General features: G+C 67.4%; 104 protein-coding genes (2 of these 104 cut by a window edge). 61 read left to right on the forward strand and 43 right to left on the reverse strand.

The window, feature by feature from the left end:
• From ACLSSQ_RS10150 to ACLSSQ_RS10165, 4 genes are all read left to right on the forward strand, one after another.
• Nucleotides 1–61 carry the 3' end of a UDP-2,3-diacylglucosamine diphosphatase gene (locus ACLSSQ_RS10150; protein WP_416242601.1) on the forward strand. It extends 797 nt beyond the left edge of the window, so only the last 61 of its 858 coding nucleotides appear in the window; its start codon lies beyond the left edge, outside the window; it ends in the stop codon at nt 59–61.
• Nucleotides 62–137: 76 nt separating this feature from the next.
• Entirely contained in the window at nt 138–608 is a 471-nt protein-coding gene (locus ACLSSQ_RS10155; protein ID WP_416242602.1) for a putative toxin-antitoxin system toxin component, PIN family, read from the forward strand.
• A gap of 90 nt (nt 609–698) precedes the next feature.
• Entirely contained in the window at nt 699–938 is a 240-nt protein-coding gene (locus ACLSSQ_RS10160; protein WP_014237381.1) for a hypothetical protein, read from the forward strand.
• 150 nt (nt 939–1088) lie between these two features.
• The gene (locus tag ACLSSQ_RS10165) at nt 1089–1493 is read left to right on the forward strand and encodes a YchJ family protein (protein ID WP_416242603.1); all 405 of its coding nucleotides are present in this window, start codon (nt 1089–1091) and stop codon (nt 1491–1493) included.
• Between the two features lie 70 nt (nt 1494–1563).
• Here ACLSSQ_RS10165 and ACLSSQ_RS10170 read toward each other — a convergent pair whose 3' ends face one another.
• The 3 genes from ACLSSQ_RS10170 to yaaA are packed head-to-tail and all read right to left on the reverse strand — an operon-like array spanning nt 1564 to nt 3240.
• Nucleotides 1564–1932, reverse strand: coding sequence for a hypothetical protein (locus ACLSSQ_RS10170; protein WP_014237379.1), 369 nt, complete (start codon nt 1930–1932; stop codon nt 1564–1566).
• Nucleotides 1933–1986: 54 nt separating this feature from the next.
• Entirely contained in the window at nt 1987–2460 is a 474-nt protein-coding gene (locus ACLSSQ_RS10175; RefSeq protein ID WP_014237378.1) for an AtaL-like protein, read from the reverse strand.
• Nucleotides 2461–2463: 3 nt separating this feature from the next.
• The gene (yaaA, locus tag ACLSSQ_RS10180; protein WP_014237377.1) at nt 2464–3240 is read right to left on the reverse strand and encodes a peroxide stress protein YaaA; all 777 of its coding nucleotides are present in this window, start codon (nt 3238–3240) and stop codon (nt 2464–2466) included.
• 45 nt (nt 3241–3285) lie between these two features.
• On the opposite strand from yaaA, the gene ACLSSQ_RS10185 reads away from it, so the two are divergent.
• Nucleotides 3286–5361, forward strand: coding sequence for a site-specific recombinase (locus ACLSSQ_RS10185; RefSeq protein ID WP_416242604.1), 2076 nt, complete (start codon nt 3286–3288; stop codon nt 5359–5361).
• 52 nt (nt 5362–5413) lie between these two features.
• A complete protein-coding gene (locus tag ACLSSQ_RS10190) occupies nt 5414–6592 on the forward strand; it encodes a DUF2863 family protein (protein ID WP_416242605.1) in 1179 nt (392 codons plus the stop codon).
• 140 nt (nt 6593–6732) lie between these two features.
• Here ACLSSQ_RS10190 and ACLSSQ_RS10195 read toward each other — a convergent pair whose 3' ends face one another.
• From ACLSSQ_RS10195 to mnmH, 10 genes are all read right to left on the reverse strand, one after another.
• Nucleotides 6733–7692, reverse strand: coding sequence for a bifunctional helix-turn-helix transcriptional regulator/GNAT family N-acetyltransferase (locus ACLSSQ_RS10195; protein ID WP_416242606.1), 960 nt, complete (start codon nt 7690–7692; stop codon nt 6733–6735).
• 171 nt (nt 7693–7863) lie between these two features.
• Entirely contained in the window at nt 7864–8202 is a 339-nt protein-coding gene (gene ftsB / locus ACLSSQ_RS10200; protein WP_014237373.1) for a cell division protein FtsB, read from the reverse strand.
• Between the two features lie 79 nt (nt 8203–8281).
• Nucleotides 8282–9565, reverse strand: a complete 1284-nt coding sequence (eno, locus tag ACLSSQ_RS10205) for a phosphopyruvate hydratase (protein WP_014237372.1) — start codon at nt 9563–9565, stop codon at nt 8282–8284.
• A gap of 39 nt (nt 9566–9604) precedes the next feature.
• Entirely contained in the window at nt 9605–9895 is a 291-nt protein-coding gene (locus tag ACLSSQ_RS10210; protein ID WP_205230072.1) for a DUF1330 domain-containing protein, read from the reverse strand.
• A 10-nt stretch (nt 9896–9905) separates the two neighbouring features.
• Nucleotides 9906–10199: a Dabb family protein gene (locus tag ACLSSQ_RS10215; protein ID WP_014237370.1), complete on the reverse strand. Its 294-nt coding sequence runs from the start codon at nt 10197–10199 to the stop codon at nt 9906–9908.
• Nucleotides 10199–11038 carry a 3-deoxy-8-phosphooctulonate synthase gene (gene kdsA / locus ACLSSQ_RS10220; RefSeq protein WP_130458394.1) on the reverse strand — a complete coding sequence of 280 codons (840 nt, stop codon included), beginning with the start codon at nt 11036–11038 and terminating at the stop codon, nt 10199–10201. The genes ACLSSQ_RS10215 and kdsA overlap by 1 nt, the downstream gene beginning before the upstream one ends.
• Entirely contained in the window at nt 11035–12675 is a 1641-nt protein-coding gene (locus tag ACLSSQ_RS10225) for a CTP synthase (protein WP_205230073.1), read from the reverse strand. The genes kdsA and ACLSSQ_RS10225 overlap by 4 nt, the downstream gene beginning before the upstream one ends.
• 144 nt (nt 12676–12819) lie before the next feature.
• Complete coding sequence (locus ACLSSQ_RS10230; RefSeq protein ID WP_014237367.1) at nt 12820–13602, reverse strand: 3-hydroxybutyrate dehydrogenase; 783 nt, start codon at nt 13600–13602, stop codon at nt 12820–12822.
• A 207-nt stretch (nt 13603–13809) separates the two neighbouring features.
• A complete protein-coding gene (locus ACLSSQ_RS10235) occupies nt 13810–14352 on the reverse strand; it encodes a hydrolase (protein ID WP_416242607.1) in 543 nt (180 codons plus the stop codon).
• Nucleotides 14353–14392: 40 nt separating this feature from the next.
• Nucleotides 14393–15448, reverse strand: coding sequence for a tRNA 2-selenouridine(34) synthase MnmH (gene mnmH / locus ACLSSQ_RS10240; protein WP_416242608.1), 1056 nt, complete (start codon nt 15446–15448; stop codon nt 14393–14395).
• A gap of 70 nt (nt 15449–15518) precedes the next feature.
• Between mnmH and selD the strand changes: the two genes are divergently transcribed.
• Nucleotides 15519–16565 (forward strand): selenide, water dikinase SelD, encoded by a 1047-nt coding sequence (gene selD, locus ACLSSQ_RS10245; RefSeq protein ID WP_152089304.1) that lies wholly within the window; start codon nt 15519–15521, stop codon nt 16563–16565.
• On the opposite strand, the gene ACLSSQ_RS10250 is transcribed toward selD, so the two are convergent.
• Nucleotides 16552–17175 (reverse strand): arylesterase, encoded by a 624-nt coding sequence (locus ACLSSQ_RS10250; RefSeq protein WP_416242609.1) that lies wholly within the window; start codon nt 17173–17175, stop codon nt 16552–16554. The two genes, selD and ACLSSQ_RS10250, sit on opposite strands and share 14 nt — an antisense overlap.
• Here ACLSSQ_RS10250 and ACLSSQ_RS10255 point away from each other — a divergent pair.
• A complete protein-coding gene (locus ACLSSQ_RS10255; protein ID WP_416242610.1) occupies nt 17174–17851 on the forward strand; it encodes an ABC transporter ATP-binding protein in 678 nt (225 codons plus the stop codon). The genes ACLSSQ_RS10250 and ACLSSQ_RS10255 overlap by 2 nt on opposite strands.
• A gap of 31 nt (nt 17852–17882) precedes the next feature.
• Here the strand turns inward: ACLSSQ_RS10255 and ACLSSQ_RS10260 are convergent, their stop codons facing one another.
• Entirely contained in the window at nt 17883–18467 is a 585-nt protein-coding gene (locus tag ACLSSQ_RS10260) for a TetR/AcrR family transcriptional regulator (protein ID WP_014237361.1), read from the reverse strand.
• A gap of 200 nt (nt 18468–18667) precedes the next feature.
• Between ACLSSQ_RS10260 and ACLSSQ_RS10265 the strand changes: the two genes are divergently transcribed.
• The 4 genes from ACLSSQ_RS10265 to ACLSSQ_RS10280 are packed head-to-tail and all read left to right on the forward strand — an operon-like array spanning nt 18668 to nt 22874.
• Entirely contained in the window at nt 18668–19417 is a 750-nt protein-coding gene (locus tag ACLSSQ_RS10265; protein ID WP_014237360.1) for an electron transfer flavoprotein subunit beta/FixA family protein, read from the forward strand.
• Nucleotides 19417–20346 (forward strand): electron transfer flavoprotein subunit alpha/FixB family protein, encoded by a 930-nt coding sequence (locus ACLSSQ_RS10270; RefSeq protein WP_416242611.1) that lies wholly within the window; start codon nt 19417–19419, stop codon nt 20344–20346. The genes ACLSSQ_RS10265 and ACLSSQ_RS10270 overlap by 1 nt, the downstream gene beginning before the upstream one ends.
• Before the next feature lie 29 nt (nt 20347–20375).
• Complete coding sequence (locus ACLSSQ_RS10275) at nt 20376–21041, forward strand: energy-coupling factor ABC transporter permease (protein WP_014237358.1); 666 nt, start codon at nt 20376–20378, stop codon at nt 21039–21041.
• Between the two features lie 39 nt (nt 21042–21080).
• Nucleotides 21081–22874 carry an acyl-CoA dehydrogenase gene (locus ACLSSQ_RS10280; RefSeq protein ID WP_416242612.1) on the forward strand — a complete coding sequence of 598 codons (1794 nt, stop codon included), beginning with the start codon at nt 21081–21083 and terminating at the stop codon, nt 22872–22874.
• A gap of 73 nt (nt 22875–22947) precedes the next feature.
• Here ACLSSQ_RS10280 and ACLSSQ_RS10285 read toward each other — a convergent pair whose 3' ends face one another.
• The 3 genes from ACLSSQ_RS10285 to ACLSSQ_RS10295 form a co-directional block, all read right to left on the reverse strand.
• Nucleotides 22948–25362, reverse strand: coding sequence for an EAL domain-containing protein (locus ACLSSQ_RS10285; protein ID WP_416242613.1), 2415 nt, complete (start codon nt 25360–25362; stop codon nt 22948–22950).
• Nucleotides 25363–25542: 180 nt separating this feature from the next.
• Complete coding sequence (locus tag ACLSSQ_RS10290; protein WP_014237355.1) at nt 25543–26235, reverse strand: hypothetical protein; 693 nt, start codon at nt 26233–26235, stop codon at nt 25543–25545.
• A 58-nt stretch (nt 26236–26293) separates the two neighbouring features.
• A complete protein-coding gene (locus tag ACLSSQ_RS10295) occupies nt 26294–27940 on the reverse strand; it encodes an electron transfer flavoprotein-ubiquinone oxidoreductase (RefSeq protein WP_130458383.1) in 1647 nt (548 codons plus the stop codon).
• 114 nt (nt 27941–28054) lie between these two features.
• Here ACLSSQ_RS10295 and ACLSSQ_RS10300 point away from each other — a divergent pair, with 114 nt between their 5' ends.
• Together ACLSSQ_RS10300 and ACLSSQ_RS10305 are read left to right on the forward strand one after the other, a co-directional pair.
• Nucleotides 28055–28465 (forward strand): acyl-CoA thioesterase, encoded by a 411-nt coding sequence (locus tag ACLSSQ_RS10300; protein ID WP_130458382.1) that lies wholly within the window; start codon nt 28055–28057, stop codon nt 28463–28465.
• A gap of 65 nt (nt 28466–28530) precedes the next feature.
• Nucleotides 28531–30501 (forward strand): acetoacetate--CoA ligase, encoded by a 1971-nt coding sequence (locus ACLSSQ_RS10305; protein ID WP_416242614.1) that lies wholly within the window; start codon nt 28531–28533, stop codon nt 30499–30501.
• A gap of 164 nt (nt 30502–30665) precedes the next feature.
• On the opposite strand, the gene ACLSSQ_RS10310 is transcribed toward ACLSSQ_RS10305, so the two are convergent.
• Together ACLSSQ_RS10310 and ACLSSQ_RS10315 are read right to left on the reverse strand one after the other, a co-directional pair.
• Entirely contained in the window at nt 30666–31265 is a 600-nt protein-coding gene (locus ACLSSQ_RS10310; RefSeq protein ID WP_416242615.1) for a chemotaxis protein CheD, read from the reverse strand.
• A 304-nt stretch (nt 31266–31569) separates the two neighbouring features.
• On the reverse strand, nt 31570–32157 hold the full coding sequence (locus ACLSSQ_RS10315) for a TetR/AcrR family transcriptional regulator (protein WP_416242616.1): 588 nt from the start codon (nt 32155–32157) through the stop codon (nt 31570–31572).
• A gap of 224 nt (nt 32158–32381) precedes the next feature.
• Here ACLSSQ_RS10315 and ACLSSQ_RS10320 point away from each other — a divergent pair, with 224 nt between their 5' ends.
• The 7 genes from ACLSSQ_RS10320 (at nt 32382) to ACLSSQ_RS10350 (ending at nt 38712) form a co-directional block, all read left to right on the forward strand.
• Complete coding sequence (locus ACLSSQ_RS10320; RefSeq protein ID WP_416242617.1) at nt 32382–32879, forward strand: phasin family protein; 498 nt, start codon at nt 32382–32384, stop codon at nt 32877–32879.
• A 51-nt stretch (nt 32880–32930) separates the two neighbouring features.
• The gene (locus ACLSSQ_RS10325) at nt 32931–34715 is read left to right on the forward strand and encodes a PHA/PHB synthase family protein (RefSeq protein ID WP_416242618.1); all 1785 of its coding nucleotides are present in this window, start codon (nt 32931–32933) and stop codon (nt 34713–34715) included.
• A gap of 169 nt (nt 34716–34884) precedes the next feature.
• Nucleotides 34885–35124: an RNA recognition motif domain-containing protein gene (locus ACLSSQ_RS10330; RefSeq protein WP_014237347.1), complete on the forward strand. Its 240-nt coding sequence runs from the start codon at nt 34885–34887 to the stop codon at nt 35122–35124.
• A gap of 10 nt (nt 35125–35134) precedes the next feature.
• Nucleotides 35135–35797: a paraquat-inducible protein A gene (locus tag ACLSSQ_RS10335; protein ID WP_197739052.1), complete on the forward strand. Its 663-nt coding sequence runs from the start codon at nt 35135–35137 to the stop codon at nt 35795–35797.
• On the forward strand, nt 35794–36459 hold the full coding sequence (locus ACLSSQ_RS10340) for a paraquat-inducible protein A (protein WP_416242619.1): 666 nt from the start codon (nt 35794–35796) through the stop codon (nt 36457–36459). The genes ACLSSQ_RS10335 and ACLSSQ_RS10340 overlap by 4 nt, the downstream gene beginning before the upstream one ends.
• Entirely contained in the window at nt 36452–38023 is a 1572-nt protein-coding gene (locus tag ACLSSQ_RS10345; protein WP_205230086.1) for an intermembrane transport protein PqiB, read from the forward strand. Before ACLSSQ_RS10340 ends, ACLSSQ_RS10345 begins: the two co-directional genes overlap by 8 nt.
• Before the next feature lie 14 nt (nt 38024–38037).
• Complete coding sequence (locus ACLSSQ_RS10350) at nt 38038–38712, forward strand: PqiC family protein (RefSeq protein WP_416242620.1); 675 nt, start codon at nt 38038–38040, stop codon at nt 38710–38712.
• Between the two features lie 112 nt (nt 38713–38824).
• On the opposite strand, the gene pepN is transcribed toward ACLSSQ_RS10350, so the two are convergent.
• The gene (gene pepN, locus ACLSSQ_RS10355) at nt 38825–41434 is read right to left on the reverse strand and encodes an aminopeptidase N (protein ID WP_416242621.1); all 2610 of its coding nucleotides are present in this window, start codon (nt 41432–41434) and stop codon (nt 38825–38827) included.
• 157 nt (nt 41435–41591) lie between these two features.
• On the opposite strand from pepN, the gene ACLSSQ_RS10360 reads away from it, so the two are divergent.
• The 7 genes from ACLSSQ_RS10360 (at nt 41592) to ACLSSQ_RS10390 (ending at nt 48995) form a co-directional block, all read left to right on the forward strand.
• On the forward strand, nt 41592–42386 hold the full coding sequence (locus ACLSSQ_RS10360) for an alpha/beta hydrolase (RefSeq protein ID WP_416242622.1): 795 nt from the start codon (nt 41592–41594) through the stop codon (nt 42384–42386).
• Nucleotides 42387–42751: 365 nt separating this feature from the next.
• The gene (locus tag ACLSSQ_RS10365; RefSeq protein ID WP_416242623.1) at nt 42752–43303 is read left to right on the forward strand and encodes a DUF2975 domain-containing protein; all 552 of its coding nucleotides are present in this window, start codon (nt 42752–42754) and stop codon (nt 43301–43303) included.
• Nucleotides 43304–43309: 6 nt separating this feature from the next.
• Nucleotides 43310–43537 (forward strand): helix-turn-helix domain-containing protein, encoded by a 228-nt coding sequence (locus tag ACLSSQ_RS10370; RefSeq protein ID WP_014237332.1) that lies wholly within the window; start codon nt 43310–43312, stop codon nt 43535–43537.
• A complete protein-coding gene (locus ACLSSQ_RS10375) occupies nt 43521–43850 on the forward strand; it encodes a hypothetical protein (RefSeq protein ID WP_416242624.1) in 330 nt (109 codons plus the stop codon). The genes ACLSSQ_RS10370 and ACLSSQ_RS10375 overlap by 17 nt, the downstream gene beginning before the upstream one ends.
• A 201-nt stretch (nt 43851–44051) precedes the next feature.
• Nucleotides 44052–46256, forward strand: coding sequence for a TonB-dependent receptor (locus tag ACLSSQ_RS10380; protein ID WP_416242625.1), 2205 nt, complete (start codon nt 44052–44054; stop codon nt 46254–46256).
• 55 nt (nt 46257–46311) lie between these two features.
• Complete coding sequence (locus ACLSSQ_RS10385; protein ID WP_416242626.1) at nt 46312–47796, forward strand: PepSY domain-containing protein; 1485 nt, start codon at nt 46312–46314, stop codon at nt 47794–47796.
• A gap of 215 nt (nt 47797–48011) precedes the next feature.
• Nucleotides 48012–48995 carry a hypothetical protein gene (locus ACLSSQ_RS10390; protein WP_130458369.1) on the forward strand — a complete coding sequence of 328 codons (984 nt, stop codon included), beginning with the start codon at nt 48012–48014 and terminating at the stop codon, nt 48993–48995.
• Nucleotides 48996–49069: 74 nt separating this feature from the next.
• Here ACLSSQ_RS10390 and ACLSSQ_RS10395 read toward each other — a convergent pair whose 3' ends face one another.
• Nucleotides 49070–49273 carry a hypothetical protein gene (locus ACLSSQ_RS10395; protein WP_014237327.1) on the reverse strand — a complete coding sequence of 68 codons (204 nt, stop codon included), beginning with the start codon at nt 49271–49273 and terminating at the stop codon, nt 49070–49072.
• Nucleotides 49274–49553: 280 nt separating this feature from the next.
• Here ACLSSQ_RS10395 and lexA point away from each other — a divergent pair, with 280 nt between their 5' ends.
• The 5 genes from lexA to ACLSSQ_RS10420 all read left to right on the forward strand — a co-directional run bounded on the left by lexA (nt 49554) and on the right by ACLSSQ_RS10420 (nt 56973).
• Nucleotides 49554–50165: a transcriptional repressor LexA gene (lexA, locus tag ACLSSQ_RS10400; protein ID WP_014237326.1), complete on the forward strand. Its 612-nt coding sequence runs from the start codon at nt 49554–49556 to the stop codon at nt 50163–50165.
• Between the two features lie 45 nt (nt 50166–50210).
• Complete coding sequence (locus ACLSSQ_RS10405) at nt 50211–50648, forward strand: VOC family protein (protein WP_152089328.1); 438 nt, start codon at nt 50211–50213, stop codon at nt 50646–50648.
• 481 nt (nt 50649–51129) lie between these two features.
• Nucleotides 51130–51864: a translesion DNA synthesis-associated protein ImuA gene (imuA, locus tag ACLSSQ_RS10410; protein WP_152089329.1), complete on the forward strand. Its 735-nt coding sequence runs from the start codon at nt 51130–51132 to the stop codon at nt 51862–51864.
• On the forward strand, nt 51785–53383 hold the full coding sequence (locus ACLSSQ_RS10415) for a Y-family DNA polymerase (RefSeq protein ID WP_416242627.1): 1599 nt from the start codon (nt 51785–51787) through the stop codon (nt 53381–53383). The genes imuA and ACLSSQ_RS10415 overlap by 80 nt, the downstream gene beginning before the upstream one ends.
• Nucleotides 53384–53631: 248 nt before the next feature.
• A complete protein-coding gene (locus ACLSSQ_RS10420) occupies nt 53632–56973 on the forward strand; it encodes an error-prone DNA polymerase (protein ID WP_416242628.1) in 3342 nt (1113 codons plus the stop codon).
• A 4-nt stretch (nt 56974–56977) separates the two neighbouring features.
• Here ACLSSQ_RS10420 and yjjJ read toward each other — a convergent pair whose 3' ends face one another.
• Nucleotides 56978–58291, reverse strand: a complete 1314-nt coding sequence (gene yjjJ, locus ACLSSQ_RS10425; protein WP_416242629.1) for a type II toxin-antitoxin system HipA family toxin YjjJ — start codon at nt 58289–58291, stop codon at nt 56978–56980.
• Nucleotides 58292–58413: 122 nt separating this feature from the next.
• On the opposite strand from yjjJ, the gene ACLSSQ_RS10430 reads away from it, so the two are divergent.
• The 4 genes from ACLSSQ_RS10430 to ACLSSQ_RS10445 all read left to right on the forward strand — a co-directional run bounded on the left by ACLSSQ_RS10430 (nt 58414) and on the right by ACLSSQ_RS10445 (nt 61220).
• The gene (locus tag ACLSSQ_RS10430) at nt 58414–58749 is read left to right on the forward strand and encodes a hypothetical protein (RefSeq protein ID WP_416242630.1); all 336 of its coding nucleotides are present in this window, start codon (nt 58414–58416) and stop codon (nt 58747–58749) included.
• 742 nt (nt 58750–59491) lie between these two features.
• Nucleotides 59492–60097: a hypothetical protein gene (locus tag ACLSSQ_RS10435; protein WP_416242631.1), complete on the forward strand. Its 606-nt coding sequence runs from the start codon at nt 59492–59494 to the stop codon at nt 60095–60097.
• A complete protein-coding gene (locus ACLSSQ_RS10440; RefSeq protein ID WP_416242632.1) occupies nt 60069–60392 on the forward strand; it encodes a hypothetical protein in 324 nt (107 codons plus the stop codon). The genes ACLSSQ_RS10435 and ACLSSQ_RS10440 overlap by 29 nt, the downstream gene beginning before the upstream one ends.
• A 222-nt stretch (nt 60393–60614) precedes the next feature.
• Nucleotides 60615–61220: an HD domain-containing protein gene (locus ACLSSQ_RS10445; protein WP_416242633.1), complete on the forward strand. Its 606-nt coding sequence runs from the start codon at nt 60615–60617 to the stop codon at nt 61218–61220.
• Nucleotides 61221–61289: 69 nt separating this feature from the next.
• On the opposite strand, the gene ACLSSQ_RS10450 is transcribed toward ACLSSQ_RS10445, so the two are convergent.
• A complete protein-coding gene (locus ACLSSQ_RS10450; protein WP_416242634.1) occupies nt 61290–62003 on the reverse strand; it encodes a pyridoxamine 5'-phosphate oxidase family protein in 714 nt (237 codons plus the stop codon).
• 93 nt (nt 62004–62096) lie between these two features.
• Between ACLSSQ_RS10450 and ACLSSQ_RS10455 the strand changes: the two genes are divergently transcribed.
• The 3 genes from ACLSSQ_RS10455 to ACLSSQ_RS10465 all read left to right on the forward strand — a co-directional run bounded on the left by ACLSSQ_RS10455 (nt 62097) and on the right by ACLSSQ_RS10465 (nt 64523).
• The gene (locus tag ACLSSQ_RS10455; RefSeq protein ID WP_416242635.1) at nt 62097–63563 is read left to right on the forward strand and encodes a PLP-dependent aminotransferase family protein; all 1467 of its coding nucleotides are present in this window, start codon (nt 62097–62099) and stop codon (nt 63561–63563) included.
• Nucleotides 63564–63910: 347 nt separating this feature from the next.
• A complete protein-coding gene (locus ACLSSQ_RS10460) occupies nt 63911–64102 on the forward strand; it encodes a hypothetical protein (RefSeq protein WP_014237316.1) in 192 nt (63 codons plus the stop codon).
• An 85-nt stretch (nt 64103–64187) separates the two neighbouring features.
• Nucleotides 64188–64523, forward strand: coding sequence for a cupin domain-containing protein (locus tag ACLSSQ_RS10465; protein WP_416242636.1), 336 nt, complete (start codon nt 64188–64190; stop codon nt 64521–64523).
• 135 nt (nt 64524–64658) lie between these two features.
• On the opposite strand, the gene ACLSSQ_RS10470 is transcribed toward ACLSSQ_RS10465, so the two are convergent.
• Nucleotides 64659–65615 (reverse strand): LysR family transcriptional regulator, encoded by a 957-nt coding sequence (locus ACLSSQ_RS10470; protein WP_416242637.1) that lies wholly within the window; start codon nt 65613–65615, stop codon nt 64659–64661.
• Between the two features lie 134 nt (nt 65616–65749).
• On the opposite strand from ACLSSQ_RS10470, the gene ACLSSQ_RS10475 reads away from it, so the two are divergent.
• The gene (locus ACLSSQ_RS10475; RefSeq protein WP_014237313.1) at nt 65750–66526 is read left to right on the forward strand and encodes a ferredoxin--NADP reductase; all 777 of its coding nucleotides are present in this window, start codon (nt 65750–65752) and stop codon (nt 66524–66526) included.
• A 280-nt stretch (nt 66527–66806) separates the two neighbouring features.
• Nucleotides 66807–67523 (forward strand): Crp/Fnr family transcriptional regulator, encoded by a 717-nt coding sequence (locus tag ACLSSQ_RS10480; protein ID WP_416242638.1) that lies wholly within the window; start codon nt 66807–66809, stop codon nt 67521–67523.
• A gap of 53 nt (nt 67524–67576) precedes the next feature.
• Here ACLSSQ_RS10480 and glyA read toward each other — a convergent pair whose 3' ends face one another.
• Together glyA and ACLSSQ_RS10490 are read right to left on the reverse strand one after the other, a co-directional pair.
• Complete coding sequence (glyA, locus tag ACLSSQ_RS10485; protein WP_416242639.1) at nt 67577–68878, reverse strand: serine hydroxymethyltransferase; 1302 nt, start codon at nt 68876–68878, stop codon at nt 67577–67579.
• An 82-nt stretch (nt 68879–68960) separates the two neighbouring features.
• The gene (locus ACLSSQ_RS10490) at nt 68961–70187 is read right to left on the reverse strand and encodes a benzoate/H(+) symporter BenE family transporter (RefSeq protein WP_205230275.1); all 1227 of its coding nucleotides are present in this window, start codon (nt 70185–70187) and stop codon (nt 68961–68963) included.
• Between the two features lie 219 nt (nt 70188–70406).
• On the opposite strand from ACLSSQ_RS10490, the gene ACLSSQ_RS10495 reads away from it, so the two are divergent.
• The gene (locus tag ACLSSQ_RS10495; RefSeq protein WP_416242640.1) at nt 70407–71948 is read left to right on the forward strand and encodes a PLP-dependent aminotransferase family protein; all 1542 of its coding nucleotides are present in this window, start codon (nt 70407–70409) and stop codon (nt 71946–71948) included.
• Between the two features lie 18 nt (nt 71949–71966).
• Here the strand turns inward: ACLSSQ_RS10495 and ACLSSQ_RS10500 are convergent, their stop codons facing one another.
• The 7 genes from ACLSSQ_RS10500 to ACLSSQ_RS10530 form a co-directional block, all read right to left on the reverse strand.
• A complete protein-coding gene (locus tag ACLSSQ_RS10500; protein WP_416242641.1) occupies nt 71967–73445 on the reverse strand; it encodes an ATP-binding protein in 1479 nt (492 codons plus the stop codon).
• A gap of 86 nt (nt 73446–73531) precedes the next feature.
• Nucleotides 73532–74794, reverse strand: a complete 1263-nt coding sequence (locus tag ACLSSQ_RS10505; protein WP_416244291.1) for an HD-GYP domain-containing protein — start codon at nt 74792–74794, stop codon at nt 73532–73534.
• Between the two features lie 60 nt (nt 74795–74854).
• Nucleotides 74855–76222, reverse strand: a complete 1368-nt coding sequence (locus ACLSSQ_RS10510; RefSeq protein ID WP_416242642.1) for an ATP-binding protein — start codon at nt 76220–76222, stop codon at nt 74855–74857.
• Nucleotides 76219–76896, reverse strand: a complete 678-nt coding sequence (locus ACLSSQ_RS10515) for a response regulator transcription factor (RefSeq protein ID WP_014237305.1) — start codon at nt 76894–76896, stop codon at nt 76219–76221. The genes ACLSSQ_RS10510 and ACLSSQ_RS10515 overlap by 4 nt, the downstream gene beginning before the upstream one ends.
• A 40-nt stretch (nt 76897–76936) precedes the next feature.
• Complete coding sequence (locus tag ACLSSQ_RS10520; RefSeq protein ID WP_416242643.1) at nt 76937–77596, reverse strand: cytochrome b/b6 domain-containing protein; 660 nt, start codon at nt 77594–77596, stop codon at nt 76937–76939.
• A gap of 9 nt (nt 77597–77605) precedes the next feature.
• Nucleotides 77606–78085 (reverse strand): cytochrome C, encoded by a 480-nt coding sequence (locus tag ACLSSQ_RS10525; protein ID WP_416242644.1) that lies wholly within the window; start codon nt 78083–78085, stop codon nt 77606–77608.
• A gap of 11 nt (nt 78086–78096) precedes the next feature.
• Nucleotides 78097–78519, reverse strand: coding sequence for a DUF1924 domain-containing protein (locus tag ACLSSQ_RS10530; protein ID WP_205230268.1), 423 nt, complete (start codon nt 78517–78519; stop codon nt 78097–78099).
• Between the two features lie 187 nt (nt 78520–78706).
• Here ACLSSQ_RS10530 and mutS point away from each other — a divergent pair, with 187 nt between their 5' ends.
• Together mutS and ACLSSQ_RS10540 are read left to right on the forward strand one after the other, a co-directional pair.
• The gene (gene mutS / locus ACLSSQ_RS10535; RefSeq protein ID WP_416242645.1) at nt 78707–81310 is read left to right on the forward strand and encodes a DNA mismatch repair protein MutS; all 2604 of its coding nucleotides are present in this window, start codon (nt 78707–78709) and stop codon (nt 81308–81310) included.
• A gap of 9 nt (nt 81311–81319) precedes the next feature.
• Entirely contained in the window at nt 81320–81598 is a 279-nt protein-coding gene (locus ACLSSQ_RS10540; protein ID WP_287874194.1) for a hypothetical protein, read from the forward strand.
• Here the strand turns inward: ACLSSQ_RS10540 and ACLSSQ_RS10545 are convergent.
• Nucleotides 81568–82062, reverse strand: coding sequence for a CZB domain-containing protein (locus tag ACLSSQ_RS10545; protein ID WP_014237299.1), 495 nt, complete (start codon nt 82060–82062; stop codon nt 81568–81570). The genes ACLSSQ_RS10540 and ACLSSQ_RS10545 overlap by 31 nt on opposite strands.
• Nucleotides 82063–82312: 250 nt before the next feature.
• Here ACLSSQ_RS10545 and ACLSSQ_RS10550 point away from each other — a divergent pair, with 250 nt between their 5' ends.
• From ACLSSQ_RS10550 to ACLSSQ_RS10610, 13 genes are all read left to right on the forward strand, one after another.
• Entirely contained in the window at nt 82313–83587 is a 1275-nt protein-coding gene (locus tag ACLSSQ_RS10550) for an O-acetylhomoserine aminocarboxypropyltransferase/cysteine synthase family protein (protein ID WP_014237298.1), read from the forward strand.
• Nucleotides 83588–83845: 258 nt separating this feature from the next.
• Nucleotides 83846–87664, forward strand: a complete 3819-nt coding sequence (locus tag ACLSSQ_RS10555) for a response regulator (RefSeq protein ID WP_416242646.1) — start codon at nt 83846–83848, stop codon at nt 87662–87664.
• Between the two features lie 161 nt (nt 87665–87825).
• On the forward strand, nt 87826–88914 hold the full coding sequence (gene trmA / locus ACLSSQ_RS10560; protein ID WP_416242647.1) for a tRNA (uridine(54)-C5)-methyltransferase TrmA: 1089 nt from the start codon (nt 87826–87828) through the stop codon (nt 88912–88914).
• A gap of 472 nt (nt 88915–89386) precedes the next feature.
• A complete protein-coding gene (locus tag ACLSSQ_RS10565; protein ID WP_416242648.1) occupies nt 89387–90949 on the forward strand; it encodes an ABC transporter substrate-binding protein in 1563 nt (520 codons plus the stop codon).
• 47 nt (nt 90950–90996) lie between these two features.
• Entirely contained in the window at nt 90997–91965 is a 969-nt protein-coding gene (locus ACLSSQ_RS10570; RefSeq protein WP_014237294.1) for an ABC transporter permease, read from the forward strand.
• Nucleotides 91962–92918, forward strand: a complete 957-nt coding sequence (locus tag ACLSSQ_RS10575; protein ID WP_416242649.1) for an ABC transporter permease — start codon at nt 91962–91964, stop codon at nt 92916–92918. The genes ACLSSQ_RS10570 and ACLSSQ_RS10575 overlap by 4 nt, the downstream gene beginning before the upstream one ends.
• A gap of 56 nt (nt 92919–92974) precedes the next feature.
• Complete coding sequence (locus ACLSSQ_RS10580) at nt 92975–93859, forward strand: hypothetical protein (protein WP_416242650.1); 885 nt, start codon at nt 92975–92977, stop codon at nt 93857–93859.
• Between the two features lie 96 nt (nt 93860–93955).
• Nucleotides 93956–94339 carry a hypothetical protein gene (locus ACLSSQ_RS10585; RefSeq protein ID WP_014237291.1) on the forward strand — a complete coding sequence of 128 codons (384 nt, stop codon included), beginning with the start codon at nt 93956–93958 and terminating at the stop codon, nt 94337–94339.
• 260 nt (nt 94340–94599) lie between these two features.
• Nucleotides 94600–96780, forward strand: coding sequence for a catalase/peroxidase HPI (gene katG, locus ACLSSQ_RS10590; RefSeq protein WP_416242651.1), 2181 nt, complete (start codon nt 94600–94602; stop codon nt 96778–96780).
• 320 nt (nt 96781–97100) lie between these two features.
• Entirely contained in the window at nt 97101–97934 is an 834-nt protein-coding gene (locus ACLSSQ_RS10595; RefSeq protein ID WP_416242652.1) for a hypothetical protein, read from the forward strand.
• Nucleotides 97935–98011: 77 nt separating this feature from the next.
• Nucleotides 98012–98551, forward strand: coding sequence for a hypothetical protein (locus ACLSSQ_RS10600; protein ID WP_416242653.1), 540 nt, complete (start codon nt 98012–98014; stop codon nt 98549–98551).
• Nucleotides 98552–98707: 156 nt separating this feature from the next.
• Entirely contained in the window at nt 98708–99031 is a 324-nt protein-coding gene (locus ACLSSQ_RS10605; protein WP_416242654.1) for a hypothetical protein, read from the forward strand.
• A 220-nt stretch (nt 99032–99251) separates the two neighbouring features.
• On the forward strand, nt 99252–100526 hold the full coding sequence (locus ACLSSQ_RS10610; protein WP_416242655.1) for an MFS transporter: 1275 nt from the start codon (nt 99252–99254) through the stop codon (nt 100524–100526).
• On the opposite strand, the gene ACLSSQ_RS10615 is transcribed toward ACLSSQ_RS10610, so the two are convergent.
• On the reverse strand, nt 100446–101480 hold the full coding sequence (locus ACLSSQ_RS10615) for a YeiH family protein (RefSeq protein WP_416242656.1): 1035 nt from the start codon (nt 101478–101480) through the stop codon (nt 100446–100448). The two genes, ACLSSQ_RS10610 and ACLSSQ_RS10615, sit on opposite strands and share 81 nt — an antisense overlap.
• A gap of 95 nt (nt 101481–101575) precedes the next feature.
• On the opposite strand from ACLSSQ_RS10615, the gene ACLSSQ_RS10620 reads away from it, so the two are divergent.
• Both ACLSSQ_RS10620 and adhP read left to right on the forward strand, forming a co-directional pair.
• Nucleotides 101576–102451, forward strand: coding sequence for a LysR substrate-binding domain-containing protein (locus ACLSSQ_RS10620; RefSeq protein ID WP_014237286.1), 876 nt, complete (start codon nt 101576–101578; stop codon nt 102449–102451).
• Nucleotides 102452–102521: 70 nt separating this feature from the next.
• Nucleotides 102522–103544: an alcohol dehydrogenase AdhP gene (gene adhP / locus ACLSSQ_RS10625; RefSeq protein WP_287874180.1), complete on the forward strand. Its 1023-nt coding sequence runs from the start codon at nt 102522–102524 to the stop codon at nt 103542–103544.
• Between the two features lie 75 nt (nt 103545–103619).
• Here the strand turns inward: adhP and ACLSSQ_RS10630 are convergent, their stop codons facing one another.
• The 7 genes from ACLSSQ_RS10630 to zapE all read right to left on the reverse strand — a co-directional run bounded on the left by ACLSSQ_RS10630 (nt 103620) and on the right by zapE (nt 110765).
• Nucleotides 103620–104123, reverse strand: coding sequence for a NuoB/complex I 20 kDa subunit family protein (locus ACLSSQ_RS10630; RefSeq protein ID WP_235832431.1), 504 nt, complete (start codon nt 104121–104123; stop codon nt 103620–103622).
• A 51-nt stretch (nt 104124–104174) separates the two neighbouring features.
• Nucleotides 104175–105059, reverse strand: coding sequence for a helix-turn-helix domain-containing protein (locus tag ACLSSQ_RS10635; RefSeq protein ID WP_287874179.1), 885 nt, complete (start codon nt 105057–105059; stop codon nt 104175–104177).
• A 221-nt stretch (nt 105060–105280) separates the two neighbouring features.
• Nucleotides 105281–105430 (reverse strand): hypothetical protein, encoded by a 150-nt coding sequence (locus tag ACLSSQ_RS10640; RefSeq protein ID WP_172974696.1) that lies wholly within the window; start codon nt 105428–105430, stop codon nt 105281–105283.
• Nucleotides 105431–105610: 180 nt separating this feature from the next.
• On the reverse strand, nt 105611–106087 hold the full coding sequence (locus ACLSSQ_RS10645) for a YbaN family protein (protein WP_416242657.1): 477 nt from the start codon (nt 106085–106087) through the stop codon (nt 105611–105613).
• A 4-nt stretch (nt 106088–106091) separates the two neighbouring features.
• Nucleotides 106092–108617 carry a Lon protease family protein gene (locus tag ACLSSQ_RS10650; RefSeq protein ID WP_416242658.1) on the reverse strand — a complete coding sequence of 842 codons (2526 nt, stop codon included), beginning with the start codon at nt 108615–108617 and terminating at the stop codon, nt 106092–106094.
• 58 nt (nt 108618–108675) lie between these two features.
• Nucleotides 108676–109581, reverse strand: a complete 906-nt coding sequence (locus ACLSSQ_RS10655; protein WP_416242659.1) for a secretin N-terminal domain-containing protein — start codon at nt 109579–109581, stop codon at nt 108676–108678.
• Between the two features lie 68 nt (nt 109582–109649).
• A complete protein-coding gene (zapE, locus tag ACLSSQ_RS10660) occupies nt 109650–110765 on the reverse strand; it encodes a cell division protein ZapE (protein WP_014237278.1) in 1116 nt (371 codons plus the stop codon).
• Between the two features lie 275 nt (nt 110766–111040).
• Between zapE and ACLSSQ_RS10665 the strand changes: the two genes are divergently transcribed.
• Nucleotides 111041–111845: the 5' portion of a hypothetical protein gene (locus ACLSSQ_RS10665; RefSeq protein ID WP_416242660.1), read on the forward strand. Its footprint extends 68 nt past the window's final position; only the first 805 of its 873 coding nucleotides appear in the window; it begins with the start codon at nt 111041–111043; its stop codon lies off the right edge, out of view.

Here is a 111845-nt window from a genome sequence, read left to right on the forward strand (position 1 = left end):
GATAGTCGATCTCCCGGACCTGCCCCTGCCCGTGCCCGGGCTCACCCGCTCCGGCGAATAGGCAGGCCGGGACGGCCGTCGCCGGCGCCCCTCCGGTAGAATGGCGCCCTCCGCCGCTCTGGACCTGCCCCGCCGCCATGCCCGCCACCGATTACCCGTCCGTACCCCAACGCTGGGTGCTGGACACCAACGTGGTCCTCGACCTCTACATGTTCGAGGAGCCCTCGGTGCAGCCCCTAGCCCGGGAACTGGCTGCCGGCCGGGCCGTGGCCCTGGCCAACGGCGCCACCCTGGACGAACTGGCCCGGGTGCTGGCCTATCCCCAGTTCAAGGTGGAGCCGGCACGGCAGGCCGCCATCTACGCCGCCTACTCCGCCCTGGCACAGCGCCAGCCGGACGACGTGACAGCGCCGCCCCTGCCCAAATGCCGGGACCGGGACGACCAGAAGTTCATCGAACTGGCGGTCACCGCCGGCGCCCACTGGCTGCTCTCCAAGGACAAGCTGGTGCTCAAGCTGGCCCGCCGCCGCAGCGCCCTGGGCCAGTTGCAGATACTCACCCCCCAGGCCGCCCTGGCGCGCCTGGCGGCCCCGCCGGAAGCCGCCTAGGGACTGGCCTGCCGCCCGCCGGCGAAAATTCTCCTGGCCGCCGTCGCAAATAGGCCTATGATTTAAGTGTTATCTCGCAGGAGTCATCCCATGGTTCAGGCAGTCAGCAGTCAAAGCAGCTCCCTCCAGACCCAGCAGTTGCAGCAGACCCAGCAAACGGCCGAGACCCGCCAGGTCGAGCGCAAAGAGCAGGAAAGCAAGGCCGAGGATCGCCGGGAGCCGGTGGAGGAATCCACCAAGGTCAGCCTGGGGCAGCAAGGCCCGTCCGGCAGCGTTGCTCCCAGCCGGTCGCCGACCCAGATGTACGCCTCCGTCGCCGGCATGATGTAAGGCTTTACGCCGCCGCCAGCGCTGCCGCCCATGGGCGGCAGTGTCGTTTCTGCCTTTGCAGTTGGCCCAATCGACCTTGCGCCTGACGCGGCAGCACTTGCCCTGCCGCTTTTTCATTCCGCCCACTCTGCCTTTCCCCGCCTGCTCCCCATGTCCAAGCCCGCTCCCGTTCACACCTGTCCCTGCGGCTCCGGCCAGCCCTACGCCCGCTGTTGCGGCGTCTATCACGGCGGCCAGCCGGCAGGGACGCCGGAGGCCCTGATGCGCTCCCGCTACAGCGCCTACGCCCTGGGCCTGAGCGATTACCTGGTGGCCACCTGGGCGGCGGAAACCTGCCCGCCGGACCTGGATGCCCGCACCCCGCCCCAGCCCAAGTGGCTGGAGCTGACGGTGCATGAGGCCAGCCAGGAAGGGGACCAGGACGGCTGCTGGGGCCGGGTCCGCTTCACCGCCCGGGGCAAGGACAACGGCCGCGCCTTCCGCATGGGCGAAACGAGCCGCTTCCAGCGCCGGGACGGCCGCTGGTTCTACGTGGATGGGGAAGTGACGCTCTAGGGCGGAATAAAAAGGCCCGGGAAACTTCCCCGGGCCTGGTGCGATTTCGTTGCCGTGGGAGACTGCTGCCTCAGTAGCAGACCACCAGCTTGCCGTTGGGGCTGCGACAGTAGGTGACGCCGTCGGGACCGATGACGGAAGTGCCCTTGCCGTCCTTGTGGGGCTGGTAGTAGCGGTAGCTGGGGCTGCGCGGCGCCGTGCGGGCGCCGGGAACCGTGGGCAACGGCTGCACCCCGGTGGTGGGAATGCCGGGCGTGGCGTTGCCCTGCTCGATCACCGTGCCCATCGGCGGCGCCTTCTTGTAGGGGTAGAGGGTCTGGCCGTCCCCCAGTTCGATGGATTGCTCCTTGGGCATCTGGTAGATCTGGGTGCTGTTCTGGGCCTGGGCGGCCGTGGCCAGCAGCCCCAGGACCAGGGCGGTGCAGATGCGTGTGTTCATGGCGCGCCTCCGTCGAAATAGGCTTGCGGGATGGATGAAATTCATGCCTTCAGTCTAGTGGGTGGCGCGGGCCATGGCCAGTTCCCGGATCACCGCCAGGGTGTCCAGGTCTGCCGCATGGTAGGCCGCCCGGATGTAATCCACGTAGGCGACGGCCTCCGGGTCGTCCCCCGGCTCGGCGAAGGAAGTCTCGTAGGTGAAGCGCAGGAAGAGGCGCCCCGCCTCCGGCTCCTCGATGCGGATGGTGAGGCTGCCGCCAGCATGCTGGGCCGTGCGCCGGGTCTCGAAGCAGACCCACTCGGCCTCCACATAGCTGGCCCGGTCCCGCACCTCGGCGGCGCCGAAGACCAGCAGTCGCTCCACCGCCCCCGCTTCCCGGGAGAGGATGCGGCATTCCACCATGCCGGGCAGGAAGGGCACCGAATCCTCCACCCGGGCCATGAGGCCGGCCCACAGGTGCTCCCGTTCCAGGGTGAAGGCCAGGGGATTGTCCGGATCGTTCACTTCCACCAGATGTTCGAAACGCATGCCTTAAGCCTCCACCCGGCGCCGGAAAATATAGGTGTCCGCGTCGGAAATCTCGGGGACGAAGGCGTAGCCGTCCACATTGAAACCCTGCAGCCCTTCCGGCTGGGTCAGGCCGTGGCTGGCGGCATAGCGCACCATGAGGCCCCGCGCCCGCTTGGCGTAGAAGCTGATGATCTTGTAGCGGCCGCCCTTCCAGTCCTCGAAGACGCAATTGACGACGCGGGCCTTGAGGGCCTTGGGCCTGACCGCCTTGAAGTATTCCTCGGAAGCCAGGTTCACCAGCACTGCCGGCCCCGACTGGGGCATGGCGGCATTGAGGGCCTGGGTGATGTCCTCGCCCCAGAAGGCATAGAGGTCCTTGCCCGCGATGTTGCTCAGCTTGGTGCCCATTTCCAGGCGGTAGGGCTGGATCAGGTCCAGGGGCCGCAGCAGGCCGTAGAGGCCGGAGAGAATGCGCAGGTGCTGTTGACACCAGGCCAGGCCAGCGGGCGGCAGGGAGGCGGCATCCAGGCCCTCATAGACGTCGCCGTTGAAGGCCAGCAGGGCCTGCTTGGCATTGGTCGGGGTGAAGGGCGGCGCCCATTCGGCGTAGCGGGTGACGTTGAGCACGGCCAGGGCGTCGGAGATGTCCATCAGCCGGGACAGCTCCGCCGGCGACAGTTCCCGCAGGCGCTGCACGAGGACGGCGGAACGCTCCAGGAAGTCGGGCTGGGTATATTCCGCCGTCACCGGCGGAGTGTCGAAATCCAGGCTCTTGGCCGGGGAGATGACGAAAATCATGGCAAAATCTTCTACCGGAAAGTCAAAAGGACGAATTAGAACATTATGACACGCTCCCTTTCCCCCCAGCCCCTGGAAACCCTGCTGCAGCGCCTCTGCGACCTGGCCGCCAACCCCGACGGCGACCTCCTGTCCCCCCTCATCGAACTGGTGGACGCCCTGCGTCCCGCCGACAGCGACGACACGGCGGCCGCCACCCAGGCCCTGCACGCCCTCTGCTACCTGCTGCAGACCCGCCCCGAGCTGCGGGACGGCCTGCGCCTGGCCCTGCTGCGCCTCTTCGCCGAGAAAAAACAGGTTTCCCTCTATGTGGATGCCGGCGTCTTTCCCAACACCGGCTTCTTTTCCGAGACCGCCCGCCGCCTCTCCCGCACCCTGCTGCCCGACGTGGTGGCGCCCGAATACCTGAAAGACGTGCTCGGCCTGCTGTTCCCCGAGCCGGACGACGAGGTGTGGGTGGACGGCATCGCCGACGCCGAATGGCTGGCCCTGTTCACCCTGCTCGACCTGGGCCGCAGCAGCGTTCGCGGCGCCCCCATGGCGCCGGCCCTGGCCCAGCTGCTGGAAGGCCTGCTGGTCATTTCCTACCGCATCAGCGCCATCGGCCTGGAACCGGAACTGCTGCGGGTGGAACCAAGCATCGAGAACTTCGAGTCCCCCTTCCTGGCCCAGAACGCCGAGATGCTGCGCTTCCTCAAGCAGTTCGAACAGTGGTGGCGGGAGCCGGAATTTGCGGCGGAGGACGACCGCCAGCTGCTGGTGCTGTTCGACCAGTGCCGCGGCATCGGCGACCGCATCCGCAACCGGGCCGCCCGGGAAGGCACCAGCCTCTCCCTCACCTTCCACCTGCAGCGGCTGCGCCAGCACCTGGAGCGGGCCGAGGCCCTCCTCGCCGTCCTGCGCCAGTTGCGCCAGGAACGCTGCCTGCAGGATGCCCTGCCGGCCCTGGTGACCCTGTTCAAGCAGCTGGTGCGGGCCGAGTGCCGCAAGAACGACCTGGGCACCTACTGGCGCCAGAACATGGAACTGCTGGCCCGCCGCGTCACCGAGAATGCGGGCCGCACCGGCGAGCACTACATCACCGAGAGCCGCAGCGAATACTTCGCCCTCCTGCGCTCGGCCCTGCTCGGCGGCTTCGTCATCGCCTTCATGGCCCTCATCAAGCTGGAACTGGCCAAGCTGCACCTGCCGCCCCTGACCGAGGCCCTGGCCTTCTGCCTCAACTACGGCCTGGGCTTCGTCCTCATCCACATCCTCCATGGCACCGTCGCCACCAAGCAGCCGGCCATGACCGCCAACGCCATCGCCGCCAGCATCGACGAAGCCACCGGCCCCGGCGGCAACGCCACACCGCGCAACCTGGACAACCTGGCCGGCCTGGTGGCCCGCACCTGCCGCAGCCAGATCGCCGCCATCATCGGCAACGTGGGCCTGGCCATTCCCATGGCCATGCTCATCGCCTTCGTCCTCGGCAGCATGGGCGGCACGCCCTTCATCGGACCGGAAAAGGCCCACCACCTGCTGGCCGACGTGCATCCCTGGCACAGCGGCGCCATCCTCTACGCCGGCGTGGCCGGGGTCTGCCTGTTCCTCGCCGGCCTCATCGCCGGCTATTACGACAACCTGGCCGCCTACAACCGCATTCCCCAGCGCCTGCTGCAGCTGGAATGGCCCCAGCGCCTGTTCGGCGAAGCCCGCATGCGACGGGTCGCCGCCTATGTGGAAAACAACCTGGGCGCCCTGGCCGGCAACTTTTTCTTCGGCTTCCTCCTCGGCGGCATGACCGCCATCGGCGTACTCTTCGGCCTGCCGGTGGACATCCGCCACATCGCCTTCTCCTCCGCCTACCTGGGTTATGCCGCCGTCGCCCTGGACTTCGCCGCCCCCTGGCAGGAACTGGCCCTGGCAGGCCTGGGCGTGGCCCTGGTGGGCATGGCCAATCTCGGCGTCAGCTTTGCCCTGGCGCTGTATGTGGCCCTCAAGGCGCGCCAGGTCTCCTTCGCCCAGGGGCGTCGCCTGATCGCCAGTCTGTTCGCCCGTTTCCGGCAGGCCCCCCGGGAATTCCTCATGCCGCCTCGTCCCCAGGACACAGAAGAATCCCGGGACCAGCCCGCGGGTTGATAGAATTACGGCTTCGCCCGCTTTGTTCCGGCACCTCGAGCAGTTCATCACCATGAAACGACCCCGCTTCGGCTCCCGCTCCCGCGTCTCCCGCGATGTCTCCCAACTCTCCTGGCTGGCCACCGGCCTCGCCGAATCCGGCGGCAAGCTGGAGGATGCCTTCTGGGAAGCGCGCCTGGCGGCCCTGGTGGAGCAGCTGCTGGCCGACGGCAACGAGGAGGAACTGACGGCGGCCCTGGACCGCCTCTACGAAACCAACGCCCAGGCCCACGACGAGCTGGCGGACATGGTGGAATCCCGGGCCGAGTCGTGCCTCATCAGCCACCAGGGCCAGGACTACGACGTGCTGCTGGTGGCGGCGCCGGTGCTGGCCTGGTCCCGCTTCGGCATTCCCACCGCCAACATCCCCGCCGACACCCTGGCCGCCCTCAAGGCCCAGCTGTGCGGCCACGTCCTGGCAGCCGAGGCCCGCGTCGCCGTGGTGGATTTCCTCTTCAGCCCGGACCAGCTGCCCCGCAGCTACAGCGACACCTACCGCCTCACCAACGAGCTGGGCCGCTGCGCCCTGGCCGTCCAGGACATGGCCCTGGACACCCGGGAAATGCCGGAGACCAACCGTTTCCTCTCCGACACCCGCTACCTCCTGGCCGCCATCGCCGTGCCCCGCCACAGCCCCCTCTTCTACTGGCACGAGGTGGAAGGCAACCGGGAAGTGGCACGCCAGCAGTGGCGCCAGCAGGGCGGCGCCGCCCTGGAGCCCCTGCTCACCGGCTGCGCCTACGAGGCCCTGCTGCCCGACGCCTACCATGCCGCCTGCCGCCAGGCGGACAAGGATTCCCGGCCCTATTCCCTGCGCGCCTCCGTCGCCTTCCTGCAGACCGTCATGGGGGTCGAGCCGGCCTCCCTGCGCGTGGCCATCGGCCCCTTCCACGACCAGCGCCTGGAAGAATACCGCCTCGGCTTCTCCCTCCAGTCCCAGGCGGACAAGGTCATCCACGGCGTCGTCTGGGCCCTCATCGGCACGGAGGACGAAAACAGCGAATCCGTCGCGGAAATGGAAGCCGTGCTGCGGGAATGCGGCGTCACCGACATCGTGGTGCACGACCACCGTTTCCCCTTCGAATTCTGCGACGACTGCGGCGCGCCCCTCTATCCCAATGGCGAGGGCGAGCTGATGCACACGGAAATGCCGGAAGAACAGGCGGAACAGCCGCCGCGCCTGCTGCACTGAGCCCCCCGGCAAGACCTCCGGATAGCTGAACGGCTGCCCCCTTCCAAACGGGGGCAGAGGCGCTCCGCAGCCCCGCTCCTCAGCCCGCTCCTCAGCCCCGCTTCTCAACCCATTTCGCCGGCCGGCGGCGCCCCTGGGGCTTACCCCGCGACGCCCGGGCGGACAAACAGCTGCTCCGTCACCGTCTCGCCCCACTGCCGGCCCTGGCGCTCCTCCCCCAGCACGAAGCCCCTGGCCTCGTAGAGATGGCGAGCCGCCTCGAGACCGGCAAAGGTCCACAGCCGGGTCTCGGCAAAGCCGTAGGCATCGCAATGGGCCAGCGCCGCCTGCAGCAGACGTTGGCCGACACCCCCGCCGCGCACCGCCCCGTCGACGATGAACCAGCGCAGATGGGCGAGGCCGGGCCCCAGATCCTCGCCGTCGATGGCCACCGAACCGACGATACGCTCCCCCTGCAAGGCGACCCACAGGCCGTTGCCCGGGCGCTGCAGCCGCCCGCAGAACTCCGCCAGGCCGGTCGCCACCTGGCTTTCGAAATACTGGCCGAAGCCGGCGTGGCGGGCGTAGAAAAGCCCGTGCATCTCGGTCACCCGGCCGATCACCCCAACCCGATAGCCCGGACAGATCCGCACCGGGGAAATGACCGCCCCGGCGGCGCCGCTGCGCGCCTGGGCGAGGGCCCGGGCATAGGCTTCGAGCCCGGCGTGGACCAGTCCGCGGGCCTCCGGCGCCATGTGCTGCAGCGCCTCCTCCACCTGCCGCCGGCCATAGGCCTCCACCGCTGCCAGGGTGCGACGGCCCCGGGCCGTCAAAGACAGATTCTTGATGCGGCCATCGTGATCGCTCACCGTCTCCGTCAGTTCGCCGGCATCCACCAGCTTGCGCAGCATGCGGCTGACGCTGGACTTGTCCAGGCCGAGACAGGCGGCGATGGCCGCGGCACTCATGCTGCCGTGCTTGCCCAGTTCGATGAGGGCATGCACGGCGGAGGCCGGGTAGTCGGTGGCAGCCAGGGTCGCCTGCATGAATCCCAGTTCCCGCACCATCTGGCGCGAGGCGGCGCGGATGCCATCCACCAGGGCCTGTTCCGGACCTGCCATGTCGCCTCCCGATGGGCTGAAATATGGTTGCACTATACAACCATTGCGACGCCAAGCCCATTGCTGCCGGAGAGGACGGCAATGGCCGGGCTGCCGCCGACCGACTGCAGCAGCGGCGCCGAGCAAAAAAAAGGCAGCCGGATGGCTGCCTTTCCTTGTGCTGCACCGCGACTAGCGGGAGGCCCGGGCCTTCTTCGCCGGCGGCACTTCCGGTGCCGGCTCGGCAGGGCGTTCCGGCGCCTTCTCCGGCAACTGCACGAAGACCTCGTCGCCCTTGATCATGCCCAGCTCGAAACGGGCCCGTTCCTCGATGGCGTCGTAACCCTGCTTCAAATCCCGCACTTCCGCATCGAGGCCGCCGTTGCGCACTTCCAGCTTGCGGTTGGCGTCCTTCTGCTGCTGCAGTTGCCGGTCCACGTCCCAGACTTTCAGCCAGCCGCCCTTGCCCAGCCACAGGGGATACTGGAGCAGGGTGATGAGGGCGATGAGTCCGATGGTGAGCCAGCGCATGGAATGGGGGGATTGGTGAGATCGGGCGATAGTCGGATGCGAAAAGGGCCGGGATTGGAACTTCCCGGCCCTGTCGGCCTTACTTCAGGTTATAGAAGGTTTCGCGGCCGGGGTAGGAGGCGGTATCGCCCAGGTCCTCTTCGATGCGCAGCAGCTGGTTGTACTTGGCGATGCGGTCGGAGCGGGACAGGGAGCCGGTCTTGATCTGGCCGGCGTTGAGGCCCACGGCGATGTCGGCGATGGTGCTGTCTTCGGTCTCACCGGAGCGGTGGGAGATGACGGCGGTGTAGCCGGCGCGCTTGGCCATTTCCACGGCGGCGAAGGTTTCGGACAGAGTACCGATCTGGTTGATCTTGATCAGGATGGAATTGGCGATGCCCTTGTCGATGCCTTCCTTGAGGATCTTGGTGTTGGTGACGAAGAGGTCGTCGCCGACGATCTGCACCTTCTGGCCCAGACGCTCGGTCAGCAGCTTCCAGCCGTCCCAGTCGCCTTCGGCCATGCCGTCCTCGATGGAAACGATGGGGAACTGGTCGGCCAGGTTGGCCAGGTAGTCCACGAACTGGGCGGAGGTCAGCTGCAGGCCTTCACCGGCCAGGTGGTACTTGCCGTCCTTGTAGAACTCGGAAGCGGCGCAGTCCAGGGCGATCAGCACATCCTGGCCCGGGGTGTAGCCGGCGTTCTCGATGGCCTGCATGCACAGCTGGATGGCTTCGGCGTGGCTGCCCAGGTTGGGAGCGAAACCGCCTTCGTCGCCCACGGCGGTGGAGAAGCCCTTCTTGTCCAGCAGCTTCTTCAGGGCGTGGAAGATTTCGGCGCCGCAGCGCAGGGCTTCGCGGAAGGTGGAAGCGCCCACGGGCATGACCATGAATTCCTGGATGTCCAGGCTGTTGTTGGCGTGGGCACCGCCGTTGATGATGTTCATCATCGGCACCGGCATCTGCATCGGGCCCATGCCGCCGAAGTAGCGGTACAGGGGCAGGCCGGCTTCTTCAGCGGCAGCCTTGGCCACGGCCATGGAGACGGCCAGCATGGCGTTAGCGCCCAGGCGGGACTTGTTTTCGGTGCCGTCCAGGTCGATCAGGGTCTTGTCGATGAAGGCCTGTTCCTGGGCGTCCAGGCCGATGATGGCCTCGGAGATTTCGGTGTTCACGTTCTCGACGGCCTTGAGCACGCCCTTGCCCAGATAGCGGCCGGCTTCGCCGTCGCGCAGTTCGATGGCTTCGCGGGAACCGGTGGAGGCGCCGGACGGCACGGCAGCACGGCCCATGACGCCGGATTCCAGCAGCACATCGACTTCAACGGTGGGATTGCCGCGGGAATCCAGGATTTCGCGGGCGACGACATCAACGACAGAGCTCATGTTTCTCCCTTTGCTCTTAAAAGTTGCAAACTAAAAACTTCAAACACCCTGGACGACGAGCATGTTCATGTCCGCCGCCTCTTGTCTTGCTGCACGAGCCGCCCGGTATTCGGGGGAATCGTAGAATTTCTTGGCCTGCTCCACGCTCTCGAACTCCACCACCACAAGCCGCGGCGGCTTGCTCCAGCCCCCTTCCAGCACCTCGCTGGCGCCGCCCCTTACCAGGTAGCGGCCGCCGTACTGGGCGATGGCGGTCTGGGCCAGCTGCTTGTAGGTCTCGTAGGCCACCGGATCGGTGACGCTGGCTTCGGCGAGGAGGTAGGCGGCCATGGCGGAAATCTCAGAGCTTCACGTCGGAGAAGAGCAGCATGCCGATCTCGTCCCAGCGCCGCACGATGTCGGCGTGGACCTCGTTGTCGTAGTAGCGCTGCAGCGCCCCTTCCGTCTCGAACTCGGCATAGACGGCGTAATCCCAGGCCTGGGGATCCAGGGTCACGTTGGGACCGTGCTTCCAGGTGACGATACCCGGCACCGCCTTGGGCAACTGGTCCAGCTCGCCCAGCAGGGCCACCACCCGGGGATCGTTGGTGGCGATGCCGGGCTTGGTCTTGAACAGGACGACGTGGGCGATCATCAGAGGCTCAGCTCTTCCAGGGGGCCGGACTTGACCAAACGGTCGATGCCCACCAGCACCCGGAGCAGGGATTCCATGCGGTCCAGGGGCCAGGCGTTGGGGCCGTCGGACATGGCGCAGGCCGGGTTCGGATGGGTTTCCATGAACAGGCCGGCCACGCCGCTGGCCACGGCGGCCCGGGCCAGCACCGGCACGAACTCGCGCTGGCCGCCGGAAGCGGTGCCCTGCCCGCCGGGCAGCTGCACGCTATGGGTGGCGTCGAACACCACCGGGCAGGCGGTGTCGCGCATGATGGCCAGGGAGCGCATGTCCGAGACCAGGTTGTTGTAGCCGAAGGAGGCACCGCGCTCGCAGACCATGATGGTGTCGGCGCCGCCGTTGGCTTCCCGGGCCTTGTCCACCACGTTCTTCATGTCGCCGGGGGCCAGGAACTGGCCCTTCTTGATATTCACCGGCTTGCCGGAAGCGGCCACGGCGTGGATGAAATCGGTCTGGCGGCAGAGGAAGGCCGGGGTCTGCAGCACGTCCACCACGGCGGCCACGGCGGGCACCTCGGCTTCGGTGTGCACATCGGTGAGCACCGGCACGCCGATCTGGCGGCGCACGTTCTCCAGGATCTTCAGGCCGGCATCCATGCCCAGGCCGCGGAAGCTCTTGCCGGAGCTGCGGTTGGCCTTGTCGTAGGACGCCTTGAAGATGTAGGGGATGCCCAGGCGACCGCAGATTTCCTTCATCTGGCCGGCCACATCCACACACAACTGCTCGGACTCGGCGACGCAGGGGCCGGCGATGAGGAAAATCGGCTGGTCGAGGCCAACCTCGAAGTCGCACAGTTTCATTTGGCGGTCGCCTGTTGCTGCTTCAGGGCAGCCTGGACGAAGGAGGTAAACAGGGGGTGGCCGTTGCGCGGGGTGGAAGTGAATTCCGGATGGAACTGGCAACCGACGAACCAGGGATGCACGTCGGCGGGCAGTTCCACCATTTCGCACAGGTCGGTGCCGGGGGCGCGGCCGGCGACGACCAGGCCCTTGGCTTCCAGCTGGGCCAGCAGGGTGTTGTTCACTTCGTAGCGGTGGCGGTGGCGTTCGACGATCTCGGGGGCGCCGTAGATCTGGCGGGCCCGGGTGCCGTCGGCCAGCTGGCACAGCTGGCCGCCCAGGCGCATGGTGCCGCCCAGGTCGGAATTTTCGTCGCGCTTTTCCACCTTGCCGGAGGCGTCCTGCCATTCGGTGATCAGACCGATCACCGGGAAGGGGCTGTTCTGCTCGAATTCGGTGGAGTGGGCACCGGCCATGCCGGCCACGTCCCGGGCGAATTCCACCACGGCCAGCTGCATGCCCAGGCAGATGCCCAGGTAGGGCACCTTGTTTTCCCGGGCGTAGCGGATGGCGGCGATCTTGCCTTCGGTGCCGCGCTTGCCGAAGCCGCCGGGCACCAGGATCGCATCCATGCCCTTCAGGGCGCCGCAGCCGTTTTTCTCGATGTCCTCGGAATCCAGGTAGTGGATGTTGACCTTGGAACGGGTGTGGATGCCGGCGTGCTTCAGGGCCTCGATGAGGGACTTGTAGGACTCGGTAAGGTCCACGTACTTGCCGACGAAGGCGATTTCCACGCTGTGCTGGGGGTGCTCCAGGGCGTCCACCAGGCCGTTCCACACGGAGAGGTCGGCGGCCTTGGCCAGGATGTCCAGCTTGTGGCAGACGATCTCGTCCAGCATCTGGTCGTGCAGCATGGCCGGGATCTTGTAGATGGAATCGGCGTCCAGCACCTCGATCACGGCTTCGCGCTGGACGTTGCAGAACAGGGCGATCTTGCCCTTTTCGTCTTCCGGGATTTCCCGGTCGGCGCGGCACAGCAGCACGTCGGGCTGGATGCCGATTTCCCGCAGTTCCTTGACGGAATGCTGGGTCGGCTTGGTCTTCAGCTCGCCGGCGGTGGGAATGTAGGGCAGCAGGGTCAGGTGCAGGAAACAGGTGTTGTTGCGGCCTTCCTCGAAGCCCATCTGGCGGATGGCTTCCAGGAACGGCAGGGACTCGATGTCACCCACGGTGCCGCCCACCTCGACGATGGCCACGTCGGCCCCTTCGGCGCCACGCTTGATGTGGGCCTTGATCTCGTCGGTGATGTGGGGGATGACCTGCACGGTCTTGCCCAGGTACTCGCCGCGGCGCTCTTTCCTGAGCACCGTGTCGTAGATCTGGCCAGTGGTGAAGTTGTTGCGCTTGCCCATCTTGGCGCTGGTGAAGCGCTCGTAGTGGCCCAGGTCCAGGTCGGTCTCGGCGCCGTCTTCGGTGACGAACACCTCGCCGTGCTGGAAGGGGCTCATGGTGCCCGGGTCGACGTTGATGTAGGGATCAAGCTTGAGGTGGGTTACGGTGATTCCGCGGGATTCGAGAATCGCACCCAGAGAGGCAGCGGCAATTCCCTTACCCAGGGAAGAAACCACGCCGCCAGTGACGAAGACGTATTTGGTCATGACGATATAGCTGCGGGAAAGCCGAATTGTAGCCGATAACCCGGCCGCCTTCCAAACCTGCCGGCAACGGGCGGCCAACACCGGCGAACGCACCACCAACGCCGGAAAATCGGGACCGGGCGCCCTGCCCTGCCCCGGTGTGCCTCAGCGGGCGGTCCAGGCCCCGTCCATGGGCAGGGCGGCGCCGGTCATGCCGGCGCCGGCGGGGGAACAGAGGAACAGCACGAACTCGGCCAGGTCGTCGGCCTCGAGGAAGCGCTTGTTGGGCTGGGCCGCCAGGATCACGTCGCGGATCACCTGATCCTCCGGCAGGTTGTGCACCTTGGCCTGGGCCGCCACCTGCTTTTCCACCAGGGGCGTGCGCACGTAGCCGGGGCACACCGCGTTGCAGGTGATGCCGGTCTCCGCCACCTCCAGGGCCACCGCCTTGGAAAAGCCCACCACCGCGTGCTTGCTGGCGGTGTAGGGCGCCTTGAAGGGCGAGGCCACCAGACCGTGGGCCGAGGCGATATTGACGATGCGGCCCCAGTTACGCGCCTTCATGCCCGGCAGCACGGCCTTGGTGGCATGGAAGACGGAGGACAGGTTGATGGCGATGAGCTGGTCCCACTTCTCTTCGGGGAATTCATCCACCGCCGCCACGTGCTGGATGCCGGCGTTGTTCACCAGGATGTCCACGACTCCCAGCTGCTTCTCGGCGGCCGCCGCCAGGGCCCGCACCGAGGCCGCATCGGCCAGGTCGGCCGAGGTGTAGGCCACCTTGACACCGAACTCGGCGGCCATGGCCGCCCGCAGACCTTCCGCCTCGGCCGCCGGACGGGAACCGTTGAGCATCACCGCGGCGCCGTTACGGGCCAGGGCCCGGGCCACGGCCAGGCCGATGCCGGAGGTGGAACCGGTGACGAGAGCGATTTTTCCGCTGAGCATGGACATCTCCTGTGGGGATGGAATCGGAATGAAGGATAAGGGATGAAAGCCGGAGCCGGCATGCCCCGGCCACCACCAGACCGGGAAGCGCACCGGGTAACGATCTTGAAGGCACCTACCTGGAACATGGCGCCCTTGCTGCCTTGCCGGGAAGGCCGCCCGGAGAACGCCGCCGGACGCGCCTGCCGGCCCTGCCCTTGGCGGAGGCTAGCGGATGAAGTCCCGGCTCACCGCCCGGAACAGGTCGGTGCCGGCCCGGTGCAGCCATTCGAAAGCCACCATCTCCCGGGAGACGATGACGCAGCCGGCCTGGCGCAGGCGCTCCAGGGCCAGGGCCTTGTCCTCGGGCCGGCGGGAGCCGACCGCCTCGGCCACCACGAACACCTCCTTGCCCCGGCCCAGCAGGTCCAGGGCCGTCTGCAGCACGCAGACATGGGTTTCGGTGCCGGTGATGACCACCTGGCGGCGGGCCAGGGCGGGCAGCTCGTCGAGGCAGCCGTCGGCCACGGCGGAAAAATGGATTTTCTCCACCACCTCCTCCGGCGCCAGCATTTCCGCCAGAGCCGGCACCGTGGCGCCCAGCCCCCGGGGATACTGGACCGTGGCCAGCACCGGCACCGCCAGGCGGCGGGCCACCTGGGTCAGCCACAGATTGTGGGCGATGACGGCCTCGCCCTCGTGGATCGCCGGGGCAAGGCGCTCCTGGATGTCGATGATCAGCAACAGGGACTGGTCGGGCTTGATCAGCATGGCACCTCCGGAAAGTCCAGGGGACGGGCCTGCCAGACTATCACGCGCCGGCGGCAGCGAGCATGCTGGCGGCCAGGGCCTCGATACCGGCGTCGCTCAGGTCGTCGCTGACGAAAGGATCGTGACGCCGGCGGCCCTGGTAGTTCTGGCCCTGGGAGCGGCGATAGTGGGGGTCGTAATGCAGGTCGAGCAGTTCCTGCACCAGCTGGGACCAGCCGCCCTCCCGGGCCATGGCCTGCCAGCGGGCCACGGTTTCCTTGCCCTGCAGTTCCTTCAGGTTGTCCAGGCGGCGCACCAGCCATTCCGGGTCCTGCAGGAAGTAGTCGTAATCCCGCAGCAGGAATTCCACCCGGGCCGGCAGGCTGGCCGCCACCTCCAGACACTCGCCACCCCGCACCGCCTCGAGCAGGGCGTCGGGCAGATGCAGGCGGCCGATCTTGCGGCTCTCGGCCTCGACGAACACCGGCCGGGAGCTGTCGAAGCCGGCCAGGGCCTGCCACAGGGCGGTCTCGAAGCCCTTCTGGGCCGGCTGAGGCTCGCCCGGCAGCACCCCCAGCACCGAGCCCTTGTGGGCCGCCAGGGTTTCCAGATCGAGCACCTGGGCGCCCTGCCGGGCCAGGGCCTGGAGGATGCGGGTCTTGCCGCTGCCGGTGGCGCCGCAAACCACCCGGTAGGCAAAGCGCGGCGCCAGGGCGTCGATCTGCTCCATGACGTGCTGGCGGAAGGCCTTGTAGCCGCCGTCCAGCTTGTCCGCCCGCCAACCGATCTGGCGGAAGATGATCTGCATCGCCCCGCTGCGCTGGCCGCCGCGCCAGCAATAGATGAGGGGCCGCCACTCCTTGGGCATGTCGCGGAAACGCTCCTGCAGATGGCGGGCGATGTTGATGGAGATCAGGGCCGCCCCCACCTTCTTCGCCTCGAAGGGCGACACCTGCTTGTACAGGGTGCCCACGGTGACGCGCTCCTCGTTGGACAGCACCGGACAGTTGATGGCCCCGGGCACGTGGTCCTCGGCGAATTCGGCCGGCGTGCGGACGTCGATGATGGCATCGTAGTCACCCAGTTGGGCGACGCTGGCGAGGGCGGGATGTTTCATGTCGGGGTGGCGTTTTTCCGGAAGAGGCGCCATTCTAACGCCCCTCCCCGACCTTCCCACGGCAAACCCCATGGACGACATCAAGCTCACATCCTTTTCCCATGGCGGCGGCTGCGGCTGCAAGATTGCCCCGGCCGTGCTCTCCCAGATCCTCGCCGCCACCCCGGCGGCCCTCATTCCGCCCCAGCTGCTGGTGGGCACCGAGTCCTCCGACGACGCGGCGGTCTACAAGCTCAACGACAGCCAGGCCCTGGTGGCCACCACCGATTTCTTCACCCCGATCGTGGACGATCCCCACGACTTCGGCCGCATCGCCGCCACCAACGCCATTTCCGACATCTACGCCATGGGCGGCACGCCGATCCTGGCCCTGGCCCTGGTGGGCATGCCCCTGGACAAGCTGCCCCTGCCGGTGATCGAGCGCATCCTCTCCGGCGGCGCCTCGGTCTGTGCCGAGGCGGGCATCCCCATCGCCGGCGGCCATTCCATCGACGTGCTGGAACCCATCTACGGCCTGGTGGCCCTGGGCCTGGTGCATCCGGACAAGGTGAAGAAGAACAGCGGCGCCAAGGCGGGCGACGTGCTGATCCTGGGCAAGCCCCTGGGCGTGGGCATCCTCTCCGCCGCCCTGAAGAAGGGCAAGCTTTCCGCCGAGGGCTATGGCCGCATGATCGCCTACACCACCCAGCTCAACCGGGTCGGCACCCGGCTGGCGGAACTGCCGGCGGTGCACGCCATGACCGACGTCACCGGCTTCGGCCTGGCCGGCCATCTGCTGGAAATCTGCCGCGGCTCCGGGCTGGCGGCCCATGTGCGCTTCGCCGCCCTGCCCCTCATCGCCGAAGCGGTGGAACACGTGCAGGCCGGCATCGCCACCGGCGCCTCCAACCGCAACTGGGCCGGCTACGGCCATGAAGTGGCCCTGGAGGCTGGGCTGGAGGAATGGCAGCAGAAGCTCATCACCGATCCCCAAACCTCCGGCGGCCTCCTGGTGAGCTGCGCCCCGGAAGCGGCGGCGGAAGTGCTGGCAGCCTTCCGCGACGCCGGTTTCGGCGAAGCGGCCGTGATCGGCGAACTTTCCCCAGGCACCCCGGGGCTCGCAGTCAGCGCCCGCTGAGCAGGGGCGCCAGCCCCATCCACACATTGTCGAGCAGGCGCGGCTGGGCCTCGGCCAGGGGATGCAGGTTGTCAGCCTGGAACAACTGGGGTTTGTCCGCCACACCGTCCAGCAGGAAATCCACGTAGGCCAGCTTCTCCTGCCGGGCCAGTTCGGCGAAGCTGCGGTGGAAGTCGTCGGCATAGGCGCCGAAATTGGGCGGCAGGCGCATGCCCACCAGCAGCACCTTGATCTGTTGCCGGCGGGCCGCCTTGATCATGGCCGCCAGGTTGTCCCGCATCACCGCCAGGGGCAGGCCCCGCAGGCCGTCGTTGGCCCCCAGGGCCAGCACCAGCACCGAAGGCTGGTGCTTGCTCAAGGCGGCCTCCAGGCGGGAGCGGCCGCCGGCAGTGGTTTCGCCGGAGATGCTGGCATTGACGACGCTATAATCGAAACGCCTTTCCTGCAGCCGGTTCTGCAGCAGGGCCGGCCAGGCTGCCTCCTGGCGGATGCCGTAGCCGGCGGAAAGGGAATCGCCGAAGACCAGGATGGTCCTGGCCATGACTTCAGGCGCCGCCAGCAGCATCAGCCAGGGCAGCAACTTCAAAACGACGAGGATTTTTTCCCGCATGTCCGAACATTCATTGGTGGAAGTGGTGGGTCTGGGCAAGACCGTCAACAACGGCGATACGCCCCTGACCATTTTGCACGATATCGAATTCAGCGTGAGTGCGGGGGAAACCGTGGCCATCGTCGGCGCCTCCGGCTCCGGCAAATCCACCCTGCTCGGCCTCCTGGCCGGCCTGGATTCGCCCAGCAGCGGCTCCGTCCGCCTCGACGGCGAGAATCTCAACGACCTCGACGAAGACGCCCGGGCCCGCCTGCGGGGCCGCATGCTGGGCTTCGTCTTCCAGTCCTTCCAGCTGCTGCCCTCCCTCACTGCGGAGGAGAACGTCATGTTGCCCATGGAACTGGCCGGCATCAGGGAGGCCGCGGCCAAGGCCCGGCAATGGCTGGAACGGGTGGGCCTCAGCCAGCGCCTGCGCCACTACCCGAAGCACCTTTCCGGCGGCGAGCAGCAGCGGGTCGCCCTGGCCCGGGCCTTCGCCCTGGAGCCCAAGCTGGTGCTGGCCGATGAGCCGACCGGCAACCTGGACGGCCATACCGGCCACCAGATCGTGGACCTGATGTTCAAGCTCAATGCGGACCAGGGCACCACCCTGGTGCTGGTCACTCACGACGAGGAAATCGCCGCCCGCTGCGGCCGGCGCCTGCGCATGCAGGAAGGGAAACTGATACGGGAGTGAAAGGACCGCCAGGAAGGCGGTCCGGCAAAGCTCAGGGAGTCGGCAGGACGATGCGGTCGGCGATCCAGTCGCGCAGGGCGCCCAGGTTGTCGTCGAAATGGTCGTAGATCATCAGGCTCTGGCCGAAGACGTAGGCGTAGAGCATGAGACTGCGGCTCTTCGCCTCCTTCTCGGAGAGACCGCAGGCGACGAACAGCTTGCGCGTGCACTCCAGCCGCGACGTATCCACCTCTTCGACGATGGCCGCCGCCTGGGGATCACGCCGGGCCCAGTCGCGCACCGCCAGCTCGATGGGGATGCCCTTGCGGTTGCGCGCCAGGCTGTACACCTGGATCACGTGGTAGATCTGTTCCCGTTCCTTGCCGGGCTGGGCCGTGGTCTGCTTGATGATGTCCTTGATGCGGCCTTCCTTCCAGGTTTCCAGGACAGCCATGAGCAGGTCCTGACGGTCCTTGAAGTGCCAGTAGAAACTGCCCTTGGTCACCCCGAAATTCTTGGCCAGGACCTCCACCCGCAGGCCGTCGGTTCCCTCGTCGGCGAGGACGTTGATGGCCGCTTCGATCCAGTCGCTGCGGTCAAGCTGGGTGCGGACTTTTGTTGTTTTTTCCTGTTTCATCTCAAGCCGTTGACAAGGGTTTTTCCGTACGCTACCGTATGCTGATCCATACCAGCGAGTATGGGCCTATTCTGCGGTTCGGGCCGGGGGCTGTCAAACTCCCCGGAGCAGGCCGGGAGACGCCCCACAAAGGTGGCCGACGGAGTAGGATACTCAGATAGATTCATCAGACAAATTCGCGTAGTCCTAAGGAGGATACATTGAAAGTCCTGGTACCAGTAAAGCGGGTGGTGGATTACAACGTCAAGGTGCGCGTCAAGAGCGACGGTACCGGCGTTGATATTGCCAACGTCAAAATGTCCATGAACCCCTTCGACGAAATCGCCGTCGAAGAGGCCGTTCGCCTCAAGGAAGCCGGCATCGCCAGCGAAGTGATCGTGGTCTCCGCCGGTGTCGCCGGTTGCCAGGAAACCCTGCGCACCGCCATGGCCATCGGTGCCGACCGCGGCATCCTGATCGAATCCGACGCCGACCTGCAGCCCCTGGCCGTGGCCAAGCTGATCAAGGCCGTGGCCGACAAGGAACAGCCCCAGGTGGTGATCTTCGGCAAGCAGGCCATCGACGACGACTCCAACCAGACCGGCCAGATGTTCGCCGCCCTGCAAGGCTGGCCCCAGGCCACCTTTGCCTCCAAGGTGGTGATCGCCGACGGCAAGGCCACCGTGACCCGTGAAGTGGACGGCGGCCTGGAAACCCTGGAAATGGCCCTGCCGGCCGTGGTGACGACCGACCTGCGCCTCAACGAGCCGCGCTACGCCACCCTGCCCAACATCATGAAGGCCAAGAAGAAGCCCCTGGAAACCATCAAGCCGGAAGACCTGGGCGTGGACGTGGCCCCCCGTCTGAAGACCCTGAAGGTGGCCGAGCCCGCCAAGCGCCAGGCCGGCGTCAAGGTGGCCGACGTGGCCGATCTGGTGAGCAAGCTGAAGAACGAAGCGAAGGTGATCTAATGGCTATCCTCGTCATTGCCGAACACGACAACCAATCCCTGAAGGCGGCGACCAAGAACGCCGTCACCGCAGCCGCCAAGATCGGTGGTGAAATCCATGTGCTGGTGGCCGGTTCCGGCTGTGCCAGCGCCGCTGCCGAAGCCGCCAAGCTGGCCGGTGTGGCCAAGGTGAAGGTGGCCGATGCCGCCCACTACGCCGACCAGACCGCCGAAAACGTCGCTGCCCTGGTGGTGGCCAACGCGGCCGGCTACAGCCACATCGTTGCCCCCGCCACCACCAACGGCAAGAACTTCGCGCCCCGCGTCGCCGCCCTGCTGGACGTGGCCCAGATCTCCGACATTGTCGGGGTCGAGTCCGCCGACACCTTCGTGCGTCCCATCTACGCCGGCAATGCCCTGGCCACGGTGCAGTCCGCCGATGCCGTGAAGGTCATCACCGTGCGTACCACCGGCTTTGAAGCCGTGGCCGAAGGCGGTTCCGCCGCAGTCGAGGCCATCGCCGCCGGTCCCGACCTGGGCAAGTCCAAGCTGGTCTCCCGGGAACTGACCAAGAGCGAGCGCCCCGAGCTGACCGCCGCCAAGATCATCGTTTCCGGTGGTCGCGGCCTGGGTAACGGGGAGAACTACAAGACCCTGCTGGAGCCCCTGGCCGACAAGCTGGGTGCCGCCCTGGGCGCTTCCCGTGCCGCCGTGGATGCCGGCTTTGTGCCCAACGACTACCAGGTGGGCCAGACCGGCAAGATCGTCGCGCCCCAGCTGTATATCGCCATCGGCATCTCCGGCGCCATCCAGCACCTGGCCGGCATGAAGGACTCCAAGGTCATCGTCGCCATCAACAAGGACCCGGAAGCCCCCATCTTCCAGGTGGCCGATTACGGTCTGGTGGCCGACCTGTTCGAGGTCGTGCCCCAACTGGCCGCCGCCGTCTAAGGCAGTAGCAAGCACTGCAGGAGCCGGGCATGAATCTGCCGGACAACCTCCTCGACCCGGCCCTGCACTGGCTGGGCTGGGGGCTGTTCGCCGCAGTCTTCCTGCTGGCCCTGCGCCGCGCCCCCTGGGGCCGGCTCGGCGACAGTGCCCAGTCCAATGTCTGGCTGGGCACCATCGTCATCCTCACCCTGCTGTGGAGCATCAAGGCCGGCGTCCTGCCCGGGCTCGACCTGCACCTCCTCGGCGCCATGACCTTCACCCTGGAGTTCGGCCCCTGGCTGGCCTTCGTCGGCCTTTCCCTGGTGCTGGCCGGGATCACGGTCAACGGCGCTGCCGGTTGGGAGAGTTTCGGCCTCAATGCCCTGGTGATGGCCGGCCTGCCGGTGCTGCTGGCCTACGGCATCTACCGCTTCAACCAGCGCCGGCTGAGCAAGAACCCCTTCGTCTTCATCTTCGCCAACGGCTTCTTCGGTTCGGCCCTGACCATCCTGGCCACCGGCGTCGCCGCCAGCGCCCTGCTCTACCTGGGCGGGGCCTATCCGCTGGAGAAGCTGCTCGACGACTACCTGCCCTATTTCCTGCTGCTGGGCTTTTCCGAAGCCTGGCTGACGGGAATGGTCGTCACCATCCTGGTGGTGTATCGCCCCCAATGGATCAGCACCTTCGACGATTCCATCTATCTCGCCAAGAAGTAACCCAAAAGCAACAACCATTAATCAAAGGAGAAAGCGCGAATGAGTCAATACAATGCCCCCCTGCGTGACATGCACTTCGTCATGAAAGAGCTGGCCGGCCTGGAACAGGTCGTGCAACTGCCGGGCTACGAGGAAGTGGACACGGACCTGTCCGACGCCATTCTGGAGGAAGCCTCCAAGTTTGCCGGCAACGTCCTCTCCCCCATCAATTTCAGCGGCGACCAGGAAGGCTCCAAGTGGCACGACAAGGCCGTCACCGTGCCCGCCGGCTTCAAGGAAGCCTATACCCAGTTCGCCGAGAACGGCTGGACCGCGCTGGCCTGTTCCCCCGAGTTCGGCGGCCAGGGCCTGCCCAAGCTGATCTCCACCGCCGTCAATGAAATGTGGAAGTCGGCCAACATGGCCTTCTCTCTGTGCCCCATGCTCACCACCGGTGCCATCGAGGCCCTGATGACCGCCGGCTCCGACGCTCTGAAGCAGAAGTTCCTGCCGAAGATGGTCAGCGGCGAGTGGACCGGCACCATGAACCTGACCGAGCCCAGCGCCGGTTCCGACCTGGCCGCCGTGCGCACCCGCGCCGAGCCCCAGGGTGATGGCAGCTACAAGATCTTCGGCCAGAAGATCTTCATCACCTACGGCGACCACAACATGACCGAGAACATCGTGCATCTGGTGCTGGCCCGCCTGCCCAATGCACCGGAAGGCGTGAAGGGTATCTCCCTCTTCGTCGTGCCCAAGTTCATGGTCAAGGACGACGGCTCCCTGGGCGAACGTAACGACGCCTACTGCGTCTCCATCGAACACAAGCTGGGCATCCACGCCAGCCCCACCGCCGTCATGGCCTTCGGTGACCACGGCGGTGCCGTCGGCTACCTGGTGGGCGAGGAAAACCGCGGCCTGGAATACATGTTCATCATGATGAACGCCGCCCGCTTCGCCGTCGGCATGGAAGGCGTGGCCCTGGCCGAGCGTGCCTACCAGCAGGCCGTGTGGTACGCCAAGGACCGCATCCAGGGTACCGAACTGGGCGTGCGCGGTGGCCCCAAGGTCTCCATCCTCAAGCACCCGGACGTGCGCCGTCTGCTCATGAGCATGCGTTCCCAGACCGAAGCCGCCCGGGCCCTGGCCTACGTGGTGGCCGCCGCCATGGACGCCGCCAAGCACCATCCGGACGAAGCCGTCCGCGCTGCCAACCAGGCCTTCGCCGACCTGATGATCCCCGTGGTCAAGGGCCACAGCACCGAGATGTCCATCGAGGTGGCCTCCGAAGGCGTGCAGGTGCACGGCGGCATGGGCTTCATCGAGGAAACCGGCGCCGCCCAGCACCTGCGCGATGCCCGCATCACCGCCATCTACGAAGGCACCACCGCCATCCAGGCCAACGACCTGATCGGCCGCAAGATGGCCCGCGAAGGCGGCGCCACCATCAAGGCCGTGATCGCCGAGATGCGCAAGCTGGACGCCAAGCTGGCAGCCCAGAACGGCGCCGACTTCGTCGCCATCCGCAAGCGCTTCGCCGCTGGCGTGGATGCCCTGGAACAGGCCGCCAACTGGATCGTCGCCATCTTCAAGGACGACATCAAGGCAGCCCACGCCGGTTCCGTGCCCTTCCTGCGCCTGCTGGGTATCGTTGCCGGCGGCTGGCAGATGGCCCGGGCCGCCCTGGTGGCCCAGGAGAAGATCGCCGGCGGCGACAGCGACCCGTTCTACGCTGCCAAGATCGTCACCGCCCGCTTCTTCGCCGATCACCAGCTGACCAAGGCCCAGGGCCTGACCGACTCCATCATCGATGGCGCCACCGGCACCCTGGCCCTGGCGGAAGAGCTGTTCTGATCCCCTAGCGGCAGTCGCTGCACCTCACAACGGGCCCTGCGGGGCCCGTTGTCTTTTCTGCCGCCGGAACCAATCAGGCGGCCTGGGCCTCGTGGTCCAGATGGAAGCGCCGGGTCAGGCTGGCCATGGAACTGATGTTGATGTCCGCCACCAGCACCCCGTCGATGACGCTGCCCTCCCGCAGAGGCACGGCCAGGGTGATGCAGAAATCCTCGGTGGCCGAAGAGAGGTAGATTTCCGACACGTAGGGCTGGCCCCCTTCGGCCACGTGGGCGAAATAGGGCTGCTCGCTGCGGTCCACGCCGACGCCGCCGGCCTTGATGCGGCCGTACATGTCCGGGTTGATCCAGTTGGGGTAGCGCTGCACCCCGGCACCGTCCAGTTCGAACACCATCTCGAAGAAGGGATAGCTGCGGAACCAGGCATCCAGGGCGTGGGGGTCCCGGCTGCGGGGCGCGCCGATGAAGTCGGCCAGGGCGGCAATGGCGTTTTCCTTCCACAGGCCCAGGCCATGGTTGTGCTGCTGCTTGATCATGGCCGGCGGCACGCCTTCCACCACGATGACGCTGCCCTGCTCCACCTTGCCCACCTTCTTCAGGGCCGCCGCCCGTTCCGCCGCCGCCACCGCATTGGCCAGACGGCCGGTGCTGGCATTGACCACGGCCACCGAAATGCTGGCGATGGGATGGGCCAGGCCGTCGTCGGTGAGGAAATGGCCCCGGGCGATGTCCTCGTGGTCGTAGAGGTGGGAGGCCAGGGCCTGGAACTGTTCCATGATGGAAAGCAGCTCGTCGGTGAGCCCCGGCCCCATGCTTTCCATGACCAGGATGAAGTCGTCGCCACCGATGTGGCCGAGCAGGCATTCGGGACGGCCGACGAAGGTATGGCGCAGCAGTTCGGCCAGGGTGCGGATCATGGCATCGCCGCGGATGAAGCCGTAGCGGTCGTTGTAGGCCTTGAAGTGGTCCAGGTCGATATACACCAGGCACACGGTCTGGTTCTCCGCCAAGCGGGATTCCAGGGTATGGCGCAGGCTGGGGCCGGTGGGCAGGTGGGAGAGCGGATGCAGGTTGCTGCCGTTTTCCCGCCGTGCCAGCATCTGGGCGATCAGGGTCATGGGATGGATCACCCCCAGATACTGCCCCTCGTTGGAGGTGACCACCCAGGGATCCGAATCTTTGCGGTCGTGGTAGAGGATGCGGGCCAGGGCCGGCGTGGTCAGGCGGTGCGGCAGATTGCGCGCCACCGGTTCGCACAGTTTGCCCAGGGTGCGGGCCGCCGCCGACAGCACCTTGCCCCGCCGCACCAGGCCGATGGGCTGGCCCTGATCGGTGACGATGGCCAGGGGCAGGGACGGGGCTTCCTGGAATATCTGCCGCGCCTCCGGCACCGAGGCGCGCAGGTCGATGGACTGCCAGGGGTCCATCAGGTCCGTCAGCTGGAAACGGTCCCGGGGCCGGGAGCGGCAGGAATCGTCCTGGCGCGGCAGGGGCGCCACCTCCGGCTCGGTGAGCAGCTGGGGCTGGGCGAAATAGAAGCCCTGGGCATAGCTGATGCCCATGTCGCGCACGAAATTGACGTCCTCCGGCCGTTCCAGGCCTTCGGCAATGACTGTGGCGCCGAGGCGCTGGGCCATGGAGACGATGGCCTCCAGCAGCACCGAGCGCACCCGGCTGCCCTGGGCACCGTGCACGATGCTGCGGTCCACCTTGATGAAGTCGGCCCGCACCGCCGCCAGGGTGGACAGGCCGTTGAAGCCGGCCCCCATGTCGTCCAGGGCGATGCGAAAGCCCAGGGTGCGCAGGGCTTCGCAGCTGTCGGCGAGGACATTGGGGTCCACCCGCTCCGACTCCACCACTTCGATCACCACCTCGCGCCGGTCGATGCCGAGGCGGTTGAGGTGCTCCACCATGCGCTGGGTCCACTGGCTGTGCAGCATGTTCTGGGGCAGCACGTTGAGGAACAGGGGCGTGCCCGCCGGAATGCGGTTGGCCTTGGCCTCCAGGGCCATGAACTGGCACTCCAGGTCCAGGTCCGCCTCCCGCCCCAGCTGCCCGGCCAGATGGAAGGCCTCGGCGCCGCTGAGCAGACGCCCCTGGGGATGCTCCAGACGGCACAGGGCCTCCAGGGCGAACACCTGGCCGTCCTGGGTCATGTCCACCAGGGGCTGGAAGTGCATGCGCACATGGGGCCGCAGGTCCCCCAGCATCCAGGCGTGGAGCCGGCGGGCGTAGAGGGTGTTGAAAGGCAAGGCCAGTTGCAGGGTGGGCACCAGGCCCAGGCTGGCCTCGCTCTGGTCGCAGTGGACGGCCAGGGTTTCCTTCAGGGTTTCCCGGTTGGTTTCCGCCGCCAGGTTTTCCATGAGCTGGTCCAGGGCGGCATTGTCCGCCGCATCGAAGCGCCACACGTGGCGATCGACCTGGCGGCCGCCGAGGTTCGGCCAGAGGGAGGGAACGTAGGGTCCGTCGTACTTGAGAAAGAGACACATGGGGATGCAGAGCCAGGAGAGATGACACCTTTTCTTAGCAACCCCCGGGCCACCCCCGGCTTTTGACCGGATTACGGGCTGTGCCGGACATCCCCCCCGCACCGCAACCGCCATCAACGCACCAGGATGGAGCAGTCCTTCGCCTACGCTCCCGGCGGGCACCGGGATGGTGCGTTTGACTCAGAAGAAGCGATCCGGCGTCAGCCGCAGGCCCACGGAAAACCACTGGCTGTCCCGGCCCCCGTCCACCTGGCGCCCCACCGTGGCATCCACCTGGACCCGCTCGGGCACCACGAAAAAGCGCAGGCCGGTCTGCCAGTAGGGCTTGACCCGGTTGTCACCGAAGGACTCGGCGATGAGGCTGGCCCGCTCATGCACCCACCACTCGCCCCCCAGGCCCCAGGTCAGGTTGTGACGCTGACTGGCCCGGTCCTTGAGCCAGCCCACATTGGTGTGCAGCACCACCCGGTCGTCGAGGAAGGAGAAGGAAGCCGGCAGGTAGGCGTAGGTATTGCCCAGCAGGTTGGGCCCCGCATTGACGCCCGGATGGGCGATCTTTCCCACCGCCAGACCCCAGCCCCAGCCGTTGCTTTCCAGGGGCTTGAAGAGGGTCTTGGCCTGCAGCACATAGTCGTCGCTGCGGGGAGCGTGGTCGTTGTGGGCCATGCCGGCCCCGGCGGTGATCTCGAAATTGCCGCCCGGATTGCAGGCCGGCAGCATCCACAGTTCCCGGCTCTGGGGATAGATGCGGGCCCAGCTTTCCAGCTGGCAGCTGCCGGCCGTGGTCAGCCGGGCATCGTCGGTGACGAAGGGCCGGGCGGCAAAGGCCAGGGAAGGCAACAGCAGGAACAGGGCAAGGCAACGGATGAACATAAAAAAAAAGCGCCGTCTCGGGGACGGCGCATTTTAGGACAAGAAGGTGACCGTACGGTTACATATTGGGGTAGTTCGGCCCTTCACCGCCCTGGGGCACCACCCAGGTGATGTTCTGGGTCGGGTCCTTGATGTCGCAGGTCTTGCAGTGCACGCAGTTCTGGGCGTTGATCTGCAGGCGGGGATTGGAGCCGTCGGCCTCCCGCAGGATTTCGTACACCCCGGCCGGACAGTAGCGTTGCTCGGGCGCGTCGTACTGGGCCAGGTTGACCTGGATCGGCACGGCAGCGTCCTTCAGCTGCAGGTGACAGGGCTCGTCTTCCTCATGATTGGTGTTGGAGAGGAAGACGGAGGACAGCCGGTCGAAGGTGAGCACGCCGTCGGGCTTGGGATAGGCGATGGGGGTACAGTCCTTGGCCTTCTTCAGCTTGAGGTGGTCCGGGCCGCTGTGGTGCAGGGTCCACGGCGCCTTGCCGCCGAAGAGCTTCTGATCCACGCCGAACATGAAGCCGCCCCAGTGCAGGCCCTTGCTCATCCAGGGCTTGAAGTTGCGGGCCTTGTACAGTTCCTCGTAGAGCCAGGAGGCCTTGAACTTCTCCGGATAGGCGGTCAGTTCATCAAAGCTGCGCTCGGCGGCCAGGGCCTCGAAACAGGCTTCGGCGGCCAGGGAACCGCTCTTGATGGCGCAGTGGGAACCCTTGATGCGGGAGGCGTTGAGGAAGCCGGCATCGTCGCCGATCAGCACGCCGCCGGGGAAGGTCAGCTTGGGCAGGGACTGCAGGCCGCCGGCAGTGATGGCCCGGGCGCCGTAGGAGACGCGCTTGCCGCCTTCGAGGAATTCGCGGATTTTCGGATGGGTCTTGAAGCGCTGCATCTCCTCGTAGGGAGAGAGGTGGGGATTGTCGTATCCCAGGCCGACGACGAAGCCGACGGAAACCAGATTGTCTTCCATGTGATAGAGGAAGCCGCCGCCGTAGGTGTCGTTGTCCATGGGCCAGCCGCCGGTGTGCACCACCAGGCCGGTCTGGTGCTTCTCGGGCTTGATCTCCCACAGTTCCTTGATGCCGATGCCGTACACCTGGGGATCGGCGTCGGAAGCCAGGTTGAACTTGGCCTGGACCTGCTTGCCCAGGTGGCCGCGACAGCCTTCGGCGAAGAGGGTGTACTTGGCATGCAGCTCCATGCCCAGCTGGAAGGCAGGGCCTTCGCTGCCGTCCTTCAGGCGGCCCATGTCGCCGGTGGCCACGCCCTTGACGGAGCCGTCCTCGTTATAGAGCACTTCGGCGCCGGCAAAGCCCGGGTAGATTTCCACGCCCAGGTTTTCGGCCTGCTGGCCCAGCCAGCGACAGACGTTGCCGAGGGAAATGACGTAGTTGCCTTCGTTGTGGAAACAGCCGGGCAGGAGGCCGTTGGGCACCTGCCAGCCGCCGTCCTCGGAGAGGATGAAGAAGCGGTCTTCGGAGACCGGGGCATTGAGGGGAGCGCCCTGCTCCTTCCAGTCGGGGATCAGCTCGGTCAGGGCCTTGGGGTCCATCACCGCGCCGGACAGAATGTGGGCCCCGATTTCGGAGCCCTTTTCGATCAGGCAGACACCGCATTCCTGCCCGTTGGCGGCCGCCAGCTGCTTCAGGCGGATCGCCGCCGCCAGACCGGCCGGGCCGCCGCCGACGATCAGCACATCGTATTCCATGGATTCGCGTTGCATGTCCTCGCTCCGTTCAGATTGTTGTTATGGGATTGTTACAAGCCAAAATTTGCGAATACTATACGCTAACGTATGGTAGCGTTTCAATCACCCCAAACCACACAAGAAAATACCATGGAGACAAAACGTAAACTCATCCTCACCAGCCATATCCCCATCCGCTGGGGCGACATGGATGCCTACGGGCATGTGAACAACACGGTGTACTTCCGCTACATGGAACAGGCCCGCTGCGAATGGCTGGAACAGCTGGGCTACACCGTGGGCCCGGTGGGCGAAGGCCCGGTCATCGTCAATGCCTCCTGTACCTTCCTGCTGCCCCTGACCTACCCGGGCACGGTGGAGGTCAAGCTCTTCGCCGGCCATCCCGGGCGCTCCTCCATTCCCACCCATTACGAACTGCGCCTGGTGGGGGACGACACCCTCTACGCCACCGGCGAATCCAAGGTGGTGTGGATCGACACCGGCAGCGGCAAGTCGGCCCCCATTCCGGAAAGCCTGCGGGCCAGCCTGCAAGACCTCTAAATCCCGGCAGCACCCGGAGACGGGGGCAACGTACCTCCGTCTCCCATAAAAACGATGGAGACAAGATGAACACCGCCCACGATCTGCTGTGGCGGCCCGGCCCCGAACGGGTAGCCGCCGCCAACCTCACCCGCTTCATGGGCGCCGCCAGCCAGGCGGCCGCCGCTCCCCTCAACGATTACGACGCCCTCTGGCAATGGTCCGTGGACCAGCCCGCCGCCTTCTGGTCCCTGCTGTGGGACTTCTGCGGCGTGGTGGGTGACAAGGGCGGCACCGTCCTCGAAGACGGCGACAAAATGCCCGGCGCCCTCTGGTTTCCCGAGGCCCGCCTCAACTACGCGGAAAACCTGCTGCGCTTTGCCGGCCCGGAAGACGCCCTGGTCTTCTGGGGCGAGGACAAGGTCAAGCGCCACCTCTCCCGGGATGAACTGCGAGCCCAAGTCTCCCGCTTCCAGCAGTTCCTTGAGGACGCCGGCGTGCAGCCCGGGGACCGGGTGGCGGGCTACCTGCCCAACCTGCCGGAGACCCTGATCGCCATGCTGGCTGCCGCCTCACTCGGCGCCATCTGGTCCTCCGCCTCGCCGGACTTCGGTGTCCAGGGCGTGCTGGACCGCTTCGGCCAGATCGGCCCCAAGGTCCTGGTCTGCGTGGATGGCTACTGGTACAACGGCAAGGCCGTGGATTGCCTGGCCAAGAACGCCGAGGCCGCCGCCCAACTGCCCAGCCTGGAAAAGGTGGTGGTGGTGCCCTACCTGGCCGCCACGCCCGATATCGGCGCCATCCCCAAAGCCGTGACCTGGGATCAGTCCCTGGCGCCCTTCTCCGCCACGGCGCCGGCCTTTGCCCGCCTGCCTTTCAGCCATCCCCTCTTCATCATGTATTCCTCGGGCACCACCGGCGTGCCCAAGTGCATCGTCCATTGCCACGGCGGCGCCGTGCTGCAGCACCTCAAGGAACACCAGCTGCAGGGCGACGTGAAGCCCGGCGACCGGGTCTTCTACTTCACCACCTGCGGCTGGATGATGTGGAACTGGCTGGTCTCGGGCCTGGCTTCCGGCGCCACCCTGCTGCTCTACGACGGCAGCCCCTTTGCTGATCAGGGCAAGGTTCTCTTTGACTACGCCGACGCCGAAGCCATGACCCACTTCGGCACCTCGGCCAAGTTCATCGATGCCGCCGCCAAGATGGGCCTCAAGCCCCGGGAGACTCACAAGCTCGACGCGCTGCGTGCCCTGTTCTCCACCGGCAGCCCCCTGAGCCCGGAAGGCTTCGACTACGTGTACCGGGACATCAAGCCGGAACTGCAGCTGGCCTCCATTTCCGGCGGCACCGACATCATTTCCTGCTTCGTCTTAGGCGCCCCCACCCTGCCCGTCTACCGTGGCGAGATCCAGTGCCGGGGACTGGGCATGGCGGTGGACGTGTTCGACGACGACGGCAACCCGGTGCGCCGGCAAAAGGGCGAACTGGTATGCACCAAGCCCTTCCCGGTGATGCCCGTGGGCTTCTGGAACGATCCCGACGGGGCCAAGTACCACGCTGCCTACTTCGAACGCTTCCCCAACGTCTGGTGCCACGGCGACTTCGCCGAGCTGACCGAGCACAACGGCATGGTCATCTACGGCCGCTCCGATGCCACCCTCAACCCGGGGGGCGTGCGCATCGGCACGGCGGAAATCTACCGGCAGGTGGAACAGCTGGAGGAAGTGGTGGAATCCCTGGTCATCGGCCAGGACTGGCCGCCAGGAAAGTACGACGACGTGCGGGTGGTGCTCTTCGTGAAATTGCGCGACGGCCTCACCCTGGACGACGCCCTGAGCGTGCGCATCAAGGAGCAGATCCGCCGCAACACCACGCCGCGCCACGTGCCGGCCAAGGTGGTTCAGGTGCGGGACATTCCCCGCACCAAGAGCGGCAAGATCGTGGAACTGGCGGTGCGCAACGTGGTGCACCAGCGGCCGGTGAAGAACGTCGAGGCCCTGGCCAATCCGGAAGCCCTGGAAGAGTTCCGGGAACGGCCGGAACTGGCCAGCTGAGAGAAAGCCACCCGGGGGCAGCGGCAACGCGGCGCCAGCCCCCGGCGCGAATCTGGCCGGGACGATTCCCTTCACGGCACCTGGCCTGGAAAGCAGCAGGGATGCGGCAGACGGGGCAGGATACCGCAAGACGCCCGTCCCCCGGGTATCCCGGGGCATGGGCTTCAGAACAGCTCGATTTTCTTGCCTGCCGGCGGTGCCGGCTTGGAGAGGCTGTTCGCGTAGGCCTCTTCCTCCCGGCTGACCTGGGCGACGATGCTCTGGGTCACCGGCATGCGCATGCAGAAGGCGTCGCCGGTGCCCGGCACGAACACCACCTTGCGCGACCAGGGGCCCAGCACGTCGGAAGCCAGCACCGGGATGTTTTCCCGCTGCAGCCACTCGGTGGCGAATTCCACATTGCGTTCGCCGATGGAGGTGAGGATGGCGGAAACGATGTTGCCGCCGCCGAACATCTTGGCCACCAGCCGCCGCTTCTGGCCGCCCTGGGCCAGCAGGGCATTGACCAGCACTTCCATGGAATAGTCGCCGGAGAGGATGGTGTCCGGGTCCAGCTCCCGGTCCTTGCCCCGGCTGGGCAGAAGGAAGTGGTTCATGCCGCCGATCTTCAGCTGGGGATCGAACAGGCACACCGCCACACAGGACCCCAGCAGGGTGGAAATGGGCTGCCCCCCGGCCACGGACCAGCCGCCGGGACGGATCACATGGGCAATGCGATCCAGTTCCTTGCCGGTCATCTTGGAATAGTCGGGGGTGGGAGTCACGGGGCCTGCACGCTGAAAAAAGAAAACAGGGCCAGAAGGTATATCAGATACGACCGCCAGCATAGGCAGAAATTCCGCATGGGGCGGCCTTCCGCCACCGGAGGCCCGCCTGCCGCCCCGTATGCCACCCGGGAAAAAGGAATCGTCGCCGACCTAAAAAAGCATCGACAAATATTCCAATGCCATCTATTAATAGAAATGGGCGCTGCAGTACCGACTCCCCCGGGCGCTCCGAACAGAGCCTGCACGTAGGCTCCCCCTTGGCCGGACGGATTCCATCGTCCGGTATTTTTTTGCCCGTGCCTCAGGCCGGGTCGGCCAGCAGGCCGCGGTAGAGATGGGCCTTGATCTCCGCCAGGTCCATCTCCGCCGAGCCCAGCCAGGGCAGGACGTCGCGGAAGGCCAGGATCATCGCCATGGCCCCGAAAATGCCGACGTGGAACAGCACCGGGTCGGAAGGACGCAGCAGCCCCGCCTCCATGGCCTCCAGCCAGAAGGGCACCAGGCCGTCGCAGGAGGGACGCAGCAGGCGGGCCACCAGGAAGTCGCGGCGCTCCCCCGGCAGCGGCATCTCGCGCATGATCAGCATGGTCACGGCGGGCCGCTCGATGAGCTTTTCCACGAACAGGTCCAGCACCCGGGTGACCCGCTCGGCGATGGGCTGGTCCGCCTCGATCAGCGGCAACAGTTCATGGCTGCGGGAATGCTGGAAATCGGCCGCCATGGATTCCACCACCGCCTGCCACAGACCTTCCTTGGAGCCGAAGTGGTGGAAGATCATGGCCACGTCAAAGCCCGCCGACACCGCAATGGCCCGCAGGCTGGCGCCGGCGAAACCGAGTTCGGAGAAAGCCAGCAAGGCGGCGGCCAGCAGCTTTTCGCGGCTGTCCACATCGGTGCTGCGGGGGCGCCCGGGACGGCGCGGGGATGAAGGTGGCGGGCTCATATTCGGAGCGCAAAGATATCACGTTCGGCCAGGCACAGACGGTTACAAAGAGCCCCTTGTCATTATTAAACGATCGCTGAATAATGGATCGACCCGGGGCCGGCCCTGCAAATGGCCGACCATCAGGCTCCGGGACGGTTTTCCATCCAATCAAAGAGCAGGAGTCACCCATGTCAGAAAAGCTGAACTTCGCCTCCTTGGCCTCGCTTTCCCAGGCCAACAACGCCTTGGCCACCTCCTTCCTGGGGGCCACCCAGGTCTATTTCGACACCATCCAGAACCTGGCCGAACTCAATTTCGGCGCCGTGCGGCAAATGCTGGAAGACGAGGCGGCGGGCTACAAGCAACTGCTCGGCAGCACCAGCGTCCAACAGGCGGTGGATATCCAGACCGGCCTGGCCCATACCCTGCTGAAAAACGGCACCGCCTATGCCCAGGCCGCCTACGAGCTGACCACGACCGCCGCCGGAGAACTGGCCCCCGTCATGCAAAGTCAATATGTAGAATGGCAGGCAGCCGTGGAGGATGGCGCCCGCCAGACCGCCGCCACCCTGCCCTTCGGCAAGGACCTGGTCCTGGCCGCCATCAAGCAGGGTGGCGCCCTGACCCAATCGCTGCAGCAGGTCGCCGCCGCCATGCCGAAAGCGGCCGCAAAAAGCAAAAAATGATGTTCTCCCCGGGGGCCGCCAGCGGCCCCCGCCCGATAGAAAGGAGACCCCATGCCCCCCGCCGTCGCCACCTCTCCCCTCCTGCCCCTGATCTCCCCGGCCGCCCAGGTGCTGACGCCCCTACAGGCCGACAGCGCCACCCAGCGCCTGGATCAGCACGTGCACGCCACCATCGCCCAGCTCACCAACTCCCTCTCGCCCCTCACCCTGGCCATGGCCATGATCGACTGGGCCGGGCACCTGGCCGTCTCCCCCGGCAAACAGCTGGAACTGCTCAAGCTGGCGGCGACGGAAGCCGCCGCCCTGCAGGCGGCCCAGCTTTCCATGCTCAACGAGGGGCCGGACTTCGTCGCCCCCTGGAGTACCGACCGCCGCTTCAAGGAAGAGGCCTGGCACCGCTGGCCCTTCAATGTCATGCAGCAGTCCTTCCTCCTCACCGAGCGCTGGTGGAAGGCGGCGACCCACGGCATCTGGGGCGTTTCCGCCCACCACGAACGCATCGTCTCCTTCGCCGCCCGGCAGATTCTTGACCTGCTCTCCCCCGGCAACAGCCCCCTCACCAATCCGGTGGTGCTCGAACACACCATCCGCGAAGGCGGCCAGAACCTGTGGCGCGGCATGGCCCATCTGCAGGAGGACCTGCAACGGGCCATGAACAACGAGCCCCCCGCCGGCAGCGAGGATTACGTGGTAGGCCGGGACGTGGCGATCACCCCGGGCAAGGTGGTGGCCCGCACCCGGCTGATGGAACTGATCCAGTACTCCCCCACCACCGCCAAGGTCCATCCCGAGCCCATCCTCATCGTGCCGGCCTGGATCATGAAGTACTACATCCTGGACCTCTCGCCCCACAACTCCCTGATCAAGTTCCTGGTGGACCAGGGCCATACCGTCTTCTGCATTTCCTGGCGCAATCCAGACGAGGAAGACCGGGACCAGGGCATGGACGACTACCTGGAAAACGGCTTCTTCGCCGCCCTGCAGGCCATCAACGACATCGTGCCCAAGCGCCGGGTGCACGCCACCGGCTACTGCCTGGGGGGCACCCTGCTGGCCATCGCCGCAGCCGCCATGGCCCGGGACGGGGACGAGCGCCTGGCCTCCATCACGCTCCTGGCCGCCCAGACCGACTTCACCGAGCCGGGGGAACTGGCCCTCTTCATCGACGACAGCCAGATCAGCCTGCTGGAAGCGCAGATGGCGGAAAAGGGCTACCTCTCCGCCGGCCAGATGGCGGGCGCCTTCCAGCTGCTGCGCTCCTACGACCTGCTGTGGTCGCGCATGGTGAGCCAGTACCTGCTGGGCGAACGGAGCGCCATGAACGACCTCATGGCCTGGAATGCGGACACCACCCGCATGCCGGCCCGCATGCACAGCCAGTACCTGCGCCAGCTGTTCCTCAACGACGACCTCAGCGAAGGCCGCTACCAGGTCGGCGGCCGGCCCGTGTCCCTGGGCGACATCACCATCCCCATCTTTGCCGTAGGCACGGAAAGCGACCACGTGGCACCCTGGCGCTCGGTGCACAAGATCCACTACCTGAGCCCGGCCGAAGTCACCTTCGTCCTCACCAGCGGCGGCCACAACGCCGGCATCGTCAGCGAACCCGGCCACCCGCGCCGCCACTACCGCCTCCACACCCGGCCCGCCGGCGAGGTGTACGTGGCCCCCGAGCAATGGCTGGCGGAAACCCCCACCCGGGAAGGCTCCTGGTGGACCGCCTGGCAGGAATGGCTGGCGGCCCGTTCCGCCGCCCCCGCAGCGCCGGCCAAGACCGGCTCCAAGCGCTATCCGCCCCTGGAAGACGCGCCCGGCAGCTACGTCCTGCTGAAGTAGGCAGCCGGCTCCGGGGCCCTTCCCCGGGGCTGCGCTCCCGCCGCCCCCGCCGCGCTGCGGGTAATATGCCATCAGGCCCCCGGGCGACCGCCCGGTCTGGCGGCCCGCCCCGGAGCGCCGCCGGGCGCCCCTGACAAGCACCGCCCTTCCACCAGCCCCTGGACTTCCGATGAAAAAGATCATGTTCTCCGGCCTCCCCGCCGACGTCAGCGAAAGCGGACTGCGTCAGGCCCTGGCGCGCTTCGGCCCCGTCGGCGAGATCGCCATCGTCCGCGACGGCGACCCGCAACAGCCCATCGCCATCGTCGAGATGCGCATCACCGACCAGGCCGCCTTCGACCTCACCACCCGCATCACCGACATCTGGCACGACGGCCGGCGCATCAACGCCTGGGTGTTGCTGCACTGAAACGCGCCCCATGCCTGCACCGCCGAGCGAGGCCGCCATGCCCGCCGCTCCCCTCACCGCCTGCCACGAGTGCGACATGCTGCTGCAGCCGGTGGCCCTGACGCTGCCCCGCAGCCGGGCCCACTGCCCCCGCTGCGGCGCCCGCCTCTACAGCTTCCACCGGGACCGGCTGGAGAAAATCCTGGCCCTGACCCTGGCGGCCCTGGTGCTGCTGCTCACTGCCAACCTGTACCCCATCGTCGGCCTCAACATCCAGGGCAACTACACCGAAACCACCGTCATCGGTGCCGTCCGGCACCTCTGGCAGGATGGCCGGGAGGCCCTGGGCGGCCTGGTGCTGCTGACCACGGTGCTGATGCCGGCCATCGAGCTGGGCGCGGTGCTGTGGCTGGTGCTGCCCCTGTGGCAGGGCCGCCGCTCGCCGGCCTTCGCCCCGGTCTTTCGCGCCTTCCGCCTGGCCCATCCCTGGGCCATGGTGGAAGTGTTCATCCTCGGCGTCCTGGTTTCCCTGGTGAAGCTGGCCCATCTGGCCGACGTGCTGCCGGGGCCTGCCATCTGGTGCTTCGGCGGCCTCATGCTGCTGCTGGCCGCCCTGGCCGGCCTGCTCGACGGCCATACCCTGTGGCAGGCCTGGGACGAGGCGCATCCGGACGACGGGGCCAAGCCGGCATGAGCCGCCGCCATACCGCCGCCAGCCAAGGGCTCGCCGTCTGCGAGGTATGCGGCCAGCTGGCTTCCCTGGAACAGCACGAACACTGCCCCCGCTGCCAGGCGCCCCTGCACCTGCGCAAGCCGGACAGCCTGGCCCGCACCTGGGCCCTGATGCTGGCCGCCTACGTGCTCTACCTGCCGGCCAACCTGCTGCCCATCATGGAGACCCGCTCCCCCTTCGGCACCCAGCACGACACCATCATGAGCGGGGTGGTGGTGCTGTGGGACACGGGCTCCTGGGAACTGGCCCTGGTGGTCTTCTGTGCCAGCATCGTGCTGCCCATGCTCAAGCTCTTTTCCCTCACCTACCTGCTGCTCAGCGTGCATCGCGGCTCCCACCGCAACACCCGGCAGCGGGCCCGGCTCTACCGGCTGCTGGAACTGATCGGCCGCTGGTCCATGCTGGACGTCTACGTGGTCACCCTGCTGGTGGCCCTGGTCCAGGTCCAGTCCCTCGCCATCATTTCCCCCGGACCCGGGGTGGTGGCCTTCGGCGCCGTGGTGGTGCTGAGCATGCTCGCCACCATGGCCTTCGACCCGCGCCTCATCTGGGACCGGGCCGTTCCCCAGAACGTACCCCCTGACACTTCTGCCGCCTCCGCCGAGGAACACCGCCATGCCTGACGACACGCCCCTGCCCGCCGCCGAGACGGTCCGCGTCACCCCGCCCCGCCGCCGCCCCACCCTGGTGTGGATCATTCCCCTGCTGGCGGTAGCCCTCAGCCTGGGCCTGGGCATCAAGGCCCTGCTCGAGCGGGGGCCCCAGATCACCCTGCAGTTCGCCCGGGCCGAAGGTCTGGAGGCCAACAAGACCCGCCTCAAGTACAAGGACGTGGACATCGGCACGGTGACGGACATCACCCTGAGCCCGGACCGCAGCTCGGTCCAGGTCAAGGTCCAGGTGAATAACAGCGCCAAGGGCCTGCTGGTGGAGGACAGCCGCTTCTGGGTGGTGCGCCCCCGGGTCACCGTGGGCGGCGTTTCCGGCCTCGCCACCCTGCTCTCCGGGGTGCATATCGCCATCGACCCGGGCCACTCCGGCAGCGACGCCCGGGAATTCGTCGGCCTGGAGGAGCCGCCGGCCATCACCAGCGACACCCGGGGCAGCCAGTTCAAGCTCAGCAGCGACACCCTGGGCTCCCTCGACATCGGCGCCCCGGTCTATTACCGACGCATCCCGGTGGGCCGGGTCATCGGCTACGCCATGCAACCCGACGGCCGTGGCGTCGATGTGCAGATTTTCGTGGATGCCCCCTACGACCGCTTCGTCAGCCCCAATTCCCGCTTCTGGCACGCCAGCGGCGTCGATGTGGCCATGGATGCGGACGGGGTCAAGCTCAACATGCAGTCCGTGCTCAGCCTGATGCTGGGCGGCGTCGCCTTCTCCAGCCCGGAAGGGGAGCCCGGCGAGACGCCGGCAGCGGCACCCGCCGCCAGCACCTTCGTCCTCCATCCGGACCAGGCCACGGCCCAGCGCATTCCCGACAGCAGCTACCAGAAATACGTGCTCATCTTCCGCGAATCGGTGCGGGGCCTGACGGTGGGCGCTCCGGTGGATTTCCGCGGCATCACCGCCGGCGAGGTGTCCCGAATCGACCTGGATTTCGACCAGACCACCAAGAACTTTTCCATGGCGGTGGAGATCAAGCTCTACCCGGAACGCCTCAGCCGCCGCAGCCGCGGCATGGGCAACGCGGAACCCAGCCGCAAGGACATCCGCGAAGTGCTCAACGCCATGGTGGCCCGGGGCTTCCGCGCCCAGCTGCGCACCGGCAACATCGTCAGCGGCCAGCGCTACGTGGCCCTGGACTACTTCCCCAACGCCAAGCCCGCCGCCATGCGCTGGGGCAAGGGCATTGCCGAACTGCCGACCCAGCCCGGCAGCCTGGACTCCCTGCAGGACCAGCTGGAAACCATCGCCACGACTCTGCAGCACACCCTGCAGCACACGGACAAGCTGATCACCCGCCTGGACCGGGAAGTGGTGCCGGAACTGGCCGACACCCTGCGCGATGCCCGCAAGGCCCTGGACCAGGCCAACAAGGTCCTGGCCAGCGACGCCCCGATGCAGCAGGAAGTGCGCGACACCCTGCGGGAAGTGGGCCGGGCCGCCAGCGCCGTGCGCAACCTGGCGGACCTGCTGGAACGCCAGCCCGAAGCCCTGCTCAAGGGCAAGAAGGACGATTGAGAGGATTGAGAGAAATGCCGACCATGCCCACGCGCCGCCCCATCGCCGCCCCTTCTACCCTTTCCGCCTTCGCCGCCGCCCGGCGCGGCGCCCTCGCCATCCTGGGCACTGCCCTGCTCCTGGCGGCCTGCGGCACCACGCCCAAGGCCAGCCTCTACACCCTGGACGACGGCCGCCCCGGCGGCCAGGGCAACGGCCCCAGCGTGCTGCTGCTCAGCGCCAGCCTGCCCGAATTGCTGGACCGGCCCCAGCTGGTGCTGCGGGGCCCGGACCAGCGCATCTTGCTCAGCGAACAGCAGCGCTGGGCCGAGCCCCTGCGCAGCGGCATCGCCCGCAGCATCGCCGCCGACCTGGGACGCCTGCTGGCCTCCTCCCGGGTGGCGGCCCTGCCCAACGGCGCCCCCCATTTCGACGCCGACTTCCGCCTCACCCTGCACGTGCAGCGCCTGGAGGCCCAGGTGGGCCGGGGCGTCGATCTGGATTTGCTGTGGACCCTGCAGCCGCGCCAGGGCAAGGAACAACTCGGCCGCAGCCAGGTGCACGAGCCGCTGGCGGCAGGGAACGAAACCATGACGGGCGACGGTGGCGCCGCCGCCCTGGTGGCGGCCCAGCGCCGGGCTCTCAGTCAGGCCGCCGCCGAGATAGCCGCGGCCATCCGGAGCCAACCCCTGCCGGCTGCAGCCCAATAGGGACGGCCACCTTCAGGCACGGCAGGCCGGGAACAAGGCGCCATGCGCCTTCCCGGCCACCCTATTTTTCAGGCCGCCACCTTGCTGGACGGCGGCCCCGACTGTCCCCGCCTTAACCCAGGGCCCGGGTGACGATCTCGAACACGTCCCGGGACAGGCCGGGATGGTCCCGCAGACTTTCCAGGGCCGCCCGGCTGTGGGCCTGGCGACCGGCGTCGAACTTCTTCCAGCGATCGAAGCAGCGGGCCAGGCGGGAAGCCACCTGGGGATTGCGGGCGTCCAGGGCCTTGATCTGCTCGGCGAAGAAACGATAGCCGGCGCCGTCGGCGGCGTGGAAGCGCACCAGGTTGGCACCGAAGGTGCGCAGCAGGGCATAGACCTTGTTGGGATTGCCGAGGTCGAAGGCCGCGTGGCCGGTGAGACGCTGCACCGTGGCCAGGGCGTCGGGCTGGCGGCTGGAGGACTGCACCGCCAGCCATTTATCCACCACCAGGGCCTCGCCCTGCCAGCGCTGGTAGAAGGCGGCCAGGGCCGTCTCCCGCTCGGGGCAGTCGCCCAGCACGTTGGCCAGGGCGGCCAGGGCGGCGAACTGGTCGGTCATGTTGTCCGCGTCCTCGAACTGGCGCACGGCCAGCTGGCGCATGCCCGCGGTGTTGAATTCCAGCAGGTAGGAGAGGCACAGGTTGCGCAGGGCGCGGCGGCCCGCATCTTCGGCGCTGGGCTGGTAGGGGCCGCTGGGGGCCAGTTCCGCATAGACGGCAGCCAGCTCGGCCCGCAAGCCCTCGGCCAGGGAGAGGCGCAGATGGTTGCGGGCGGCATGCAGGGCATCCGGATTCACCTCCTCCAGCATCTCGGCCAGGGTGGCCTCGCCGGGCAGGGTCAGGGCCTCGGCGACAAAGGCGGCGCCGGCATCCTCATGACTGCTGAGCAGGCGGCGGGCGGCGGCGATGAAGCCTTCCGGCACCACCGGCGCCTTACCGGCGGCGATGGCCCCGGTAGCTTCCAGGATCAGGCGGGAGGCCAGGCGCTGCCCCGCTTCCCAGGCGTTGAAGGGGTCGCTGTCGTGGGCCAGCAGCAGGGTCAGGTCGGCGTCGCTGTAGGCGAAGTCCAGCACCACCGGAGCGGAGAAGTCCCGCAGCAGGGAGGGCACCGGAGCCTCCGCCACATCCTCGAAATCGAAGCGCTGGGTGCTCTCGGTGAGCAGCAGGGTGCGGCTGTGGCCGGCCAGTTCCTGGCCCTGGCGGTCGAACAGGGCGACGCGGATGGGGATCAGGTAGGGCCCGTTGTCCGAAGCCTTGGGATTGCTCTGGGTGAAGCTCAGACTGTAGCGCTTGGCCGCGGCATCGTAGCTGGCCTCGGCCTTGACCTGGGGCGTGCCGGGCTGGCTGTACCAGCGCATGAACTGGGTGAAGTCGAAGCCCGAGGCTGCTGCCATGGCGGCGACGAAATCGTCGCAGGTGACGGCCTGACCGTCATGGCGGCGGAAGTATTCGTCCATGCCGGCGCGGAAGGCTTCGCGGCCGATCAGGGTCTGGATCATGCGCACCACCTCGGCACCCTTTTCATAGACCGTGGCGGTATAGAAGTTGTTGATCTCCATGTAGGAGGCGGGACGCACCGGATGGGCCATGGGGCCGGCGTCCTCGGGGAACTGGGCGGCGCGCAGGCCGCGCACCTCGCGGATGCGGGCGGTGGTGGGGTTGTGCAGGTCGGCGCCGAATTCCTGGTCGCGGAAAACGGTGAGGCCTTCCTTCAGGGACAGCTGGAACCAGTCCCGGCAGGTGACCCGGTTGCCGGTCCAGTTGTGGAAGTACTCGTGGGCCACGACCCGGTCGATGTTCTCGAAATCCACGTCGGTGGCCACGTCGGCCCTGGCCAGCACGTATTTGGTGTTGAAGATGTTGAGGCCCTTGTTCTCCATGGCCCCCATGTTGAAGTCGCCCACGGCCACGATCATGTAGTGGTCCAGGTCGCATTCCAGGCCGAAGCGCTGCTCGTCCCAGGCCATGGATTTCTTCAGGGCCAGCATGGCGTGGGGGCACTGGTCCAGCTTACCCGGCTCCACGTAGATGGCCAGCTGCACCGTGCGGCCGCTGGCGGTGGTGAAGGTGTCGCGCAGCACGTCCAGCTTGCCGGCGACGACGGCAAAGAGGTAGCAGGGCTTCTTGAAGGGGTCCTGCCAGCGGGCCCAGTGACGCCCATCGGCCTCGTCGCCGCTGGCGACGGGATTGCCGTTGGCCAGCAGCACCGGCAGGACCGACTTGTCGGCGTGCAGGGTGACAGTGAAGGTGGCCATGACGTCGGGCCGGTCCGGGAACCAGGTGATGCGGCGGAAGCCCTGGGCTTCGCACTGGGTGAAGTAGCCGTCGGCGGAGCGGTAGAGGCCGGAGAGCTGGGTGTTCTTTTCCGGCACGATGCGCACCACGGTCTGCAGGGTGAACTGCTCGGGCACCGTAGGGATGGTCAGGGTTTCGGCTGCCACCGTGTACTCGCCGGCTGCCAGCGTCCGGCCGTCGACGGCGACCGATACGGTTTCCAGCTCTTCGCCATCCAGCACCAGGGCCTGGGCCCCGGCGCCCGCCGGATTGCGGCGACAGGCCAGGGTGGCGGTGACGGTGGTACTGCCGGGGCGGATGTCCACATCCAGGTCCACCGTGTCCACCAGATAGGCGGGCGGGGTGTAGTCCTTCAGGTAAATGGTCTGGGGCGTTTCGGTTTTCATGGTCGGCGGGGGCCGCGAGCGCAGCCGCGAAAATGGGGAACAGGCGGCAATGATACGCCAGCCCTCCGCCGCCCCCGGAGCGTCACACAGATTAAAAACAAAGGTGTTATCGTTCCGGCATAAACTATTTCCCACTCGCCGTCCCGGCTCCTCCACCATGAAACCCCGCCAGATCCACACCCTGCACCGTCCGGCCGCCAAACCCAACGGCCAGCCTCCCTGCCTCTTCGTCCACGGCGGCTACATGGACAGCCGCTGCTGGGACGTCAATTTCCTGCCCCGCTTCAACGCCGCCGGCTACGACTGCGTCGCCCTCGATCTTTCCGGCCACGGCCAGAGCGAAGGCCGGGAACGGCTCGACCGCTTCGGCCTGGATGACTACGCCGACGACGTGCTGCAGGTGATGGCCAAGCTGCCCCGGCCGCCCGTCCTCATCGGCCACTCCATGGGCTGCGCCGTCATCGAGCGGGTGCTCGAATGCCAGGGGGCCCCGGCCGCCGTGCTGCTGGCCCCGGTGCCCACTTCCGGCACCCAGGGTTCCATCATGAGCTTGGCCCTCAAGCATCCGGATTTCTTCGCCAAGATTCCCGCCATCAGCCAGGGCGAGATGGACGAAGCCAGCCTGCTCCTGATGCGGGATATCTACTTTTCCCCCGACATGCCGCCCGAAGGCCTGCTGCAGTTTGCCCACCTGATCCAGCCCGAATCCGCCGAAGCCGCCGCCGACATGGCCGGCCTCGGTTACCGCAGCTACCGCTCCCGGCCCGAACTGCCGGTGCTGGTCATGGGTGGCCAGTTCGACGCCGTCTTCCCCCCCTCCAGCATCGGCTTCACCGCCCTGCGCTGGAACGGCGACTTCAAGATCATCCCCCACTGCGGCCACATGCTCATGCTCGACCATCCCTGGCCCAAGGCGGCGACGGAAATCCTGCAGTGGCTGGAAGATCGCTAGGCAAACCCTGACGGCAGATGATCCCGGAATTTCCAAGCGCCGGGGTCATCTGGCGATGACCTGGCCGTTGGCCGACGATCCCCTACCCCGCGCTGTGAACGAAGCCGGCAGCCGGCGACAAATCCACTTCCCCGTTTTCAGGCTGCAAGCCCAGCCCCCGCACGGAAGCGGGAGCCCCCCTTTTTGTCCTGCACCACAGTTGCCCCACGCAGGTCCTCAGCCCCGATTCCCGCCCCTCGCCGCAACAGGACAAGGCTATGCCAGCAATGGATCAATTACGCCCTTGCCATGGACTAGCAACTTATCCTATATTTGCGAAAACTTAATATTTAATATTAAATTTTCGACTTTAAACAGGATATTTGATGGATACGCCACAACATCGCATCCGCCGTGCGTCCCGCCTGCTGCGGGTGGTTTCCCTGGCTGCCGCCCTGCTCCTGCCGCTGCTGGTGGCCTATCTCTGGGCCCATGTGGAACACTGGGCCGACTGGGGTGTGACCTGGTCCGACGCCTTCCGCATCGCCGGGGTGGCGGCTGCCGATCTCAGCATGTCGCAGCGGCTGCTGGGCTATCTCACCGATCTGCCGGCCCTGGCGGCGGGCAGCTACGTCTTTTTCACCCTGGCCGGTATCTGCCGGCGCTATGGCAACGGCGAGCTGTTTTCCACCGCCGTGGCCCGCGCCTATCGCCGCTTCGCCCTGGGCATGCTGGCCTGGGCCGGCCTCAAGGTGCTGTCCCAGACCCTGCTGGTGCTGGCCCTGACCCTGGACCATCCGCCCGGCCAGCGCCTGCTTTCCATCGGCATCGGCAGCGACAGTCTGGCCATGGTCCTGGTGGGGCTGGCGGTGCATCTCCTGGGGCAGGTGATGGAGGAAGGTCGCCGCCTGCAGGAAGACAACGCCCTGATCCTGTGAGCGGCCATGGCGATCATTCTCAATCTGGACGTGATGCTGGCCCGGCGCAAGATGCGCTCCCGGGAGCTGGCCGAGGCCATCGGCATGACCGAGCAGAACCTGTCCCTGCTCAAGAGCGGCAAGGTCAAGGGGGTGCGCTTTTCCACCCTGGAGGCCATCTGCCGCCACCTGGCGTGCCAGCCGGGTGACCTGCTGGAATACCGGGCGGACGAGGGCGATGAGAGCCTCGGCTGAGTCCTGCCGCCGCCTCGGGGCCGGCCTCTGCCTGGGCCTGCTGCTGGGCGCCCTGTGGCCGGGCTCCAGCCGGGCCGGGGACGGGCCGCCGCGCCAGGTGCTGCTGGAGGAAGGGGAGCCGGTGCGCATCGAGGCCCGTCCCCGCCAGACGGAAACCACCTACGGCCATCCCGGCGGCGAATCCCGGGTCGAGGTGCGCAGTGCCGGCGGCCGCTACTGCCTCACCAGCTACCGGGACAATCCCATCCTGGCCAATGTTTACGCCACTCCCGGGGGCGGCCAGCTGGCCGTGCCCACCAATTGCCCGCCTTGAGGCATGCCCTCTGGCAATGGCCGCCCCGCCTGCCTCGGCGGGAATGGGGAAAGCACCTGTGACACTGTGTCACATTCCTTTAGTGATAGTCCTCCCCTAGCATCCGCCTCCGCTGACTGACCCATCAACGCCGCTCCGCGCCCCGGGGAAACGGCGTCCGGCCATCCCGGCCCGATGGGCACTTTCCCGGATAGGTGTTCCATGCTTCCTGCCCCCGTCGCCTGCTGCGGCCGTCCCTTGCCCCACCGCCTCGCGCCCGTCTCCCTCGCCGTGCTGATGGTCTTTTCACCCCTGGCCCGGGCCCAGAGCGCCGACACTCCCCGGGTGCTGGACGAGGTGGTGGTGCGGGACCAGGGCCTGCAGGACGACCTGGCCTTCGACAAGAAGGTGGTCACCGGCAGCCGCCTCGGCCTCAGCGTCAAGGAGACGCCGGCCGCCGTCACCGTCATCGACCGGGAAGCCATCGAGCGCCGCGGCGCCGACAATACCCAGGAAATCCTCAAGGGCGTGGCCGGCATGACCGCCTCCTCGGCCCCCGGCTCCCCCGGCGCCGTGTTCTATCGGGGCTTTTCCGGCGGCAGCGTGACCCAGCTGTTCAACGGCATCACGGTGCAGTACGACACCATCGCCGCCCGCCCGGTGGATAGCTGGATCTATGACCAGGTGGAGGCCATCGGCGGCCCCTCCAGTTTTCTCTACGGTGCCGGCGCCATCGGCGGCTCCATCAACTACGTCACCAAGCTGGCCAACCGGGACGGCGACTTCACCGAGGCCAAGGCCCGCTACGGCAGCTACAACGCCACCCAGGTGGCCATCGGCACCAACCGCCGCCTCAACGACCGCAACGTCATCCGCCTGGATGTGAACCGGGATTCGGCCCGGGGCTGGAGCAAGGGCACCAAGCGGGAAGCCTGGCAGATGGCCGCCTCCCTGCTCACCGACCTGACCCCCGACCTGAGCCACACCCTGGCCGTGGAATACCAGAAGGAAACGGTGGACCGGCCCTACTGGGGCACGCCCCTGACGAAGCCTTTTGACGGCAAGGTCCACATCGACGATGGCACCCGCTTCAAGAACTACAACGTCAGCGACGGCCTCTATGAGCAGACCGTCAAATGGTTCCGCTCCATCCTCGACTACAAGGTCAATGACCAGCTCAAGCTGCGCAACACCCTCTACCACTACGACGCCCTGCGGGACTACCGCAACGTGGAGACCTACGCCTTCAACGCCAGCAACACCCGGGTCAACCGCAGCGGCGGCCTGCTGCAGCGCCACGACCAGGATGTGAACGGCAACCGCTTCGAGTTCAACTGGGACAGCACCCTGGGCAGCCTGCCCACGGCCTGGGCCGGCGGCCTGGACTACAGCCTCAACAAGCAGACCCGCTACCCGGCCTCCACCGGCAACGCCGCCCTGGGCAACGTCGATCCCCTCACCTACGATCCGGGCACCTTCAACGGCGTCACCGGCCTGGCCAGCGACGTCTACCGGCCGGACCGCTCCAACCGGGTCACCACCCTGGCCCTGTTCCTGGAAAACCGCACCTTCCTGAGCAAGGACCTGTCCCTGCTGACGGGCCTGCGCCAGGACCACATCGACCTGGAAGTGACCAACTACCGCACCGTCACCGCCACCGACCCGGCCTACTTCAAGCGCACCTACACGCCCCTCACCGGCCGCGCCGCCCTCACCTACGACCTGACGCCCAACGCCAACGTCTATGTGCAGTACAGCACCGCCGCCGATCCCCCCGCCGGCATCCTGGCCACGGCCAGCTTCGCCCAGGTACGCAACTTCGACCTGACCACCGGCAAGCAGCACGAAATCGGCAGCAAGTTCGCCTTCGCCGAAGGCCGGGGCCACGGCAGCGTCGCCTACTACGAGATCACCCGCAGGAACATCGCCGTGGCCGACCCCAACAACCCGGGCACCACCATCCCCGTGGGCCAGCAGTCCTCCCGGGGCATCGAGGTCAACGCCGCCTACCAGCTCACGCCCCGGCTCCAGGCCTCCGGCAATTTCTCGGTGGTGGATGCCCAGTACGATGACTTCACCGAAAAGGTGGGCAGCGTCGCCGTCTCCCGCCAGGGCAACCGGCCCAGCGGCATCCCGGCCCGGGTCACCAATCTCTGGCTGAGCTACAGCCCCAGCGCCGACTGGCGCGTCGGCGGCGACCTGCGCTACGTCTCGGACCGCTACGCCGACGCCGCCAACACCCTGAAGGCCGAAAGCTACGGCCTGCTGGGGGCCTTCGTGCAGTACAAGCTGGACCGCAAGACCACCCTGACGGCCCGCATCAAGAACCTGACCGACAAGGTCTACGCCGAAAACGTCTCCGGCACCAACATGGTCTATCTGGGCGCCCCGCGCACCCTGGACCTGTCGGTCCAGACCAGCTTCTGAGGCCCCACCGGCCCCCGCCCGGGGGCCGGCCCTTCCACCCAGCCGCCTGCCCTCCATGAAACGTCTGCTCTTCCTCGGCCACCGCTGGCTCGGCATCGCCCTCTGCCTGTTCATGGCCCTGTGGTTCCTCTCCGGCGTGGTCATGATGTACGTCGGCTACCCCAAACTGGGCACCGCCGAACGCCTGCAGACCCTGCCGCCCCTGGCCTCCGCCGGCTGCTGCGTCAATCTGGAGCAGGCCCTGGCCGCCCTCCCCGCCGGCGCCCGGCCCCGCAGCCTGCGCCTGACCAGCATCGGCGGCCGCCCCGTGTTCATCGCCGGGCTGGAGAAAAACCGCTTTGCCGCCATATCCGGCCATGACGGCAAGGCGGTCGGCAGCATCGGCGCCGAGGCCGCCCTGGCGGCGGCCCAGGCTTTCCTGCCCGGCCAGCCGGCCCGCTACCTGGAAGCCCTGCAGGAAGATGCCTGGACCCACTCCCGGGCCCTGGACGGCCACCGCCCCCTGCACGTGGTGGAAATGGACGGCAGCGACGACGGCCAAGGCCGCACCCTGCTCTATGTCTCCGCCAGCACCGGCGAGGTGGTGCGCGACGCCAGCGCCACCGAGCGCACCTGGAACTGGCTCGGCGCCTGGCTGCACTGGCTCTATCCCCTGCGCGGCGGCGCGCTGGACGGCTGGTGGACCGAGATCATCATCTACACCTCCCTCGCCGCCACCCTGCTGGCCCTGAGCGGCCTCGTGGTGGGCCTCCTGCGCTGGCGGCGGCGGCCCTACGCCAACGGCAGCCGCAGCCCCTACCGCAAGGCCATGCTGCGCTGGCACCACTGGCTGGGCCTCATCTTCGGCCTGCTCACCTTCACCTGGATCCTCAGCGGCCTGCTCTCGATCAATCCGTGGAAGGTCTTCGACGCCGGCACCCCCAAGCCGGCCCCGGCCCGCCTGGAACTGGCCGCCGGCACGGACGCTCCCGGCATCGGCGAGGTGCTGCAACGCTTCCGCGCCGACGGGCTGGAGGCCCGGGAGCTGGAATGGCTGACCTTCGCCGGCACCACCTACGTCCAGGCCCGGGATAGCCAGGGCCACAGCCGGCTGCTGCCCTGGCAGCGGCAGGGCGTGGTGCAGGCCTCCCTGGAGCCGGGCGTCCTCGAGGCAGGCGGGCGCCAGCTGCTGCCCCAGGCCGGGCTGGCGGCGACCCACCTGCAGACGGAATACGACTGGCACTACTACCAGCGCACCTACCACTCCATGACCGGCCACATGGAAAAGGCCCTGCCGGTGCTGCGCCTGGAATTCGACGACCCGGCCCATACCTGGCTCTACCTGGACCCGCGCAACGGCGCCCTGGTGCAACGCCTGGACGACCGCCTGCGCCTCAAGCGCTGGCTTTTCGCCCTCTTCCACAGCTGGGACTGGCTGCCCCTGCTGCAGCACCGGCCCCTGTGGGACATCCTGCTCATCGTCGCCAGCCTGGGGGGCTTCCTGGTCAGCCTCAGCGGCCTGGTGATCGGCCTGCGCCGCCTGGCCCGGCCCCGGGGCTGAGCCGCCGGCATCCTCTCCCCGGGCCGGGAATGCCCCAGAAATGGGCATCTCCGGCCCGGTGTTGTATTCCTGCACCGGAAATGTGCCCGGCCCCGCCGGGGCGCCCCTCCTTTTCCGGGAAAAATTCCCATAAATCAGCGACAATCCGCTCCCCCGGATGGAAAGCACGGCTCTTGCTTCCATCCCCATCATCGCCCCCTAGGGAGTCTGGGACCATGACCACCGTCCGTCATCTGGAAATCGCCGCAGCCGCCGAGCCGCCGGCTGAAGGCACGCGCCGCCTCATCGACGGCCAGGAGCGGGTGTACTACGACGGCTACTGGATCAAGACCTACCCGGTCCCCGCCGACTCCCTGGACGCCAAGAAGCGCCTGATCGAGGCCCTCACCCGGCGCCTCTTCAACCACACCGAATACGGCCTCAACATTCCCGGCCACCGCCTGGCCGAAGCCCGGGCCGCCTACGCCGCCGAGCAGGACCCGGGCAAGAGCCGGGTCAAGGCTGCCATGCTGGCCGGCGCCCTCTTCAACCGGGCCACGGACATTTTCCGCAAGCTGGTGGAGCTGCAGGCCGAGGGCATCGAGGTGGGCTGCGACGACGCCCTGATGCGGGAATGCGGCCAGTACCTGATGGAAGCCATGGAGCTGGGCCGCTTCGTCCTGCACCGCAGCGGCGAGGAAGGCATCGACGAGCTGTGGGGCGAGCCCTTCCGCGCCTTCTCCATTCCCGTGGAAGACTTCTACGAAGGCCGCTACATCAAGATCGGCCAGACCCTGCGCGACATCGACCGCATCGCCGCGGCCATGATCGACACCATCGGCCAGGTGCCCCTCTTCGCCGGTGTCGCCGGCCCCATCCGGGACCTGGCCGCCGCCGCCAAGGTGAAGACCGAGACCCTGCGCACCGATCCGGAAATCTTCGACATCTGGTCCTCCCTGGTCACCGCCGGCGAGCGCCTGGCCAACTTCACCCCGGGGCCGCCCACCGGCACCCCCAGCCGCTGTCCGCCCCCTGCCGGCTCCCCGGTGCACAGCGTCTCCGACGGCCTGCACCTGCTGCGGGCTGGGCGGGACCTGGTGTTCTACATCACCCGGGCCCGCACCCCCATGCCCAAAAGCACCCGGGAATACATCGAGCGCTGCCAGACCTACCTGGCCATCGGCAGCGTGCCCTTCGCCCCGGTGCCGCTACCCGCCTGATCCCGCCTGATCCCGCCTGATCCGGGCAGGCGCCGCCGGCCTAGCGGCCCGCCGCCCCGGGGCCGGGTCCGCCCTCAGGGCTCGCCGTCCCCGTCGGAACCGGGGCCCTCTTCGGCCTCGCGCATGATCTGCTCCCAGGCCACGGCCATCAGCAGCACCAGCAGCATCACCAGCTCGGTGACGGCAAAACTCACCATCGAATCCGTGCCCAGGCCCAGCAGGGGCGGCATGACCAGGGCCCCGGTCCCAAAGAAATTGCTCCAGCGTGAGGTGTCCATGGTGCTACTCCCGACAAATGTCACTCCCTGATTGCTGCAGAGCACAAAACAGGCCACAACCCCGCCCTGCCACCCCGAGACGCCCTATCCACGGGCATCACCGGGCAGGCACCGCCGTCCGGCCCGGTCCCTGGACCTTCCCGGCCACCCCGTTTTCCCCCGCCCTTCGCCCCACATCGGTGCCATCCCTCCCCGCCCCGGCGGACCGTTGCAAATGAAACCTTGCCATTTGCCCGGTTACTGTATAAAAATACAGTCAACCGATTAGGAGACCGCCACCATGGTCAAGCTCACCCCGCGCCAGCAGGAAATCCTCGACTTCATCCGCAACCATGTGGAAACCCTGGGCGCCCCGCCGACCCGGGCCGAAATCGCCCGGGCCTTCGACTTCGCCTCCGCCAACGCCGCCGAAGACCACCTCAAGGCCCTGGCCAAGAAGGGCTCCATCGTCCTGGAACCGGGCTCGGCCCGGGGCATCCGCCTGGTGGAGCAGCTGGGCCTGCCCCTGGTAGGCAGCGTCGCCGCCGGCTCCCCCATCCTGGCCGTGGAAAACGTCCAGGGCCGCTACTCCGTGGCGCCGGACATGTTCAATCCCCGGGCCGACTTCCTGCTCAAGGTGCGGGGCCTCTCCATGCTCGGCGCCGGCATTCTCGACGGCGACCTGCTGGCGGTGCACCGGACCACCCAGGTGCGGGACGGCCAGATCGTGGTCGCCCGCATCGCCGACGAAGTCACGGTCAAGCGCTTCAAGCGCAACCTGGGGCGCATCGAACTGCTGGCGGAAAACCCGGATTACGGCCCAATTCTGGTGGACCCGAACCGGGACGATTTCGCCATCGAAGGCGTGGCCGTGGGCCTCATCCGCGGCGGTTTTTCCGGCAGTCTCAGTTGACCCCGACTGATCCCCGCTGACCAGCCACTTGCGAAGGAGCCGTCCATGACCATTCCCCGCCTCACCACCCTGACCCTGGGCGTGGACGACCTCTCCCGGGCCACCGCCTTCTACCGCCACGTCTTCGGCCTGCTGCCCCGGGACGACTACGAAGGCATCGCCTTCTTCCAGCTGCCCGGCACCTGGCTCATCGTCTATCCCAAGGACAAGCTGGCCGAAGACATCGGTCCCGACACGGCCCTGGCCGGCCCTGGCTTCAACGGCATCACCCTGGGCTACAACGCCCGCAGCCGGGACGAAGTGGATACCGTATTCGCCCAGGCCAAGGTCGCCGGCGCCCGCATCGCCAAGATGCCCCAGGAAACCTTCTGGGGCGGCTACAGCGGCTATTTTCAGGACCCGGACGGCTACTACTGGGAAGTGGTGTGGGGCCCCATGTTCGACCACGCCCCCGACGGCAGCCTGCTGTTCCGGGAGGGTTGAGCCGGGCAATCCGCCACTGCGGAAGCGCAGCCGAGTCTGCCGGCAGATCCGCGGCGCTCCCGCCCGGTCTTCCCCCGCCTGCCGCTGCGCCGCCCGCGATGCCATCCGCTCCACCCTGACGCCCTAACCCGCCTTTTTTCCAGGCAAGCACAGGCCGCCCTGCCGGGCACGGCCCCGCCCCGGCTGTCGCCGTTTTTTGCCGACAAGCCGGCCGCCGCCAGAGACGAAGGCCCGTCACAAACCCTTTTGCCGCCCTGACCCGCAGCACCGACAAAGCCGTTACCCCCGATCCGGCAAACGCCCCAGCCACCCGACCAAGCCGCCCGACAACAGCAGACACCAGCCAACGACAACCTCGCCGCACCCCAGCCGCCGATCGCTCAAGCCCGCCACCACGCCCACGACTACACCCGCAACCAACCCGCAACCAACCCGCAACCAACCCCTACCAACCCCTACCAATCCACCTCCTGCGCCGACCATGTCCGCCCTGCCTTCTTCCCCCGCCCCCGTCACCCTGGCCGATCTCCTGGCCCGGCCCGACGTCTGGCGCGGTGACGCCCTGGCCCGGGTGAAGGCCCCCGGTCTGGCCACGGGCTACCCGGAGCTGGACCGGGAACTGCCCGGCGGCGGCTGGCCGCGCCAGGCCCTGAGCGAATTCCTGGCGCCGCCGGAGGCCGGCGTCGCCGGCCTGCTGGCCCCGTCCCTGGCCGCTCTGGCCGGACCCCTGCTGCTGGTGGCGCCGCCCTGGCCCCTGCACGCCGCCGGCTGGGCCGCCGCCGGCCTGCCCGGCCAGCGCCTGCTGGTGGTGGAGGCCCGGGGCCAGGATGCCGCCTGGGCCTGCGAAACGGCCCTGGAAGAAGGCGGCTTTGCCGCCGTCCTGGCCTGGCTGCCGGACATCGACGCCCGGGGCCTGCGCCGCCTGCAGCTGGCCGCCGAAAGCTTCAGCGGCCCCGCCTGCCTGGTGCGTCCCCCGGCCCGGCTGCGGGAATCCTCCCCCGCCCCCCTGCGCCTGACCGTGGAATGCCGGCCCCAGGGCCTGCTGGTGCAGATCGTCAAACGCCGGGGCGGCGGCCTGCCCCCGCCCCTCACCCTGGTGCCGCGCCTGGCCGTGGCCCGCCTTCAGGAACGCGACCGTGCTCTGGCTCGCCCTGCGCTTTCCCCTGCTGCCCCTGGACGCCCTGGCGCCCCCGCCCGACGCCCCGTCCACGCCTAGGGCCGCCGCCAGCCAGGGACGGGTGGTAGCCGCCAACGGTGCCGCCCGGCAACTGGGGGTGGCGCCGGGCATGGGCCTGGCCTCGGCCTGGGGCCTGGCGCCCGAGCTCAAGGTGACGGAGCGGGACGGCGCCGCCGAAACCCGGGCCCTGGCCGGCCTGGCCTGCTGGGGCGGCAACTTCACCCCCCAGGTCAGCCTGGACCAGCCCGCCGGCCTGCTGCTGGAAATCGGCGGCTGCCTGCGCCTCTTCGGCGGCCTCCCGGCCCTGCTGCAACAGGCCGTGGACGGCGCCCTGGCCCAGGGTTACAGCCTCGCCGCCGCCTGCGCTCCGACGCCCCTGGCCGCCCGCTGGCTGGCCAACGGCGCCCCCTGGCTGGAGCCCGCCGCCGACGGCCCCCGGCCGGCAACCGCACCCCTCCTGGCCGAAAACGGCGGCCCCCTGCCGGTGTGCACCGACCCGGCCCGCCTGGGGGCCGCCCTGGCGCCCCTGCCCCTGGACTGCCTGGAACTGCCCCGACAGCAGCGGCAGCGCCTGGAAAACTTCGGCGCCCGCCGCCTCGGCGACCTGCTGGCCCTGCCCCGGGCCGGCCTCAACCGGCGCCTGGGCCTGCAACTGGCCGCCGACCTGGCCCGGGCCCTGGGCGAAGTGCCCGACCCCCGGCCCCGCTTTCCCTTTCCCGACACCTTCCGCCAGGGCCTGGAACTGCCGGCCCGGGTGGACGACGCCCCCGCCCTCAACTTCGCCGCCCGCCGCCTGCTGCAACAGTTGCAGGGCTGGCTCGCCAGCCGGGGCGCCGGCGTCGGCCGCTGCACCCTGGAACTGCAGCACGAGAAATACGCCGGCAGCACCCGCCGCGGCCTGCCGCCGACCCGGCTGGTGCTGGGCTTCGCCGGCCTCACCCGGGACGGGGAGCGGCTGCAGCGGGTCCTGAGCGAACGCCTGGGCCGCCTCGCCCTGGCGGCGCCGGTGGACGCCCTTACCCTGATCGCCGACCAGGTGGAGGAACTGCCGGGCAGCGACCGCCAGCTCCCCGGCCAGGCACCGCCGGAAGAAGAAGGCAGCGACCCGGCCCGCACCGCCGTGGCCCTGGAACGCATCAAGGCCCGCCTGGGGGAGGACAAGGTCTACAGCCTGGCCGCCGTGCCGGACCACCGCCCCGAGCAAGCCACCCGGCGCTGCGCCCCGAACCTCGATCTCCAGGGCATCATGGCCAGGGCCCAGGACCCGAGCCACTCTCAGGCCATGGCAGGCCAGGGGCCGCGCCCCCTCTGGCTCCTGGCCCACCCCCAGGCCCTGGGCGAGACCCAGGGCCGCCCCCGGCACGGCGGCCCCCTGCAACTCCTGGCCGGGCCGGAACGCATCGAAAGCGGCTGGTGGGATGAAGGGGAAAGTGCCGACGGCCTTCCCGCCCCCGGCGACCTGCGCCGCGACTACTTCGTCGCCCGCAACCCGGCCGGCGAATGGCTGTGGGTGTTCCGGGACGAAAGCGGCTGGTTCCTCCACGGCAGGTTCGCATGAGCCGGCACCATCACGGGCGGCTCCCGGCCCAGGACGACGCAAGCCGTACCGCCGGCGGCCTTCCAGCCAGCCTCCCGGCCAGCCTGTCTCCGGCAACCGCCCGAGGGAACGACAGCCCCCGGCGCCCCGGCCGCCTGCCGCCTTCCAGCTGGCCTCTTTCCAACCGGGCACTTCCTCGCCCGGCCTGCCTTGCCGCACGCCGGTCAAGGCATTGCACCACCGCTCCCGCCAGCAGAAGCCGCTGAACCATGCCGCTCCCGGAAACCACCCCGCCGCCGGCCCTGCCCGACTACGCCGAGCTGCACTGCCTCTCCAACTTCTCCTTCCTGCGGGGCGCCTCCCACCCGGAGGAATTGGTACAGCGGGCCGTGGAACTGGGCTACGGCGCCCTGGCCGTCACCGACGAATGCTCCTTCGCCGGTTCGGTGCGGGCCCACGTGGCGGCCAAGGCGGTGGGCCTCAAGCTCATCCACGGCACCGAGATCGTCCTCGCCGACGGCCTCAAGCTGGTGCTGCTGGCCCAGAACCGGGAGGGTTACGGCAACCTCTCGGCCCTTATCACCCTGGCCCGGCGCCGGGCCGAGAAGGGCGCCTACCGCCTGACCCGGGGCGACCTGGAGGGCTTCGGCCCCAGCGGCGCCCTGCCCGACTGTTTAGCCCTGTGGGTTCCGGGGCCGCAGTTCGACTCGCCGCCCGACCCCGCCGACGGCCGCTGGCTGGCCCAGCGCTTTCCGGGCCGGGCCTGGCTGGCGGTGGAACTCCACGCCGGGCCGGACGACCGGGGCCGCCTGGAACAACTGCAACAGGTGGCCGCCGACTGCGGCCTGCCGCTGCTTGCGGCGGGCGACGTGCACATGCACAGCCGCGCCCGCCGCCCCCTGCAGGACGTACTCACCGCCCTGCGCCTCAACACCACGGTCTTCGCCGCCGGCCACGCCCTCCACCCCAACGGCGAACGCCACCTGCGCCCGCGCCTGCGCCTGGCCCGGCTCTACCCGCCCGAACTGCTGGCCGAAACCCTGGCCGTGGCCGCCCGCTGCACCTTCTCCCTGGACGAGCTGCGCTATGAGTACCCGGAAGAAGTGGTGCCCCACGGCCTCACCCCCGCCGCCTACCTGCGCCAGGAGGTGGAAGCGGGCCTGGCGGTGCGCTACCCGGATGGCGTGCCGGAGAAAGCCCGGGCCCAGGTGGAATACGAGCTGGGCCTCATCGCCCGGCTGCAATACGAGGCCTACTTCCTCACCGTGTACGACATCGTGCGCTTCGCCCGCAGCCGGGAAATCCTCTGCCAGGGCCGGGGCTCCGCCGCCAACTCGGCGGTGTGCTACGCCCTGGGCATCACCGAGGTGGACCCGGCCAAATCCGAACTGCTTTTCGAGCGTTTTATCTCCGCCGAGCGGGGCGAGCCGCCGGATATCGACGTGGATTTCGAGCACCAACGGCGGGAGGAAGTGATCCAGTACCTCTACGCCAAATACGGCCGGGAGCGGGCCGCCCTCACCGGCGCCCTCATCACCTACCGCACCCGGGGGGCGCTGCGGGACGCAGGCCGGGCCTTGGGTTTTGGCCGGGAGCAGATCGACGCCCTCGCCAACACCCTGGCCTGGTGGGACAAACAGGACGAACTGCCCGAGCGCCTGCGGGCCGTGGGCCTGGACCCGGAAAGCCCCCGGGTGGCCAAGTGGCTGGCGGTGAGCCGCGCCCTGCGGGGTTTTCCAAGGCACCTGTCGCAGCACGTGGGCGGCTTCGTCATCTCCCGCGGCCCCCTGTCGCGGCTGGTGCCCATCGAAAACGCCGCCATGGAACACCGCAGCGTCATCCAGTGGGACAAGGACGACATCGACGCCCTGGGCCTGATGAAGGTGGATGTGCTGGCCTTGGGCATGCTCTCCGCCATCCGCCGCGCCCTCGACATGCTCGGCGCCCGGGACGGCAGGCCGGTGCGGTTGCAGGACATCCCCCGGGAATCGAAAGCGGTGTACGACATGCTCTGCCGGGGCGACAGCCTGGGCATCTTCCAGGTGGAATCCCGGGCCCAGATGGCCATGCTGCCGCGCCTCAAGCCGCGCCAGTTCTACGACCTGGTGGTGCAGGTGGCCATCGTGCGGCCCGGCCCCATCCAGGGCGACATGGTCCATCCCTACCTGAAACGGCGCCACGGCGAAGAGAAGATCGAGAAAATCTCCCCGGCGGTGGACAAGGTGCTGGAGCGCACCTACGGCGTGCCCATCTTCCAGGAACAGGTGATGCAGCTGGCCGTGGTGGCCGCCGGCTTCACCCCGGGCGAGGCGGACCAGCTGCGCCGGGCCATGGCCGCCTGGAAGCGCAAGGGCGGCCTGGAACCCTTCGAGCAGAAGCTCATCCGCGGCATGCAGGAGCGGGGCCTGCCCGAATCCTTCGCCCGGCGCATCTTCGAGCAGATCAAGGGCTTCGGCGACTACGGCTTCCCCGAATCCCACGCCGCCAGCTTCGCCATCCTGGTTTATTTCTCCGCCTGGCTGAAACGCTACGAGCCCGCCGCCTTCCTCTGCGGCCTGCTCAACGCCCACCCCATGGGCTTCTACGCCCCCGCCCAACTGGTGCAGGACGCCCAGCGCCACGGCGTCACGGTGCTGCCACCAGACGTCACCCACAGCGCCTGGGAATCCCTGCTGGTGGAACTGCTGCCTGATCACCCGCCTTCCCGCCCCCGCACCGTACGCCTGGGCCTGCGGGAAATCGCCGGTTTCAACCAGGCCGCCGCCGAGCGCATCGCCGCCGCCCGGCAAGACGGCCCCTTCACCTCGGTGGCCGACCTGGTCGCCCGGGCCGGGCTGCAACGCCCGGAACTGGAACGCCTCGCCGCCGCCAACGCCCTCCACGCCCTGGCCGGCCACCGCCGCGCCGCCGCCTGGGAAAGCGCCGCCGTGGAAAACACCGGCCAGCCCCGCCACCATGGCAGCCGCAACGGCCAGGAGGCGGAACAGAGAAAGGAAAAAGGAAGAGGAAGCGCCAAGGCCCTTGGCAACCGCAGCAGCACCAGCGACGCCGCCAACGCAACAGGCCGCAGCAAAAACGGGATGGACGAGAGGGACAAGGGGGATGAGAGGGGCCACGCCCTCCCCATCCAGGGCGACCTCTTCGCCGCCCTGCCCCCGCCCGCGGAAGCCCCGCCGCCCCTGCCCGCCCCCACGGAAGGCGAAGACCTGGTGGCCGACTACGCCACCCTGGGCCTCACCCTGGGCCGCCACCCCCTGGCCCTGCTGCGGGAACGCCTCACGGCGGGCCGCTTCATCACCGCCGCCGAACTGCGGGCCGCGCCGGACAAGAAACTGGCCCGGGCCGCCGGCATCGTCACCCACCGCCAGCGCCCCGGCACCGCCAGCGGCATCGTCTTCGTCACCATGGAAGACGAAACCGGCCCCATCAACGTCATCCTCCGCCCCGAACTGGTGGAAAAACAGCGCCGCGAAACCCTGGCCGCCCGCCTGCTGGGCGTCTACGGCCAACTAGAATCCCACCACGGGGTGACCCATCTGGTGGCCAAGCGGCTGGTGGATCTGACGCCGCTACTGGGGCGGCTGACGACCCGGAGTCGGGATTTTCACTAGGGCATCAGCCTAGCCGGGCAATGCGGGAGGCGGCTTCATCCATACGCTGGCTGATCGCCTCGATGCAGGGAGCGAACCTGCCGGAGAAGCCAGCGCAATCCCGCAGCCGGGCCAGGAAGGTTTCAGCCAACGCCAAAGCCTCGCGCCAAATGGCACCATCGACCGAAGCCGACAGCGAGAGCGGCGAAAGCGGCGGCAGCGTATCTGCCACCACGCCGCTACTTTTCGGCGCAAACCCCATGGGCAACATGTCGTAGGCTGGTGCCAGCCGATACGGGCGGCCTTCGCCACTGAGAAACGACAAGTTCCCCCCGTGCATGTCCGTATTGCCGATCAAGGTACCAAAGGCCCACAGCCGCGCCGAACCGGCGACGGCGTCGGGGTGAACATGGCCATCCGCCACTAGGCGGCGCACCAGGGCGGGCCAAGGCGCCGCCGCATCGCCCACGTACTCCGCCTCCAGGGCACGCAGGGAGAAGACGCCCACGCGGCCCAGCTTGCCGACGCGGTCAAAGCGCGGCACCTCCAGAAAGCGCTGGCCGCCGAAATCAAACACCTCGGTTTCCACCCCCAGCACCGCCAGGGCCAGATGCTCGGCCAAGAGGAGATCACGCCACCGCTCACTGACCGGGTTGTCGTCCTGTGCCGAAAACTTCACCAGCACATGACCACGGGCGGAATAGGCGCAGAACTTCGGCTGTTCCCCACCGGCGGAAGAGCCGGGAACCTCCCCGGCGCCAACGGCCCGGGCCAGGGCGGGGTATTCGGCCTCCCGATCCAGGGGAGACGGTTCTGCCATGCCAATGAAGCGGTCGCGGGACAAGTCCCCGATCAGCAGGTTGCCAATGGCGTCATGCCCATGGGCCAGGAGCGCCCGGATCACCTCCCCATCGCCCCAATGCTCCGGGTTGCCCGGCAACCCCAGGGCGCCCGCATAAGCGGCGGCATAGGCCCGACCGAGATAACCCTGGGGGCGCATATCCAACAACCACCACGGCAACCCATCGCTATGCAGCGTCATCCCGTCGGCCTGCACCATGACAAACCCCGCCGGGCGAACCGGCACGAGCTGGCCCAACTCCCGAATCTGCCCCGCCTCGCTGACACGATAGATCGGCGCCGCCGTAAAGCCCCGAGCAGCATCCCGCAGGGCATAACGAATAGCGGCGCCGGCGCCGATACGAATCACCTCATCCCCCAGCGCCGCCAGCGCACGGGACATGGTCGGCTGGCTGATCCCCGCTTTTTCAACAAGTTGGCGAGACGACAGCGGCCCCTGCCCGAGCAGAAGACGAAGGGAATCGGAATGACGAGTCATGGTAATGAATGACTAAATGAATAGATTGTGAATAGCTATTCTAGCCGCCCGACAAGCTCCCGTCACAGCATTTTCCGCAACCGGCACAGCAGCGGCATGAGCAGAATGAGCCCCTGGGCCCGATGTGGCATCGCTCAACGGCGGGCCGCTTCATCACCGCCGCCGAACTGCGGGCAGCGCCGGATAAGAAACTGGCCCGGGCCGCTGGCATCGTCACCCACCGCCAGCGCCCCGGCACCGCCAGCGGCATCGTCTTCGTCACCATGGAAGACGCCCATCAACACCAGCGCCCCGAACTGGTGGAAAAGCAGCACCGCGAAACCCTGGCCGCCCGCCTCCTGGGAGTCTACGGCCAACTCGAATCCCGCCACGGCGTCACCCATCTGGTGGCCAAGCGGCTGGTGGATTTGACACCGCTACTGGCCCGGCTGGCGACGACGAGTCGGGATTTTCACTAGGGATTGCTATCAGCAAATTCCAGTCATTGAAGTATTTGTAGCTAACTGTTCGTCATCCAAGCTTCAATCGTTCCGGAATCTCTAAGCAGTAAGACCTTCATGTCTACTCCCTACTCACCATCATTTCGATCTTGAGCCCACGATGCAAAACACGTATTCTTGCATGCCACCAACATACCCGTGTTACTTGAACGGGGAAATGGAATCCCCAACTAACGGAACAAGACGTTGACTTAGATGTCAATACACCAAGATATTGCTGATAGAATCAGCGAGAATAGGCTTTTCCCGCTACAACCACTGATGCCTCCGCCCCCAGGATCACAGCTCCGTACGATGTTCATAACAGAAGAGATTCAATCCCTTCTAGTTGGGCCGTGGCGCAGCGAAAGCTGGGAGGAGCGCTGCGGCTACTTGCATGCAGACCTTGATCGCTTTGTTCAGGGTGGGGTCTTGTCAGTTGCTGAACGACCCATGTCTGGTGGGAGGAGTTCGTATTTGCGTCAGTTATATCGCTGGCGTGAGGAGGTGTGGGAAATCAGGAGCAGAGATCCACAACCAGGGATTAGAGTGCTTGGAAGGTTTGCCGAAACGGATATTTTTATCGCTACCAGTTGGTGGCATCGGGCAGACTTAGGAGGTCCAGGAGAACGCGCATGGAGGGATGCAATTGTCGAATGCAAAACTCAATGGAAACACCTTTTTCCTGCCTATGAACCAAAATCATCTGGAGTCAATGTTCATGACTACCCAAACGACTATATCTCAACCAACACTTTGCTCGTCTAACGCAATATCCGACACCCCTCCCCTATCTGTTGGCGTGTTGGCATATTTCCGTGGACGACTAAGTAACCGAATCCATGAGTTAGTTCTTGCCGAATTTTTGGCTCAAGAACGGGAAGGAAAGACAACTCGTTCATGTCTTGCGCGGCGAATTAGGCGAAAACCGGAACAGGTCACACGCTGGTTTGGCTCACCAGGAAATTGGACATTAGACACATTGAGTGATCTCCTCATCGGAATGGGTATGGAGCCCACACTTTCTTTGCAAAGTGTAATAAGTGAGAAACACAGACCATCAACCCAAACATTGGGCATATTGAATTTAACATACCAATTAAATAATCTCTTTGAGGTACAAACAGCGCAGGAAGTTGCTCAAGATATAGCCACCGGAAATCACAAGCCTATCTACGTTAGCCTACGACCATTAACACAAGACACAAAGAGCAAAATAAAAGCTATTGAAATTCAAACAACACCAGCTCTTAGTCAGATACATAGCAATATTAATTTTGAAATAGTGGAGAATAAAAGTGCCAACACCAAAACCGCTACAAAATGAAATTCAAACTTCAAAGAGCATGCCGACAAATGTAATTTATGCAGACCGATTCACAAATATTGGAATTGGTTCCGCTGTTACTCGACTTACTCTTGCCGTCGAGGCTGGCGACAATAACTTTGCGCCAACTGCCCAATTAATTATGCCAACACCCGCCCTATTTGAAGCAATCCAATTTATGGCAGAAACAATTAACAATGATGAAATTAAGAAAAACATAATTAGCACATTGGATTTGTTTAAGGAAAAAATAATGAATCCAAAAGAACAACCAACCTCTAACATTCTTGACTAATTACATTTAAAAATAAAAAACACCCCAGCATTTAGATCAACCTTCTTTAGAAAATGAATTATGCCAAGGAAAGAGAGTTTCCACCGCATTTCTATTCAAACTTTTGAAGCAGTCATTAACTGAGCAAATTAGGGAATATCTACTTAAGGGCAACCCCATCATTTTTAGAATAAAGCATTGTCTTGGTCTAGACTGGCATGCCTAGTACCAATATCGCCCCCCATGCCCTCCCCCCTCCCCCAACAACTCACCTTCCTCCGCGAAATTGACCGGCTGAAAAGCGTGGTCCGGCTTACGCCCCTGCTTGATCGCTCGCGGCGGGAGAACAGTGCGGAGCATTCCTGGCATCTGGCCCTCTATGCCCTGGTGCTGGCGGAACATGCGGCGGGGGAGGTGGATGTGCTGCGGGTGGTGAAGATGCTGCTGATCCACGACATCGTGGAGATCGACGCGGGGGACGTACCCTTCCATGTGCCGGAAACCCATGCGGGGCAGGCGGAGCGGGAGCGGCTGGCGGCGGAGCGCCTTTTCGGCCTGCTGCCGGAAGCCCAGGCGGCGGAGTTTCGGGAACTGTGGTTCGAGTTCGAGGCGGCGGAGAGCGACGATGCCAAATTCGCCAAGGCCCTGGACCGCTTTCAGCCCATGCTGCACAACGCCGCCACCGAGGGCGGCACCTGGGTGGAATGCGCCGTCACCCTGGAGCAGGTGAAGCAGCGCTGCCGCCCGCCCATCGAGAAGGGCTCCCCCGCCCTGTGGGCCGTGGCCGAGCAGATGGCCGAGGCCCACCTGGGCCCGGCCGGCAGCGAGACGCCGGACCAGGTCGCCTGAGGCCAGGTTCCGGGCCTCGGTCAATCCTCCTTCTACCCGCCGGGCCCCGCCCGGGGGCGGGCTTGCCGCCTAATCCACACCCGCCACGCTCGCCCCATCCTGCCCCGGCCTGCCGAAGCGGGTCGGGGGCGCTTCCGTCAGGGGGCTGTCGGCTTCCATCACCGGCTCGCCCTGGCGGCGTTGCAGGGGAATGACGCCGGCCCAGGCGGGCCAGGTCAGATCCTCCGCATCGTCCTTGGGGCCGCCCTGGCGCACCTTGGCCGAGGCTTCGGCCAGGGAGAGGCGCAGCACGGCGGTGGCGTTCACCTCCTTGGCCGTCATGGGCCGCAGTTCCTCCCAGCGCCCCGGGTAGAGGCCTTCGATGAAGGCCCGCAGGGCCCGGTGTTTCTCCTCCGGCTCGGTCACCGCCTCGAAACGGCCGTAGATCACCACGGAGCGGTAATTGAGGGAGTGGTGCATGGCGGAGCGGGCCAGCACCAGGCCGTCGGCCAGGGCGATGCTGACGCAGGCCTCCCCGGCCAGCAGGGCCTGGCCCAGGCGCGAGGCCTTGGCGGCGTGCAGGTAGAGGTGGTCGCCCTCGCGCCAGTGCAGGGTGGGAATGGCGTGCACGCTGCCCTCCCACTGGAAGGCCACGGTGCACAGCAGGCCCGCATCCACGATGGCGGCGACGCTGGCCAGGTCGTAGGCGGCCCGCTGGGGCCGGCGCAGGACCCGGGTGCGGGCGGAGGGGCTGGAAGAGGCGGAAGGGCCGGAAGGGTTTGGGGAAGGCTGGGATTCGCGCATGGCGGCAAGCTCCGGTGAATGGAAACAGGGCCAGCCTAAGGCTTGCGTGGTACCTTCTGTAGCGCCACCAAACACATTATTCATGGAGCCACGATGGAACTGGACTGGCTGCTGGCCCCGCCCCTGCCCGAGGCCATGCCCCGGCAGCGCCTGCTCTACCACCGCCTGCGGGACGCCATTCTCTGCGGCCGCCTGGCCCCGGCCACGCGCCTGCCGGCCAGCCGCGCCCTGGCCGATTCCCTGGGCATCGCCCGCAACACGGTGCTCTTCGCCTACGAGCAGCTGACGGCCGAAGGCTGCCTGGTGGCGGACCGCCAGGGCACCCGGGTGGCGCCCCTGGCCGCCCTGGGCGCCACCGCCGACGGGCCTGCCGAACGCGGCCCGGCCCCGCCTTCGCCGGGGCTGTCGGCCCGGGCCGAAATCGCCCGCCAGCCCGCCGCCGTGCCCCATGCGCCGCCCCTGCCCTTCAGCCCGGGCATTCCGGATTACGGCCCCTTTCCCTTCCGCGCCTGGCGGGGCTGCCTGGAGCGGGCCTGGCAGGAGGTGAGCTGGCGGGAACTGGGCTACACCGCCCACGGCGGCGACCCGGCCCTGCGCCGGGAACTGGCGTCCCACCTGACCACGGTGCGGGGCCTGCCGGTGGCGGCGGAGCAGATCGTCATCACCAGCGGCACCCAGAGCGGCCTGGACCTGTGCGCCCGCTTCCTGGCCGACGCCGGCCACACCGCCTGGCTGGAAAACCCGGGTTACCAGGCGGCCCGCATCGCCTGGAGCCTGGCCGGCCTGGCCCTGCACGACGTGGCGGTGGACGAGGGCGGCATGGCGCCGACGGCGGCGGACTGGGCGGAACGGCCGCCCCGGCTGATCCTCCTCACCCCCTCCCACCAGTACCCCACGGGCCGGGTCATGCCCCTGGGGCGCCGGCTGGACCTCATCGAGCAGGCCCGGCAGGCCGGCGCCTGGATCGTCGAGGACGACTACGAAAGCGAATTCCGCCGCGCCGGCCCGGCGCCCCCGGCCCTCTTCGGCCTGCAGGAGGAGGCGCCGGTGGTCTATGTGGGCACCTTCAGCAAGACCCTCTACCCGGGCCTGCGCCTGGGCTATCTGGTGCTGCCCCGGGGCATCGCCGCCGACTTCGCCCTGGCCGCGGCCCAGACCACCCGGGCCGGCCAGGGCATCGAGCAGCGGGCCCTGGCGGACTTCATCCGGCGCGGCCACTACACCGCCCACCTGCGCCGCATGCGCGCCCGCTACGCGGCCCGCCAGACGGCCCTGCGCCAGGCCCTCAGCGCCGCCCTGGGGCCGGGCTTGCAACTTACCGGCGGCGAGGCCGGCCTGCACCTGGTGCTGGAACTGCCGCCCCAGCAGGACGACCGGGCCGTGGCCGCCCGGGCCGCCGCCCTGGGCCTGGGCCCGCGCCCCCTCAGCCACTACGCCCGGCCCCCGGTGCGCTGCAACGGCCTGGTGCTGGGCTACGGCAATCTGGAAACGGGCATGGTGGGCGATGCGGTGCAACGGCTGAAACTGGCCCTGGCGCTCGGGGAACCGCTGCCGGGCTGAGACATGGGCGGGCGCGGGGCAGCGGGGCACGGCCGCTTTTCCGCGAACGCCCGGAACAGGCCCGGGCGGACAGGATGGCTCCATGGCCGGCCCCCGCCGGGAACGGGCCCGGCGCCGCCCACCGGCCATCCCGTCGGCATGAAGCCAGAACCTGCCGCAGCCATGGCCTGCCGCCCGGGCCGGGGCGGAAAATCGTCCTTAAACGACGCTGCCGCCTCGCCTAGAATGAAGACGGCGACGGCGGTCCGGCAGCGGCAAAGATGGCGCCGTTGTGAGAGAATCCGGGCCCAGAAACCAATCGGGGCGCCCGCCGGCGCTTTCCCCACCTGCAAATCCATAGGCACACCATGAGCACCCAAGGCACGCAGCGCCGCAGCACCTTCGACAAGATCGAGATCGGCCAGAAGTTTTTCGACCCCATCAGCGCCGAATACTTCGTCAAGCTGACCGACACCACCGCCGCCATGGTCACCGGCATCGGCGACGGCACCATCCCCGACGAATTCGAACCGGAAGACGTGGTCCGCATCGACGGCTAAGGGGCTTTCCAGCCCCTCCGCCCCGACCCGCCCCGGCCGGCCATTCCAGGCCGGGGGCAGCCAAGGGGCAGAAAGCACAGGCGCCATGGACGCACCCGCCCCCTGGGGCAATCTGCTGGCCGTTCCCGACGGCCCCCTCGACGGAGAGCGCTTCGACGCGCTGCTGGCGGGTGGCGCCTTTCGCCTCGAGCGCATCGTTTCCACCGGCCAGTCGAGCCCGCCCGGTTTCTGGTACGACCAGGAGGACGGCGAATGGGTGGCCCTGCTCAGCGGCGCCGCCGAACTGCAGTTCGAGGACGAGGCCGAGCCGCGCCGCCTGGCCCCCGGCGACTGGCTGCACATCGCCCCCCACCGCCGCCACCGGGTGCACTGGACCGCCCAGGACCAGGCCACCGTCTGGCTGGCCATCCACTACCGTTAGCCGTTCCTGCCGGCTGCCCCTCGGGCGGCCCGCATGCCTCCAGCGGCGACTGCCGGCGCCCTTCCCTGCCTTGCTTCACACCCCGTCTTGCGCCAAGCCCCGCCGCTGCTGCGCCCGGGGCCGCGCCGCCCTGCCCTAGCGGTAATCGATGACCGAGCCGTCGGCCCGGCGCAGCACGATCTGGTCGCTGCGCTGGATGCCGTCCACGGCCCGGCGGCAGAGGTCGAGAAAATGCTGGATGCCCCGGGTGCGGAATTTCTGGCGATGGATGATGAAGTGGAACTGGCGCCGCAGATTGAGCCCGGGGGGCGGCAGTTCCGCCAGGCTGCCGCGGCGGAAGGCCTCCTTCAGGGCCAGACGGGAAATGCAGCCGATGCCCAGACCCGCCTCCACGGCCCGCTTGATGGCCTCCGTGTGTTCCAGTTCCAGCGCCACTTTCAGCCGGGGCAGCCGTGAACCCAGCGCCCCTTCAAGGGTCTGGCGGGTGCCCGAGCCGGGCTCCCGCAGAATCCAGGGCTCGGCCAGGAGGTCTTCGAGCGTGGCGTCCTGCCTGCCCGCCAGGGCATGGTCCGGAGCGGCGAAGACCGCCAGTTCGTCCTCGATCCAGGGCGACACTTCCAGATCCGGGTGCTGGCAGACGCCTTCGATGAGGCCGAAATCCAGCTCGAAATTGGCCACCTGGCGGATCACCGTGGCGGTGTTGTGCACCTCCAGATGGACCCGGCCCCGGGATTCCTCCGGCCGCCCGCCCATGAACTCTCCCAGCAGCAGGGGCGCCAGGTAGTTGCCGATGGTCAGGGTCGCCCCCAGGCGCAGGGGGCCGCCTTCCCCCTCGCCCTGCAGCAGGGCCTCCACGTCCCGCCCCTGGTCGAGCAGGGCCTGCACCCGGGGCAGCAGCTGGCGCCCCAGTTCGTTGAGCTGCAGGCGCTTGCCGTGGCGGTCGAAGAGGCGGGTGTCGAACTGCTTTTCCAGCTCGTTGAGGCTCATGCTCACCGCCGACTGGGACAGGGACAGGCTCTCCGCCGCCCGGGAGACGCTCTCCTGGCGGGCCACGGCGACGAAGGATTCCAACTGGCGCAGGGTGAATTTCATGGCGAGGGGCCTTGCTTATCAATTTGTCTGACTGATTATATAAATTTAATTCGATTCATATATATGAACCCGCCCCCTAGAATCCGTTCCAACTTCCCGTCACCTTTGTCCCCACGATCCGCGAAAGTCCTGCCATGTCCTCGTTCATCCACGAAGAAGTCACCAGCGTGCATCACTGGAACGACAGCCTGTTCAGCTTCAAGACCACCCGGGACCCGGGGCTGCGCTTTCGCACCGGCCAGTTCGTCATGATCGGCCTGGAAGTGGAGGGCCGCCCCCTGATGCGCGCCTACAGCATCGCCAGCGCCCACTACGAGGACCATCTGGAATTCTTCAGCATCAAGGTGCCGGACGGCCCCCTCACCTCCCGCCTGCAGCACCTCAACCCGGGCGACAAGATGCTGGTCAGCCGCAAGCCCACCGGCACCCTGGTGCTGGACGACCTGAAGCCCGGCAAGCACCTCTACCTGCTGGGCACCGGCACCGGCCTGGCCCCCTTCATGAGCGTGATCCGGGACCCGGAGGCCTACGAGCAGTTCGACAAGATCGTGCTGATCCACGGCGTGCGCACGGTGAGTGAACTGGCCTATTCCGACTTCATCGAGAACGAGCTGCCCAACAATGAGTTCTTCGGCGAGCTGGTACGGGAAAAGCTGATCTACTACCCCACCGTGACCCGGGAACCCTTCCGCAACCAGGGCCGCCTCACCGACCTGCTGGAAAGCGGCAAGCTGTGCGCCCAGATCGGCCTGCCCCAGCTCAACCCGGAAACCGACCGGGCCATGCTCTGCGGCAGCCCGGCCATGCTGGCCGACACCAGCGCCATGCTGGACCGCCTCGGCTTCCAGGTTTCCCCCCACATCGGCACTCCCGGCGACTACGTCATCGAGCGGGCCTTCGTGGAAAAATAAGGCGCTTCGCGCGCTGCCAAAAACCGGGCCCGGCGCCCGGTTTTTTTTTCGCCGGCGGCGACCTTGGTTCGCCATGCCGGCAGTCGGCTCGCGACACCGCGACGGCATCCTGCCGGCATGAATTTGTGAAACTTGATTCACATCAAGTTTTCGACTTTCCAAGGTACTGGATTGCAAGGAGAAAATCCGCCCCCCACACCACCCCCGCGCCATCGCTTGCCAGACGCCATCTTTCGCCCGTTGCACAAAAAAACCAAGACGACATCAACGGGGGTTGGACATGGAAATCACGACAGGTGAGAGCATCGCCTCGCCAACGCTCATGGAAGTTCTGCAGGAAGTGCTGCAGGACGCCCGGATCGCCCATCGGGTCAGCTGGGAACGCTGGGCCCCGGGCACCCTGTGGCAGTCCTGCCACAACCGCAGGCAAAGTCTGTTCGTCGTCCGCCACGGCCGCCTGGAACTGGCGGTGACGGATGCGGAAGGCCGGGAACGCTCCCTGCGCCTGCTGGCCGAATCGGAGTTGTTCGGCACCGAGGCCCTGGCCGCCGGTCCCGCCGCCGAGGGCGAGGCCGCCCGGCAGGATTACGGCATCCGCGCCGTCACCTATTCCGAAGTGCTGCAGCTTCCCCTGGACATCGTGGACCAGCTGATCGCCCAGCTGCCCATCTTCCGCAAGGCCCTCACCAGCAGCATCGCCAACCACATCTGGGCCCTGGAACGGGAGCGGGAACACGGCCGCTCCATGCCCACCAACAACCGTCTGCTGTGCTATCTGCGCTGCGGGGAGAACGGCATCCGGAGCGGGCAGAAGCCCAGCGGCAAAGCCACCCTGCCCATGCACCTGCTGGCCCGGCGCATCGGTTGCAGCGCCGGCCACCTCTCCCGCTCGGTCAGCACCATGGTGCGCCAGGGCATGCTGCTGCGCCAGGACGGGCGCCTGCAATTGCAGGGCGACGGCGAACGGCCCTACGCCTTCTGCGAAGGCTGCGCCTAGCCATCAGGTCAGCTCACCGCCGCGGCAGGAAGGCCCGGGTACGTGAGTCAGACTCAGTAAGGCAAGGGGAAGCGGCGGCACAGTTCCGCCACCTGGGCCCGGACCGCAGCGGCGACTGCCGGGTCCGGCGCTTCCGGATTGGCGGCCAGGGTTTCGAGCAGATGCACGATGAGACCGCCGATCAGGCGGAACTCGGCGGTGCGAAAGCCCCGGCTGGTGCCGGCCGGGCTGCCGACGCGGATGCCGGAAGTGACCATGGGCTTTTGCGGATCGTGGGGAATGGCGTTCTTGTTGAGGGTGATGCCGACCCGCTCCAGGGCCTTCTCCGCCACATTGCCGGTCAGATTCAGGGGCCGCAGGTCGGCCACCGCCAGATGGGTGTCGGTGCCGCCGGAAACGATGCGCAGGCCGCCGGCTGCCAGGGTCTGGGCCAGGACCTGGGCGTTTTCCACCACCCGGGCCGCATAGCTGCGGAACTCCGGTTGCAGGGCCTCGCCGAAGGCCACCGCCTTGGCGCCGATCACGTGCATCAGGGGTCCGCCCTGCAGGCCGGGAAAAACGGCGGAATCGATGGCCTTGCCGAAGGCCGCGTCGTTGCTCAGGATGAGGCCGCCCCGGGGCCCGCGCAGGGTCTTGTGGGTGGTGGAGGTCACCACGTCGGCGTAAGGCAGGGGCGACGGATGGGCGCCGCCGGCGACGAGGCCGGCGAAGTGGGCCATGTCCACCAGCAGCCGCGCCCCGACCCGGTCGGCGATGCGGCGGAACTCGGCGAAATCGAGAATGCGGGAATAGGCGGAACCGCCGGCGATGATCAGCTTGGGTCGGTGTTCATAGGCCAGGTGTTCCACCTCCGCCATGTCGATGCGGTGGTCGTCCGCCCGCACGCCGTAGGCGACGCCGCGAAACCACTTGCCCGACTGGTTCATCGGCGCCCCGTGGGTCAGGTGGCCACCGGCGGCCAGGCCCAGGCCGAGGATGGTGTCGCCCGGTTGCAGCAGGGCCAGATAAACGGCCTGGTTGGCCTGGCTGCCGGAATGGGGCTGCACATTGGCGTAGGCGCAGCCGAAGAGGCCCTTGGCCCGGGCGATGGCCAGGGCTTCCACCCCATCCACCGGGCCGCAGCCACCGTAATAGCGCCGGCCCGGGTAGCCTTCCGCGTACTTGTTGGTGAGCACCGAGCCCTGCATTTCCAGCACGGCGGGGCTGACGATGTTCTCCGAGGCGATCAGCTCGATCGAATTCCGCTGCCGCGCATATTCGGCAGCCACGTAGCGGGCCGCTTCGGGGTCGGTGCGGCCCAGTGCTCCGGGGGCCTGGTCGCATGGCTGCCGGGGCAGATCGTTTGGGTTGTTCATCTCTCGTTGCCTTTCTCTGTTGCTGATGGACGAGGCGCCGGCAGCCCCGGCGCCCATTGCGGGTATCCGCCCGGGCCCGGCCCTAGCGCCCCTCCCCGGCTGCGGACTGGCCCAGGCGGGGCATGCCGCGCAGGAGGCGCAGGTCGCCGTGGATCAGGGCGTGGGCTGCCAGGCCGGCGAGCAGGCCCCAGAAGGCGCCCCCCAGGCCGAACAGGGTGACGTTGGCGGCGGTGGCGAGAAAGGTGATCAGGGCCGTTTCCCGCCCCCGCAGATCCACAAGGGCGGTGGCCAGGCTGCCGCCGATGGCGCCGAGCAGGGCCAGGCCAGCCAGGGTGGTGATGAAGGCGGGCGGCAGCACCACGAAGAGGGCCGCCAGGGTGGTGCCGAAAATGCCCACCAGGGTGTAGAACACGCCGCAGGCTAGGCCGGCGATGTAGCGTTTGCCCGGCTCCTCGTGGGATTCCCTGCCGGTGCAGATGGCGGCGGTGATGGCGGCCACGTTGAAGGCATGGGAGCCGAAGGGCGCCATCAGCAGGGAGCCCAGCCCGGTCACCGCCAGGATGGGGCTGGCGCTGGTCTTGAAGCCGTCGTTGCGCAGCACCAGCATGCCCGGCATGTACTGGCCGGTGAGGGTGATGACGAAGAGCGGCAGGGCCACGCTGAGCAGGGCGTTCACCGAAAAGGCGGGCGTGGTGAACACCGGCAGGGCCAGCTTCAGCGAGACCCCGGCAAAGCTGGCCTGGCCGAGCCCGAGCAGCAGCAGGATGCCGGCCACCAGCACGCCGACGATGGCATAGCGGGCGGTGAAGCGGCGCAGCAGGGCATAGGTCAGCACCAGCACCCCTACCAGCAGCGGGTCCATGCCGGCGCCGCCGAAGGCGCCGATGCCGAAGCGCAGCAGGATGCCGGCCAGCAAGCCGGCGGCGATGCCGGGAGGAATCATCTTCACCACCCGCTCGAAATAGCCGGAGACGCCCAGCACCATGAAGCCGACGGCGGAGAGCATGTAGGCGCCGATCATTTCCGCATAGGGCGTGGTGGGCAGCACGGCGATGAGGAAAGCGGCGCCGGGGGTGGACCAGGCGGTGATGATGGGCTCCCGGTAGCGGTAGCTCAGCCAGGCGCCGGTCAGGCCGACGCCCACGGAAATGGACCAGATCCAGGAGGCGGTCTGCTCCGGGCTCAGGCCGGCCGCCTTGGCGCCCTGGAAAACCAGGATGAAGGTGCCGCCGTAATTGACGATGACCGAGATCAGGGCCGCCACGGTGGGGTGCAGCAGGTCGGCGGGCTTGAGGGATTGGGTGTTCACGGGCGGTCTCCTGGGGCGTCGGTTGGCCTTGTCAGCCCCGCCAGTGTGGCGGCAAAATGGCCTTGTATAAATTGCCACTTTTGATAATTAATAAGACCACTTTTCCATGCCCGGACAGTGCCGGATGTCGCCTGCCGCACTTCTCCGGCCGCTGCCGACGCCGCTTTTCCCGATTCCCGTGCACCGAACTTCACTTTCCACCAAGCTGAGAAACTCTCCATGAGAACCCGTGCCACCGCCTACCCGATCTGGAACCGCTTCGCCCCCGAAGCGGGCAGCCGGCTGTCCATGCGCGAGCAGCTGGTGCGCTTCTTCCGCCAGGGGGTGGCGGACGGCACCCTGCAGGCCGGCATCCGCCTGCCCGCCTCCCGGGTGCTGGCGGCGGAACTGAAGCTGTCCCGGATCACCGTCTCCGGCGCCTACGAGCAGCTGATCGCCGAAGGCTTTCTCGAGGCGCGCCAGGGATCGGGGACCTATGTGGCAGCCCACGCCGCCGGCCCGGCCCGGGCACCGGCTCCTGGGGGCAGCGCTTCGATCGCGTCTGCCGCTTCCGCCAGGAACACTGCCCCACGGCGGCCGGCGGCAGCCCCCGCAAGCACGCCGGGCTCCCAGCGCGCCCGTTGCCTGCGCGGCCCCGACTCCATGTCCATGGCCCAAGCCGCCTGGCCCCTGACGCCGGGCCTGCCGGCCCTGGATGCCTTTCCCTACGCCCTCTGGGGCCGCCTCGACGGCCGCTTCTGGCGCCGCCATCCGGCCCCCGACCTGTCCTACGGCGAGCCCCAGGGGCTGCTGGCCCTGCGGGTGGCCCTGGCCGAATACCTGGGCGCCGCTCGGGGCGTGGTCTGCCGCCCGCACAACATCATCATCGCCCCCGGCGCCCAGGCGGCCATCGCCATCGCAGCCCTGGCCCTGACCGACGCGGGGGATTCGGTGTGGGTGGAAAACCCCGGCTACGACGCTGCCTACCGCAGCCTGGTCCTCTCCGGCGTGACGGCGGTGGGCATCCGGGTGGATGACGCGGGCCTGGACGTGGAGGACGGCCGCCGGCGGGCGCCGGAGGCGCGGCTGGCCCTGGTCTCGCCCTCCCACCAGTATCCCCTGGGCGTCACCATGAGCCTGGAGCGCCGTCTGGCCCTGCTGCAATGGGCCGACGAGGTCAACGCCTTCATCCTGGAAGACGATTACGACAGCGAGTTCCGTCACGAAGGGGCGCCGACCCCGGCGCTGAAGGCCCTGGATGCGCGCAACGGCCGCGTCATCTACATCGGCACCCTGAGCAAGCTGCTGGCCCCGGGCCTGCGGCTGGGCTATCTGGTGGTGCCCGACGAACTGGTGGAGGTGCTGCAGACGGTGCGCAACGGCACCGACCACCGGGTACCCGCCTCGATCCAGGCCACAGCGGCCGAATTCATCGGCAACGGCCACCTGGGCGCCCACATCCGCCGCACCCGGGCCCTTTACGGGGAACGGCGGGCCGCCCTGCTCGATGCCCTCAGGGAAGCCGGAGAAGCACGGTTTTCCGTCACCCATGCGGCCACCGGGCTGCACCTGCTGGCCCATCTGCCCGGGCGGGTGGACGACCTGGCCCTGGCCGCCGCCGCCCGCGCCCACCGCATCGGCGTCACACCCCTGTCGGCCTACCGGGTCGGCCCCGGGGCCGGCGCCTCACGGGGATTGCTGATGGGCTTCGGCAACACCCGGCCGGAAGCGATCCGGGCCGCCGTACGCACCCTGTGCGGGCTCTATCCGGACGCCGGCTGAAACGGTGGCGGTGCCGCCCTAGGCCTCGCCCCGGGCCAGCACCACGGTGAACCAGAAAGTGGCGCCCTGGCCGGCCTGGCTGTTGATGCCGATGCAGCCGCCCATCATTTCCACCAGGTGCTTGCTGATGGAGAGCCCCAGGCCGGTGCCGCCGAACTTGCGGGCGATGGAACCGTCCACCTGGGTGAAGGGGGCGAACAGCTGGGGAATCTTTTCCGCCGGGATGCCGATGCCCGTGTCGCTGACGGCGAAGCGCAGGATGACGTTGCCGCCGCTCTCCCCTTCCCGCCACACCGAGAGGGTGATCTCGCCCCGGGCGGTGAACTTGACCGCGTTGGCCGCCAGATTGACCAGGATCTGGCGCAACCGCCCCGGATCGCCGCGCAGCTTGAGGGGCACGTCCGGCTCCACATGCAGGTGCATCTCCAGGCGCTTGCTCCGCACCTGGGGCGCGAACAGTTCCATCACCTGGGCCAGCTGCTGCCCCAGGTCGAAGTCCCGGCTCTCCAGGTCGAGCCGGCCGGCCTCGATCTTCGACAGGTCCAGGATGTCGTTGATGATGGCCAGCAGGGATTCGCCGCTGCTGTTGATGACCTCCACGTATTCCCGCTGCTCCTCGTCCAGGGGCGTTTCCCGCAGCACCTGGGCCATGCCGAGGACGCCGTTCATGGGGGTGCGCAGCTCGTGGCTCATGTTGGCGACGAACTCGGACTTGGCCCGGCTCGCCTGCTCCGCCGACGCCAGGGCATCCTGCAGCCGCTGCAGGCTCTCCAGCTGGAATATCTTCAGCAGGCCCATCACCGCCAGGGCCACCAGCACGGCGCAGGCCGCCCGCAGCAGTTGCACCGGGACGTGGAACAGTTCGAGGAAGGTCTGCTGGTTGATGAGGGATGGCGGGAACCAGTCGGCCCGGGGCACCACGATGCCCCCCAGCACGGCATGGAGGATGAAGGCCCCGGCCGCCACATTGCTGGCCAGGCGGATGGAGCGCTGTTCCGCCGCCGGCATGGTCTCCAGCAGGACCTGCCGGCAGTAGAGGTAGAAGCCGATGCCGGTCAGCAGGCTGGCGGGAAAGCCGCCCAGGTAGCGGGACCAGATGGTCATGCCCAGGAGCGGCGCGGCGCTGAGGCCGGCGCCGAGAGCGACGCCCAGGAGCATGGGGAAATACAGCCAGGGTCCCAGGAGCCAGCGTACACGGGCCTGCCAGGGCGATGGGGCGAGGGAGGCCAGCACCAGGTTGCGGCCGAACTCGAACAGGAAAAGGTAGGAAAGCAGCAGCAGGAAGGGGCGCGTCGCGGCCAGCCAGGGCACGTCGCCCCGCACTTCGCGCCACAAGTCGGTCCATTCGAGGAAGCCGTGGACGAAACCGAAGGCCGCCAGCATCCACAGGATGCGGGACAGCTGCAGATGGCTGCGGTGGTCGTAGCGGACGACGATGACCACGCCCATGAGGAGGAAGGCCAGGCCGTAGACCAGATAGACCACATCCATCGTCATTCACCTTTTCTAACGACGCCGCAATGGCACCATGGTCGCATTCCCGGCCCCTTCGGGCCAAGCACCGGAGCCGCTCTCCGACGGCATCAGGCGGCGGCAGGCCGGGCCGCCCGCATGGCGGCATCCATGTCCCGGGCCGCCACCGCCACCACCTCGGCGTCGATGCGGCCCTGGTGCGCCAGTTCCTGGAGGAACTGCAGCACGGCATCGGCCGAGAGTCCGGCCCGGTAGGGACGGTCCTGGGCCATGGCCTGGAAAATGTCCGCCACCCGCAGGATGCGGGCCTCCCGGGACATGGCGTCCACGGTCAGGTGGAAGGGGTAGCCGCTGCCGTCCGGCTCCTCGTGGTGATAGGAGGCCCAGGCGGCAATTTCCTCGAAGCCCCGGATGCGGTGCAGGATCTGGTAGGTCTCGAAGCTGTGGGCGTTGATCATCTTGCGTTCCCGCTCGTCGAGCTGGCCCGGCTTGTCCAGTACCTCGTCGGGCACCCGCAGCTTGCCCAGGTCGTGCAGCAGGCCGGCGATTTCCAGGCGCTCGCAGTTGGCCTGGGGCACCCCCATGGCCTCGGCCAGATGCCGGGCCAGACGGGCGACGCCGAGGGAATGCTCGGCAGTGAAGGGGCTCTTGGCATCGACGATGCGGGAGAAGATGCCGGCCAGCTGCTTCAGCTGGGCCAGGGAGGCGCGGCAGGGCTGACCCTGGGCCAGCATGTCCTCCAGGGCGGACTGGATGCCCCGGGGCTCCAGGCGCAGCCAGAAGGCCTCGGCGGCAGAGGCCTGGAGAAAGGCTTCCACCAGTTCGGGGGCGAAGAAGGTGCCGGCGCTGTCGCGGATTTTCTGGCGGATGGCCGGCGCCTGCATGAGCACGTTGCCGCTGCTGTAGTAGGGCGCGGTCAGGGCATCCACCCGGTCCACCAGGAAAATCAGGTTGGCCTGCTCGGCCACCTGGCGGGAGACGTCGGCCCGCCCCTGCAGGTCCTGCCAGTGGGTGTGGTGGTAATGCACCGGCTCGGCCATGGCGGCCAGGGGCCCGAAGTCCCGCAGCAGCTCGCAGCCGACGTTGCAGTGCTCCTGGGACATCTGCCAGTCGAATTCGCTGACCAGGTGGTTGTGGGTGCGGGTGGAGGAAACCCCGATGTCGTGCAGCAGCCCCAGGTCGAAGAGAAAGGTGGTGTCGCCCCGGTCCAGCCCCATGACCCGGGCGCAGGCCGCCGCCATGATGCCCACCCGCTTGCCGTGGGCCACGTCGTCGATGCCCACCAGGTCGAGGGCGTCGGAAAGGGCGTAGATGACCTGGCGCAGGTCCACATCGATGTAGGAGGCAGCAATGGGCGAGGTATTCACAGTCATCCTTGCGGGAATGGGATGGGACCACTCAGTGTGCATGACGCACTGGTTCAAGTCAGCTAGTCAATCACCCAGGGGAGGAGACGGGTGCCGGGCGCGGACCGGGAAAGCAATCGCCACGTCCAGTCCCCCCAGATTGGCGGCGGCTCCCAGGCTGAGGCGGGCGCCATGCAGTTCGGCGATCCGCGTGACAATGGAAAGGCCCAGGCCGTGGCCGTCACCGGCGCCCGGATCGAGCCGGCGGAAGCGGGCCAGGGCCTCCTGGCGCTGCTCCGCGGGAATGCCCGGGCCGCTGTCGCGCACATGCAGGACGGCATCAGCGCCGCCGTCCCCCTGCGCCTGGCAGCAGACCAGCACCCGGCCACCGGCGGGCGTATGGCGGATGGCGTTGTCCAGCAGGTTGCGCAGCAGCACCTGCAGCAGCAGGGGCGAACCGGTGACGCTGATTTCCGGCCCCTCTTCCACCTCCAGCTCCACCCCCTTGTCGAAGCCGGCCGGGGCCAGGGAGGCCACGGTTTCCACCGCCAGGCGGCGCAGGGGGCAGGCTTCCTGGTCCGGCAATTCGGCCTGGGCGTCCAGCCGCGCCAGGGTCAGCAGCTGATCCACCAGCCGCGCCGCCCGGCGACTGCCGCTGACCAGATGGGCCAGGGCCCGCTGCCGGGTTGCGTCGTCGCCGGCGGCCTGGGCCACTTCCGCATGGGTCTGCAGCACGGCCAGGGGCGTGCGCAATTCGTGGGCCGCATCGGCGGTAAAACGGCGCTCATCGTCCTGGGCACGCCGGACCTGTTCGAACAAACGGTTGAGACGTTCCAGAATCGGCACCACTTCCCGCGGGGCCTCGGCCAGGGATATGGGCTGGAGCCGCTGGGGCGCCTGGGCGCCGATGGAATCGGCGAGACGGGACAGGGGGCGGAATGCCAGCAGGACGAAAATGCCGAGCACCAGGCCCAGCACCGGCAGGCCCACGCCCATGGTCTGCAGCAGATGGCTGGCCACCTCGTTGCTGATCTCCGCCCGGCTTTCGGCCGCATCGGCAACCTGGATCAGGTAGTGGCGGCGGGCATCGCGCACGCTGAAGACACGCCACGCCTTGCCGTCGATAGTCACATCGGAAAAGCCCTCTTCCCGCGGCGACAGACGGCTGTCGGGCGCCCGGGGGGAGCGGGTCAGCAGACGCTCGCCATCCCACACCTGGAAGGCCACCTTCTTGTCGTAGCGATGCCGGGGCAGGCGCTCGCCGATGTCGTCGGCCTCGTCGCCGAGAAAGGCGAACAGCAGGGTGGCCGATTGGGCCAGGTGGGCATCGAGCAGTTCTTCGGCCTCGTGCCGGGCCTCCCGGTAGGCGATGACCCCGACCACGCTCCACACCAGGGCGACGGCGGCGAGGATGCCGAAGAGAATGCGCAGGCGCAGGGAATAGGTGCGCATCATGGCGCCGGGCTCCGGCCGGCTTCGGGGATCAGGTAGCCGACGCCGCGCACGGTGCGGATCAGGTCGGCCCCCAGCTTGCGCCGCAGGTGATGGATGTGCACCTCGATGGCATTGGATTCCAGCTCGCTGCCCCAGGCATAGAGATGGGATTCGATCTGGGCCTTGGTCAGCACCCGGCCGGCCTGGGCCAGCAGTTCGTGCAGCAGGTCGAATTCCCGGGCCGACAGTTCCACCGCCTGCCCCGCCAGGGTCACCCGCCGCCCGGCCGGGTCCAGGCGCAGATTGCCATGGACGATTTCCGGCACGGCGCGGCCACCGCGGCGACGGGTCAGGGCCCGCAGGCGGGCGCCCAGTTCCTGCAGGTTGAAGGGCTTGATCATGTAGTCGTCGGCCCCGGCATCGAGGCCGGCCACCACGTCATCCGGCGCATCCCGGGCGGTGAGGATCAGCACCGGCATGGCATCGCCCCGGGCCCGCAGCTGGCGCAGCACCTCCAGGCCGGACACCTTGGGCAGCCCCAGATCGAGCACCAGGGCGGCAAAGGGCTCGCTGGCCAGGGCGTGGCCGGCAGCCTCGCCATCCTGCACCCAGTCGGCCTGCCAGCCGCCCTGGCGCAGGCCCATCTGGATGCCTTCCCCCAGGGCCTGGTCGTCTTCCACGATGAGAATTCGCATGATTGCTGCCGGACCTCTCTATTGTGTGCGCCCTATCCAATCACGCCAGCGCCAGGGCAATGGCGCCACCAATCAGGGCCAGCAGCCCCACGGCCACCGGCAGGTGACGGCGGGCAATGCCGTCCTCCGGCCGTCCCTGCTTGTAACCGTGCCACATGGCGGCCACCAGGTTTTCCCGGTGCAGCAGACTGCTCCACAGCACGGCTGCCACATGGACGAAGACCAGCCCCAGCATGGCGGAGGCCACGCCTTCATGGACCTCTTCCAGCCAGTCCCCGGCCACCTCGTTGAAGGTCATCCAGCCGGTGGCGGCCGTCAGCAGGCCCAGGCCCAGGAGGGCCAGCACGGCCAGGGCGCCGGCGGGATTGTGGCCGGTGTAGTGCGGCGGGCGCAAGCGCAGCATGCCGAGCAAATACTCGCGGATCGCCGCCTGGCCCCGGACGAACTGGCTGAAGCGGGCGTAACGGCTGCCCACCAGCCCCCACAGAAGGCGGAAGACGATGAGGGCCGCCACCACGTAGCCACTGGCGATGTGAATTAGCTGCCAGCGTTCCGACTCGCTGGTGATGAAGGCGGTGGTGAAGGCCAGGGCCAGGCTCCAGTGGAACAGGCGCACCGGCACGTCCCACACTAGGATTTTGCCGGGGAAGGAATCCGACGCGTTGGCGGCGGTAATACGTTGTTGCTCATGGGTAGTCATGGCGGTTCCTCATCGACGGCCATCGGCCGGCTGCAGGGAGCCTTCGCCGAAATCGCCCTGTTCGGCCCGGCGATGGCATTGCTGGCACTGGGCCATGGGCGTGGCCTTGGCGCCGGCCGGCACCTTGGGCAGCGGGTAGCCGCGCAGCTCCGCGGGCCGATGCTTGCGCTGGAACCAGGCGGTGGTGGTGAGGCGCGGCGCCGCCCCCTTGCCCTCATGGGCGCTGCGGGTGCTGGCCTGGGCTTGCAGCAGGCTGGCGATCTCCCGCTGGGCCTGGGGCTCCAGGCTGGCGTCGCTGCCGAAATGGCGCTCCAGCTGCTGCAGGGTCACCTTCCAGCCGGCAGCATCCATCAATGCCGGCGGATAGGCGACGTGGCAACTGCCGCACTCCGCCGCGTAGGTTGGAGACAGGGCATAACGATGGTCGCCGGCCCAGGCGCCGCCAGCCAGCAGCAGGGTTGCCAGGGACAGGCTCTGTAGTGTTTTCATGGCATCACTCCTCAGGGTTTCACGGTCAGCAGATAGGCCAGCAGGTCGCCCTTCTCCTCGGGCGTGCAGGCCCGGCCCAGCACATCCTTGCAGTTGCGGCCGAACCATTTGTCCACCTTGGCGGCATCGCTGAAACGACGGGGATTGGCGGCCGGAGCCAGGGGTTCGATCAGCTTGCGGGTCACCGCATGGGCGCCGCCCTGGCCCGGGTTGCTGGTATGGCAGGAAGCGCAACTCCAGTCGCTGCCATGGGTAGTGCTGAAGAAGCTGCGGCCCCGCTCGGCGGAAAAGGCGCGCAAGGCGGGATTGGACTGCCGGGCCTCCGCCAGCCAGGCGGCCTGCAGTTCGGCAGGCGAGGTGGGCGATGCGGCCAGGGTGCTGCCGGCCAGGAGCGCCAGGGCGACGCCCATGGCCAAGGGTCTGGGGAAATACATTTGGGTCTCCCAAAGTGAATACGGGAGCCAGTATTGGCAGCCAGGATTAAGCCAACCTTAAGTCCCCCTCCCGCCCCAAGGGAAATTCGGCCAGACTTCTCCCCCCGACCTTCCCCCCCGCCGCCAGACACGGGATAATCCGCCCCTTCGGCGGCCCCTGCCGCGCCCATCCATTTTTGCGAAGCCCATGGCAACCAAGAAGAACAGCGATCCCTCCGGCCACACCCCGATGATGCAGCAGTATTTGGCGCTGAAGAGCCAGCATCCGGGCACCCTGCTCTTCTACCGCATGGGAGATTTCTACGAGCTGTTCTTCGAGGATGCGGAAAAGGCCGCCCGCCTGCTGGACATCACCCTCACCACCCGGGGCCAGTCCGCCGGCCTGCCTATCAAGATGGCCGGGGTGCCCTACCACGCCGTGGAGCAGTACCTGGCCAAGCTGGTGAAGATGGGCGAATCCGTGGTCATCTGCGAACAGGTGGGCGACCCGGCCACCAGCAAGGGCCCGGTGGAGCGGGCCGTCTCCCGCATCGTCACCCCCGGCACCCTGACCGACGCCGCCCTGCTGGACGAGAAGCGGGACACCCTGCTCATGGCCCTGACCGGCGGCCGGGGCGTCTGGGGCCTGGCCTGGCTCAACCTGGCCAGCGGCGAATTCCGCGTCAGCGAAGTGGCCACGGAAAAGCTGGCCGCCACCCTGGAACGCATCCGCCCGGCCGAAGTGCTGCTGCCCGATTCCCTGGTGCCAGAAGTGAATATCAGCGCCGCCACCACCCGCCGCCCGGACTGGCATTTCGACGCCGAAGCGGCCAAGCGCCTGCTGCTGGAGCACTTCAAGGTGCAGAGCCTCACCGCCTTTGCCGCCGAAGACCTGCGCCCCGCCCTGGGGGCCGCCGGGGCCCTGCTGCAGTACGCCCAGGCCACCCAGACCCAGGCCCTGCCCCACGTCCAGGGCCTCATGGTGGAGCGGGAGTCCGCCTACCTGGGGCTGGATGCCGCCACCCGCCGCAACCTGGAGCTGACCGAGACCCTGCGGGGCGAAGCCTCCCCCACCCTGTTTTCCCTGCTGGATTCCTGCATCACCGCCATGGGCGCCCGTTACCTGCGCCACGCCCTGCACCATCCCCGGCGCGATCGGGCGGCGCCGGCGGCCCGCATCGACGCCATCGGCGCCCTCATGGCGGACCACCTGGCCCTGGCCCAGTACCTGCGCAGCGGCCTGAAGGGCTTTGCCGACGTGGAGCGCATCGCCGGCCGCATTGCCCTGCGCAACGCCCGCCCCCGGGACCTCTCCAGCCTGCGCGACTCCCTCGCCTGCCTGGAGGAACTGCGCCGCCCCCTGGCCGGCCATCCCTCGCCCCTGCTGGGTGAGCTGTGGGGCCAGCTGGAAGCGCCGGTGGAGGCCATCGACCTGCTCATGCGCGCCATCGCCCAGGAACCGGCGGCCATGGTGCGGGACGGCGGCGTCATGGCCACCGGCTTCGATGCCGAGCTGGACGAGCTGCGGGCCCTCAACGACAACTGCGGCGCCTTCCTGGTGGACCTGGAAGCCCGGGAGAAGGAACGCACCGGCATCGCCACCCTCAAGGTGGAATACAACCGGGTGCACGGCTTCTACATCGAAGTCACCCACGCCAACACCGACAAGGTGCCGGACGACTACCGCCGGCGCCAGACCCTGAAGAACGCCGAACGCTACATCACCCCGGAACTGAAGGCCTTCGAGGACAAGGCCCTCTCCGCCCAGGACCGGGCCCTGGCCCGGGAAAAGTGGCTCTACGAGCAGGTGCTGGATCAGTTGCAGCCGGTGGTGCCCCAATTGCAGGCGGTGGCCCGGGCCCTGGCCCAGCTGGACATGCTGGCCTCCTTCGCCGACACCGCCGTGGCCCGCAACTGGTGCCGCCCCGAATTCACCGACCGGCCCGGCCTGTGGCTGGAAGCGGGCCGCCACCCGGTGGTGGAAAACGAGTTGCAGACCCAGGGCGACACCTTCATCCCCAACGACCTGGACCTGGGGGAAAGCGAAGAAGCGGAACGCCGCCTGCTGCTCATCACTGGCCCCAACATGGGCGGTAAATCCACCTACATGCGGCAGACGGCGCTGATCGCCCTGCTCGCCCACGTCGGCTGCTACGTGCCGGCCAAGGCGGCCCGCCTGGGGCCCATGGACCAGATCTTCACCCGCATCGGCGCCTCCGACGATCTGGCTTCGGGCCGCTCCACCTTCATGGTGGAAATGACCGAATCCGCCGCCATCCTGCACAACGCCACGGAACAAAGTCTTGTCTTGATGGACGAGGTGGGCCGGGGCACCTCCACCTTCGACGGCATGGCCCTGGCCATGGCCATCCTGCGCCACCTCTTGGCAAAGAACCGCAGCCTGACCCTGTTCGCCACCCACTATTTCGAGCTGACCCGCCTGGCCCACGAATACCCGGCCCTGGTCAATGTGCATCTGGACGCGGTGGAACACGGCGACCGCATCGTCTTCCTCCATGCCGTGGAAGAAGGCCCGGCCAACCAGAGCTACGGGATTCAGGTGGCGGCCCTGGCCGGCATTCCCAATGCGGTGGTGCGGGCCGCCAAGAAGGAACTGCGGCAGCTGGAAACCCGTGCCGCGGTGGACCCGCTGCAGCCGGACCTCTTCGCCGCCGTCCCGGCGCCCGACGAGGGGCCGGAAGCTCCGGCCCACCCGGCCCTGGAGCGGCTGGGGGAGATCGATCCGGACAGCCTCTCGCCGCGAGAGGCACTGGACCTGCTGTACGAACTGAAGACCTTGCAGCGGGGCTAGGCGCGGGTGTTGCAGAGCCTCATCCCCTGGGTGGACCATCCCTGGCTGCTGCTGGCCTGCCTGGCCCTGTCGGTGCCGCCCCTGCGGGACATCTGGCGCATGATGTTCGACGACGCTGCCGACTTTGCCGAAGACCTGAGACTGGCCGCCCTCCCCGACTGGTGGGCCTGGTTCCAGGGCCGCTATTGGGACGGCCAGTGGGCCGAACTGAAACTGACCGTCTTCGCCCTGCTCTGCGTCGGCCTGCCCGCCGCCCTCTACCGCATCATCGCCGGCTGGGTGAACTGAAACTCTTCCTCCATGCCCTGGGCGCAGCCGGCGTCGAACAGGTCGGCCAGATGCACCAGCCAGCTGCGCAACTCCCGGTAGTGAGGCTCGAAGTCGTGGTGGAAGCTGCGGCTGGCCTCCTGCTCGTCACCCTGGGCCTGGGCCCGGGCGATGGTCCGCACGTCCTCGCACACCTGGCGGTGGATGCGGGCGAAATCGGAGAAGGAACCCAGATCGCCGAAGTTGCGCCGGGCGCCGCTGGCGATCCAGCGGCCCAGGGGCCGTTCTTCCAGCCGGGGCAGGCGCTCGCACCACATGGGCCCGGGCGTACGCCCGTCCACCACCCAGGCGGTAACTTCGCGGCGCACCGCCGTCCATTCAGCCGCCACGCGGCAGAAGTTGATCTGGCTGCGCACTTCCTCCCGTTCCCGCCGGGAGAAGGGACTACCGCTGAAGAAGGCTCGGATAAGGTCGAGGGGACGCATGGCACACCTCTTTTCTTATAGTGGTTGGCTTGATTTAATTTTATGCCTTTGCGCATAAAACGAAAGTAATATTCGGCGCCCCCAGGGTTCGTCCTAGGTACTTCCCGGGAAAGTCCCTAGGAACCAACTCGTAGTTTGCATATACCCAATCGATCTAGAAAACCGCTTTTTTAGTGCTAGACTCTCATCCACTGTCATGGCGGCCACCGAGGGGCCGCCCCACCGATCATCCAAACAAGGGAGACTCCTGATGCCGAAGCTCGAAACCCTGGCCGTACATGCCGGTTATTCCCCCGATCCCACCACCAAGGCGGCGGCGGTACCCATCTACCAGACCACCTCCTACGCCTTCGACAACACCCAGCACGGGGCTGACCTGTTCGACCTGAAGGTGGCGGGCAACATCTACACCCGCATCATGAACCCCACCCAGGACGTCCTGGAAAAGCGCGTCGCCGCCCTGGAAGGCGGCATCGCCGGCCTGGCCCTGGCTTCCGGCCAGGCTGCCATCACCTACGCCATCCAGACCATCGCCGAAGCCGGCGACAACATCGTCTCCACCGCCACCCTCTACGGCGGCACCTACAACCTGTTCGCCCACACCTTCCCCCAGCTGGGCATCCAGGTGCGCTTCGCCGACTACCGGGACCCGGCCTCCTTCGAGAAGCTGATCGACGGCAAGACCAAGGCCATCTACGCCGAAACCATCGGCAACCCCCTGGGCAACATCACCGACATCGAGAAGCTGGCCGAGATCGCCCACCGCAACGGCATTCCGCTGATCGTGGACAACACCGTGGCCAGCCCCTTCCTGCTGCGTCCCATCGAGTTCGGCGCCGACATCGTGGTGCATTCCCTGACCAAGTACCTGGGCGGCCACGGCAATTCCATCGGCGGCATCATCGTCGATAGCGGAAAATTCCCCTGGGCCGAGCACAAGACCCGCTTCAAGCGCCTCAACGAGCCCGATGTTTCCTACCACGGCGTGGTGTACACCGAAGCCCTGGGCCCCGCCGCCTACATCGGCCGCGCCCGGGTCGTACCCCTGCGCAACACCGGCGCCGCCATCAGCCCCTTCAACGCCTTCCTCATCCTGCAGGGCATCGAGACCGCCGCCCTGCGCATGGAGCGCATCACCGACAACACCATCGCCGTGGCCAAATACCTGCAGAGCCACAAGAAGGTGAAGTGGGTGAACTACGCCGGCCTGGAAAACCACCCGGACCACGCCCTGGCCAAGAAATATCTGGGCGGCAAGCCCTCCGGCATCCTCACCTTCGGCGTCGAGGGCGGCATCGAGGGCGGCACCCGCTTCCAGGACGCGCTGCAATTGTTCACCCGCCTGGTGAACATCGGCGACGCCAAGTCCCTGGCCTGCCACCCGGCCTCCACCACCCACCGCCAGCTCAACCCGGAAGAACTGGCCAAGGCCGGCGTCACGGTGGATACGGTGCGCCTGTCCATCGGCATCGAGCATATCGACGACCTCATCGCCGACCTGGAACAGGCCCTGGCCGCCGTCTGAGCCAAACCTGCCGCAACCACGAAACGGGGCCCCAGGCCCCGTTTTTTTTTGCTCCCGGCGCCCCCCGGGACAATCGCCGCCTCGCATTCGGCATATGCCGATTGACAAGACGCCCCCGAATTTTTGACACTGGAACCATGGGCGGCGAGCCGGCCCGGCCATGCCTGGTGAATCAAAGGCCGCCGCCGCTGTCCGAATGGCGGACGGAACCAGGATCGAGCCTGAGCGGGAGTGCGGATGGGCAATTTAGCAACGCGGATGCGCCGAAAAATCGAAAGCCTGCCCCTGAAGATCAAGGCAGCCCTCTTCTGCGCCCTCATTTTCGCCCTGGGCATGGGTTCCCTCGCCTACTACGTGGCCGACGCCCTGCGCCGGGATTCGGTGGTCCTCATCGGCCAGGAGCAGAAGACCGGCGCCGACTTCCTCGCCCGGACCCTGGAAGCGGAACTGCGGCTGCGCCTGGACGTCATCGACGGCCTGGCCCGCCACCTGGTTGCCCAGTCCCTCAACTCGCCCCGGCAGATCCAGACCTTCCTCAATGAGCAGACGGTGGCCAGCCGCATCTTTTCCCGGGACATCTACTTCATCGCCGCCAACGGCATCCGCACCGCCGAGTATCCGCAACGGGGCCACGTCGGCACGCCCTACAACGACAGCAGCTATTTCATCAGCATCCGGGACACCCGCAAGCCGGCCATCCGGGTCTGGTTCGGCCGCTTCGCCAAGAAGCCGGTGCTGCTGGTGGCGGTACCCGTCATCGCCGCCGACGGCACCTTCCTCGGCGCCCTCTGCGGTGCCGACGTGATCGCCCCGGGCAGCCCCCTGCACCTCACCGACGAAGTTCGTAACGGCCAGAGCGGCGGCTTCCACGTCTACGCCCTGGACCAGGGCATCTTCGCCGCCAGCACCGACCCCACCCGGGTCCTGGAAAAGCTGCCGGCTCCCGGCATCAACCCCCTGCTGGACCGGCGCCTCAAGGGCTACACCGGCCCGGGCCAGACCGTGGATTCCAAGGGCCTGGAAATCATCAGCGCCGCCACCATGGTGCCTACCGCCAACTGGATGGTGGTGTCCTACCTGCCGACCCGGGAAGCCTTCGCTCCCCTGGAGCGGGCCACCACGCGCATCTACAGCGGCGCCGCCCTCATCACCCTGCTGGTGGCCCTGCTGGTGTGGCTGGGAGTGCGCCGCTCCCTGGCGCCCCTGGAACGGGCCGCCCGCCAGATCGGCGAAACCGGGGCCGGCCACATTCCCCTGGAGCCGGTGGAGGTCCAGGGCAGCGGCGAGATCCGCATGCTGCTGCAGAACTTCAACCTGCTGCAGCAGCACATCGCCGCCCAGAACGAGACCATCCGGCAGGAGCGGGACCACCTGGAGGTGCTGGTGGAGGAGCGCACCGCCGAGCTGGTGGGGCTGGCCAAATCCCTGCGGGACGCCAACCAGGAGCAGCAGGCGGTGTTCGACGCCGCCCGCATCGGCATCATCCTCACCCGGGACCGCATCATCCGCCGCTGCAACCGCACCATCGAGGAAATTCTCGGCTACGAGCCGGGGGAAATCCTGGAGCAGAGCACCCGCATCTGGTACCCGGACGAGGCCACCTTCCTCGCCGTGGGCGAGCGGGTGCGGGAGGGCCTGGCCCGCCACGGCTACTTCCGCGAGGAACTGGAGCTGGTACGCAAGGACGGCAGCCGCTTCTGGGGCCGCATCATGGCCCAGGTGATCGACCGCAACGCCCCGGAAAAGGGCATGGCCGGCACCGTGGAAGACATCGGCGAGGAGCGCCGCATCCTGGCGGAGATGGCCCAGGCCAAAGCCCTGGCCGAAGCGGCGGCCCAGGCCAAGGCCGACTTCCTGGCCAACATGAGCCACGAAATCCGCACCCCCATGAATGCCGTCATCGGCATGACACACCTGGCCCTGAAGACCGACCTGGACGAACGCCAGCGCGAATACCTGCGCAAGATCCAGCATTCCAGCCAGCACCTGCTGGGCATCATCAACGACATCCTGGACTTCTCGAAAAGCGAGGCCGGCAAGCTGCACATCGAGCAGATCGACTTCGACCTGGAGAAGGTGCTGGAGGACGTCTCCAGCCTGATGTCGGAGCGGGCCACCAGCAAGGGACTGGAGTTCGTCATCGAAATGGCCGACGAGGTGCCGCGCCACCTGGTGGGCGACCCCCTGCGCATCGGCCAGGTGCTGATCAACTACGCCAGCAACGCGGTGAAATTCACCGAACGGGGCGAGGTGGCCATCCACGTCGGCCTGGAGGAAGACCAGGGCCAGGAGGTGCTGCTGCGCTTTGCCGTGCACGACACGGGCATCGGCATCAAAGCCGGGGAACTGCCCACCCTCTTCAACAGTTTCCAGCAGGCCGACAGTTCCACCACCCGTAAGTACGGCGGCACCGGCCTCGGCCTGGTCATCGCCAAGCGCCTGGCCGAACTGATGGGCGGCCAGGTGGGGGCCGAGAGCGAGCCGGGCCGGGGCTCCACCTTCTGGTTCACCGCCCGCCTGGGCCGGAGCAGCACCGCCCGCCACCGGGCCCAGCCCCGGCCCGACCTGCGGACCCGCCGCCTGCTGGTGGTGGACGACCACGACCATGCCCGGGACGTGGTCTGCGACATGCTGCGCAGCATGAGCTTCCAGGTCAGGGACACCGATTCGGGCAACCGCTGCCTGGCCGAACTGCAGCGGGCCAGCGCCGCCGGGGAGCCTTACGACATCGTCTTCCTCGACTGGCAGATGCCGGAAATGGACGGCCTCGCCACGGCCCGGGAAATCCGCCGCCTGGAACTGCCCCAGCCGCCCCTGGTGCTGATGATCACCGCCTACGGCCGCGATGAGCTGGCCCGCAGCGCCGGCGAGAGCGGCCTCCAGGGCATCGAGGAAATCCTCATCAAGCCGGTCAGTCCTTCCCAGCTGTTCAACACCGTGATGCGCATCCTCGACCATGAGGACGGCCCCCACAGCGCGGCCGACCCGGAGGCCCTGCCCGACCTGGCGCCCCTGGCCGGCCTGCGGGTGCTGCTGGTGGAGGACAACCAGCTGAACCAGGAAGTGGCCAGCGAATTCCTGGCCGGCGCCAACATGGTGGTGGATGTGGCGGACGACGGCGCCAGCGCCCTGGAAAAGGTGCGTCAGCAGCGTTACGACGTGATCCTGATGGACATGCAAATGCCGGTCATGGACGGCATCGCCGCCACCCGGGAAATCCGCCGACAGTTCCCCGCCGCCGTCCTGCCCATCCTGGCCATGACCGCCAACGCCATGGAGCAGGACCGGGAACGCTGCCTGGCGGCGGGCATGAACGACCACATCGCCAAGCCGGTGGACCCGAGGGACCTGCTGGGCAAGCTGCTCAAGTGGCTGGCCCCCGGCGCGCCCCTCGTGGCCCCGCAGGCCGCCGCGCCGCTGCCCGGCACCGTCACGCCGACGCCGCCGGTCGCGGCCCCAGCCAAGGCCGACCGCCAGCCCTTCGCCGGCATCCCCGGGCTGGATGCGACCCTGGGCCTGCACCAGGCCCTGGACCGGGAAGGCCTCTACCTGCGCCTCATGGACAAGTTCGTCAGCGGCCAGCGCGACGCCCCGCAACGGCTGGCCCGGGCCATCGATGCCGGGGACTGGGTCGGGGCCGAACGGGAGGCCCACACCCTCAAGGGCGTCAGCGCCCAGATCGGCGCCATGCCCCTGCGCGACCTGGCCGAAGGGCTGGAGCACGCCATCCGCCAGCGGGACCCCCCGGACCTGCTGCAGGACCTGCTAGGCAAGATCGCCGACAGCCTGCCCCCGCTGGTGGACGCCATCGCCGCCGTCCTGGCCACCCAGGAAGTGCCGGCGGCCAAGGCCACGGTGAACTGGATGCAGGTGGAGGAAGTCTGCGCCCGCCTGGCCCAGCAGCTGGCAAACGACGATTTCGCCTGCGAAAAGCTCCTGGACGAACACGAGGCCCTGCTCCACGGCGCCCTGGGCGAGGACTTCCCGCCCCTGGCCCGGGCCGTGCGCGACTTCGACTTCACCCAGGCCCAGGCCCGGCTGCAGGCCCTGGCGGCAAGCCACCGGCTCAAGCTCTAGGGCAGCCCCGGGGCCGCCTCCGCCGCCCCGGCACAAAATCCTGAAAGGCCCCGGCGAGTTGTGTATATTGCGGCTGCGCCGGCCCGCCCGACCCGAACACCCACCCGGTCACGCCCCCTGTCATGCCGCCGGCGCACCGTGACTGCCGCCCTGCCAAGACCATGCCGCTACGCAAAATCAACCCTGCCGCCTACGACGCCCTGCTGGCCGAAAAGATCGCCCGCTACCGGGCCGACTTCGCCCCCTTCGATCTGCCCGAGCCCCACATCGCCCGCTCCGCCCCCCTGCACTACCGGCTGCGGGCCGAGTTCCAGATCGTCCGCCGCGAGGGCCAGGTGGCCTACGCCATGTTCAACCCGGACAATCCCCGGGAAGCGGTGCCCCTGGAAACCTTCCCCGTGGCCTCCGCCACCATCTGCGAAATGATGCCGCGGCTGCGGGACGAACTGCAGGCCAGCGAACTGCTCAAGGACTACCTGTTCCGCGTGGACTTCCTCTCCACCCTGAGCGGCGAACTGCTGGTGACCCTGGTGTACAAGCGGCCCCTGCGCCCCCTGTGGGAAGCGGCCGCCCGGGACCTGGCGCAGCGGCTCAACATCCAGCTCATCGGCCGCAGCCGCGGGCAGAAGCTGGTCCTGGGCCGGGACTGGGTCGAGGAAAGCTTCGAGCTGGAAGGCCGCCAGCTGCGCTACCAGCAGATCGAGGGCGCCTTCTCCCAGCCCAACGGCGAGGTGAACCGGCAGATGCTGGCCTGGGCCTGCGCCCGGGCCGACACCCTGGGCGGCGACCTGCTGGAGCTGTATTGCGGCAACGGCAATTTCACCATCGCCCTGGCGCCCCACTACGAGCGGGTGCTGGCCACGGAAATGAGCAAAACCTCGGTCCATGCCGCCCAGTACAACCTGGAAGCCAACCGGGTGGACAACGTCAAGGTGGTGCGCATTTCCGCCGAGGAATTCAGCGAAGCCTACAGCGGCACCAAGGAATTCACCCGCCTGGCCGGCATCGACCTGAAGGGCTACCGCTTCTCCACCGTCTTCGTGGACCCGCCCCGGGCCGGCCTGGACGACGGCACCCTGGCACTGGTGCGGGGCTTCGACCACATCCTCTACATCTCCTGCAACCCGGAGACCCTCAAGGCCAACGTGGCAGCCCTGCACGACACCCACCGCATCGCCGCGGCCGCCGCCTTCGACCAGTTCCCCTACACCGACCACCTGGAGTGCGGCCTGCTGCTGAGCCGCCGCTGACACCCGGCCTGCCGGCGCCCCTGCCGGCAGCCGGCCCCGGGCGGAAGAGGAACGCTGTCATGGCATGGCCCGGGAGGCAGAAAGGACGCCATTCTCCAGCCACGACAGGCCGGAATGTCCGTCCTTCCTTGCTCCCAGGCCGATGACCTGATGGCAGGACACCCCGGGACTGGCGCCGCCTTTCTCGCTTATCTTTCTCGCTTATCTTTCTCTCCCGCTTTTCTGCCGCCTTCCCCGCCAGCCGGCCTGTCTCTTTCATCCGCCACACCTTGCACCTGCTCCCGGCAGCGCCCGGCGACTGATGCCTTCCACCACTTACCACCGCCGGCTGATGCCGCAGCAACGCCGCTCCGCGATGGCCGCCGTCCTTTCCCCCGGCCGCCGGCCTCGGTAGACTGGCGCCTCCATGGCCCCATCATTCCGTTGTCGGCCTCATCCAACGCGCTTCATTCCTACGCCCCGAAGAAACCCCATGGCCCGTCGTCTGCTGCTGTTCCTCCTGCTTCCCCTGCTGCTCCTCGCCAGCCCGGCCCTGCGGGCGGCCGGACTCAGCGTGGGCCTGGCCGCCGACGTTTCCTCCCTGGACCCCCACTATCTCAACGCCGCCCCCAACATCGCCGTGGCCAGCCACTTCTTCGAGACCCTGGTGGCGGTGGACAAGGACGGCCAGCTGGTGCCCGGCCTGGCCCAGTCCTGGCAGGCCATCAATCCCACCACCTGGGAATTCAAGCTGCGCCCCGGCGTGAAATTCCACGACGGCAGCCCCCTCACGGCGGAGGACGTGGTCTTCTCCCTGGACCGCCCCGCCAGTCTCACCCAGAGCCCGGGCCCCTTCACCGGCTTCACCAGGGCCATCAGCGGCAAGAAGGTGGTGGATGCCCACACCCTGCGCCTGACCACGGCCCAGCCCTACGGCCCGCTGCCCCTGGACCTGGCCTCCATTTTCATCGTCTCGAAGAAAGCCGCGGCCAAGGCAACGACGGAAGACTTCAACAGCGGCAAGGCCCTGGTGGGCACCGGCCCCTTCCGCCTGGTGAAGTTCCGCCGCGGCGAGGCGGTGGAGCTGGCCCGTTTCGACGGCTACTGGGGTGAGAAACCCGCGTGGGACACGCTCACCCTGCGCATCCTGCCGGCGGATGCCGCCCGCCTCGCCGCCCTGCTGGCGGGCCAGGTGGACATGATCGAAGGCGTGCCCGGCGCCGACGTGGCCAGGCTGAAGAAGGACGCCCGTTTCCGGCTGGAGCAGCGCGTCTCCTGGCGCACCCTGTTCCTGCAACTGGACCTCTTCCGCGACGCCTCGCCCTTCGTCACCGACCTGGCCGGCAAGCCCCTGGCAAAGAATCCCCTGAAAGACCTCAAGGTGCGCCAGGCCCTCTCCCGGGCCATCAACCGGGAGGCCCTCGCCGCCCGCACCCTGGACGGCCTCGGCGTGCCCGCCAGCCGCCTGGTGGCGCCGGGCATTCCCGGCCACGGCCAGCAGCCGGCGGCGGAGCCCTACGATCCCGAAGGGGCCAAGCGTCTGCTGGCCGAAGCGGGCTACCCCCAGGGCTTCGCCCTGACCCTGCACGGCCCCAACAACCGCTACCTCAACGACGAGCAGATCCTGCAGACCCTGGCCCAGTTCTTCGGCCGCATCGGGGTCAAGACCAAGGTGGAAACCCTGCCCCTGGCCGCCTATTTCGGCCGCCTGCGCCATGCCGATTTCAGCGCCGCCCTGCTCGGCTGGGGCTCCCTCTCCGGCGACTTCGCCCTGCGCACCCTGCTCGGCACACCCGACGAGAAGAGCGGCTGGGGCGCCTGGAACTGGGGCCGCTTCAGCGACGCCAGGGTGGATGCGGACATCCGCAGCGCCCTGTCCAGCACCGACCCGGCCCGCCGCAGCCGCGCCGCCGAGACGGCCATGGATCAGGCCATGCAACAATTGCCGGTGATCCCCCTGCACCATCAGGTGGCCACCTGGGCCCTGCGCGCGGGCCTCACCTACCCGGCCCGCATCGACGAATTCACCTTCGCCGCCCAGGTGCGGCCCCGCTAGGCCGGCAGGCACGCCGAGCTGCCCCAACCCCGGACGAGACCCGCACCGTGACCTTCATCCTCCGCCGTCTGCTGCACGGGGCCTGGGTCCTGCTGGCGGTCTCCGCCCTGGTCTTCGCCGCCCTCTACGTGGTGGGCAACCCGGTGGAACTGCTGGTGGATCCCCAGGCCGACCCGGCGGACACGGCCCGCACCATCGCCGCCCTGGGCCTGGACCAGCCCCTCTGGCGCCAGTACCTGACCTTCCTCGGCAACGCCGCCCGGGGCGACCTGGGCACCTCCTTCATCCACGGCGTGCCGGCCCTCTCCCTGATTCTGGAACGCCTGCCGGCCACCCTGGAACTGGCCGCGAGCGCCCTCTTCCTGGCCCTGCTGCTCGGCATACCCCTGGGCCTGTGGGCCGGCCTCCGGCCGACCTCCCTCGCCGGCCGCCTCATCGGTGCCGCCTCCACCCTGGGCTTCGCCCTGCCCGCCTTCTGGGTCGGGCTGATGCTGATCCTGGTCTTCGCCGTGCAACTGCAATGGCTGCCGCCGGGGGGCCGGGGCGAGACCCGGGAAGTGCTGGGCCTGTCCCTGTCGGTTTTCACCCTGGACGGCTGGCGGCACCTGCTGCTGCCGGCCCTCAACCTGGCCCTCTACAAGGCCGCCCTGGTGGTGCGCCTGGTGCGGGCCGGCAGCAGGGAAGCCCTGGCCCAGGACTACGTGCGCTTCGCCCGGGCCAAGGGCCTGACGGAAAGCCGGGTGGTGACGGGCCATGTGCTGCCCAACACCCTCATTCCCGTGGTCACCGTGCTGGGCATGGAACTGGGGGCCCTGATCGCCTTCGCCGTGGTCACCGAGACGGTGTTCGGCTGGCCCGGCATGGGCAAGCTGTTGATGGACGCCATCAACGCCCTGGACCGCCCCGTGGTGGTGGCCTACCTGCTCTTCGCTGCCGCCCTTTTCGTGGTCCTCAACCTGCTGGTGGAACTGCTCTACGGCTGGCTCGACCCCCGGGTGCGGGAGGGGCGGCAATGAGCGAGTCCCGTCCCGATTCCTCTCCCGATTCCTCTCCCGTTTCCACTTCCGCTGGCGGCGGCGTTGCGGCCCCCTGCATGGGCCGTTTCTCGTCATCCTTCCTCGCCCGCTTCGCCGCCAACCCCGCCGGCAAGCTGGCCCTGCTGCTGCTCGCCCTGACCCTGCTGGCGGCCTTCGCCGGCCCCTTCCTGGCGCCCCAGAACCCCTACGACCCGGCGGCCCTGGACATCCTGGACACCCGCCTGCCCCCGGGCAGCGCCGCCGCAGCCGGCGGCACCTATCTCCTGGGCAGCGACGAACAGGGCCGGGACCTGCTCTCGGCCATGGTCTACGGCCTGCGCCTGAGCCTGCTGGTGGCGGGCGCCGGCGCCGGCCTGGCCTGCCTCCTGGGGGCCGCCCTGGGCCTGACCGCCGGCTACTTCGGCGGCCGCTGGGAGCGGCTGGTGCTGGCCCTGGCCGACCTGCAGCTGTCCTTCCCCGCCCTGCTCATCGCCCTGGCCCTGCTGGCTCTCTCCGGCCCGGGCCTCTTCAAGGTGGCCCTGGCCCTGGCCGCCTCCCAGTGGGCCTACTTCGCCCGCAGCGCCCGGGCCGCCGCCCTGGTGGAATCGGGCAAGGACTACATGGCCGCCGCCCGCCTGCAGGGCCTCTCCCACGCCCGCCTGCTGTGGCGCCACCTGCTGCCCAACTGCCTGCCGCCCCTGCTGGTGATCCTGCCCCTGCAGCTGGCCGCCGCCATTTCCCTGGAAGCCACCCTTTCCTTCCTCGGCCTCGGCGCCCCGGCCACCGAGCCCTCCCTCGGCCGCCTCATCGCCAACGGCTTTGCCTACCTGCTCTCGGGCCAGTACTGGATCAGCCTCTATCCGGGCCTGCTGCTGACCCTGGCGGTCACCGCCATCACCCTGGCCGCCGACCGGCTGGCCGCGGTGCTGGACCCGCGCCGGCAGGAGGACTGACAATCCTCCCCCTGCCCAGGCCCCCCACACCAACCGCCTTCCAACCGATATCCGCCATGCGACTGATCGACCAACTGCAACGCCTCTACTGCCTGCCCCAACAGAGCGGCCACGTCCTGCCTCCGGGCGCGGCCGTCACCGCCCCGGCCCGCCGCCTCGCCGCCGCCGACCTGGAACGGGGCCCGGCCGGCGAGGCCGCCATTGCCCTGCACCTGACCAGCCCGGAAGGCCATGCCCGGGCCCTGGTCATCGAATTTGCCCGCAGCGCCCACTGGCCCCAGGCCGCCGCCCTCTGCCAGGCCCTCACCGAGGAACTGGAACTGCCGGCCCCGGCCGTGGCCGTCGGCGGTCCGGCGGGCTACCAGCTGTGGCTGTCCCTGGCCGAGCCCCAGCCCGTCGCCGCGCTGCAAGCCTTCCTCCAGGCCCTGGTGCACAAGTATCTGGCCGACGTGCCCGCCGCCGCCCGGCGCTGCTACCCGGTCGACGGTGGCGAGGGCAACGACTGCCCCCGACTGCCCCCGGCCCGGCTGGCCAACGAGGGCTGGAGCGCCTTCATCGACCCCACCATGGGCGCCATGTTCGCCGACGAGACCTGGCTGCCCATGGCCCCCAACGCCGACAAGCAGGCGGACATGCTGGCCGCCCTGAAAAGCATCGGCACCACGGATTTCCAGCGGGCCCTGGCGCAACTGCAGGCGGAGTCCGCCGCGGCCGTGGCTAACGAGCCGCTGGCCGAACCGCCCGTACAGCCAACAGCCAAGCCATTCTCCACGGCACCTGCCGCGACAGCCGCGTCCCTGGCCGCTCCCAGCCTGGGCAGCCAGTTCAGCGATCCCCGGGACTTTCTCCTGGCGGTGATGAACGACGCCGGCGCCAGCACCGAGCAGCGCATCGAGGCGGCCAAGGCCCTGCTGCCCTATTTCCACGGACCCAAGCGCTGAACGGTGCCGCCGCGCCGGACGGCGCCCGCTTCTACCACCACTCTCCCACCACTTCCCCAACCACTTTCCATACCCTCCACTCCGCCGGAGCCAGCCATGAGCACCTTCACCAAAGTCACCCTGTATACCGATCACGACGGCTACGCCCGCTTCCGCGAGGAAGAAGTGCCCCTCAGCGAAGGCACGCCCCAGGCCATGCTCTCCGCCCTCACCCCGGCCAAGGCCTGCCAGTTCCGCCAGAGCCCGGTGGGTTTCCGCAGCCAGTTCCACTGCACCACCGAAGAACAGTGGCTGTTCGTCCTCGGCGGCGAAATGAAGATCGGCCTGCAGGACGGCAGCAGCCGCAACTTCAAGGCCGGCCAGCACTTCTACTCCGCCGACACCCTGCCCGCCGGCGCCACCTTCGATCCCAAGGTGCACGGCCACTGGAGCTGCCAGGTGGGCGACGAGCCCCTGGTGACCCTGTTCGTCAAGGTGTAAGTCCGGTTCCCGGCAATCCCGTGGCGGCCCTGATGCCGCCGGTTGCAGACGCCAAAACGGCCGCAGCGATGCGGCCGTTTTCTTTTTGGGCGGCGGACTATACTGCCCGGACAGGTCGGCCCGGGCAGTCGTTTTTTCCGCCATCCTTCACCATAGCCATTGGCTATTTCTAATATTCAATTAATCAATTTTAATAATTACAGCCGATTCACTAGACTGCCTCATATCCGATCATCAACGGTTCACCCAAGGAGGAAAAAATGGCAAACGACACGAATCAAACCAAGCCCGCCGGCCAATGCCCGGTCATGCACGGTGCCCAGACCACCGCCGGCAGCCAGACCATGCAATGGTGGCCCAAGGCCTTGAACCTGGACATCCTGCACCAGCACGATGCCAAGACCAATCCCATGGGTGCCGGCTTCAACTACCGTGATGAATTGAAGAAGCTGGACGTGGCCGCCCTGAAGAACGACCTCAAGGCCCTCATGACTGACAGCCAGCCCTGGTGGCCGGCCGACTGGGGCCACTACGGCGGCCTCATGATCCGCATGGCCTGGCACTCCGCCGGCACCTACCGCATCGCCGACGGCCGGGGCGGCGCCGGCACCGGCAACCAGCGCTTCGCCCCCCTCAATTCCTGGCCCGACAACGCCAACCTGGACAAGGCCCGCCGCCTGCTCTGGCCGATCAAGAAAAAATACGGCAACAAGATCAGCTGGGCCGACCTGATGATCCTGGCCGGCAACATGGCCTATGAATCCATGGGTCTCAAGACCTTCGGTTTCGCCTTCGGCCGCGAAGACATCTGGCATCCGGAAAAGGACATCTACTGGGGTTCCGAGAAGGAATGGCTGGCCCCCACCGGCGCCGAAGGCAGCCGCTACTCCGGCGAGCGGGACCTGGAAAACCCCCTGGCCGCCGTCATGATGGGCCTCATCTATGTGAATCCCGAAGGCGTGGACGGCAAGCCCGATCCCTTGAAGACCGCCCGGGACATGCGCACCACCTTTGCCCGCATGGCCATGAACGATGAAGAAACCGTGGCCCTCACCGCCGGCGGCCACACCGTCGGCAAGGCCCACGGCAACGGCAGCGCCGCCAACCTGGGCCCCGCCCCGGAAGCGGCGGAGCTGGATGAACAGGGCCTGGGCTGGAACAACCACACCAGCCGTGGCATCGGCCGCGACACCGTGACCAGCGGCATCGAAGGCGCCTGGACCACCAACCCCACCCAGTGGGACAACGGCTACTTCAAGCTGCTGCTCGGCTACGACTGGTGGCTGCAGAAGTCCCCCGCCGGCGCCCACCAGTGGGAGCCCATCAACATCAAGGAAGAGGACATGCCGGTGGATGTGGAGAACCCCAGCATCCGCTGCAAGCCCATCATGACCGACGCCGACATGGCTCTCAAGTTCGACCCGGAATACCGCAAGATCGCCGAGCGCTTCCGCGACGACCAGGCCTATTTCTCCGAGACCTTCGCCCGGGCCTGGTTCAAGCTGACCCACCGGGACATGGGCCCCAAGGCCCGCTACTTCGGCCCGGACGTGCCCCAGGAAGACCTCATCTGGCAGGACCCGGTCCCCGCCGGCCGTAAGGACTACGACGTGGCCGCGGTGAAGGCCAAGATCGCCGCCGCCGGCCTCTCCGTCGGCGAGATGGTGGCCACCGCCTGGGACAGCGCCCGCACCTACCGGGGCTCCGACAAGCGGGGCGGCGCCAACGGCGCCCGCATCCGCCTGGCGCCGCAGAAGGACTGGGAAGGCAACGAACCGGCCCGCCTGGCCAAGGTACTGGCGGTCTATGAAAAGATCGCCACTGAGACCGGCGCCAGCATCGCCGACGTCATCGTCCTGGCCGGCAATGTGGGCGTGGAACAGGCCGCCAAGGCCGCCGGCTTCCCGGTCGAAGTGTCCTTCGCCCCGGGCCGCGGCGATGCCACCCAGGCCATGACCGACGTGGAATCCTTCGAGGTGCTCGAACCCCTGGCCGACGGCTTCCGCAACTGGCAGAAGACCCACTACGTGGTGACGCCGGAAGAAATGATGCTCGACAAGGCCCAGCTGCTGCGCCTCACCGCCAGCGAGATGACCGTGTTGGTCGGCGGCCTGCGCGTCCTCGGCGCCAACCACGGCGGCAGCCAGCACGGCGTGTTCACCGAGCGGGTCGGCGTGCTCAGCAACGACTTCTTCGTCAACCTGACCGACATGGCCTACACCTGGAAACCCACGGGCCGCAACAGCTACGCCATCGTCGATCGCCACAGCGGCGCCACCAAGTTCACCGCCACCCGGGCCGACCTGGTCTTCGGCTCCAACTCGGTCCTGCGCGCCTACGCCGAGGTCTACGCCCAGGACGACAACCAGGAAAAGTTCGTGCGCGACTTCATCGCCGCCTGGACCAAGGTGATGAACGCCGACCGCTTCGATCTGAACTAAGGCACCAAACCCCGCCGCCGCCCGCCAGGGTGGCCGGTGAGGCGCTTTACCCCAAGGCCCGGCGGCGTTGCCCCGGGCCTTTTTCCATGTGCAAGCAGTCGCAAGGATTGGTTGCATGACATTTAGCTGAACGACTGGCAAAATCAACGCGGCATTGAACGAGCGCCGTGTATGCCCGCCATCTATCTCCTCGAATATTGCCGCCGGTCTAGCATAAGCCTCCATTGGGAAGCGTCCCGGACTGCCGCATTTTCCGGCTTATACGGCGTTCCACCGGCTTATATGGCAGTTTTATCGTCTACTTCACGTTAGAAATCACTATGCCCACTCATCACGCGAAAGATGACTACCTCGAGAACGGACAGCCTGTTCATCGGTTGTCATATTGCGCATTCCTTGATGTTCTTGGATTCTCCGCCCGCATTCGTGCCAGCTACAAGGACAAAACGGCGAATAAACTTCTACGCCAATTTCACGCAATCTTTGAGAGGCGAATAAACCGGCTGAAATCCGAGGTCGACGAATCTCTACTGTATTTCAAGTCATTTTCAGACAACGTGCTGTTGGCACACCCACGTTTCAGCCACGACATGGAGTCCGAGTTCGGGTTCATCCTGTGGTCAATTAGCGAATATCAATTTGAGATGGCATTGCAAGGCTTCTTCATCCGCGGCGGCCTCTCCGTAGGCAATCTTTTCGTCGATGACAACAGTGTCTATGGCGAAGCCCTGATTGATGCTTATGAGTTGGAAAGCAAGGTCGCGGTTAACCCGATAGTTGTCCTGTGTGACAACACGATGAAATTTGTAGATCACCACATCGGGTACTACTACGGCGAGTCGTCCCCTCAGGTTCGCCACGTCCTCGTCAATGCAGATGGCCGATATTTCATCAACTACCTCTCCGAGTGCATCTTGGAAACCGATGATGGAGAGGAACTTCACGCGGATTCGCTGCACAAGCACAAAGAGCAAATCGAGCTTGCGCTTTCGCTCTATGCTGACCAAGCAGCCGTCTTCGCCAAGTTCTCCTGGCTCTCTGCCTATCACAACTATTTCTGCGAGTCCGTATCCTCGTATCCAGGATATTCGGACGCGCTAAAGATAGACAGCGAGCTTGCGACAGTGAAATTCAAGACGCTGGTGAAAAAGTGATTTCTAACCTTTCGGTCAACACGGACCTTGCACATAAAACCGCGCAAGGCCGGTTACCTCCCCGTTAGAGCTTGCTCATGCAGCCCACAGAATTCAACGACAGCTTCAAGTTATTTCCATATCGCAAAGACTATGAGGATGGAAGAACGAATAACGGCGGCATTGATTTATCGAGAGAGCCTTGGCGTATTGCTGAAATAACAGAGGCGAAAGACTTCCCGGAACTTCTTCACCTCATCAAGGAGTTCAACAAAAACAGCTCTCCGTTTCTCACGCTTGGCTGTGAGGCGAGCTTTGACGAAGGCTTGATGCACGGATACGTAGAGTTCACGCTCAAAGACGATAACTTGGCAAACGACTTGTCATTCATCGCTGAGCTTGATGAGAATTTTTACGCTTGGGCACGAAAAATTGACCCAGAGCTTGAGTCCACGCTGCGCAATGTTCTTGCTTGGGAATACACGCCCTTCTCGTATCACGGAGAGTCGCAAAAGCACAAAGTTTCGTTCTTCTTCCGTGCTCCCGACCAAGATTACGCTGGCAAAACCCTCAATGTTGTTCGCACTTACTTCTGCGAAACTCTTGCGAAAACGCTAACCGATGCCCCGTCGCTCTAACAATTCCGTCGAGAGGGACCGCCCACAAGCTGCGCTTGTGGGTTCCCTTCGCGGCTTCGCCGCTACGGCGGCCCCTCACGTCAAACGTTAGAGCGCGCTACTGAATCTATGGGCTACCGTCGTTACCGTCGAAAGCGTTCCATGGCAGGGGAAGCTATGGCGGACACCGCATTCATCGTAAATCGCCTTTCATGGAAGGGTGCTGTAATTTTTGGTGTAGTTCAGTTTGTGGTGTTCTATTGGCTGCTTCCGGCGTGGGTCAATCACCAACTCGACTCACTGCAGAACAATATGTTTCGCCCCATTGTGGAGGCCGTTTTTGCTCGGCGGGTTCACTGGCTTCAGTGGCTTGCTATTGCGCTCGCTCTCGTTTGCTCGCTCTTCGCTGTCCGCAACTACTTCGCCTCAGAACGTCTTGGCCGTTATGGCGAGAGCAACGTCAGTTTCTTTAGTCGTCTTTTGGCGCGATGGCTCGACTAATGGTCATTCAAGCCGCACGCTCTAACCCTGCGCTCAACCGGACCTGCGCGAAAAACCGCGCAGGTCCAGTTAGCTCCACGTTAGTTCTACGTTTCAAGCTCCCCGCCGATCCAAACTTACCAGTTCTGCCTAAGGCCGTTAGCCCCCGCTTTACCATTCGTCACAACCTCCCCCGCCCCTTTTCGTTAGCATGTCGGGCACGCTCCCCTGACGCCCCGCCATGCCGCCTTTTCTCCGCGCTCTCAATTCCCGCAATTACCGGCTCTATTTCGTCGGCCAGCTGATTTCCCTGGCGGGGACGTGGATGCAGCAGATCGCCATGGCCTGGCTGGCTTACCGGCTTTCCAATTCGGCTCTCGTGCTGGGCAGCGTGGGCTTTGCCAGCCAGATTCCCATCCTCTTTTTTTCCGCCTTCGCCGGGGTGTGGAGCGACCGGGTGGACCGGCGGCGCCTGCTTCTGCTGAGCCAGAGCCTTTCCATGGTGCAGGCCCTGGTGCTGGCGGTACTGGCCTGGATGGAGTGGATCACGCCGGGGCTGCTGATTTTCATGGCCCTCTGCCTGGGCTGCATCAATGCCCTGGACGTGCCGGCACGGCAGGCCATCGCGGTGCAGTTGGTGGACGACAAGGAGGACCTGCCCAACGCCATCGCCCTCAATTCCTTCCTCATGAACGCGGCCCGCTTCGTCGGCCCGGCCCTGGCGGGGTATCTGGTGGTGCTGATGGGGGAGGCGGTGTGCTTCCTGCTCAATGCCCTTTCCTACCTGGCGGTGCTGCTGGCCCTCTCGGCCATCCGCCTGCCGGCCCAGGGCCCCAGTCGGCCGGCCCCGGCCCTGGATGCGCTGAAGGAGGGTATCCGCTATGTGCGCGGGCATGGCCCGATCCGGCGCTCCCTGCTACTGGTCTCCTGCATCAGTTTCCTGGCCACGCCCTATGCGGTGATGATGCCTCTCTTCGCCAAGGAGATTTTCGGCGGCGACGCGGGCACCTTCGGCCTGCTCATGGGCTGCGCCGGCGCTGGCTCCCTGGTGGCCAGCTTCTTCCTCGCCAGCCGGCGCGACACGGGCGGCCTGGAAGGCAAGGTGGCCCTGGCCGCCCCGGCGGTGGGGGCCGCCCTCACCTGCTTCGCTCTCAGCCCCTCCCAGCAGGTGGCCTACCCCATCATCATGAGCATCGGCTTTTGCGTCATCATCACCATCGCCGGCAGCAACACCCTGATCCAGACCCGGGTGGACAACGCCTACCGGGGCAGGGTCATGGCCATCTTCTCCATGGCCTTCCTCGGCATCGCCCCCCTGGGCAGCTTCATCGTCGGCAGTGTCGCCCATCAGGTGGGCATCCGCCCCACCCTGGCGGCCTGCGGCCTGCTGACCCTGGCGGCGGGGCTGGTTTACCGCCGCCTGACCCGGGCCGTCTCAGCCCAGGAGCCAGTTGAGCAGGCCGCCGCCGAGCACCAGATGGACAAAGAGGGCGGCACCCAGCAGCAGCGGCCGTAGGCCGGCCCGGCCCATGCGGGCCAGGGTGGTCTCCAGGCCCAGGGCGGCCATGGCGGCCGTTAGCAGCACCATGCCGCACTGGCGCAGGGCCGCCACCGCCCCTTCGGGCAGCAGTTGCAGGGAATTGACCCCGGCCAGCAGGATGAAGGCCACGGCAAACCAGGGCACCGCCACCGAACTGCGGCGGGACGCCCCCTCCGCCTCGGCCCCGCCCCGCCGCGCCAGATAGGCGCCGAGCAGGAGCAGGAAGGGCACCAGCAGCAGCACCCGGATCATTTTCACCACCACCGCACCACGGGCCACCTCCGGCCCCAGGGCATCGCCGATGGCCACCACCTGGGCCACTTCATGCACGGTGGAGCCGACGTAGCGGCCGAAGTCCAGATGCTGGGGGCCGATCCAGGCATACAGCAGGGGATAGAGGCCCATGGCCAGGGTGCCGAAGAGCACCACCGTGCCCACCGCCACCGCCGTCTTTTCCGCCGTGCGGGCTTCGTCCAGGCGCAGCACGGGCACCGTCGCCACCACCGCCGCGGCGCCGCAGATGGCGCTGCCGGCGGCAGTAAGCAGGGCCGTCTCCCGGTCCAGGCCGAGCAGGCGGATGCCGATGAAACAGCCCAGGGCCAGAGTGGAAGCCACCAGCAGCACGTCCGCCAGCAGACCGGCGCTGCCCACGGCGACGATCTGCTGCCAGGAGAGGTTGAAGCCGTAAAGGGCCACCCCGGCCCGCAGCAGGTTGCGCTGGGCCAAGCCCAGGCCGGCGCGGCGGGCGCCCTGGGCCAGGGCCGGCCAGCCGTTGCCGAGCACGGCGCCGATGAGGATGGCCAGGGTCAGGGAACTGGCGCCGTAGCGCACCAGGCCGGCGCCCTGGGCCAGTCCCAGGGCCGCCACGCTGATGGCGGCCGCCAGGGCCAGGCCGGGAATCCACTGTCTCCACTGCCGCAGGTTTGCCATGAGTTTCTTTCTCGAAAACGAACCTGGCGAACATTAGCCCCCGCTCATACAATAGGTAAAACCGATAATTCTTATTCAATACATCAGTCAAGCCGATGAAAATCACCCTGCGCCAGCTGGAAGTCTTCGCCGCCGTGGCCAGCCACGGTCACGTCACCCGGGCCGCCGAGGCGGTGGCCCTGACCCAGTCCGCCGCCAGCATGGCCCTGGCGGACCTGGAGCGGCAGCTCTCGGTGCAGCTCTTCGACCGGGTGGGGCGCCAGCTGCTGCTCAACGAGGCGGGCCGGCAGCTGCTGCCCCGGGCCCAGCAGGTGCTGGACCAGGTGCGGGAGATCGAGGCCGGTGCCGCCGGGTCCGCCGCCTTCGACCTGCACCTGGGAGCCAGCCTGACCATCGGCAACCACCTGCTGCCGCCCCTGGTGGCGGAACTGCAGCGGCGCCATCCCCAGGGCCGGGTGCGCCTCTCCCTGCACAACACGGAACAGGTGCGGGCCGACCTGCTGGCCTTCCGCATCGACTTGGGCTTCGTCGAAGGGCCGGTGCAGGAGCCCCGCCTGCGGCGCTTTTCCTGGCGCCCGGACCGGCTCCAGGTGTTTGCCCCGGCGGGCCATCCCCTGGCCGGCGGCACCGCCACGCCGGCAGACCTGGCCGGGGCCGGCTGGGTACTGCGGGAGCGGGGCTCGGGCACCCGGGAGGTGTTCGACCGGGCCCTGGCCAACGCCACCCTGACGCCCCGGGTGGCCCTGGAACTGGAACAGCCGGAGGCCATCCGCCAGTGCGTGCGGGCCGGCCTGGGCCTGGGCTGCCTTTCCCGCCTGGAGCTGGAGGATGCCTTCCAGGCCGGCTGGCTGGCCCCGGTGGCAGCCCCTTTCCTCAACCTGGAGCGAGACCTGCAGGTGCTGGTCCATGCCGACCGGCACCTGAGCCCCGGGCTCCTGGCGGTGCTGGCCCTGTGCGGCATCGAGATTTGACCCGCATCAGAAAACCGGCGGCGCCAAGGCCTATGATGGAGACATCGTCCATCCATTGAGGAGAAGCGTCATGGCCCAGATGATGAAAGCCGCCGTCGTCCACGAATTCGGCAAGCCCCTGGTGATCGAGGAAGTGCCCGTGCCCGAGGTGCCGCCAGGGCAGGTGCTGGTCAAGGTGGTGGCCTCCGGGGTCTGCCACACCGACCTCCACGCCGCCGACGGCGACTGGCCGGTGAAGCCTTCCCTGCCCTTCATCCCCGGCCATGAGGGGGTCGGCTACGTGGCCGCCGTCGGCGCCGGCGTCACCCACGTCAAGGAAGGGGACCGGGTCGGCGTCCCCTGGCTGCACACCGCCTGCGGCCATTGCGAACACTGCATCACCGGCTGGGAAACCCTCTGCGATTCCCAGCAGATGACCGGCTACACGGTGAACGGCGGCTATGCCGAATACGTGCTGGCCGATCCGGGCTATGTCGGCAAGCTGCCCGACACCCTGGAATTCGCCCCCGCCGCCCCGGTGCTGTGCGCCGGCGTCACGGTGTACAAGGGCCTCAAGGTGCTCGAATGCAAGCCCGGCGATTGGGTCGCCATCTCCGGCATCGGCGGCCTCGGCCACATGGCGGTGCAGTACGCCAAGGCCATGGGCTTCCACGTCATCGCCGTCGATGTGGCGGACGAAAAGCTGGCCCTGGCCAAGACCCTGGGCGCCGACGTCACCCTCAACGCGGCCCAGGTGGACCCGGTGGCGGAAATCCAGAAGCAGATCAAGGGCGCCCACGGCATCCTGGTCACCGCCGTCTCCCGCAGTGCTTTCAGCCAGGCCCTGGGCATGCTGCACAAGCGCGGCACCATGTCCCTGGTGGGCCTGCCCCCCGGCGACTTCGGCCTGCCCATTTTCGACGTGGTGCTCAACGCCAAGACCGTGCGCGGCTCCATCGTCGGCACCCGCAAGGACCTGGAAGAAGCCCTTGCCTTTGCCGGCGAAGGCAAGGTGAAGACCCACTACAGCACCGACAAGATCGAGAACATCAACGACATCTTCGGCCGCATGAAGGCCGGCCACATCGACGGCCGCATCGTGCTCAACATCTAGCCGCGCCAGTACCAGGGCAACTGCTGCCAGGCCGGCTCCCCGGAGCCGGCCTTTTTCATGGCCGCCCGGGCCGCCCTAGGCGCCTTTCGTTGCCTCCGCGGCCCGCGCCTCCTCGGCCCGGTGGATGAGGCGCTTGCGCCGCTGCACCAGGTTCTGCAGCTGGGTCAGGCCGTAGAGCAGGGCCTCGGCGGTGGGCGGGCAGCCGGGGATGTAGATGTCCACCGGAATGATGCGGTCGCAGCCCCGCACCACGGAGTAGGAGTAGTGGTAGAAGCCGCCGCCGTTGGCGCAGGAGCCCATGGAGATGACGTAGCGGGGCTCGGCCATCTGGTCGTAGAGCTTGCGCAGGGCCGGGGCCATCTTGTTGGTGACGGTGCCGGCGACGATCATCAGGTCCGCCTGGCGCGGGCTGGCCCGGGGCATCATGCCGAAGCGGTCCATGTCGTAGCGGGAGGCGGCGGCGTGGATCATTTCCACGGCACAGCAGGCGAGGCCGAAACTGAGATACCAGAGGCTGTTGCTGCGCACCGCTTCGGTCAGGGTGTCGACCTGGGTCAGCAGATAGCCGTCGCCGTACAGGGTGGGAGCGTGTTGCACCGTTTTCTCCAGACAAGGGAAACGGTGGCCAGTCTAGGCGGGGGAAAAGAGTCCGGCTTGTACGGAGTCGACATCGTCGGGCAGGAAGAGGTCGCGGAAGTCCCGCTGCCCCAGGCGGTACCACCAGTATCCGGGAGCCCCATCGGCGACGGCGCGCAGCAGCTCCCCCGGGGAGGCGCCGGCCATGTCCCGGTAATCCCGGTCCATGTGGGCCTGGTCGTAGTAGCCGAAGTCCTGGGCGATGCGGGTCAATTCGCCCCGCCGGGGCGGCTGGGCCTGGAGACGGGCCAGGGAGAAGCCGAAGCGGGCCACCCGCCGCAGCTCCCGCAGATTGGCGCCGTAACCGTGGGCCACCCGCCGTTCCAGCTGGCGCAGGCCGATGCCCAGGTGGGCGGCGATCTGGCCGGCGGGAGAAAACAGGTGGGTGGAGGCGCCCAGCAGGTCGGCCAGCCGCGCCGGGTCGCGCCGCGGACGCAGGCAGCGGCGCAGCAGGCCCTGCACCGCCGCGACCCAGTCGGCCGGGGAGTCGCTGGCATCCACCGTTTCCAGCATCTGCCGCACCAGCAGGGGCGGCAGCACTTCATCCAGGGGCACGATGCGGTCCCGCAGCTCGCCGACGCCGGGCCCCAGGGCTTCGGCCATGACGCCGGGGCGGAACATGACGGAAAGGAAGACGCTGCCCGGCGCCGCCCGGGACTCCCGGGGGCCCAGATAGGGCCCCGTCAGGCTGGCACGGGGCACGGCCCGGCAGCTGCCGTCGGCCAGGGGCTGCGCCGCACCGCCCCGGGCGAACAGCAGCAGGCCGGGGCTGAGGGCCGAGGGCAGACGGGAGAGACAGCCGTCCAGGGGCATCACCAGGATGTGGTAGATCCAGGGAGCCAGTTCCGGATGGGGCGCCACCACCAGGGGCATAACCATGGGCCGAACCTTCATGCAAAGGGAATTTCCCGCCAGTCTAGCGCAGCCGCCGGCCGATGAAAAAAGTGGCACCGGGGATAGCCGGCCGGGACCGGCCCCGGCCGTGCCTGTCAGCGGCACCGCCTCCAGGCATGGCCACCTTGCCGGCCACCCCACGGCACCACCTGGAGAGGCTTATCTGGCGCGGCTTCTGGCGGCGCCATGGGGCCGCGGGGACGGCCTCAGGGGGCCGGCTGGGGGTGGGGCATGGGCCGCACGGCGTGGCGCGGCCTGGCGGGGCGGAACGAGAGGGCGGCCGGCCGGTTCCCCCACACCGCATCGGCCCACAGCCGGGTGAAGATGCAACGGGCTTCTTCGATCATCCGGGTCATGGCTGGCTCCTTCACGGTGGTGGCATCAAACGTGAATCCACCTTAGCAAGGGGCGGCGGCGCAAGCCAATTGAATCGGGAAATAGTCCTTATAGCCGGCCTGCATCGCCGGCCTGTGGGCCTGCCCACGCCCCCTGCAGGAGGGAAAGCACGATCCGCCGGCCCTGGCGGCCCACGGCGCTCAGGCCCCCGGCCGGTCCCGGGAGGGAAGGCGCCACAGCCACAGGCACATGAAAAGGCCGAACGCGGCCAGGCCGGCCTGGGCCCAGGGATTTTTCACCACCAGCAGGATGGAGGTGGAAAAGGTCAGGGCCATCAGTAGCACTCCGGCCCGCTTGGCCCGGTAGGGAATGGCCCGGTGCCGCCGCCATTCCAGGATGGGCGGGCCGAACAGGCGATGGCCGGTGAGCCAGCGGTAGAAACGCAGGGACGCCCGGGCGTAGCAGGCGGCGGCCAGCAGCATGAAGGGAGTGGTCGGCAGCAGGGGCAGGAACAGGCCCACCACCCCCAGCACGACGCACAGGCTGCCGGCGGCGATGAGCAGACCCCGCACCAGGGGCGAGGCATGTTCCACCACCTCGGCGGCGGCCTGCAGTTCCGCCGGGGTGACCGCGCCCTCTTCCGCCAGGGGCTCCATCCCCTGCCCCGGATCGCCCATGGGCTCAGGCCTCCCCTGCCCCGCGCTCCCCGTGGCCGGCCACGTCTTCCACCGGTTCCTTGGCCGGCTTGGGCTTGGCCGGGCTTTCCTTGGCCTTGCTCCTGCGCGGCGCCTTGGGCTTTTCCGGCGGGCCGTGGCGCTGCTGGGCCAGTTCCATGAGCTGGGTGGCCACCTTGCCGCTGACGCTGTCCGGGGCCACCTCGCCCTTGGCATCTGGAGTGCCCGCCGGCAGGCCGGTAAGCAGGGCCATGGCCTCATCCACATGGCGCACGGCGAAGACGTGGAAGTCGCCGCGGCGCACCGCCGCCACCACGTCGGCCCGCAGCATGAGGTGGGAGACGTTGGCGGCGGGAATGATCACCCCCTGCCTGCCGGTCAGGCCCCGGGCCTGGCAGATGTCGAAGAAGCCTTCGATCTTTTCATTGACGGCGCCGATGGGCTGGACCTGGCCCAGCTGGTTGAGGGAGCCGGTCATGGCCAGGGACTGGTGCAGGGGCAGCATGCCGATGGCCGACAGCAGGGCGCACAGCTCGGCCAGGGAGGCGCTGTCCCCGTCCACCTCGCCGTAGGACTGCTCGAAGACCAGGCTGGCATTGACCGAGAGGGGCACCAGGCGGCCAAAGCGGTTGGAGAGGAAGCCGGAGAGGATGAGCATGCCCTTGCTGTGCAGGGGGCCGCCCAGTTCCGTTTCCCGTTCGATGTCCATGACGTCGCCATCGCCCATGCGCACCGCGGCGGTGACCCGCATGGGGTGGGCAAAGGTCAGCTCGCCCATGTCGATGGCGGCGAGGCCGTTGATCTGTCCGATTTCCATGCCCTCGGTGGCAATCATGAATTCGCCGTTGAGAATGGCCTCCTGCTGCCGCTCCCGCACCCGGTCGGCGCGCCGCACCTGGGCCGCCAGGGCCCGCTCCAGATGCTGGCGGTCGATGTCGGGGGCGCCGTCCTTCTCCGCCATCCAGTCCGCCTCCCGCAGCAGGTCGGCCAGCACCCGGGTGCGGGTGGTGAGCTTGCGCGAATCCTCGGCCAGGCGGGCCGCCCGTTCGATGGTCCAGGCCGTGGCGGCCCGGGTCAGAGCCCGCAACTGGTCGCGGCGGGCCAGGGTGGCCAGCAGGCGGGCGTAGAGCAGCGCATTCTCCGGGCCCCGTACCACGTCGTTTTCCAGGTCTGCCGCCACCTTGAACAGGGCGCCGAATTCCGGGTCCATTTCCGAGAGCAGGTAGTAGGTGTTGCGATCGCCCACCAGCACCACCTTCACGTCCAGGGGCATGGGCTCCGGCTCGAGCTGCTGGGTGCTCTGCAGGCCGAAGAGATCCTCCGGAGATTCCAGGCGCAGGCGCTCGGCCTGCAGGGCCCGCTTGAGACCTTCCCAGGCGTAGGGCTGGGTCAGCAGCTTGCCCGCATCCAGCACCAGGGCGCCGCCGTTGGCCCGGTGCAGGGCGCCGGCCCGGATCAGGGTGAAGTTGGAAACCCACATGCCCATGTGGGCGGTGTGTTCCACCCGGCCCAGCAGGTTCTGGAAGGTGGGCAGGCTCTCGCACACCACCGGCCGGCCGCTGGTGCCGCTGTTGTCCACCAGCAGATTGACCAGGTAGCGCTGCAGGGAAATGCTGCCGGAGAAGAGCAGGGTTTCCATCTCCCCCTCGCCCTTCTGGGATTCCCGCAGGTTGTCGCCGGTTTCCACCACGTCGTGCAGCACCGCGTCGAGGAAGACGCTCACCTCCGCGAGGTCGGCATAGGCGGGCTTGAGTTCTTCGATCTCGTGGCCCACGGCCAGGCGCAGGGCCTCCCGGGAGATGTCCTTGACCTTGGCCTGCAGCTCCCGCTGCCAGCGGGGGAACTGGCTGACCAGGTCCTGCAGGCGCGGCTCGTAGGATTCGATGATGGCGTCCAGCTCCTCCTGGCGCTCCTTGGGCAGGGCGTCGTACTCCTCCTCGCTCATGGTCTCGTCCTCGCTCTTGGCGGGGACGAAGGTGAAGCCTTCCTCGGTGGACAGCAGGGCCACGCCCTTGCTCATGGCCTCCCGGCCAAGAGTACGCAGGGCCGTGTCCTCCCGTTTCTTGGCCTCGCTTTCCAGGGCATTGAGGCGGCGCCGGTAGTCGTCGCTCTCGAAGGCGGCGGTGAGGGCCGGGGCCAGGCCGGAGACGAAGTTCTGCATGTCCTCCCGCAGCTTGCTGCCGCGGCCGGCGGGCAGCCTCAGCAGGCGCGGCCGGGTCGGTTCCTGGAAGTTGTGCACATAGCACCAGTCCCAGGCAGCATCGCCGTTGCCGCGATGGCGGAACTGGGTGTCCAGCACCCGATGCACCAGGGCGTGGCGGCCGCTGCCCGGCTCGCCGAGGACGAACAGGTTGTAGCCGTGGCGGGGAATGTCGAGACCGAAGCTCAAGGCCTCCACCGCCCGGGGGTGGGCGAATTCCTCGGCCAGATCGTCCAGTTCGGCGGTGGTGGCGAATTCCAGCAGGCTCTCGGAACAGGGCGTGAACAGGCGCTCCGGAGGCAGGCGGCAGGGATGTTGGCGAAAATCGGTCATGTTCTTCTTGGTTGTTGTGTTCCGCCGCCGGGGCTGCGGAAAAAAAGGAAAGCCGGGACTACTTGATCTCTTCCACCAGCAGCCAGACGGTCCGGTTGTCGCGCACGTCCTGGGTGGACAGGGTGCTGTTGGCCCGATCGCGTCCGCTCGATTCCTGGCCCATGCCGCCGAGGGCGATCCACTCGCCCAGGCGGCCGGAGACGGTGGTGCTGAGGCGCTGGATATTGGCGCTGCCGGGGCCGTAGCTGCCCGGGTTGTCGTTCTGGGGGCTGATTTCCAGGGTCACCCGATCCCCCGCCAGATGGGGCTCGGCATAGAAGCCCTGGCCCAGGTCCCGGTACACCGTGCTCTCGGTCACCACCACGCCATTGGGACCGAGCACGGCCTGGCGCAGGGGCACCGGCACGGACTGGCCCATCTGGATGAAAGCCCGGCCCCCTTCCATCACCTGCACCATCTGCCCGGCGGAACTGCTGCGGGTGCTGCGGGTGTCCACGATCTCCGTGGTCACGCTGGAGCCGCCCCGCTGGATCTGCACGCTGCCGCCGCCGCTACGGCCGAGGCTGCCGCTGCCGTTGAGGGTGCCGGCGGCACCGGGGGACTGGATGATGCGCACATTGCCGCCCAGGCCCACGTTGCCGGAGACGCCCACGTCCCGGCCCCGGCTGTCCAGGTCCCGGTTCTGGGTGACCCGGATGCGCAGCATGCGCGGCGGCGTGTCGATGGAGGCCAGCACCTGCTTCAGCTGCTCCCGGTTGCGCCGGCTGCCCTTGATGATGAGCTGGTTGTTCATGCCCGACACCGCGCCGCCCGGCTCCACCAGGGGCTGCAGTACCGGCAGCACCTGGTCCACGGTGCGGCTCTTGAGGGGCACGATCTCCACTTCCTGCTGGGCCCAGGCCATGGAGAACATCCCCAGGAACAGGCCCAGGGCGAGCAACGGAACCAGCAGCAGACGCTTCACGGCAGACCTCCAATGATCGGCACGGCAGGAAAGGGGCGGCACCAGTGTCGCCCCGCCCTCCCGAAAACTCAAGCCAGATGGGGCAAGGCCAGGTAGTCCCGGGAACGCATTTCCACCAGGCGGCTGACGGTGCGGAAAAACTCGCCGGCGTGGGTACCCTCGGTGTACAGCCCTTCCGGCTCGCACTCGGCGGTGGCAATGAATTTGACCTTGGCGTCGTAGAAGATATCCACCAGCCAGGTGAAGCGCCGGGCCATGTCGCGCTGGGTGGAATTCATGCGGGGCAAACGGGAGACCAGCACCGTGTGATAGGCCCGGGCCAGTTCCAGGTAATCGTTCTGGGAACGGGGGCCGTCGCACAGGGCCTGGAAGTCGAACCACACCACCCCGGCGGAGCGGCGCAGCACGGGAATCTCCCGGCCCAGCACCTCGATGCTGCCGCCGGCCTGCCCTTCCCCGCCGGCCAGCTCCCGGAAGTAGTCGGCCATCTTGGCCTCCGCCGCGTCGTCGGCCGGATAGTGGTAAATCTCCACCTGCTCCAGGGTACGCAGGCGGTAGTCGATGCCCGCCTCCACCTGCACCACGTCCAGCTGCTGCTTGAGCAAGGCGATGGTGGGCAGGAAGTTCTGCCGCTGCAGGCCGTTGGGGTAGAGGTTCTCCGGCGGGTAGTTGGAGGTCATCACCAGCACCACCCCCTTGGCAAAGAGCTTCTCCAGCAGCCGCCCCAGGATCATGGCATCGGCGATGTCGGAAACGTGGAACTCGTCGAAGCACAGCACCCGGGTCTCGGCAGCAATGCGCCCGGCCAGGATGGCCAGGGGATCGGTCTCACCCTTGAGGCTTTCCAGGTCCTTGTGCACCTGCTGCATGAAGCCGTGGAAGTGAATGCGCTTCTTGCGCTTGTAGGGCACGGAATCGTAGAAGCAGTCCATGAGGAAGCTCTTGCCCCGCCCCACCCCACCCCAGAAATAGACGCCCCGGGGCACTTCCAGGCGGGAATTGAACATCTTGTAGAGCTTGTTGCGCCGCGCCGCCTTGAAGGCCACCAGCTCGTAATAGAGCTTCTGCAGCCGCTCGGCTGCCGCCTTCTGGGCCGCATCGGCAGTGAATCCACGGGAGGCCAGCAGGGCCTCATAGGCATCGAGCATGCCGCGCTCGGGAACATTGAGAGTACGGTGGGGCATGGGGAATCCGTCGGGAGCACCTCGGGGGGTGCGATGTTGTTGTGGCGCCTGGCAGCCTGAAAGGAGCGGCGCAGAAAGGAGGCTATTTTAAAACATCAGCCGGGGACGGCCCAGCGTTGGCGAGAAAGATCATCTAACCGTCAGAAGCAGCCGTTGATTTGGGAGCAGAAGCGCGCATTTCGCGCCGAAGCGGACGCCCAGTGTTCTCGAACTGCTCGGTCGGTTTATGCTCCAGAATGAGAGTTCTAAATCGTCCAGAAATTAGAGTGTATTCAATGCAACCAATACCTTTAACAAAAAGGTTCCCCCCAGTACCTCTCGCAGAATTGCTTGAAGGCATCGCCAACTTCAAAACAGCGAGCCTCCATGCAAAGCAAAGCTTCATTGATCGTGTCGTTGCAGCGCATCCAATGCTATCTGTTGATTGGGGGCCGGGGTGGCATTTTCGGCGAGCCAGAAAACTTGAGGACGGAGATACCCTTCCAGAATCAGTGGACGACTTGATCTGGCGAAAAAACAAAACTCCGGTAATGCAGCGAGCCAATCCAGAGGGATTTCAGGTTCTCTATGTGGCTGACAAACAAGAAACCGCCTTTAAAGAAGTGCATGTGGAAGACTCGGATGTTGTACTGACCGAGTTTTCGATCAGGGATGGACTCAAAGCACGAATCGCCCCAATTGGAGAAATATTCCATGTCCAACGATGTGGTCGCGGGAACCTCCTAAAGGGCGATTGCGCTAAAAAAATCAGTCAAATTCTGAATAACGAGGGTGATGCAAATGCTAAGTCCATTGTTATCGCAGACGCATTCCTGCATCACTGCCTGACAGATGGGGCTGATGATTACTACGTTTCGTCCTACGCAGCAAAGGCAATTTTTACAAAGCTTCCGGAAGTTTCGGTTGTTGGATTTCCCAGCAGTCAGCAGTCAGGTGCAGTTAATTTTGCAATTCGCGGTGATCACCTATGGGAGCAGTGGGGCATCGTTTCCGTTAAGGTGGGACGTGCGAAGCACTTGGCATTCGGACTCTACAACTACACCAATCAAAGCCATGTAACTGGGATTTTTGCATCTGGGA

This window comes from Azospira sp. APE16, assembly GCF_047901315.1.
Lineage (GTDB): Bacteria > Pseudomonadota > Gammaproteobacteria > Burkholderiales > Rhodocyclaceae > Azospira > Azospira oryzae.

Coding starts and splice junctions, on each gene's coding strand:
- ACLSSQ_RS10190 (WP_416242605.1), top strand. CDS start 5,414: ATGAAACGACCCCGCTTCGGCTCCCGCTCCCGCGTCTCCCGCGATGTC.
- ACLSSQ_RS10645 (WP_416242657.1), bottom strand. CDS start 106,087: ATGGGCGATCCGGGGCAGGGGATGGAGCCCCTGGCGGAAGAGGGCGCG.
- ACLSSQ_RS10395 (WP_014237327.1), bottom strand. CDS start 49,273: ATGGACACCTCACGCTGGAGCAATTTCTTTGGGACCGGGGCCCTGGTC.
- ACLSSQ_RS10295 (WP_130458383.1), bottom strand. CDS start 27,940: ATGCAACGCGAATCCATGGAATACGATGTGCTGATCGTCGGCGGCGGC.
- ACLSSQ_RS10305 (WP_416242614.1), top strand. CDS start 28,531: ATGAACACCGCCCACGATCTGCTGTGGCGGCCCGGCCCCGAACGGGTA.
- ACLSSQ_RS10345 (WP_205230086.1), top strand. CDS start 36,452: ATGCCTGACGACACGCCCCTGCCCGCCGCCGAGACGGTCCGCGTCACC.
- ACLSSQ_RS10495 (WP_416242640.1), top strand. CDS start 70,407: ATGAGAACCCGTGCCACCGCCTACCCGATCTGGAACCGCTTCGCCCCC.
- ACLSSQ_RS10585 (WP_014237291.1), top strand. CDS start 93,956: ATGAGCACCTTCACCAAAGTCACCCTGTATACCGATCACGACGGCTAC.
- ftsB (WP_014237373.1), bottom strand. CDS start 8,202: ATGCGCTGGCTCACCATCGGACTCATCGCCCTCATCACCCTGCTCCAG.
- ACLSSQ_RS10530 (WP_205230268.1), bottom strand. CDS start 78,519: ATGTATTTCCCCAGACCCTTGGCCATGGGCGTCGCCCTGGCGCTCCTG.
- imuA (WP_152089329.1), top strand. CDS start 51,130: ATGTCCGCCCTGCCTTCTTCCCCCGCCCCCGTCACCCTGGCCGATCTC.
- ACLSSQ_RS10435 (WP_416242631.1), top strand. CDS start 59,492: ATGACTACCCAAACGACTATATCTCAACCAACACTTTGCTCGTCTAAC.
- ACLSSQ_RS10640 (WP_172974696.1), bottom strand. CDS start 105,430: ATGACCCGGATGATCGAAGAAGCCCGTTGCATCTTCACCCGGCTGTGG.
- ACLSSQ_RS10260 (WP_014237361.1), bottom strand. CDS start 18,467: ATGAAACAGGAAAAAACAACAAAAGTCCGCACCCAGCTTGACCGCAGC.
- eno (WP_014237372.1), bottom strand. CDS start 9,565: ATGAGCTCTGTCGTTGATGTCGTCGCCCGCGAAATCCTGGATTCCCGC.
- ACLSSQ_RS10285 (WP_416242613.1), bottom strand. CDS start 25,362: ATGTGTCTCTTTCTCAAGTACGACGGACCCTACGTTCCCTCCCTCTGG.
- ACLSSQ_RS10550 (WP_014237298.1), top strand. CDS start 82,313: ATGCCGAAGCTCGAAACCCTGGCCGTACATGCCGGTTATTCCCCCGAT.
- pepN (WP_416242621.1), bottom strand. CDS start 41,434: ATGAAAACCGAAACGCCCCAGACCATTTACCTGAAGGACTACACCCCG.
- ACLSSQ_RS10465 (WP_416242636.1), top strand. CDS start 64,188: ATGGACGCACCCGCCCCCTGGGGCAATCTGCTGGCCGTTCCCGACGGC.
- ACLSSQ_RS10225 (WP_205230073.1), bottom strand. CDS start 12,675: ATGACCAAATACGTCTTCGTCACTGGCGGCGTGGTTTCTTCCCTGGGT.
- ACLSSQ_RS10235 (WP_416242607.1), bottom strand. CDS start 14,352: ATGCTGATCAAGCCCGACCAGTCCCTGTTGCTGATCATCGACATCCAG.
- ACLSSQ_RS10375 (WP_416242624.1), top strand. CDS start 43,521: ATGAGAGCCTCGGCTGAGTCCTGCCGCCGCCTCGGGGCCGGCCTCTGC.
- ACLSSQ_RS10460 (WP_014237316.1), top strand. CDS start 63,911: ATGAGCACCCAAGGCACGCAGCGCCGCAGCACCTTCGACAAGATCGAG.
- yaaA (WP_014237377.1), bottom strand. CDS start 3,240: ATGATTTTCGTCATCTCCCCGGCCAAGAGCCTGGATTTCGACACTCCG.
- ACLSSQ_RS10370 (WP_014237332.1), top strand. CDS start 43,310: ATGGCGATCATTCTCAATCTGGACGTGATGCTGGCCCGGCGCAAGATG.
- katG (WP_416242651.1), top strand. CDS start 94,600: ATGGCAAACGACACGAATCAAACCAAGCCCGCCGGCCAATGCCCGGTC.
- ACLSSQ_RS10360 (WP_416242622.1), top strand. CDS start 41,592: ATGAAACCCCGCCAGATCCACACCCTGCACCGTCCGGCCGCCAAACCC.
- ACLSSQ_RS10635 (WP_287874179.1), bottom strand. CDS start 105,059: ATGGTTATGCCCCTGGTGGTGGCGCCCCATCCGGAACTGGCTCCCTGG.
- ACLSSQ_RS10575 (WP_416242649.1), top strand. CDS start 91,962: ATGAGCGAGTCCCGTCCCGATTCCTCTCCCGATTCCTCTCCCGTTTCC.
- ACLSSQ_RS10445 (WP_416242633.1), top strand. CDS start 60,615: ATGCCCTCCCCCCTCCCCCAACAACTCACCTTCCTCCGCGAAATTGAC.
- ACLSSQ_RS10610 (WP_416242655.1), top strand. CDS start 99,252: ATGCCGCCTTTTCTCCGCGCTCTCAATTCCCGCAATTACCGGCTCTAT.
- ACLSSQ_RS10515 (WP_014237305.1), bottom strand. CDS start 76,896: ATGCGAATTCTCATCGTGGAAGACGACCAGGCCCTGGGGGAAGGCATC.
- selD (WP_152089304.1), top strand. CDS start 15,519: ATGGACGACATCAAGCTCACATCCTTTTCCCATGGCGGCGGCTGCGGC.
- ACLSSQ_RS10330 (WP_014237347.1), top strand. CDS start 34,885: ATGAAAAAGATCATGTTCTCCGGCCTCCCCGCCGACGTCAGCGAAAGC.
- ACLSSQ_RS10520 (WP_416242643.1), bottom strand. CDS start 77,596: ATGACTACCCATGAGCAACAACGTATTACCGCCGCCAACGCGTCGGAT.
- kdsA (WP_130458394.1), bottom strand. CDS start 11,038: ATGAAACTGTGCGACTTCGAGGTTGGCCTCGACCAGCCGATTTTCCTC.
- ACLSSQ_RS10300 (WP_130458382.1), top strand. CDS start 28,055: ATGGAGACAAAACGTAAACTCATCCTCACCAGCCATATCCCCATCCGC.
- mnmH (WP_416242608.1), bottom strand. CDS start 15,448: ATGAAACATCCCGCCCTCGCCAGCGTCGCCCAACTGGGTGACTACGAT.
- ACLSSQ_RS10615 (WP_416242656.1), bottom strand. CDS start 101,480: ATGGCAAACCTGCGGCAGTGGAGACAGTGGATTCCCGGCCTGGCCCTG.
- ACLSSQ_RS10580 (WP_416242650.1), top strand. CDS start 92,975: ATGCGACTGATCGACCAACTGCAACGCCTCTACTGCCTGCCCCAACAG.
- ACLSSQ_RS10525 (WP_416242644.1), bottom strand. CDS start 78,085: ATGAAAACACTACAGAGCCTGTCCCTGGCAACCCTGCTGCTGGCTGGC.
- ACLSSQ_RS10160 (WP_014237381.1), top strand. CDS start 699: ATGGTTCAGGCAGTCAGCAGTCAAAGCAGCTCCCTCCAGACCCAGCAG.
- ACLSSQ_RS10450 (WP_416242634.1), bottom strand. CDS start 62,003: ATGCGCGAATCCCAGCCTTCCCCAAACCCTTCCGGCCCTTCCGCCTCT.
- ACLSSQ_RS10275 (WP_014237358.1), top strand. CDS start 20,376: ATGAATCTGCCGGACAACCTCCTCGACCCGGCCCTGCACTGGCTGGGC.
- glyA (WP_416242639.1), bottom strand. CDS start 68,878: ATGAACAACCCAAACGATCTGCCCCGGCAGCCATGCGACCAGGCCCCC.
- ACLSSQ_RS10605 (WP_416242654.1), top strand. CDS start 98,708: ATGGCGGACACCGCATTCATCGTAAATCGCCTTTCATGGAAGGGTGCT.
- ACLSSQ_RS10270 (WP_416242611.1), top strand. CDS start 19,417: ATGGCTATCCTCGTCATTGCCGAACACGACAACCAATCCCTGAAGGCG.
- mutS (WP_416242645.1), top strand. CDS start 78,707: ATGGCAACCAAGAAGAACAGCGATCCCTCCGGCCACACCCCGATGATG.
- ACLSSQ_RS10210 (WP_205230072.1), bottom strand. CDS start 9,895: ATGGCCGCCTACCTCCTCGCCGAAGCCAGCGTCACCGATCCGGTGGCC.
- ACLSSQ_RS10595 (WP_416242652.1), top strand. CDS start 97,101: ATGCCCACTCATCACGCGAAAGATGACTACCTCGAGAACGGACAGCCT.
- ACLSSQ_RS10500 (WP_416242641.1), bottom strand. CDS start 73,445: ATGACGATGGATGTGGTCTATCTGGTCTACGGCCTGGCCTTCCTCCTC.
- ACLSSQ_RS10255 (WP_416242610.1), top strand. CDS start 17,174: ATGTCCGAACATTCATTGGTGGAAGTGGTGGGTCTGGGCAAGACCGTC.
- ACLSSQ_RS10185 (WP_416242604.1), top strand. CDS start 3,286: ATGACACGCTCCCTTTCCCCCCAGCCCCTGGAAACCCTGCTGCAGCGC.
- ACLSSQ_RS10650 (WP_416242658.1), bottom strand. CDS start 108,617: ATGACCGATTTTCGCCAACATCCCTGCCGCCTGCCTCCGGAGCGCCTG.
- ACLSSQ_RS10215 (WP_014237370.1), bottom strand. CDS start 10,199: ATGATCGCCCACGTCGTCCTGTTCAAGACCAAGCCCGGCATCGCCACC.
- ACLSSQ_RS10195 (WP_416242606.1), bottom strand. CDS start 7,692: ATGGCAGGTCCGGAACAGGCCCTGGTGGATGGCATCCGCGCCGCCTCG.
- zapE (WP_014237278.1), bottom strand. CDS start 110,765: ATGCCCCACCGTACTCTCAATGTTCCCGAGCGCGGCATGCTCGATGCC.
- ACLSSQ_RS10170 (WP_014237379.1), bottom strand. CDS start 1,932: ATGAACACACGCATCTGCACCGCCCTGGTCCTGGGGCTGCTGGCCACG.
- ACLSSQ_RS10340 (WP_416242619.1), top strand. CDS start 35,794: ATGAGCCGCCGCCATACCGCCGCCAGCCAAGGGCTCGCCGTCTGCGAG.
- ACLSSQ_RS10480 (WP_416242638.1), top strand. CDS start 66,807: ATGGAAATCACGACAGGTGAGAGCATCGCCTCGCCAACGCTCATGGAA.
- ACLSSQ_RS10280 (WP_416242612.1), top strand. CDS start 21,081: ATGAGTCAATACAATGCCCCCCTGCGTGACATGCACTTCGTCATGAAA.
- ACLSSQ_RS10350 (WP_416242620.1), top strand. CDS start 38,038: ATGCCGACCATGCCCACGCGCCGCCCCATCGCCGCCCCTTCTACCCTT.
- ACLSSQ_RS10510 (WP_416242642.1), bottom strand. CDS start 76,222: ATGATGCGCACCTATTCCCTGCGCCTGCGCATTCTCTTCGGCATCCTC.
- ACLSSQ_RS10455 (WP_416242635.1), top strand. CDS start 62,097: ATGGAACTGGACTGGCTGCTGGCCCCGCCCCTGCCCGAGGCCATGCCC.
- ACLSSQ_RS10155 (WP_416242602.1), top strand. CDS start 138: ATGCCCGCCACCGATTACCCGTCCGTACCCCAACGCTGGGTGCTGGAC.
- yjjJ (WP_416242629.1), bottom strand. CDS start 58,291: ATGACTCGTCATTCCGATTCCCTTCGTCTTCTGCTCGGGCAGGGGCCG.
- trmA (WP_416242647.1), top strand. CDS start 87,826: ATGCCGCTACGCAAAATCAACCCTGCCGCCTACGACGCCCTGCTGGCC.
- ACLSSQ_RS10545 (WP_014237299.1), bottom strand. CDS start 82,062: ATGCGTCCCCTCGACCTTATCCGAGCCTTCTTCAGCGGTAGTCCCTTC.
- ACLSSQ_RS10420 (WP_416242628.1), top strand. CDS start 53,632: ATGCCGCTCCCGGAAACCACCCCGCCGCCGGCCCTGCCCGACTACGCC.
- ACLSSQ_RS10430 (WP_416242630.1), top strand. CDS start 58,414: ATGTGGCATCGCTCAACGGCGGGCCGCTTCATCACCGCCGCCGAACTG.
- ACLSSQ_RS10325 (WP_416242618.1), top strand. CDS start 32,931: ATGCCCCCCGCCGTCGCCACCTCTCCCCTCCTGCCCCTGATCTCCCCG.
- ACLSSQ_RS10470 (WP_416242637.1), bottom strand. CDS start 65,615: ATGAAATTCACCCTGCGCCAGTTGGAATCCTTCGTCGCCGTGGCCCGC.
- ACLSSQ_RS10320 (WP_416242617.1), top strand. CDS start 32,382: ATGTCAGAAAAGCTGAACTTCGCCTCCTTGGCCTCGCTTTCCCAGGCC.
- ACLSSQ_RS10475 (WP_014237313.1), top strand. CDS start 65,750: ATGTCCTCGTTCATCCACGAAGAAGTCACCAGCGTGCATCACTGGAAC.
- ACLSSQ_RS10335 (WP_197739052.1), top strand. CDS start 35,135: ATGCCTGCACCGCCGAGCGAGGCCGCCATGCCCGCCGCTCCCCTCACC.
- adhP (WP_287874180.1), top strand. CDS start 102,522: ATGGCCCAGATGATGAAAGCCGCCGTCGTCCACGAATTCGGCAAGCCC.
- ACLSSQ_RS10380 (WP_416242625.1), top strand. CDS start 44,052: ATGCTTCCTGCCCCCGTCGCCTGCTGCGGCCGTCCCTTGCCCCACCGC.
- ACLSSQ_RS10290 (WP_014237355.1), bottom strand. CDS start 26,235: ATGTTCATCCGTTGCCTTGCCCTGTTCCTGCTGTTGCCTTCCCTGGCC.
- ACLSSQ_RS10175 (WP_014237378.1), bottom strand. CDS start 2,460: ATGCGTTTCGAACATCTGGTGGAAGTGAACGATCCGGACAATCCCCTG.
- ACLSSQ_RS10565 (WP_416242648.1), top strand. CDS start 89,387: ATGGCCCGTCGTCTGCTGCTGTTCCTCCTGCTTCCCCTGCTGCTCCTC.
- ACLSSQ_RS10365 (WP_416242623.1), top strand. CDS start 42,752: ATGGATACGCCACAACATCGCATCCGCCGTGCGTCCCGCCTGCTGCGG.
- lexA (WP_014237326.1), top strand. CDS start 49,554: ATGGTCAAGCTCACCCCGCGCCAGCAGGAAATCCTCGACTTCATCCGC.
- ACLSSQ_RS10555 (WP_416242646.1), top strand. CDS start 83,846: ATGCGCCGAAAAATCGAAAGCCTGCCCCTGAAGATCAAGGCAGCCCTC.
- ACLSSQ_RS10250 (WP_416242609.1), bottom strand. CDS start 17,175: ATGCGGGAAAAAATCCTCGTCGTTTTGAAGTTGCTGCCCTGGCTGATG.
- ACLSSQ_RS10385 (WP_416242626.1), top strand. CDS start 46,312: ATGAAACGTCTGCTCTTCCTCGGCCACCGCTGGCTCGGCATCGCCCTC.
- ACLSSQ_RS10600 (WP_416242653.1), top strand. CDS start 98,012: ATGCAGCCCACAGAATTCAACGACAGCTTCAAGTTATTTCCATATCGC.
- ACLSSQ_RS10405 (WP_152089328.1), top strand. CDS start 50,211: ATGACCATTCCCCGCCTCACCACCCTGACCCTGGGCGTGGACGACCTC.
- ACLSSQ_RS10230 (WP_014237367.1), bottom strand. CDS start 13,602: ATGCTCAGCGGAAAAATCGCTCTCGTCACCGGTTCCACCTCCGGCATC.
- ACLSSQ_RS10390 (WP_130458369.1), top strand. CDS start 48,012: ATGACCACCGTCCGTCATCTGGAAATCGCCGCAGCCGCCGAGCCGCCG.
- ACLSSQ_RS10165 (WP_416242603.1), top strand. CDS start 1,089: ATGTCCAAGCCCGCTCCCGTTCACACCTGTCCCTGCGGCTCCGGCCAG.
- ACLSSQ_RS10620 (WP_014237286.1), top strand. CDS start 101,576: ATGAAAATCACCCTGCGCCAGCTGGAAGTCTTCGCCGCCGTGGCCAGC.
- ACLSSQ_RS10505 (WP_416244291.1), bottom strand. CDS start 74,794: ATGACTGTGAATACCTCGCCCATTGCTGCCTCCTACATCGATGTGGAC.